Source organism: Bradyrhizobium sp. CCBAU 53351 (assembly GCF_015291745.1).
Lineage (GTDB): Bacteria > Pseudomonadota > Alphaproteobacteria > Rhizobiales > Xanthobacteraceae > Bradyrhizobium.
Genome location: NZ_CP030059.1, coordinates 5,487,781 through 5,601,354, shown reverse-complemented (window position 1 = coordinate 5,601,354; position 113,574 = coordinate 5,487,781). Strand labels below are relative to the sequence as shown.

General features: G+C 65.2%; 107 protein-coding genes and 1 pseudogene (2 of these 108 cut by a window edge). 40 read left to right on the top strand and 68 right to left on the bottom strand.

The window, feature by feature from the left end:
* From XH83_RS26610 to XH83_RS26545, 14 genes are all read right to left on the bottom strand, one after another.
* A protein-coding gene (locus XH83_RS26610; RefSeq protein WP_011086158.1) for a xanthine dehydrogenase family protein molybdopterin-binding subunit crosses the window boundary here: on the bottom strand, positions 1–681 show its 5' portion. The gene continues 342 nt to the left of window position 1, outside the view; 681 of the gene's 1,023 nt are visible here — the first part of the coding sequence; it begins with the start codon at positions 679–681; its stop codon lies beyond the left edge, outside the window.
* 1 nt (position 682) lies between these two features.
* A complete protein-coding gene (locus XH83_RS26605) occupies positions 683–2,278 on the bottom strand; it encodes a xanthine dehydrogenase family protein molybdopterin-binding subunit (protein ID WP_194403643.1) in 1,596 nt (531 codons plus the stop codon).
* Positions 2,279–2,286: 8 nt separating this feature from the next.
* Positions 2,287–2,763 carry a (2Fe-2S)-binding protein gene (locus XH83_RS26600; protein ID WP_194403642.1) on the bottom strand — a complete coding sequence of 159 codons (477 nt, stop codon included), beginning with the start codon at positions 2,761–2,763 and terminating at the stop codon, positions 2,287–2,289.
* A gap of 3 nt (positions 2,764–2,766) precedes the next feature.
* Entirely contained in the window at positions 2,767–3,585 is an 819-nt protein-coding gene (locus XH83_RS26595) for a xanthine dehydrogenase family protein subunit M (protein ID WP_194403641.1), read from the bottom strand.
* Positions 3,586–4,029 (bottom strand): SRPBCC family protein, encoded by a 444-nt coding sequence (locus XH83_RS26590; protein ID WP_194403640.1) that lies wholly within the window; start codon positions 4,027–4,029, stop codon positions 3,586–3,588.
* Positions 4,030–4,031: 2 nt separating this feature from the next.
* Positions 4,032–4,469, bottom strand: a complete 438-nt coding sequence (locus XH83_RS26585) for an SRPBCC family protein (RefSeq protein WP_194403639.1) — start codon at positions 4,467–4,469, stop codon at positions 4,032–4,034.
* A 9-nt stretch (positions 4,470–4,478) separates the two neighbouring features.
* Complete coding sequence (locus XH83_RS26580) at positions 4,479–7,388, bottom strand: flotillin family protein (RefSeq protein WP_194403638.1); 2,910 nt, start codon at positions 7,386–7,388, stop codon at positions 4,479–4,481.
* A 27-nt stretch (positions 7,389–7,415) separates the two neighbouring features.
* Positions 7,416–8,249 (bottom strand): phosphoenolpyruvate hydrolase family protein, encoded by an 834-nt coding sequence (locus XH83_RS26575; protein ID WP_194403637.1) that lies wholly within the window; start codon positions 8,247–8,249, stop codon positions 7,416–7,418.
* 3 nt (positions 8,250–8,252) lie between these two features.
* Positions 8,253–10,463 (bottom strand): ABC transporter permease, encoded by a 2,211-nt coding sequence (locus XH83_RS26570; protein WP_194403636.1) that lies wholly within the window; start codon positions 10,461–10,463, stop codon positions 8,253–8,255.
* Positions 10,456–11,238 carry an ABC transporter ATP-binding protein gene (locus XH83_RS26565; protein ID WP_063202625.1) on the bottom strand — a complete coding sequence of 261 codons (783 nt, stop codon included), beginning with the start codon at positions 11,236–11,238 and terminating at the stop codon, positions 10,456–10,458. The genes XH83_RS26570 and XH83_RS26565 overlap by 8 nt, the downstream gene beginning before the upstream one ends.
* Positions 11,231–12,313, bottom strand: coding sequence for a branched-chain amino acid ABC transporter permease (locus tag XH83_RS26560; RefSeq protein WP_194403635.1), 1,083 nt, complete (start codon positions 12,311–12,313; stop codon positions 11,231–11,233). The genes XH83_RS26565 and XH83_RS26560 overlap by 8 nt, the downstream gene beginning before the upstream one ends.
* Before the next feature lies 1 nt (position 12,314).
* On the bottom strand, positions 12,315–13,325 hold the full coding sequence (locus XH83_RS26555) for a branched-chain amino acid ABC transporter permease (RefSeq protein ID WP_194403634.1): 1,011 nt from the start codon (positions 13,323–13,325) through the stop codon (positions 12,315–12,317).
* A 345-nt stretch (positions 13,326–13,670) separates the two neighbouring features.
* Positions 13,671–14,498, bottom strand: coding sequence for a helix-turn-helix transcriptional regulator (locus XH83_RS26550; protein ID WP_194403633.1), 828 nt, complete (start codon positions 14,496–14,498; stop codon positions 13,671–13,673).
* A gap of 127 nt (positions 14,499–14,625) precedes the next feature.
* On the bottom strand, positions 14,626–15,876 hold the full coding sequence (locus XH83_RS26545) for an ABC transporter substrate-binding protein (RefSeq protein ID WP_194403632.1): 1,251 nt from the start codon (positions 15,874–15,876) through the stop codon (positions 14,626–14,628).
* A 265-nt stretch (positions 15,877–16,141) separates the two neighbouring features.
* Here XH83_RS26545 and XH83_RS26540 point away from each other — a divergent pair, with 265 nt between their 5' ends.
* Positions 16,142–16,999, top strand: coding sequence for an SDR family oxidoreductase (locus XH83_RS26540; protein WP_194403631.1), 858 nt, complete (start codon positions 16,142–16,144; stop codon positions 16,997–16,999).
* A 56-nt stretch (positions 17,000–17,055) separates the two neighbouring features.
* On the opposite strand, the gene XH83_RS26535 is transcribed toward XH83_RS26540, so the two are convergent.
* Positions 17,056–17,571: a ferritin-like domain-containing protein gene (locus tag XH83_RS26535; RefSeq protein ID WP_194403630.1), complete on the bottom strand. Its 516-nt coding sequence runs from the start codon at positions 17,569–17,571 to the stop codon at positions 17,056–17,058.
* A gap of 87 nt (positions 17,572–17,658) precedes the next feature.
* Between XH83_RS26535 and XH83_RS26530 the strand changes: the two genes are divergently transcribed.
* Both XH83_RS26530 and XH83_RS26525 read left to right on the top strand, forming a co-directional pair.
* A complete protein-coding gene (locus tag XH83_RS26530) occupies positions 17,659–17,853 on the top strand; it encodes a hypothetical protein (RefSeq protein WP_194403629.1) in 195 nt (64 codons plus the stop codon).
* Positions 17,854–17,980: 127 nt separating this feature from the next.
* Positions 17,981–18,163, top strand: a complete 183-nt coding sequence (locus XH83_RS26525; RefSeq protein WP_211416624.1) for a hypothetical protein — start codon at positions 17,981–17,983, stop codon at positions 18,161–18,163.
* Between the two features lie 49 nt (positions 18,164–18,212).
* Here the strand turns inward: XH83_RS26525 and XH83_RS26520 are convergent, their stop codons facing one another.
* Positions 18,213–18,563, bottom strand: a complete 351-nt coding sequence (locus XH83_RS26520) for a RidA family protein (protein WP_194403628.1) — start codon at positions 18,561–18,563, stop codon at positions 18,213–18,215.
* Positions 18,564–18,764: 201 nt separating this feature from the next.
* On the opposite strand from XH83_RS26520, the gene XH83_RS26515 reads away from it, so the two are divergent.
* Complete coding sequence (locus XH83_RS26515) at positions 18,765–21,086, top strand: molybdopterin guanine dinucleotide-containing S/N-oxide reductase (RefSeq protein WP_194403627.1); 2,322 nt, start codon at positions 18,765–18,767, stop codon at positions 21,084–21,086.
* Here XH83_RS26515 and XH83_RS26510 read toward each other — a convergent pair.
* A pseudogene (locus XH83_RS26510) lies at positions 21,014–21,505 on the bottom strand (helix-turn-helix domain-containing protein); the annotation flags it as partial. The gene XH83_RS26515 and the pseudogene XH83_RS26510 overlap by 73 nt on opposite strands.
* A gap of 239 nt (positions 21,506–21,744) precedes the next feature.
* Entirely contained in the window at positions 21,745–22,452 is a 708-nt protein-coding gene (locus XH83_RS26505; protein WP_194403626.1) for a hypothetical protein, read from the bottom strand.
* A gap of 358 nt (positions 22,453–22,810) precedes the next feature.
* Between XH83_RS26505 and msrA the strand changes: the two genes are divergently transcribed.
* The gene (gene msrA / locus XH83_RS26500; RefSeq protein WP_194403625.1) at positions 22,811–23,326 is read left to right on the top strand and encodes a peptide-methionine (S)-S-oxide reductase MsrA; all 516 of its coding nucleotides are present in this window, start codon (positions 22,811–22,813) and stop codon (positions 23,324–23,326) included.
* A gap of 77 nt (positions 23,327–23,403) precedes the next feature.
* Here msrA and XH83_RS26495 read toward each other — a convergent pair whose 3' ends face one another.
* The 8 genes from XH83_RS26495 to XH83_RS26460 form a co-directional block, all read right to left on the bottom strand.
* Positions 23,404–26,250 carry a winged helix-turn-helix domain-containing protein gene (locus tag XH83_RS26495; protein WP_194403624.1) on the bottom strand — a complete coding sequence of 949 codons (2,847 nt, stop codon included), beginning with the start codon at positions 26,248–26,250 and terminating at the stop codon, positions 23,404–23,406.
* Positions 26,251–26,405: 155 nt separating this feature from the next.
* A complete protein-coding gene (locus XH83_RS26490; protein ID WP_194403623.1) occupies positions 26,406–27,560 on the bottom strand; it encodes an MFS transporter in 1,155 nt (384 codons plus the stop codon).
* Positions 27,561–27,619: 59 nt separating this feature from the next.
* Positions 27,620–28,951 (bottom strand): ATP-binding protein, encoded by a 1,332-nt coding sequence (locus XH83_RS26485; RefSeq protein ID WP_194403622.1) that lies wholly within the window; start codon positions 28,949–28,951, stop codon positions 27,620–27,622.
* Complete coding sequence (locus tag XH83_RS26480; protein ID WP_194403621.1) at positions 28,948–29,661, bottom strand: response regulator; 714 nt, start codon at positions 29,659–29,661, stop codon at positions 28,948–28,950. The genes XH83_RS26485 and XH83_RS26480 overlap by 4 nt, the downstream gene beginning before the upstream one ends.
* Before the next feature lie 89 nt (positions 29,662–29,750).
* Positions 29,751–31,712, bottom strand: coding sequence for a MacB family efflux pump subunit (locus XH83_RS26475; RefSeq protein WP_194403620.1), 1,962 nt, complete (start codon positions 31,710–31,712; stop codon positions 29,751–29,753).
* A gap of 1 nt (position 31,713) precedes the next feature.
* The gene (locus tag XH83_RS26470) at positions 31,714–32,946 is read right to left on the bottom strand and encodes an efflux RND transporter periplasmic adaptor subunit (RefSeq protein WP_194403619.1); all 1,233 of its coding nucleotides are present in this window, start codon (positions 32,944–32,946) and stop codon (positions 31,714–31,716) included.
* Positions 32,943–34,430 (bottom strand): efflux transporter outer membrane subunit, encoded by a 1,488-nt coding sequence (locus XH83_RS26465; RefSeq protein WP_246776329.1) that lies wholly within the window; start codon positions 34,428–34,430, stop codon positions 32,943–32,945. The genes XH83_RS26470 and XH83_RS26465 overlap by 4 nt, the downstream gene beginning before the upstream one ends.
* Before the next feature lie 1,111 nt (positions 34,431–35,541).
* Positions 35,542–35,907, bottom strand: coding sequence for a hypothetical protein (locus tag XH83_RS26460; protein ID WP_194403617.1), 366 nt, complete (start codon positions 35,905–35,907; stop codon positions 35,542–35,544).
* 335 nt (positions 35,908–36,242) lie between these two features.
* On the opposite strand from XH83_RS26460, the gene bamA reads away from it, so the two are divergent.
* The gene (bamA, locus tag XH83_RS26455; RefSeq protein WP_371746367.1) at positions 36,243–38,720 is read left to right on the top strand and encodes an outer membrane protein assembly factor BamA; all 2,478 of its coding nucleotides are present in this window, start codon (positions 36,243–36,245) and stop codon (positions 38,718–38,720) included.
* A 60-nt stretch (positions 38,721–38,780) separates the two neighbouring features.
* Here the strand turns inward: bamA and XH83_RS26450 are convergent, their stop codons facing one another.
* The 6 genes from XH83_RS26450 to XH83_RS26425 form a co-directional block, all read right to left on the bottom strand.
* Positions 38,781–40,013, bottom strand: a complete 1,233-nt coding sequence (locus XH83_RS26450; RefSeq protein ID WP_194403615.1) for a Zn-dependent hydrolase — start codon at positions 40,011–40,013, stop codon at positions 38,781–38,783.
* Positions 40,006–40,791 (bottom strand): ABC transporter ATP-binding protein, encoded by a 786-nt coding sequence (locus tag XH83_RS26445; RefSeq protein WP_194403614.1) that lies wholly within the window; start codon positions 40,789–40,791, stop codon positions 40,006–40,008. The genes XH83_RS26450 and XH83_RS26445 overlap by 8 nt, the downstream gene beginning before the upstream one ends.
* On the bottom strand, positions 40,788–41,561 hold the full coding sequence (locus XH83_RS26440; RefSeq protein WP_063202669.1) for an ABC transporter permease: 774 nt from the start codon (positions 41,559–41,561) through the stop codon (positions 40,788–40,790). Before XH83_RS26440 ends, XH83_RS26445 begins: the two co-directional genes overlap by 4 nt.
* Before the next feature lie 72 nt (positions 41,562–41,633).
* Positions 41,634–42,578, bottom strand: coding sequence for an ABC transporter substrate-binding protein (locus tag XH83_RS26435; protein ID WP_194403613.1), 945 nt, complete (start codon positions 42,576–42,578; stop codon positions 41,634–41,636).
* An 84-nt stretch (positions 42,579–42,662) separates the two neighbouring features.
* Complete coding sequence (gene hutC / locus XH83_RS26430; protein ID WP_194403612.1) at positions 42,663–43,391, bottom strand: histidine utilization repressor; 729 nt, start codon at positions 43,389–43,391, stop codon at positions 42,663–42,665.
* On the bottom strand, positions 43,388–44,746 hold the full coding sequence (locus XH83_RS26425; RefSeq protein ID WP_194403611.1) for a formimidoylglutamate deiminase: 1,359 nt from the start codon (positions 44,744–44,746) through the stop codon (positions 43,388–43,390). Before XH83_RS26425 ends, hutC begins: the two co-directional genes overlap by 4 nt.
* 103 nt (positions 44,747–44,849) lie before the next feature.
* On the opposite strand from XH83_RS26425, the gene hutI reads away from it, so the two are divergent.
* The 3 genes from hutI to hutU are packed head-to-tail and all read left to right on the top strand — an operon-like array spanning position 44,850 to position 49,300.
* Positions 44,850–46,064 (top strand): imidazolonepropionase, encoded by a 1,215-nt coding sequence (hutI, locus tag XH83_RS26420; protein ID WP_194403610.1) that lies wholly within the window; start codon positions 44,850–44,852, stop codon positions 46,062–46,064.
* Positions 46,061–47,620 (top strand): histidine ammonia-lyase, encoded by a 1,560-nt coding sequence (gene hutH, locus XH83_RS26415; protein WP_194403609.1) that lies wholly within the window; start codon positions 46,061–46,063, stop codon positions 47,618–47,620. Before hutI ends, hutH begins: the two co-directional genes overlap by 4 nt.
* Before the next feature lie 9 nt (positions 47,621–47,629).
* A complete protein-coding gene (gene hutU / locus XH83_RS26410) occupies positions 47,630–49,300 on the top strand; it encodes a urocanate hydratase (protein WP_194403608.1) in 1,671 nt (556 codons plus the stop codon).
* On the opposite strand, the gene XH83_RS26405 is transcribed toward hutU, so the two are convergent.
* Positions 49,301–49,921 (bottom strand): TetR/AcrR family transcriptional regulator, encoded by a 621-nt coding sequence (locus XH83_RS26405; RefSeq protein ID WP_194403607.1) that lies wholly within the window; start codon positions 49,919–49,921, stop codon positions 49,301–49,303.
* A 254-nt stretch (positions 49,922–50,175) separates the two neighbouring features.
* Here XH83_RS26405 and XH83_RS26400 point away from each other — a divergent pair, with 254 nt between their 5' ends.
* The 8 genes from XH83_RS26400 to XH83_RS26365 are packed head-to-tail and all read left to right on the top strand — an operon-like array spanning position 50,176 to position 58,546.
* The gene (locus tag XH83_RS26400) at positions 50,176–51,036 is read left to right on the top strand and encodes a xanthine dehydrogenase family protein subunit M (protein ID WP_194403606.1); all 861 of its coding nucleotides are present in this window, start codon (positions 50,176–50,178) and stop codon (positions 51,034–51,036) included.
* Positions 51,033–51,557, top strand: coding sequence for a (2Fe-2S)-binding protein (locus XH83_RS26395; protein ID WP_194403605.1), 525 nt, complete (start codon positions 51,033–51,035; stop codon positions 51,555–51,557). Before XH83_RS26400 ends, XH83_RS26395 begins: the two co-directional genes overlap by 4 nt.
* Positions 51,554–53,926: a xanthine dehydrogenase family protein molybdopterin-binding subunit gene (locus XH83_RS26390; RefSeq protein ID WP_194403604.1), complete on the top strand. Its 2,373-nt coding sequence runs from the start codon at positions 51,554–51,556 to the stop codon at positions 53,924–53,926. Before XH83_RS26395 ends, XH83_RS26390 begins: the two co-directional genes overlap by 4 nt.
* 33 nt (positions 53,927–53,959) lie before the next feature.
* Entirely contained in the window at positions 53,960–55,201 is a 1,242-nt protein-coding gene (locus tag XH83_RS26385) for an ABC transporter substrate-binding protein (protein WP_194403603.1), read from the top strand.
* A gap of 10 nt (positions 55,202–55,211) precedes the next feature.
* Entirely contained in the window at positions 55,212–56,087 is an 876-nt protein-coding gene (locus XH83_RS26380; protein ID WP_194403602.1) for a branched-chain amino acid ABC transporter permease, read from the top strand.
* A complete protein-coding gene (locus tag XH83_RS26375) occupies positions 56,084–57,082 on the top strand; it encodes a branched-chain amino acid ABC transporter permease (protein WP_194403601.1) in 999 nt (332 codons plus the stop codon). Before XH83_RS26380 ends, XH83_RS26375 begins: the two co-directional genes overlap by 4 nt.
* A complete protein-coding gene (locus tag XH83_RS26370; RefSeq protein ID WP_194403600.1) occupies positions 57,079–57,834 on the top strand; it encodes an ABC transporter ATP-binding protein in 756 nt (251 codons plus the stop codon). Before XH83_RS26375 ends, XH83_RS26370 begins: the two co-directional genes overlap by 4 nt.
* Complete coding sequence (locus XH83_RS26365) at positions 57,827–58,546, top strand: ABC transporter ATP-binding protein (protein WP_194403599.1); 720 nt, start codon at positions 57,827–57,829, stop codon at positions 58,544–58,546. The genes XH83_RS26370 and XH83_RS26365 overlap by 8 nt, the downstream gene beginning before the upstream one ends.
* Before the next feature lie 95 nt (positions 58,547–58,641).
* On the opposite strand, the gene XH83_RS26360 is transcribed toward XH83_RS26365, so the two are convergent.
* The 5 genes from XH83_RS26360 to XH83_RS26340 all read right to left on the bottom strand — a co-directional run bounded on the left by XH83_RS26360 (position 58,642) and on the right by XH83_RS26340 (position 64,598).
* Positions 58,642–60,651 carry a bifunctional diguanylate cyclase/phosphodiesterase gene (locus XH83_RS26360; RefSeq protein WP_194403598.1) on the bottom strand — a complete coding sequence of 670 codons (2,010 nt, stop codon included), beginning with the start codon at positions 60,649–60,651 and terminating at the stop codon, positions 58,642–58,644.
* Between the two features lie 300 nt (positions 60,652–60,951).
* Positions 60,952–61,836, bottom strand: coding sequence for a BJP family subclass B3 metallo-beta-lactamase (gene blaBJP, locus XH83_RS26355; RefSeq protein WP_194403597.1), 885 nt, complete (start codon positions 61,834–61,836; stop codon positions 60,952–60,954).
* 167 nt (positions 61,837–62,003) lie between these two features.
* On the bottom strand, positions 62,004–62,288 hold the full coding sequence (locus XH83_RS26350) for a TonB-dependent receptor plug domain-containing protein (protein WP_194403596.1): 285 nt from the start codon (positions 62,286–62,288) through the stop codon (positions 62,004–62,006).
* A 63-nt stretch (positions 62,289–62,351) separates the two neighbouring features.
* Positions 62,352–63,620: a hypothetical protein gene (locus XH83_RS26345; RefSeq protein ID WP_194403595.1), complete on the bottom strand. Its 1,269-nt coding sequence runs from the start codon at positions 63,618–63,620 to the stop codon at positions 62,352–62,354.
* Positions 63,621–64,313: 693 nt separating this feature from the next.
* Complete coding sequence (locus tag XH83_RS26340; protein WP_194403594.1) at positions 64,314–64,598, bottom strand: hypothetical protein; 285 nt, start codon at positions 64,596–64,598, stop codon at positions 64,314–64,316.
* Between the two features lie 161 nt (positions 64,599–64,759).
* Between XH83_RS26340 and XH83_RS26335 the strand changes: the two genes are divergently transcribed.
* The gene (locus XH83_RS26335) at positions 64,760–65,569 is read left to right on the top strand and encodes a substrate-binding domain-containing protein (RefSeq protein ID WP_194403593.1); all 810 of its coding nucleotides are present in this window, start codon (positions 64,760–64,762) and stop codon (positions 65,567–65,569) included.
* On the opposite strand, the gene XH83_RS26330 is transcribed toward XH83_RS26335, so the two are convergent.
* Entirely contained in the window at positions 65,543–66,241 is a 699-nt protein-coding gene (locus XH83_RS26330) for an ABC transporter permease (RefSeq protein ID WP_194403592.1), read from the bottom strand. The genes XH83_RS26335 and XH83_RS26330 overlap by 27 nt on opposite strands.
* A gap of 212 nt (positions 66,242–66,453) precedes the next feature.
* Complete coding sequence (pstS, locus tag XH83_RS26325; RefSeq protein ID WP_194403591.1) at positions 66,454–67,512, bottom strand: phosphate ABC transporter substrate-binding protein PstS; 1,059 nt, start codon at positions 67,510–67,512, stop codon at positions 66,454–66,456.
* A 395-nt stretch (positions 67,513–67,907) separates the two neighbouring features.
* Here pstS and XH83_RS26320 point away from each other — a divergent pair, with 395 nt between their 5' ends.
* The 4 genes from XH83_RS26320 (at position 67,908) to XH83_RS26305 (ending at position 72,241) form a co-directional block, all read left to right on the top strand.
* Positions 67,908–68,759 carry a 3-hydroxybutyryl-CoA dehydrogenase gene (locus tag XH83_RS26320; protein WP_194403590.1) on the top strand — a complete coding sequence of 284 codons (852 nt, stop codon included), beginning with the start codon at positions 67,908–67,910 and terminating at the stop codon, positions 68,757–68,759.
* Positions 68,760–69,001: 242 nt separating this feature from the next.
* The gene (locus XH83_RS26315) at positions 69,002–69,466 is read left to right on the top strand and encodes a group III truncated hemoglobin (RefSeq protein ID WP_194403589.1); all 465 of its coding nucleotides are present in this window, start codon (positions 69,002–69,004) and stop codon (positions 69,464–69,466) included.
* Between the two features lie 263 nt (positions 69,467–69,729).
* Complete coding sequence (locus tag XH83_RS26310) at positions 69,730–70,383, top strand: ubiquinol-cytochrome c reductase iron-sulfur subunit (RefSeq protein WP_194403588.1); 654 nt, start codon at positions 69,730–69,732, stop codon at positions 70,381–70,383.
* Between the two features lie 118 nt (positions 70,384–70,501).
* Positions 70,502–72,241 (top strand): methanol/ethanol family PQQ-dependent dehydrogenase, encoded by a 1,740-nt coding sequence (locus tag XH83_RS26305; protein ID WP_194403587.1) that lies wholly within the window; start codon positions 70,502–70,504, stop codon positions 72,239–72,241.
* Between the two features lie 186 nt (positions 72,242–72,427).
* Here XH83_RS26305 and XH83_RS26300 read toward each other — a convergent pair whose 3' ends face one another.
* The 7 genes from XH83_RS26300 to xoxF5 all read right to left on the bottom strand — a co-directional run bounded on the left by XH83_RS26300 (position 72,428) and on the right by xoxF5 (position 80,336).
* Entirely contained in the window at positions 72,428–72,685 is a 258-nt protein-coding gene (locus XH83_RS26300) for a hypothetical protein (RefSeq protein WP_194403586.1), read from the bottom strand.
* A 72-nt stretch (positions 72,686–72,757) separates the two neighbouring features.
* Positions 72,758–75,070, bottom strand: a complete 2,313-nt coding sequence (locus XH83_RS26295) for a molybdopterin cofactor-binding domain-containing protein (protein WP_194403585.1) — start codon at positions 75,068–75,070, stop codon at positions 72,758–72,760.
* A 1-nt stretch (position 75,071) separates the two neighbouring features.
* On the bottom strand, positions 75,072–75,524 hold the full coding sequence (locus XH83_RS26290; protein WP_194408411.1) for a (2Fe-2S)-binding protein: 453 nt from the start codon (positions 75,522–75,524) through the stop codon (positions 75,072–75,074).
* Between the two features lie 638 nt (positions 75,525–76,162).
* Positions 76,163–76,726, bottom strand: a complete 564-nt coding sequence (gene gfa, locus XH83_RS26285; RefSeq protein WP_194403584.1) for an S-(hydroxymethyl)glutathione synthase — start codon at positions 76,724–76,726, stop codon at positions 76,163–76,165.
* A 32-nt stretch (positions 76,727–76,758) separates the two neighbouring features.
* A complete protein-coding gene (locus XH83_RS26280; protein ID WP_194403583.1) occupies positions 76,759–77,868 on the bottom strand; it encodes an S-(hydroxymethyl)glutathione dehydrogenase/class III alcohol dehydrogenase in 1,110 nt (369 codons plus the stop codon).
* Between the two features lie 60 nt (positions 77,869–77,928).
* Entirely contained in the window at positions 77,929–78,450 is a 522-nt protein-coding gene (locus tag XH83_RS26275; protein ID WP_371746153.1) for a c-type cytochrome, methanol metabolism-related, read from the bottom strand.
* An 80-nt stretch (positions 78,451–78,530) separates the two neighbouring features.
* Entirely contained in the window at positions 78,531–80,336 is a 1,806-nt protein-coding gene (xoxF5, locus tag XH83_RS26270; RefSeq protein WP_194408409.1) for a lanthanide-dependent methanol dehydrogenase XoxF5, read from the bottom strand.
* A 512-nt stretch (positions 80,337–80,848) separates the two neighbouring features.
* Here xoxF5 and XH83_RS26265 point away from each other — a divergent pair.
* A complete protein-coding gene (locus XH83_RS26265) occupies positions 80,849–81,817 on the top strand; it encodes a helix-turn-helix domain-containing protein (protein ID WP_194403582.1) in 969 nt (322 codons plus the stop codon).
* Positions 81,818–81,870: 53 nt separating this feature from the next.
* On the opposite strand, the gene XH83_RS26260 is transcribed toward XH83_RS26265, so the two are convergent.
* The 5 genes from XH83_RS26260 to XH83_RS26240 all read right to left on the bottom strand — a co-directional run bounded on the left by XH83_RS26260 (position 81,871) and on the right by XH83_RS26240 (position 86,575).
* Positions 81,871–82,296, bottom strand: a complete 426-nt coding sequence (locus tag XH83_RS26260; RefSeq protein WP_194408408.1) for a hypothetical protein — start codon at positions 82,294–82,296, stop codon at positions 81,871–81,873.
* Positions 82,297–82,432: 136 nt separating this feature from the next.
* Complete coding sequence (locus tag XH83_RS26255) at positions 82,433–83,422, bottom strand: tripartite tricarboxylate transporter substrate binding protein (protein WP_194403581.1); 990 nt, start codon at positions 83,420–83,422, stop codon at positions 82,433–82,435.
* A 191-nt stretch (positions 83,423–83,613) separates the two neighbouring features.
* Positions 83,614–84,546 (bottom strand): ABC transporter substrate-binding protein, encoded by a 933-nt coding sequence (locus XH83_RS26250; protein WP_194403580.1) that lies wholly within the window; start codon positions 84,544–84,546, stop codon positions 83,614–83,616.
* Positions 84,543–84,899, bottom strand: a complete 357-nt coding sequence (locus XH83_RS26245; protein ID WP_194408407.1) for a cytochrome c — start codon at positions 84,897–84,899, stop codon at positions 84,543–84,545. Before XH83_RS26245 ends, XH83_RS26250 begins: the two co-directional genes overlap by 4 nt.
* A gap of 11 nt (positions 84,900–84,910) precedes the next feature.
* Complete coding sequence (locus tag XH83_RS26240; RefSeq protein WP_194403579.1) at positions 84,911–86,575, bottom strand: methanol/ethanol family PQQ-dependent dehydrogenase; 1,665 nt, start codon at positions 86,573–86,575, stop codon at positions 84,911–84,913.
* A 343-nt stretch (positions 86,576–86,918) separates the two neighbouring features.
* Here XH83_RS26240 and XH83_RS26235 point away from each other — a divergent pair, with 343 nt between their 5' ends.
* The 5 genes from XH83_RS26235 to XH83_RS26215 all read left to right on the top strand — a co-directional run bounded on the left by XH83_RS26235 (position 86,919) and on the right by XH83_RS26215 (position 89,384).
* Positions 86,919–87,311: an EF-hand domain-containing protein gene (locus XH83_RS26235; protein ID WP_194403578.1), complete on the top strand. Its 393-nt coding sequence runs from the start codon at positions 86,919–86,921 to the stop codon at positions 87,309–87,311.
* A 140-nt stretch (positions 87,312–87,451) separates the two neighbouring features.
* The gene (locus XH83_RS26230; protein WP_194403577.1) at positions 87,452–87,790 is read left to right on the top strand and encodes a hypothetical protein; all 339 of its coding nucleotides are present in this window, start codon (positions 87,452–87,454) and stop codon (positions 87,788–87,790) included.
* Between the two features lie 227 nt (positions 87,791–88,017).
* Positions 88,018–88,098 (top strand): pyrroloquinoline quinone precursor peptide PqqA, encoded by an 81-nt coding sequence (pqqA, locus tag XH83_RS26225; RefSeq protein ID WP_008562446.1) that lies wholly within the window; start codon positions 88,018–88,020, stop codon positions 88,096–88,098.
* Between the two features lie 24 nt (positions 88,099–88,122).
* Entirely contained in the window at positions 88,123–89,028 is a 906-nt protein-coding gene (locus XH83_RS26220; RefSeq protein WP_194403576.1) for a hypothetical protein, read from the top strand.
* A 146-nt stretch (positions 89,029–89,174) separates the two neighbouring features.
* On the top strand, positions 89,175–89,384 hold the full coding sequence (locus tag XH83_RS26215) for a hypothetical protein (RefSeq protein ID WP_194403575.1): 210 nt from the start codon (positions 89,175–89,177) through the stop codon (positions 89,382–89,384).
* 9 nt (positions 89,385–89,393) lie between these two features.
* Here the strand turns inward: XH83_RS26215 and XH83_RS26210 are convergent, their stop codons facing one another.
* Genes XH83_RS26210 through XH83_RS26195 form a run of 4 tightly spaced genes read right to left on the bottom strand, consistent with a single transcriptional unit; the run spans position 89,394 to position 92,230 of the window.
* Positions 89,394–89,747 (bottom strand): hypothetical protein, encoded by a 354-nt coding sequence (locus XH83_RS26210; RefSeq protein ID WP_194403574.1) that lies wholly within the window; start codon positions 89,745–89,747, stop codon positions 89,394–89,396.
* Positions 89,748–89,792: 45 nt separating this feature from the next.
* On the bottom strand, positions 89,793–90,503 hold the full coding sequence (locus XH83_RS26205) for an ABC transporter ATP-binding protein (protein ID WP_194403573.1): 711 nt from the start codon (positions 90,501–90,503) through the stop codon (positions 89,793–89,795).
* Positions 90,493–91,230 (bottom strand): ABC transporter permease, encoded by a 738-nt coding sequence (locus XH83_RS26200; protein ID WP_194403572.1) that lies wholly within the window; start codon positions 91,228–91,230, stop codon positions 90,493–90,495. The genes XH83_RS26205 and XH83_RS26200 overlap by 11 nt, the downstream gene beginning before the upstream one ends.
* A 1-nt stretch (position 91,231) precedes the next feature.
* A complete protein-coding gene (locus tag XH83_RS26195) occupies positions 91,232–92,230 on the bottom strand; it encodes an ABC transporter substrate-binding protein (protein WP_194403571.1) in 999 nt (332 codons plus the stop codon).
* 87 nt (positions 92,231–92,317) lie between these two features.
* Between XH83_RS26195 and XH83_RS26190 the strand changes: the two genes are divergently transcribed.
* Positions 92,318–92,677 carry a hypothetical protein gene (locus tag XH83_RS26190; protein WP_194403570.1) on the top strand — a complete coding sequence of 120 codons (360 nt, stop codon included), beginning with the start codon at positions 92,318–92,320 and terminating at the stop codon, positions 92,675–92,677.
* A 166-nt stretch (positions 92,678–92,843) separates the two neighbouring features.
* Here the strand turns inward: XH83_RS26190 and XH83_RS26185 are convergent, their stop codons facing one another.
* Both XH83_RS26185 and XH83_RS26180 read right to left on the bottom strand, forming a co-directional pair.
* A complete protein-coding gene (locus XH83_RS26185; protein WP_194403569.1) occupies positions 92,844–93,662 on the bottom strand; it encodes a quinoprotein dehydrogenase-associated SoxYZ-like carrier in 819 nt (272 codons plus the stop codon).
* 160 nt (positions 93,663–93,822) lie between these two features.
* The gene (locus tag XH83_RS26180; protein ID WP_194403568.1) at positions 93,823–94,749 is read right to left on the bottom strand and encodes a quinoprotein relay system zinc metallohydrolase 2; all 927 of its coding nucleotides are present in this window, start codon (positions 94,747–94,749) and stop codon (positions 93,823–93,825) included.
* Between the two features lie 142 nt (positions 94,750–94,891).
* Between XH83_RS26180 and XH83_RS26175 the strand changes: the two genes are divergently transcribed.
* Entirely contained in the window at positions 94,892–95,773 is an 882-nt protein-coding gene (locus XH83_RS26175; RefSeq protein WP_194403567.1) for a substrate-binding domain-containing protein, read from the top strand.
* Positions 95,770–96,327: a PQQ-dependent catabolism-associated CXXCW motif protein gene (locus XH83_RS26170; protein WP_194403566.1), complete on the top strand. Its 558-nt coding sequence runs from the start codon at positions 95,770–95,772 to the stop codon at positions 96,325–96,327. Before XH83_RS26175 ends, XH83_RS26170 begins: the two co-directional genes overlap by 4 nt.
* Before the next feature lie 213 nt (positions 96,328–96,540).
* Here the strand turns inward: XH83_RS26170 and XH83_RS26165 are convergent, their stop codons facing one another.
* The 6 genes from XH83_RS26165 to XH83_RS26140 all read right to left on the bottom strand — a co-directional run bounded on the left by XH83_RS26165 (position 96,541) and on the right by XH83_RS26140 (position 101,381).
* Positions 96,541–96,840: a copper-binding protein gene (locus tag XH83_RS26165; RefSeq protein ID WP_194403565.1), complete on the bottom strand. Its 300-nt coding sequence runs from the start codon at positions 96,838–96,840 to the stop codon at positions 96,541–96,543.
* Between the two features lie 129 nt (positions 96,841–96,969).
* A complete protein-coding gene (locus XH83_RS26160; protein ID WP_194403564.1) occupies positions 96,970–97,578 on the bottom strand; it encodes a hypothetical protein in 609 nt (202 codons plus the stop codon).
* The gene (locus XH83_RS26155) at positions 97,575–98,423 is read right to left on the bottom strand and encodes an ABC transporter permease (protein WP_194403563.1); all 849 of its coding nucleotides are present in this window, start codon (positions 98,421–98,423) and stop codon (positions 97,575–97,577) included. Before XH83_RS26155 ends, XH83_RS26160 begins: the two co-directional genes overlap by 4 nt.
* Positions 98,420–99,226 (bottom strand): ABC transporter ATP-binding protein, encoded by an 807-nt coding sequence (locus XH83_RS26150; RefSeq protein ID WP_194403562.1) that lies wholly within the window; start codon positions 99,224–99,226, stop codon positions 98,420–98,422. The genes XH83_RS26155 and XH83_RS26150 overlap by 4 nt, the downstream gene beginning before the upstream one ends.
* Entirely contained in the window at positions 99,223–100,215 is a 993-nt protein-coding gene (locus XH83_RS26145) for a YVTN family beta-propeller repeat protein (RefSeq protein ID WP_305825905.1), read from the bottom strand. The genes XH83_RS26150 and XH83_RS26145 overlap by 4 nt, the downstream gene beginning before the upstream one ends.
* On the bottom strand, positions 100,200–101,381 hold the full coding sequence (locus XH83_RS26140) for an ABC transporter substrate-binding protein (protein ID WP_194403561.1): 1,182 nt from the start codon (positions 101,379–101,381) through the stop codon (positions 100,200–100,202). Before XH83_RS26140 ends, XH83_RS26145 begins: the two co-directional genes overlap by 16 nt.
* Before the next feature lie 129 nt (positions 101,382–101,510).
* On the opposite strand from XH83_RS26140, the gene XH83_RS26135 reads away from it, so the two are divergent.
* Positions 101,511–102,014: a DUF3280 domain-containing protein gene (locus tag XH83_RS26135; protein ID WP_246776327.1), complete on the top strand. Its 504-nt coding sequence runs from the start codon at positions 101,511–101,513 to the stop codon at positions 102,012–102,014.
* 191 nt (positions 102,015–102,205) lie between these two features.
* On the opposite strand, the gene fghA is transcribed toward XH83_RS26135, so the two are convergent.
* Both fghA and XH83_RS26125 read right to left on the bottom strand, forming a co-directional pair.
* Complete coding sequence (fghA, locus tag XH83_RS26130) at positions 102,206–103,051, bottom strand: S-formylglutathione hydrolase (RefSeq protein WP_194403559.1); 846 nt, start codon at positions 103,049–103,051, stop codon at positions 102,206–102,208.
* 68 nt (positions 103,052–103,119) lie between these two features.
* A complete protein-coding gene (locus XH83_RS26125) occupies positions 103,120–103,740 on the bottom strand; it encodes a response regulator transcription factor (RefSeq protein ID WP_018320706.1) in 621 nt (206 codons plus the stop codon).
* 216 nt (positions 103,741–103,956) lie between these two features.
* Here XH83_RS26125 and XH83_RS26120 point away from each other — a divergent pair, with 216 nt between their 5' ends.
* The 8 genes from XH83_RS26120 (at position 103,957) to XH83_RS26085 (ending at position 112,832) form a co-directional block, all read left to right on the top strand.
* On the top strand, positions 103,957–105,315 hold the full coding sequence (locus XH83_RS26120; protein ID WP_194403558.1) for a histidine kinase: 1,359 nt from the start codon (positions 103,957–103,959) through the stop codon (positions 105,313–105,315).
* A 163-nt stretch (positions 105,316–105,478) separates the two neighbouring features.
* Positions 105,479–107,941, top strand: a complete 2,463-nt coding sequence (locus tag XH83_RS26115; RefSeq protein ID WP_194403557.1) for a TonB-dependent receptor — start codon at positions 105,479–105,481, stop codon at positions 107,939–107,941.
* A gap of 96 nt (positions 107,942–108,037) precedes the next feature.
* On the top strand, positions 108,038–108,373 hold the full coding sequence (locus tag XH83_RS26110; RefSeq protein ID WP_371746150.1) for a hypothetical protein: 336 nt from the start codon (positions 108,038–108,040) through the stop codon (positions 108,371–108,373).
* 149 nt (positions 108,374–108,522) lie between these two features.
* Positions 108,523–108,690: a hypothetical protein gene (locus tag XH83_RS26105; protein WP_164937874.1), complete on the top strand. Its 168-nt coding sequence runs from the start codon at positions 108,523–108,525 to the stop codon at positions 108,688–108,690.
* 60 nt (positions 108,691–108,750) lie between these two features.
* Complete coding sequence (locus XH83_RS26100) at positions 108,751–109,161, top strand: hypothetical protein (protein WP_194403556.1); 411 nt, start codon at positions 108,751–108,753, stop codon at positions 109,159–109,161.
* Between the two features lie 151 nt (positions 109,162–109,312).
* Positions 109,313–110,770: a GH1 family beta-glucosidase gene (locus XH83_RS26095; protein WP_194403555.1), complete on the top strand. Its 1,458-nt coding sequence runs from the start codon at positions 109,313–109,315 to the stop codon at positions 110,768–110,770.
* Between the two features lie 246 nt (positions 110,771–111,016).
* The gene (locus XH83_RS26090; protein ID WP_194403554.1) at positions 111,017–112,249 is read left to right on the top strand and encodes an acetyl-CoA C-acetyltransferase; all 1,233 of its coding nucleotides are present in this window, start codon (positions 111,017–111,019) and stop codon (positions 112,247–112,249) included.
* A gap of 280 nt (positions 112,250–112,529) precedes the next feature.
* A complete protein-coding gene (locus XH83_RS26085; protein ID WP_094891268.1) occupies positions 112,530–112,832 on the top strand; it encodes an HU family DNA-binding protein in 303 nt (100 codons plus the stop codon).
* Between the two features lie 72 nt (positions 112,833–112,904).
* Here XH83_RS26085 and XH83_RS26080 read toward each other — a convergent pair whose 3' ends face one another.
* Both XH83_RS26080 and lon read right to left on the bottom strand, forming a co-directional pair.
* Positions 112,905–113,060: a hypothetical protein gene (locus XH83_RS26080; RefSeq protein WP_194403553.1), complete on the bottom strand. Its 156-nt coding sequence runs from the start codon at positions 113,058–113,060 to the stop codon at positions 112,905–112,907.
* Positions 113,061–113,065: 5 nt separating this feature from the next.
* A protein-coding gene (lon, locus tag XH83_RS26075) for an endopeptidase La (protein ID WP_194403552.1) crosses the window boundary here: on the bottom strand, positions 113,066–113,574 show its 3' end. Its footprint extends 1,873 nt past the window's final position; only the last 509 of its 2,382 coding nucleotides appear in the window; the start codon falls outside the window, past its right edge; it ends in the stop codon at positions 113,066–113,068.

Genomic DNA, 113,574 nt, shown 5'->3' with positions numbered 1-113,574 from the left:
CAGCTGCTGCTCGACCAGGCGCGGGTTGAGCGCGCGGCCGAGTTCATAGGCGGAATCCATGCGCACCATCGCGACCTCGCCGGTCTCGTCGTCGACCTCGACCTCGGCGACGAGGCAGGCATGTGCGTAACAGGTCGCCGGCGACATTTCGCCGGTCTCCGGATCGACGTTGGAGAGCGGAACGAGAAAGATGCCGCGTCCCGAGATCGTCTTGCCCTGCTTGAACTGCGCGGCGATCGCGACGTCCTTGGTCGAGATCGAACGGTGCGGCGCGCCCTTGACGTGGATGTTGCCGCGACCGTCGGTTTCGAGATCGGCCGCGTTGACCTCCAGCTCCTCGGCCGCTGCCTCCATCATCACGCCGCGCGCCTCGCGGGCGGCGGCCATCACGGCGTTGCCGACGCGGTGGGTGCCGCGCGAGGCAAACGAGCCCATGCAGTGCGGGCCGGTGTCGGAATCGGCGGTGTCGACATAGACGTCCTCGACGGGCACGCCGAGCGTCTCGGCGCAGATCTGCCGCGTCACCGATTTCATGCCCTGGCCGAGGTCGATCGACGACAGCGCCACCGTGAACTTGCCGCTGGGATTGGAATGCACCAGCGCCTGGCTCGGATCGCCGCCGAGATTCATGCCGATGGGATAGTTGATCGACGCCATGCCGCGTCCGCGATGCCTGGTCATCTCAGCGTCTCCTGGTGCCGAACACGGACGAGAACCGCGTCGCGCCGTGCGATGGCGCGGCCGGGCGCGGCGGGGGAGGCGGCGGCGCCGGCGGGGGCGGATCGCTCGGCGGTTCTCGCGTGACGGTTGGCGGCAGCCGGTCGTAGCTGGTGCGCTGCTGGACCGGCGCCGTCGGCCTCGCGCGCGAAGAATCCGTCGGCGTCGGCGGGATTGCTGCGCGGCTGCCGCCGCCGTCCTTGCGCGAGGATGCGCGCCTGAACTCGTCACGGATCGGCCATTTGGCCTTTTCGGCCGCGACCTGGACGCATTCGATCAGCGCGGTGTTCTTGGCCTCGCGCCGGTGCGCTTTCATGTCGCCGTCGCGATAGGCGTTGAGGATGCGAAACTCCATCGGGTCCATGCCGACGAGGTTCGCGAGCTTGTCCATCTGGCACTCGATGGCAAAGTCCATCGCCGTGACGCCGAAGCCGCGCATGGCGGTTGCAGGCGTGCGGTTGGTGAAGACGCAGTAGACGTCGCCATAGACGTTCGGGATGGTGTAGGGGCCCGGCAGATGCGCGGCGCATTTCACCGCGGCGTAGCTGGACAGCCTTGTATAGGCACCGCTGTCGAAATAGGCCCGGATCTTGCGGGCGACGATGCGGCCGTCGCGCATCACGCCGTCCTTGATGAAGATGCGTTCGGCGCCGCGCGGCGGGCCATATTGCATCTCCTCCTCGCGCCCGAACACGTAGCGGACGGGACGCCCGGTCAGCATGGCGCCGAGGATGGCGAGCGGCTCAGTCAGGGTGTCCACCTTGCCGCCGAAGCCGCCGCCGACGGTGCCGCCGATGAAGTGGAAGGTGTTGGACGGCACGTCCAAAATCTTGGCGCAAGTGTCGACCGAGAAGAACAGCGCCTGCGTCGAGGTATAGACGACGTAGCGGCCGTTGGTGTCAGGCGCAGCGATGGCGCCGTTGGTCTCGGTCGGCGCGTGCTCGATCGGCGACATCTGGTAGCGCTGTTCCAGCACGTGGTCCGCGCCCGCGAGCGCCGCGTCGGCATCGCCGAAGCGCAGGCGCTGGTGGTCGTAGACGTCGTGGTAGATAAAGGCGTTCTTCGGATAGGTCTCGTTGACCACGGGCGCGCCGGGCTTGAGCGCATCCTCGACGTCGAACACGGCCGGCAGCGGTTCATAGTCGACCTTGACCTTCGCGATGGCCTCGAACGCCTCACGCTCGCTGTCGGCAACGATGGCGAGGATCGGTTCGCCCTTGTAGCGGACCTTGTCGACCGCCAATGACGGCTCGTCGTCCTTGCCGAAATTGATCAGGCTCAGAAGCGTGTTGAGATTGACCGGCACGTCGGTGCCGCGGATGATGCGACGCACGCCGGCCGACCGCTCGGCCTCGGTGGTGTCGATACGGCGCAGCCGTGCGTGGGCCTGTGTCGAGCGCACGACCTTCAGGTGCAGCATGCCCTGCAGCTTGTGGTCGTTGAAGTAGCTCGACGTGCCCGTGACATGGCCGAGCATGTCCTGACGCTGGGTGCCCTTGCCGATTTCCTTGAGGTTGTCGTCGCGCTCGTCGGCGAAGATGTCCTTGCGCAGTTCCAGCATGGTTGACCTCAGGCGCTGACCCGGCCGCCGGCGGCGGCGAGGATGGCATTGATGATCGGCTCGTAGCCGGTGCAGCGGCAGATGTTGCCGGAGATGGCCTCGATCACCTCGTCGCGGCTGGGCGACGGATTGCGGTCGAGCAGCGCCTTGGCGGCCATCAGCATCCCCGGTGTGCAATAGCCGCATTGGGCAGCAAAATTGTCGGCAAAGGCGCGTTGCAGCGGATGCAGGTTCGGGCCCTGCTTCATGCCGTCGAGCGTCTCGACCGACCGGCCTGCGACCTTCTCGGCGAGCGTCAGGCAGGAGAGGTGGAGCTCGCCGTCGACCAGCACGCTGCACGTGCCGCAGCCGCCCTGGCCGCAGCCGAATTTCGGCGTCATGTCGCCGATCAGCTCGCGCAGCGCGACCAGCAGATTGGTGCCGCCGTCGACGAAGATCGCGACGTCGCGGCCGTTGTGGCGAAATTGCAGGGGGATCTTGGCCATGCTCTATTCCTGTCCCGACAGCAGGCGCCGCAGATGCACGCCGACGATCTCGCGGCGATACCAGGCGCTGCCGAGCGCGTTGTCGAATGGCGATGTTACCTCGCTCGCCGCGGACGCAGCCGCCGCGATGGTCGCCGTATCCAGCGAGCGGCCCTCCAGCGCACGCTCGGCGGCGCGGGCGCGGATCTGGGTCGGCGCCATCGATCCCAGCGCGATCCGGGCGCCCGCGATCCGGCCGCCGCTGATCGGCAGATGCGCGGCCAGCGTGATGACCGAGCCGCCTTTCGGCTTGATGCGCGCGATCTTGCGATAGCGGAAGGCTTCGGCGCTGGCCGGCCGAGTGCAGGACACCGACAGCACCAACGTCCCGCTCTGCCGGTCGCGCGCCTGCAAGAACTCTTCGATCGGGACATCGCGTGCGCCGAAGCCGCCGGCGACGGCGACGGTCGCATCGAGCGCCAGCAGCGCGACGGTGAAGTCGCCATAGGGACTGGGCGCAAACAGATTGCCGCCGATCGTGCCCATGTTGCGCACGGCCGGACCGCCGATCGAGCGGGCGGGGGCGTGCAGGAAGGCGAGGTCGCGTTCGGCGAGAAGGCGCGCAAAGGTGGCGCCGGCACCGAGCGTGATGCGGGGGCCAGAAGCATCGATCCGGGTGAGAGCTTGATCCTGCGCGCGGACGATTGTCGAGACCGATACATCGCCCTCGTTCAGCGCGCGCATCACCAGCGTGCCTCCGCCGAGATAGCGCGCGCTGCGGTCCGAGGACAGCGCGCCCGCGGCTTCGCTGGCGCTCGTAAAAGTCTTCACTGTCACGGCCATCTATGCGGCCTCCTTCAGATGCCGGCGGATCGCCTCGAAGCCCGCCTGATAGATGTCTTCGGCGACCATGTGGGTGATGCGGTCCTTGTCCTCGGGCTTCGTGGTGAAGCGGGACTCCCAATGCCAGAAGGTGCGGTCACCATCCGTGACCGGCAGCAGGCGGACATGGGCGACGTAGTTGAACATCGGGACCGGCGTATCGAGCAGGCAATAGCTGAAGGATTGTTCCAGGTCCGACAGCGCCAGCAGTTGCTCGCGCAGCTCGGAGCCGTCGTTCAGCTTGAATCGCCTGACGCAACCGATCTTGTCGGAGGATTGCGCGCGTTCGATTGAGGAGGTCGCGACCGCCGGATGCCAGCGGTCATGCCCGTTGAAATCGCGCAGCACGCTCCACACCGCGTTGGTCGGCGTATCCAGGATCGTGCTCTTGACGATGTGCGGCACGGCTAGCCTCCAAACACGCGCTTGAGTGCGTCGAACCCGCCCTGGAACACGCCGCCGCCGATATTGCTCACGAGCTCCGTCTCCCGTTCCGGCGCGCAGTCAAATTCCGCGGTCCATTCCACGAAAGTCTGGTCGCCGTCGGTGACCGGCGTCAGCCGCAGGGTTGCGACGTAGTTCTCGACGCCCATCGGAGAGTCCAGGATCGAATAGGTGCAGAACATGTCATAGTCGGAGAGGCCGAGCAGCTTCTCGCGAATGCGGTCGCCGTTGCGCAGGCGGAAATCGCGCACACACCCGATCTTGTCCGAGGGCTCGCCGCCCTCGATGCGGCTTTCGGCGATCGCCGGATGCCAGTTCGGCAGGCCGTTGAAATCGCGCACCCGCGCCCAGACGCGGTCGTTGCGGGCGTTGACGACGGTGGAGACGTAGACGCGAGCCATGGTGCGACCTCAGCTCTTCTTCCTCGGCCCGCGCTCGGCCGGCGGTTCGCCACCCTCGGCCGCAGGCGGCGTGGCCGCCGGCTTGTCACCGCCGCCACCTCCGCCGCTCTTGCGCGCGGACTCCTTGATGCCCTGCATGTCGCGGGCTTCGCGGATCAGGCCCGGCATCTTGGCAAGGCTGCCGCCCTCGACGCCGATATCCGCCAGGATGGAATCGATCAGCGGCGCCTGGACGCGGTAGCGCAAGGCGGAATCGATCACCTCGTCGGTGGCGCTGCGGCCGCCATTGCCGCCATTCCCGTTGCCGTTGAGGCCGTCGACCTGGAGGATGCGGATGCCCTCGATCTTCTCCATCGGCTTGACGCTCTCGCGCACGATACCCTCGATCCGGTCGAGCAGCTTTCTGCGGAACAGCGAGTAGCGCGCCTGGTCGGTCAGTACGTTCTCGGCCTCGTTGAGCATCCGCTGCGCCTCGGCCTCGACGGCGGCGCGCACCCGCTCGGCCTCGGCTGCGATGCGGGTCTCTTCGGCCTGCTTCTCGGCGAGCATCACCTCTACGGTCCTGCGCCGCTTGGCGATCTCGCTCTCGCGCGCCGTGATGACGCGTTCGGTTGCTTCGGTCGCGCGCATCCGCGCTTCCTCGGCCGACGCCTTGGCGGCAGACTCTTCCAGAGATTTGAGATGGATGGCGATCGCCTTCTCCATCAGGACGGTCTCGACCTCCTTCTCACGATTGACCTCGAGCTTGCGCAGCTCGCGCTCGCGGCCGACGCGGGCTTCATCCAGGCCCCGGTCGGATGCGATGCGGGCGCGCTCGACCTCCTCGCGGGAGGCGATCTCGGCCTCCTGCAGGGATTGCACGCGGGCGACCTCGAGCTGCTCGATGGCGCGGCGGCGCTCGATGCGGGCCGCTTCCAGCGCCTGCTCGCGCGAGACGTCCGTGGTCTCGACCTCCTTGCGCGCGACGATCTCGGCCTGCCGGACCTGGCGGTCGGCATCGATCCGCTCGGACTTCTTGGTCGATAGCGCGATGACGCGGTCCTCGTCGGCAATCTCGATCGCCTTCTTCTGCTCGATGTTGAGCACCTCGCGCTTCTTGGAAGAGTTGATGCGCTCGGCCTCCAGCGCCAGATCGACGGTAATACGCTGGCGCTCGATGGCGTCGCGCCGCTTCAGTTCGGCCGCCTCGAGGACGCCGGTGCGCTCGATTTCCAGCGCGCGGGTGTCGCGCTCGGCCTGGATGCGTTCGGCCGCAACCGCCTTCTCCTGGGCGATGCGGGCCGCCTCGATCGCCTCGCGGGAGGCGATATCGGCCTCCTCGACGGCGCGGTTGCGGGCGATCTCCAGCGAGCGCACGCGCTCCTCCTGGGCGATGCGGCTGGCCTCGGTGGTCTCGCGGGCGGTAATGCCGGCGACGTCCAGCGCCTGGTTGCGCTCAATCTCAAGCTGCCGCGTGCTTTGCTCGGCGGCGATGCGCTCGGCGGCGAGCGTCCGCTCACGGGCGATGCGGGCGGCTTCCACGGCGCGCTGGGCCTCGATCTCGGCCTCCTGGATGGTGCGCACCTGCTGGATCTCCAGCGCGCGGGTGCGCTCGTCCGAGGAGATGCGCTCGACATTGACGATCAGCGTCTGGGCGATGCGGGCCTTCTCGGTGGCCTCGCGGGCGGCGATCTCGGCTTCCTCGACGGCGCGCGTGCGCTCGATCTCGCGGCGCCGCGTCTCCTCCTCGTTGGCGATACGGGCGTCGGTCACGACGCGGTCCTGCTGGATTCGCGCCTTCTCGATGGCTTCGCGGGCCGCGATCTCGGCTTCCTCGATCGTGCGCATGCGCTCGATCTCGCGCTGGCGCACCTCGCGCTCCGACGCAATCCGCGTGGTGTCGATCGAACGCTGGTTGGCGATCCTGGTCTTCTCGATCTCCTCCCGTGCCAGCAGCTCCTTCTCCTCGATGGTCCGCGTCCGCTCGATCTCCTTCTGGCGGGTTTCCCGCTCGGAGGCGATGCGGGCCTCGGCGATGGCCTGGTCATTGGCGATGCGGGCGCGCTCGATGGTCTCGCGGGCGGAGATCTGGGCCTGTTCGGCCTCGGTCTCGCGCAGTGCGCGTTCACGGGCGACTTCCGTGCGCTGCAGGGCGCGGCGCATCTCGATGTCGCGCTCCTGCTCCAGCCGCGCGGTTTCGCTCTCGCGCTCGATCTCGAGGGCCTGCCGCTCGGCCTCCAGATTGCGGGTGCGGATCTTGATCATCGAGTCCTGCTCGATGTCGTTGCGCAGCTTCCGCCTGGCCTCGATGTCCTGCATCAGCTGGGTCAGGCCTTCGGCGTCGAACCGGTTCGACGGGTTGAAGAATTCGAGGTCGGTCTGGTCGAGATCGGTGATGGCGACGGATTCCAGCTCGAGGCCGTTCTGGGCGAGGGCCTCGGCCGCTTCGGTCTTGACCCGCGCGACGTAGTCGCCGCGCCGCTCGTGCATCTCTTCCATGGTCATTTCGGAAGCAACCGAGCGGATCGCGGAGATGAACTTGCCGGCGAGCAGCGCGTGCAACTGCCCGGGCTCCAGGGTGCGGCGGCCGAGCGTGGCCGCGGCGATCGAGACCGCTTCCCGGGTTGGCTGCACGCGGACATAGAAGTCGGCCTCGATGTCGACGCGCATGCGGTCACGGGTGATCACGGCGTCCTGCCGGGAGCGGACGATGCCCATCGGCAGCACGTTCATGTTGACGGGTGTGTAATCGTGGATGAAGGGCAGCACGAACGCGCCGCCGTTGATCACCACGCGTTCGCCGAGGAAACCGGTCCGGACGAACGAGGTCTCCTTGGAGGAACGGTGGTAGAGCCAGTTCACGATATAGACGCCGACCACGATCACGACGATCGCGACGATCAGCCAGAGGATCAATTCACCGACCAACATCCCCGACATCTTTTCCTCCCTCGAACCCTTCCGGCGTTATCGCGCGCCGATCGCCTTGAATTGACGTACCTGCTCCGTCAGCGCCCGTTCCACGGGCAGCCGCTCCATCGAGGACGCGCCGTAGAAGCCGTGGCAATGGCGGGTGTTCTTCATGATGAAATCGGCATCCGCGGGATCCGCGATCGGGCCGCCATGCGCCAGCACCAGGATGTCAGGATTGACGCTGAGCGCGGCGGAGGCCCAGGTGTCGATCTGTGCCGGACAGTCCTCGAGCTTCAATGCGGTCTGCGCGCCGATCGTGCCGCCGGTCGTCAGCCCCATGTGACAGACGACGATGTCGGCGCCGGCGATCGCCATCGCGGCGGCCTCCTTCTCGCTGAACACATAGGGCGTCGTCAGCATGTCCTTGTCATGCGCCTTCGCGATCATGTCGATCTCGAGGGCATAGGACATGCCGGTCTCTTCGAGATTGGCACGGAAGGTGCCGTCGATCAGGCCGACGGTCGGAAAGTTCTGGACGCCGGCAAATCCGAGCGCTTTCAACTGGTCGAGGAACACGTCCATGTCGCGGAACGGATCGGTGCCGTTGACGCCCGCGAGCACCGGCGTCCGGGTGACCACGGGCAGCACTTCGCTCGCCATCTCGACCACGATGGCGTTGGCATCGCCATATGCCATCAGGCCCGCGAGCGAGCCGCGGCCGGCCATGCGATAACGGCCGGAATTGTAGATCACGATGAGATCGACGCCGCCGGCCTCTTCGCATTTCGCGGAGAGCCCCGTGCCGGCGCCACCGCCGACGATCGGCTCGCCGCGACGCGCCATGTCGCGAAACCGTTTCAGAAGGGCAGCGCGTTCAAACCGGGCCATCGGTCACCTCGCTAGTCTCCGCCGTGCGCCGGTGCGGCCGAACAGGGTTCGGAACGCGCTGACGACAGTGGCGGCAAACTCGGGATCGTTGATGTTCTTAGGCGTGCGGATGAGCTGGCGGTTGCCGGTCTGCCGCACATCGCGCTCGAGCGTGCGGAACAGCGCGGCGTCGGCGTCCGGATCCCAGAACGGCTGGCCGCGCGCATCGAGCGCGGAGACGCCCCCCTCGGGCAGGAAGAAGCGCACGGGGCCGTCCATCTGGTTGAGCCGCTCGGCGATCCAGCGGCCCATGCGCTCGTTCTCTTCGACGCTTGTCCGCATCAACGTCGCCTGCGGATTGTGGACGTGGAATTTGCGGCCGCGGTAGCGCTCGGGAATGGTGTCGGGCGCGCCGAAATTGACCATGTCGAGCGCACCGACCGAGCCGACGTAAGGCAGCCGGCTGCGGATGATCGCGCCAAAGCGGTCCTCCGTCGCCGGAAACACGCCGCCCATCAGGAGATCGCAGATCTCGGTCGTGGTGAGGTCGATGATGCCGGCAAGCTGGCCGGACTCGACGAGCTTCTCCATGGAACGGCCGCCGACGCCGGTGGCATGGAAGACCAGGCACTCAAAATCCTCGCGCAACTCGGCGGCGATCTTCTGCACCGCCGGCGTCGTCACGCCGAACATGGTGATGCCGACCGAGGGCAAGCCACCGGCCTCGCGGGCGGTCGACGTGCGCGCATCGAGCCGTGCCTTGACCATGCCGGCGATCGCGTTGGCGCCGTTGGCCAGCACCGCGCGCGAGATCGAGTTCAGCCCCTGCACGTCGGTGACGGAATACATCATCGTGATATCGGCGGGGCCGACATAGGGGCCGACGTCGCCGGACGCGACGGAGGAGATGATCAGCTTGGGCACGCCGATGGGGAGCGCGCGCATGCCCGGGGCAACCAGCGAGGCCGCGCCCGAGCCGCCGGCCGAGATCACGCCGGCGACGTTGCCCTGGCGCCGCAGCCAATTGGCGAACGCGTCGGCCATCGCCGTCACGGCAGCGCCGCGATCCGGGCCGAACACGGCGGAGCCGCCGCGGCCGTGGTTCAGGGCGATCTCCTGCGCGGAAACATCGCAGCTGGAATGCCTGCCGCTGGTCGAGACGTCGACGAGGCGCGTGCGCAGGCCGCTTTCGGCGATGATGTCGCGGAGGAAGCGCAGCTCCACGCCCTTGGTGTCGAGCGTGCCGACGACCAGTACGACAGGCGGGCCGGCTGTCTGCGCCGCTACGGGCTCGCGCTTGCGCCGCGCGGTCTCGTCGAGCCGCGCGACCTGGGTCGAGAGCGTGCGCGCCGCCGCCTCGATGCGGGCGATCGGCACCGGCTGCGACCACCGCGTCGGCAGCGTCGGGTTGGAGATGTAGATGCGGATCGGCCCGTCGCGGCGCGGAGCGGGCGCCGGTTTGGCTTCGGTGCCGGACGCGGCGACGTCGAGGTCCGGCTCGAGCTCGGCGTGAAGCCCGACGCCGAGCAGGCGCTGCTGCAGCTCGCGGTCGGCCGCGAGCCGGGCGGACTCGATGATGCGGTTGATGCGGCCGTTGACCATGATCGCGACGTTGCGCGAGATCGCGGTGGCGACGCCGATGTTCTGCTCGATCACGAGCACGGACATGTCGCCGTCCTCGCCAAGCCGCAGCAGCATCTCCTCGACCTGCGCGACGATGACGGGCGCGAGCCCCTCGGTCGGCTCGTCCATGATGAGCAGATGCGGATTGGTGAGCAGCGCGCGCGAGATCGCCAGCATCTGCTGCTCGCCGCCGGAGAGCTGGCCGCCGCCGTGACCCTTGCGTTCGGCAAGGCGCGGGAAGGTGTCGTAGATGCGTTCGACGGTCCAGGGGCCCGAGCGCATTCCGCCGGCGAGCTGCAGATGCTCGTCGACGCTGAGCGAGCGCCAGAGCCGGCGGCCCTGCGGCACATAGCCGACACCGAGCCGGGCGATCTGGGCCGACGGCCGCCGCGTGACGTCCTCACCGCGAACACGGATCGAGCCGCCGCTCACGCTCACCAGCCCCATGATCGCCTTGCACAGCGTGGTCTTGCCCATGCCGTTGCGGCCGACGACGGAGAACACGCCGCTCTCCAGCGTGAGGTCGACGCCTTGCAGCGCGTGCGAATGGCCGTAATAGACGTCGAGGCCGCGGACCTCGAGCGCGGCGGCGGAGCGGCGGGGCTCATTCATGGCCGCCTCCGAGATAAAGCTCCTGCACTTCGGGGTCGGATTGAATCTCTTCCGGCAGGCCCTCCTTGAAGATGCGGCCGTTGTGCATCATCGTGACGCTCTCGACGACGCGGAGCGCCACGTCCATGTCGTGCTCGATGATGATGTAGCCGATATGCGCCGGCAGCGAGGTCAGGATCTCGATCAGCTCGGCCCGTTCGGTCGGCGACAGGCCGGCGGCCGGCTCGTCGAACAGCACGAAGCGCGGGGCACCGGCGAGCGCGAGTGCAATCTCGAGCTGGCGCTGCTGGCCGTGCGCTAGCTCGGCCACGCGCTGGTCCTTCACTGCGGACAGATGCACGGCCTGCACGAGGTTGTCGGCCGCATGCATCAAGGCGTCGTTCTGCCCCGGCCGCAGGAACGAGAAGCGCCCGCGCGAGACGCCACGGCAGGCGAGATAGACATTGTCCTGCACGGTGAGGCCGGGGAACAGCGCCGAGATCTGGTAGGTCCGGCGCAGCCCGCGGCGGATGCGTTCGTAGGGCGGGAAGTGCGTGACGTCCTCGCCGAAGAAACGGATTGTGCCGGAGGAGGGCGGGAAATCGCCTGTGATGCAATTGAACAGCGTGGTCTTGCCGGCACCGTTGGAGCCGAGCACGGCGCGCCGCTCGCCGGGACGCACGGTGATGGTGATGTCGGTCAACGCCGCCAGTGCGCCGAACAGCCGCGTCACGCCGCGCAGCTCCAGCGCGGCGCCGGCGCCGACGGCCGAGAGGCGCTGCGCGACGCTATCCATGACCGCGTCCTCCGCCCGGTCGATCTGCAGGCGGCCGCTGGCTCTGGCGCCAGCGCTGCCACAGGCCGATGACGCCGTCCGAGGACCAGAACACGATGGCGAGGAAGCCGAGCCCGATCAGCAGCCGGAACCGGTTGCCGTCAAGCCCGAGCTTGATCAGAACGTCGAGCGCGAACGTGCGCAGCAGCACGAAGATCAGCGCGCCGATGAAGGGACCGATCGGGCGCGTGATGCCGCCGACGACGGCGATGATCAGCACGTCGATGCAGGCTCCGACGCTGACCGAGCCCGGCGAGATCTGGCGATAGTTCCAGACCTGGAGCACGCCGGCGAGTGCGGCCACGAAAGAGGCGAAGGCATAGGCCGCGACGCGGTGCGCATTGACGTTGAAGCCGAGCGCCGCCATGCGGCGCGGATTGTCGCGCACGCCCTGCAGCGCAAGGCCGAAGGGTGCGCGCGAGAGATACTCGACCGCGAAGTAGCAGAGCGCGGCGACCGCGAGCACGATGTAATAGAAGGGAATGTCGGCGCGCCAGTTCACGCCCCAGAAGCGCGGCGTGGCCACGTTGTTGATGCCGGTGTGGCCGTTGAAGATCGCCCAGTTCTGGTTGGTGAAATAGTAGAAGGCAGCTCCGATCGCCAGCGTGATCATGATGGTGTAGATGCCTTCGGTGCGTACCGCGAGCGCGCCGCCGAGCGTGCCGAAGGCGGTCGCGAGCGCCAGCGCCATGGGGACCGCGAGCCACCACGGCCAGCCCAGGCTGATATTGGCGTTTCCGCTGACGCCGAACACCGCGACCATGTAGGCCGAGAAGCCCGCGATGGTGAGCTGCATCAGGCTGACCATGCCGCCATAGCCGGCAAGGAACATCAGGCTCAGCGCCATGGTCCCGAGAATCAAGGTGGAGGCGAAGATCTCGATCAGGAAGAAGCCGTTGGCGATCAGCGGCATGATGACGAGAATGAGCGCGACGATCCAGGCGGCGGGATTGCTGAACTCTGGCCATGTCCGCGCCGCGCGTTGCGCCATGGTGGCGGGGCGACCGGCAATGCGGGCATCGTGGGTGAGCGACATGTCAGCGCCTCGCCAACAGGCCTTGCGGCCGGATCGCCAGCACCAGCACCATGATCAGGAAGGTCACGACGATGGCATAGGTCGGGATGTAGACCGAGCCGAGCTGCTCGGCGAGGCCGATGATCAGCGCGCCGAGCGCGGCGCCCGGGATCGAGCCCATGCCGCCGACGATCACGACCACCAGGGACGCAAGCAGGAAGCGGATGTCCTCGCCGGGCGACAACGACTGGAAGGTGCCGCCGACGACGCCGGCGATGCCCGCCAGCCCCGCGCCGAACGCGAACACGGCTACGAAGACGAGCTGGATCCGGACACCGGTCGCGGCGAGGATATCGCGGTCGTCGACGCCGGCGCGGATGATCATGCCGATGCGGGTGCGATTAAGCGCGAGCCACATCGCAACACCGATGATCACGGATGCCGCGAAGATCACCAGCCGCACCATGGGGTATCTGAGATACACCGGCTCGCCCGAGGATTTGACCGCGGTGATCAGCGGCAGCTCGATGGGGCCGATCAGCCAGTTCGGCGTCTGGATCTGGTAGAAGTCACCGCCGCAGGCCCACAGCATGAGGTCGGCGAACACGATCGACAGGCCGATCGTCACCATGGTCTGCCTGAGATCCTGTCCCTCCATCCGGCGGAACACGATCACCTGGAGCAGCACGCCGACCACGGCGGTGAGGATGAAGGCAACGATGAAGCTGAGGACCCAGGATCCGGTCGCCGAGCTGATGGCGTAGCCGATATAGCCGCCGAACAGATAGAGCGAGCCGTGCGCCAGGTTGACGTTGCGCATCAGGCCGAAGATCAGCGTGAAGCCGCTGGCGACGAGGAAGTAGAGTCCGCCGAGCGTGATGCCGTTGAAGACGGCATTGAGGAAGACGCGCTTGCGGCCGACGGCCTCTTCGAGGCCCGGCGGCCAGACCGCGAAGATCAGCCAGAGCGCGACGGCAATCGCGATGATCACGATCAGCGCCCAGGCCGGATGGCGTTCGACAAAGCGGCTCATGACGAGCCCCCTGTCTTGACCTCGCCCCGCTTGCGCGGAGAGGTCGGATTGCGCGCGAGCGCAATCCGGGTGAGGGGGGCGCTCCACCTGTCGAACTGCCGCAGTCCGCGCGGAAGCTCCGCCTCACCCCAACCCTTTCCCCGCAAGCGGGGAGAGGCAGCAGTCAGGCCGTAGCGCTCCGCGCCGTCCTCTGAATGCAGGTCAGACAGCCTCGCAGCGGCTGCACACCTCGCCATGGACGCACGTCCTCCCTGGACTCGCGATCCTCTTTCGGGATCGCGTTGCCGGCATCCTAGCGAGGCTCGGAGGGGAACGTTTGATCGTGAGTATCTTTTCGCGTGGATATCAGGCGCGCAAGATCTTGGCCGCGCGGCGGTAGTCGGTCGGGGCCATCCCGACATTGGCGGCGAAGAAACGGGTGAAGCCGCTCTGCGAGGAGAAGCCGAGATCGAAGCCGATATCGGCGATCGGTGTCTCGCTTGCCACCAGCGCTTCGAGCGCCTGTTCCATGATCAGCGTGTTGAGATAGAGGTTCGGCGTCACGCCGGTCTGGACGCGGAACAAGCGGTAGAAGTGCGGCCGCGACAGGCCGGATTCCCGCGCGATGGTGTCGAGCTCGATCTCGGCGCCGGGGCTCTCCGACATCATCTTGATGCATTTGCGCACGCGGAAATCGGTGACGGATCCATTTGCGCGCGGATCGCGCGCGATCTCGGCCTGCTGCCAGCTTTCGTCGTAACAGATGTCGATCAGCCGCCGCAGCTCGGAATCCAGGCTGGAGAGCGATGGTGCGCCGCAAACGAGCGCGGCGGTCCGCCTGATATGCTTGTCGAGGGCCGGCGTGCGCTTGAACTGGGTGCGGCCGAAGCGCAGCCGGTGGGTGCCGGAGGCATCGGGCGCAAACCATTCGGCATTGACATAGAGCACGAAGAAGATCGCGCCGCCGTCCATGTCGGCGGGCAGGAAATTGTGCGGTTCCCACGGATTGACCGCGACGACGGACGTCTCGTCGAGATCATGGTGCCCCTCGCAAACGTCGATGCATGCGGGCATGCCGCCGACATGGAAGATCAGATGACCTTCACGATGGGCGTGGATATTGAAAGGGCGGTTCAACTGATAAACCGTCGCCCGACCGAACCGGCCGTGGAAGACGGCGAGCGCACGGCTCATGCCTTCCCCTCCCGAATGTTCTTGTCTTTTCGGCTAGCGTTCAACAACGCCGCCGAGATTGCAAGAGCGGAGAGCGACCGCGTCAGCAAGTCGCTCCCCCATCTTGCGTGGTGGCAGTCGTGATGCGTCAGTATTTCTTACATTCCGGCACGGTGCGGCTCGGCAGTCCGATCTTGGAGAACACGGCCGGATCGTAGCCAAGCGTCTGGTTCACGTTCGGGATCACCTTCACGACCTTGCTGAACAGCGCGCCCTTGCCGTCATCCACGACCTCGGTGACGAAGTTGGTGCCGATCGCCTGGCGGTTGGAATCGAGCTTGATCTTGCCGTTCGGCGCGTCGATCTCGATCTTCGCCAGCGCAGCCTTGAACTTCGACTGATTGTTGCTGAGATCGCCGTTGACCTCACGCAGGGCCAGGATCAGCGCCATCGTCGAGCCGTAATAATTGGTGGCCAGCAGGGACGGGCTGGGGAAGCGTTTGTTGGGCGGGAAGGCGTCCTGATAGGCCTTCACGAATTTCTGCCAGCCCGGATCCTCCCAGGTGTCGGCCTGGCCGCTCGCCGCGATGGTGCCGATCAGGGCGTTTTTGGCATTGCCCTTGGACGACAGGATGGTCTGGTCGATCATGATGGAGCCGCCCATCAGATGCGCCTTGCCGCCGGCCTGCTGATACTGGTTGAGGAAGTTGACGGCGTCCGCGCCGCCGAGGCCGAGATAGATCGCATCGACGTCGTCGGGCAGCGCGGCGATCACCGAAGCGAAATCCTTGGTGCCGAGCGGCACCCATTGCCGGTTGGTGACCTGTCCGCCGGCGCCGCAGAACTCGAGCACGAGGCCGAACACCTGGGTGTAGATGAAGGAATAGTCCTCGCCGACGGTTGCGATCTTGCGATATTTCTTCTCGTCATAGGCGTATTTGCCGAGGCCGACCTGCCACTGTGCGCCATCCATGTTGTAACGGAAGAAGTTCGGGGCAGGGTCGACATAGGTCGTTTCCTGCGCGCCCGATGCGGCGTTGATGAAGGTCAGCTCCGGATGGGTCTTGGCGAAGTTCTTCACCGCAATGCCCTCGTCGCCGGAAAGCGGCGACAGCAGGATTTGCACCTTGTCCTGCTCGATCAATTTTCGCACGGCGCGCACGGCGGAGTCCGGCGTCGCGTCGGTCGAGGCGACGATGAATTCGAGCTCCTTGTCGCCGATCTTCTTGCCCAACACGTTGAGCGCGGTCTGGTGGCCGCGCATGCCGTCCTCGCCGAGCACCGTGTAGGTGCCTTCGAGGGTCGCGGTCACGCCCACCTTGATCTTCTCCTGGGCGATCGCCGCGCTTGAAAGAAACAGGCTGCTCAGCGCGAGCAGTCCTATGCTGCATTTCGACATTGTGCTCCTCCCTGTGTCGTCGATTATTGCCGCACCGGGCGGTGCGGCGCCCCGTGACTTTCGAAGGCTGGCTCTCGAAGGTCCGCGGCTTTGAAAGGAAGCTAACCGAAGTCGCCCGCAGTGCATGCGTGAGGGCCTAGCCCGGCTTGACGGGCAGTCTCATTTTCGAATGCTGCGGCGCAAATGGTTCCGCGCTGCAGCAGTGCGGTCACAGGAACGCTTCCGGCAGGCCCCTGTTAGCGGAGCACATTGCTGGAGCCGCTTCATGACCGACTATCCAAGACCGCCTTATCCGTCGCAGCAGCAGCCGATGCCCGGTTCGACGCGTGCGATGAAGCCACGTCCCGATCACGGCGAGGAGAGCTATCGAGGCTCAGGACGTCTGGCCGGGAAGAAGGCGCTCATCACCGGCGGCGACAGCGGCATCGGTCGTGCCGTGGCAATCGCCTACGCCCGCGAAGGCGCCGACATCGTCATCTCCTATCTGAACGAGGACGAGGACGCGGCCGAGGTCAAGGCGCTGGTGGAGCGGGAAGGACGCAAGGTCGTCCTGATCCCCGGCGACATCTCTGAGCCCGAGCACTGCCGCTCCATCGTGCGCCGCGCCGTGGAGGAGCTCGGCGGCATCGATATCCTCGTCAACAATGCGGCGCATCAGGCCACGTTCAAGGACATCGGGGATATCAGCGACGAGGAGTGGCAGCTGACGTTCGCGACCAACATCCACGCCATGTTCTATCTGACCAAGGCCGCCGTGCCGCACATGCGGCCGGGCGCTGCGATCATCAACACGGCGTCGGTGAACTCGGACATGCCGAACCCGACGCTGCTGGCCTACGCCACGACCAAGGGCGCCATCCAGAATTTCACGGGCGGACTTGCCCAGATGCTGGCCGAGAAGGGCATTCGGGTCAACGCCGTGGCCCCGGGTCCAATCTGGACGCCGCTGATCCCCTCGACCATGTCGGAGGAAAGGGTCAAGAATTTCGGCAAGCAGGTCCCGATGCAGCGCGCCGGCCAGCCGGCCGAGCTTGCGACCGCCTATGTCATGCTGGCCGATCCGCTCTCGAGCTACACGTCGGGAGCCACGCTGGCCGTCACCGGCGGGAAACCGTTCATCTGAGGAGCAGGTGGCGGCGCGGCAAGCCGGGCCGCCATCTCGCAATCGGCGAATCTCGATCAGGCGGCGTTGGACGCCTTGGCGTTGACGCCCTTGCGGAGTGCCACCGTGTTCAGCTTGGTGTTGGCCGCCTTCTCCTCGTTCAGATTGGTGGTGAGGAAGCGCACGATGTCGTCGTGGCCGAGCTCTTCCGCCCAGGCGATCAGTGTGCCGTAGCGGCACATCTCGTAGTGCTCCACGGCCTGCGCGTTGGCGACGATCGCGGCATCGAGCACGGCCTTGTCCTCGATCTCGCCGGCGGTCGCGTCGGCTTCCTCGATCAGGCCGTCGATGGCCGGGCACTGCGTGCCGCTCGGCTCCTTGCCGAGCTTGGCGAAAACCTTGTTGAGCCGCTCGACCTGCTTGTTGGTTTCGTCCAGATGAGCTTTCAGCCCGGCGGCGAGATCCCTGTTGGTCGCCTTGTCGATCATCTTGGGCAGCGCCTTCAGGATCTGCTGCTCCGCGTAATAGATGTCCTGCAGCCCGTGCAGCAGCAGGTCTTCCATCGTTTTGATGTCCTTGGTGAAGAATCCCATAAAAGACGCCTCCTTTTCACAATGATGACACTGGAACGCTAGCCGGCCCTAGCTGTTCCATTTCCGTGTGCAGACGAGGAGGGCCGAATGAACAATGGCAGTGATCATCTTGCGGGCTTGCTCGGGCGCGCAGCGATGGACGTGTGGGGCGACATGCCTCGCGACATCCAGGAGGCGCTGTTCGAGACCGCCATGAAGGGACGCGAGACCGAGCGCGAGGAGCTCGCCCGGCTGCTGCACGAGCGGCATCCGCGCACGCTTCATCCGGCCCGGCCGGGATGATGCAGGCAATCGGAACGAACGCGCCAGCTCATGATTGGTAAACTGAGGTGGCGCGTCGCCAAATGGCTCGAATGAAGCCGCGGCAGGCGCATCGCTAACCGTTGATCGAATCTGTGAGTTGATCGCCGTGACTGAGGTGAACATCGGAAAATGGTACGACCCGATCTCGGAACGATGGATCGTGCCGCGCCAGGCGCACGCCATCGCCGCATTTGGCCAGTCCAACTCCGAGAAGGTGCCGGAGGGGCACCAGAGAAGTGAAGCACAGCGGATCTGGCAGTTGCTGGTCGATTGCTGCGCTCGTGGATGATGCCGGCGCGCCCCCGAGGCCGGGTGTTGGTGGGCGCCGCTATGGGCCGCTATGGCATGGCGGCGATCACGGTCATCTCGAGCTTGACGCCCGGACCGAGATCGGCCACGCCGATTGTGGCGCGAGCCGGCAGATCAACTTCCGCGAAGTCCGCCTTCCAGACCGCGTTGAACTCTGCCTTCTCCTTCAGATCTGTCATGTAGATCGTCACCTGCAAGACGCTGTGTGGATCGGACCCGAGATCCTTTAAGAGCTGCGTCAATTGGGTGAGCACGTCCTTAGCCTGTCCCGACATGTCGAGGTTGGTGTCCTCCGGGACGATGCCTCCGATGTAAAGCACACCATTGTGCTCGACCACTGCGTGGATCTCCGCTACGTCCGGCAAATCGCGCTTGATCATGAGGTGTCGGTTGTCGCTGTGAGAGGAGCGACATATCGCACATTTCCGGCGCGTTGTCCGCGAATCGGCGCCGCCTGATCCGGCGATGGTCACATCCCATCTTCGCGCACGACAGCCCGGCGTTTCCGTCAGCGCTGATCTCGGCGACATCCCGGGCTGGATCGGTATACTGGCGCCACGTGCCGGAACAAGGAACACGCGATGGACGATACGATTGGCTTCCCCGACCCGGGTCTGGACCTCTCGGATGGCTTCAAGCCGCACACCTCGCATTGGGGCGTGTTTTCCGCGCGTCAGGGCGCTGATGGTCTCGAGGTCAGGGCCTATGCGGGCGATCCCGATCCGAACGGCATCATCGACAATTTCCCCGGTGCGCTCCGCCACCAGGCGCGCATCGCCCAGCCGGCCATCCGGCGCGGCTGGCTCGAGCGCGGGCCGGGCCCCGACGATCGCCGCGGTCGCGACGAGTTCGTCCCGGTGAGCTGGGAGAAGGCTCTCGACCTGCTCGGCGACGAGCTCGGCCGCATCCGCGATACGCGCGGTCCCGGCGCGGTGTTCGGCGGCTCCTATGGCTGGTCGAGCGCCGGCCGCTTCCATCACGCCCAGAGCCAGGTGCATCGCTTCCTCAACATCGCGATGGGCGGCTACGTGCGGTCGGTCAACTCTTACTCTTCGGGGGCGTCCTCTGTGCTGCTGCCGCAGATTCTGGCGGGCTATGAGGACATCACCAAGCGCAACGTCACCTGGGAGCAGATCGCGGCCGAGACCGAGATCGTGCTGGCCTTCGGCGGCATGGCGCTGAAGAACTCCATGGTGGCCGGCGGCTCCATCAGCAAGCATGTCGAGCGCGGCGCCATGGCGGCGGCGCGCAAGCGCGGCTGCGAGTTTGTGCTGGTCAGCCCGCTGCGCGAGGATCTTCCCGTTGAAGCCGGCGCCGAATGGATGACCTGCGTACCCGGCACCGACACGGCGCTGATGCTCGGCATCGTCCACACGCTGGTCAGCGAAGGTCTGCACGACCAGGCCTTCCTCGATCGCTACACCGAAGGCTGGCCGGTCTTCCTGCGCTATCTCATGGGCGAAACCGAAGGCCAGCCCAAGCACGCCGACTGGGCCGCCGCGATCACGGGCGTCGATGCCGCGACCATCCGCAATCTGGCGCGCCGCGCCGCCGGCAAGCGCGCGCTGGTCACCGTCTCGCATTCGCTGCAGCGCGCCGAGCATGGCGAGCAGCCGGTGTGGATGGGCATGGTGCTGGCGGCAGCCCTCGGCCAGATCGGCGTTGCCGGCGGCGGCTACGCCTATTCGCTCGGCGCGATCGGCTATTACGGCCGCCGCGTCAACGACGTGCCGGGGCCGACGCTGGGGCAGGGCCGCAACGGCGTTGCCGATTTCATTCCGGTGGCGCGCATCGCCGACATGCTGCTTAATCCCGGGACCACCTATCGCTACAATGGCGAGACCCGCACCTATCCGGATATCCGCCTCGTTTATTGGGCTGGCGGCAACCCCTTCCATCACCACCAGGACATCAACCGCCTGCGCAAGGCGTTTGCGCAGCTCGATACGTTCGTCGTGCACGAGCTGGCCTGGACCGCCACGGCGCGGCACGCCGACATCGTGCTGCCCGCGACGATGACGCTGGAGCGCGAGGACATCGGCTATTCCACCAATGATCCCCTCATGGTCGCCATGCACCGGATCGCCGAGCCGTTCGGGCTGGCGCGCGACGATTACGATATCTTCGCCGATCTCGCCGAGCGCCTGGGGGCACGCGAGCCCTTCACCGAGGGACGCACGTCGCGGCAATGGCTGGAGCATCTCTACCAGCCGACCCGCGCCTCGCTCGCCAAGCGCGGGCTGGAAGCGCCGAGCTTCGACGAATTCTGGGCGCGCGGCAGCCTCATCGTGCCGCAGCAGCCCGACGACGGCGGCCGGCTGCGCCGCTTCCGCGAAGATCCCGTCAATCACGCGCTGCCGACGCCGAGTGGCCGCATCGAGATCTTCTCGGCCAAGATCGCGGGCCACGGCGATGCGGATTGTCCGGGACATCCGCTCTGGCTGGAGAAGACCGACATGCCGAAGCCCGGCGCGCCGTGCTTCCTCGTCGCCAACCAGCCGGCGACGCGCCTGCACAGCCAGCTCGATTTCGGCGGCCATTCGCTTAGCTCGAAGCATCGCGGCCGTGAGGTCGCGCGCATGAACCCGGTCGATGCGGACGCGCGCGGCATCAAGGACGGCGACATCATCCGCCTGTTCAACGCGCGCGGCGCCTGCCTTGCCGCGGTCCACGTCACCGACGGCATCGCGGCCGGCGTCGTGCAGCTTCCGACCGGCGCCTGGTACGATCCGATGGATCCCGAAGACGAGGCGCCACTCTGCGTTCACGGCAATCCCAACGTGCTCACCCGCGACGTCGGCACCTCATCCCTGGCGCAGGGCTGCACCGGTCAGCTGACGACGGTCGAAGTGGAGAAGTTCACCGGCAATCTGCCGCCGATCCGCGCGTTCGATCCGGCGTAGGGAGCACCAGCGACCCAGTTGCTCTCCGGGGAAGGACGGCGCGCTTCGACCGCGATCCGTTTGCCCTTGTTGGCGAGACGCCAGCGCGCCGGAGACTCGCCGCTGATGCGCTTGAAGACGGTCGAAAAATGCGCCTGCGTGCTGAAGCCGACGGCGAGCGCGATCTCCGCCAAAGGCCGCTCGGTGGTGGCGAGCAATGTCTTCGCATGGTCGGTCCGGCGATGCAGCAGATATTCGCGGGGACGGTAGCCGGTCGCGGTGCGAAATTGTGCCGCAAAATGCATTCTGGACAGGCCCGCGACATTGGCGAGCTCGGACAGACTGATGCAGCGGCCGAAATGTTCAGCGATGTAATGCTCGACGCGCCGCAGCCGCCATTTCGGCAAGGCATTGACCCTGACGCGCGGCGATTCCATCCGTGGGCCGGCCGGGCCGTCAGCATGTGCCGCCTGCAGATTGTCCGACATCGCTCGTCCTTTCCTGCGTTGCAATTGCTTGCGACCCCCGGCAGCGCGCAACCAATGCTTTCCATCCTCGAAGGATAGAGGTGAACCAGCCAGGACTCCCGTTAGGGGTGATGAGGTTCTGTTAGATCTTGTGCGTCCTGGTGCGACAGCCCGCCGCAGTGACTCCTGTGCTCGCGCATCCATCCAACCCATCATTCGAACACGGCATCGAAGATTTCGACGTCCATCAGCACGGGCTTGGCGATCACGGTTCCGTCCGGCCGCAGGGTCTGAATGCGTCGAAGCGTCGGAACCACGATGCCGCCGAAGCTGTCATGGGCCCAGGAGGAATGTGCGATCTTCATCCCGAAAAGATCGTGATCCATGCGCCGCTGCAGGGCGCTCTCGTCGAAATAAAGGATCTGCTCGGACGCCAGCATGGTCAGGTGCGCCGGAAATTGCGCGCGCAGCCGGCGCCAGGTCTCGGCGCTTTCCTGCCAGGGCGACAGCTCCTCGATGACGACATCGGGGTGCGCAAGCAGGAACGGCGTCGTCAGATAACTCCAGATCGCGACACCGCAGAAGAAGACGAGATAGAGTTCATCCGCAAGCGCGGGCGGGCCGACCTCGGCGAATGCAAGGCCGGGGTTGCTCCAGGACTGCAGGACCTCGCCATCCAGGTTCTCGATGGTGATCGCGTCGGGTTGAAAGGAGCCGGAGCGTTCGCCCCCGGTGATGCCGGTGAAGCGGAGCGATTGTGTCCGGGTCGAGCCTTCCGCAGTCACGTCCTTGAATTCCCGGGCGTGTCCGGCGTTCGAGAACAGCGTTCCGCCCATCGAAAGGTGGAGCGTGAATCGGTTCAAGCTATTCCAGCGGGCCATTCCGCCGCTGGCATCGATCACATCGTCAAGAAGCGCCATGTCCCGCCATATGTCCCGCCATATCCACCCTGCAGTGTCCGCACCATGGCGGGGCGTCTGCGGCTTGGCGTGTTAGAAGTTGTTAGGACTTGCGAGCGGAGCTGCGACGTTATCTCGTTGAAGATGCTCTCAATTCAGGGCGAATGGGAGGACGATTTGCGAAATCCGCGGCCGACGCAAAATTGATCTGGCTGGCACCTCGCGCACGTTGCCGATCCCGTGCGGATCGGGAACACTGAGGCCGTCCGGGCTTTGGTAGCGAACGGACATCAAAGACAATGTCGGGCTCCCGCCCTGTGCTCGCGTGCGTCGCGGCAGGTTGAAGGGCGGGCCGCCTGGTGAACCGGGAGCACATCACATGACGACGGAACGCGCAGTTTTGGCCGGAGGGTGCTTCTGGGGCATGCAGGACCTCATCCGCAAGCAGCCGGGCGTGATCTCCACCCGCGTCGGCTACACCGGCGGACAGGTGAAGAACGCGACCTATCGCAACCACGAAGGCCACGCCGAGGCGATCGAGATCATGTTCGATCCCGCAAGAACCAGTTTCCGGACCATGCTGGAATTCTTCTTCCAGATCCACGATCCCACCACGCTCAATCGCCAGGGCAATGATCTCGGCACCAGCTATCGCTCGGCGATCTTCTACACGAGCGATGAGCAGAAGAAGATCGCCGAAGACACCATCGCCGACGTCGAGGCCTCACGCCTCTGGCCGGGCAAGGTGGTGACCGAGCTCGCGCCCGCTCGCGAATTCTGGGAGGCCGAGCCGGAGCATCAGGACTATCTCGAACGTTATCCGGACGGCTACACCTGCCACTTCATTAGGCCCGGCTGGAAGCTGCCGCGCCGCGCGGCCGCGGTGGGAGAGTGAAACGCGAACGACGAAGACTGATCGCTAACGCGCCGGAAGTGCACTCCCTCTCCCGCAAGCGGGAGAGGTAAGCGGCGTCAGTTCCTGAGTTGTCTCATCAACGCGCGGGCCGCGCGCAGGTCGGCGATCTCCTTGCCCTCGCTAAACCCGTCACAGGCCTTACCGAGAGCCGCATGAGCCTCCGGGCCGCGGCCTGCGTCCATCAAGAGCCGCGCGAGACCGGTTGCAGCGCGCAGCTGCCAGAAGCGCGCGCCCTGCTGCTCGGCAATGTCGATCGCTTCGCGAAAGCGCGCCTCGGCGTTCCCTGAGTGCCGCGCGCTTGCGAGCATCAGCTCTGCCTTGATGCGGATCAGCTCCGGCAGATGCCAGAGCTCCTGCCGGTCGTTGCAACGGGCGAGGGCGTCCTCGATCATCTCGAGGCCACGGTTGACCTCGCCGGCCTCCAGGCAACATGCGGCGAGCTCGCCGAGCAGCGGGAGAAAGCGCGGCAGGAAGCGTGCATCGCCGGCGCGATTGAGCTCTTCGCGCAAAAGCGGCAGGCCGGTCGCGATGTCGCCGCGCCTGGCCATGACCGCGGCGTTGAAGGCCCGGGCCCACAGGCTCCACAGCCGGATGGCGTGGCGTTCGGTGTGCTCGAGCAGCTCGGTGCCGTGGCGCTCCGCGGCATCGAAATCGCCGGACCAGAACGCGATCGGGCAGGCCGCCTGGCCCAGCACGCTGCAGAAGGTCAGCGCATGGCCGTTGGCCCGGCCTTCCCAGATGTTCTCAGCCGCGAGCGCCTGGGCCTGATCGGCGAAGCCCTGCAGCCAGAGGATGCGGGCGCGAAAATATTGCGTCGATATCCTGAGATCGAGCGGAAAGATTTTCGGCTTGGCTACCAGCACATGCAGCGAGGCGTTGACCCGGTCGATCCGCTGGCGCGCCTCGTTCTGGTCGCCGAGATAATGCAGCGCGACGGCCATCAGGCGGTCGCCCAGCATGAGATCGGTGGTGTCGGGCGAGTTTGCAGCCGCGTTCGCAAAACGGTCGGCGAGCGCACGGGCCTTGCCGAACTGCCCGTTGTTGAACTGGTCGATGCACAAGCCCCAGAGCGCGCGCAGCCGGAAATCCTTGTCGTCGAGGCGCTCGGCGATTTCGAGCGTCGTCTCGAGGATCGGGCGCGCTTCGCGCGCGCGGCCCTCGCCATACATCAGCGACCAGCCGAGCGCGGACAGCAGTTGCATACGGACGCGATCGTTGCCGCGGTCCTCGCCCAGCGCCGCCAGTGCCGTCCTGCAGCGCTCGCGGCATTCGGCGAACAGCGAAAGGCGCACCCACAGGGGCACCGCGGTCGCCGTCAGCGCAATGCCGAGCTTGGCATCGCCGTCGGGCCCGAAGGCCCAGTCCAGCGCGGCGCGCAGATTGTCCAGCTCCCCACCATGGGCGCTCTGCCATTCCGGCAGCGGCGTCGCGGTATCGGCCCCCGCGCGCTCGAAGACATCGCGGAAATGCTCGGCATGGCGCCGCGCGAACTGCCCGACTTCACCGAGCTCGCGCAGCTTGCCGAGTGCGTAGGTGCGCGTGGTGTCGAGCAGGCGATAACGCAGCGCTCGCGAGCCGGATGGCGAGATCAGCGATTTGGCGACCAGGCTGTCGATCGCCTCCAGCGTCTCCGAGGTGCCGAGGCCGTCGCCGGACGCGACCGCGGCGGCGGCCTCCGGCGCGAACGGCCCGGCGAACACCGACAATCGTCGCAAGATGGCGCTTTCCGCCGGCGGCAGCAGGTCATAGCTCCAGTCGAGGGCGGCCGCGAGCGTCTGGTGCCGCGGGACCGCCGTGCGTCGTCCCCGCCATTGCAGCGAAAAGCGGCTGTCGAGCAGAGAGGCCGTGCCGGCGATGCCATACGCATCGACACGGCCCGCCGCGAGTTCGATCGCCAGGGCAATGCCGTCGAGGCGCCGGCAGATGTTCGCGACGAGCGGCGCCTCTTCGGCGCTGAGCTGGAACGGCCCGGAGCTCTGCGCGATGCGCTCGACGAAGAGCTGAGCGGCGGGATAGGCGAGAACCTCGGCGACGTCGAGATCCTCGCGCTCGGGCGGACAATCCAGCGGAAACAGCCGGAAGATCCGCTCGCCCTCGCTTCGGAACGACTCGCGGCTGGTTGCGAGAACGCGAAGCTGCGGCGCCTCGCGAACGATGCGCTCCACGATCGGCGCCAGCGTGTCCAGCACATGCTCGCAACCGTCGACGATCAGCAAGGTCGGTCCGCTCTTCAGGAATGTCAGGATCGCCGGCGTCGGATCTTCCGAGCTGACCGTCAGCCCGAGCACGGAGGCGATGGTGGTCGTGACATGGCCGGCGTCGCGCAGTGGACCGAAATCGACGAAGAAGATGCGCCCGCCGAAATCCGCCGCGCGTCGATGCCCGACCGCGACGGCAACGACGGTCTTGCCGATGCCGCCCGGGCCGACCACGGTCATGAAGCGATGCAGCGTCAGGCCGTTCGAGATCTTCTCGACGATCGCCTCGCGGCCGATCATCTTCGCGAGCGGAGCGGGCAACGAGCGGGGCGGACTGATGTCGGCGGCGACAGGCGCGACGACCTCCGGCGCCGCTTGAGTGGACGGCGCAACAAAGCAATAGCCGCGCCCCGGCACGTTGAGGACATAGCGGGCCGACTTGCCGGTGTCGCCGAGCACCTTGCGCAGCGCTGCGACATGGAAGCGCAGACTACCCTCGTCGACATTCACATCGGCCCAGATGCGCTTGACCAGCTCTCTCTTGTCGATGACTTCCCCGGGACGCTCGGCCAACAGGATCAGGATATCGAGCGCACGGCCGCCGACGTGAAGCGGCTCTCCCTCCTTCTCCAGGAGTCGGGATTTTGGAAACAGCCGAAATGGCCCGAATGAAACGACCGAGTCTTGGTTACTATCAGCTGGCACGTGCCATTGCCCCCGCGAGGGAGTCAAAAGGTATTTTATTGTGGTCTAGCAGAACGAGGCGTCCAGTAAACTGGCCGAAAGCCGCATGGCTGACAGACCTGCGTGGATGGCTTGGGTCGGCTGCGGCCCGTGAATCATGCTTGAGATGGAAGGGGTTAGCTCGCGGCGGTCTGGTGCGAATCCGCCGTGACGATGCGCGCCGTCAGCGTGACGAGACCCATCAGCGCAGCCAGCAGCCAGAACGCCATCGGCAATCCGCCCAAATGCGCGACGAAGCCGACGCCGGCAGGGCCGATCAGGATTCCTGCATAGCCCGCGGTCGTGATCGCGGCGACCGCAAGGCCGGTCGGCATCACCGTTTGCCGGGCCGCCCGGCGGAAGAGCACCGGTACGAGGTTCGATGCGCCGAACCCGATCAGCAGGAAGCCGGTGATCGCGACCGCCGCAACCGGCGCGGTCAGCAGGACCACGAAGCCCGCGATCGCGATCAGGCTGCCCCACAGCAATGTCGCGCGGTCCCCGATGCGCGCAACGATGGCGTCGCCGCCGAGCCGCCCCATCGTCATCGCGATCGAGAACACGATGTAGCCGGCTCCGCCCTGCGCCTCGGTGACGAGGCCCGCGCCGATCACGAGTAGCGCGCCCCAATCGAGCATCGCGCCCTCGACCAGGAAGGTGATGGCGCCGAGCAGCGCGAGCAGCAGCACCGATCCGTGCGGCAGCACGAACAGCGGGCCGTCCTGCGCCTGCGCGTTGCGCAGCAGGCGCGGCCAGGTCACGACCATCGCGATCAGCATCAGGGCTGAGCAGATCAGCGTGCAGGCGAGCGTGCCGAATTGCAGCGACAGCAGGGCCGTCATCAGCGCGGATCCGGCAAAGCCCCCGATGCTGAACAGCGCGTGGAAGCCTGACATCAGCGGGCGCGCCGCGGCGCGCTCAACCTCCACGGCGTGGATGTTCATGGCGACGTCGATCGAGCCGAGCGCCGCGCCGAATGCGAACAGGGCCAGGGCCAGCGTCGCGGGCGAGCTCGCGACCGCGAGCAAAGGCAGTACCAGCGCCAGGCCGAACCCGCCCGCCAGGATGATCGGCCTGCTGCCGTAGCGCGCGCTCACGATTCCCGTGAGCAGCATCGCGACGACAGAGCCGATGCCGAGGCTGAGCAGCAGCAGTCCGAGCACGCCGTCGTCGACGCCGAGCCGCGTCTTCGCGAACGGCACCAGCGGCGCCCAGCATGCGATGCCGAAGCCCGCGACGAGGAAGGCAAGCCGTGTCGCAAGGCGCGTCGCCGGCCGGTCGGCAGAGGACATGGGAACTCCAGGGGGAAGCAGAGGCGGGATGACCGACAAGCCCGACAAATGCCGCAGCTTTATGTCCGCGGCGCTTCCGCATCGTCGTGGGCAGCCCGCGAAAGCTGCAGGCGGACGCGCAGGCCCTTCGGCGCGTTGTCGAGCAGTTCGAGCGTTCCGTCATGCGCCGTCACGATCGCCTGCGCGATCGAGAGGCCGAGACCGAATCCGGCCGCCTCGTCCATGGTGCGGGCTTCCTCTCCGCGCACAAAGGGCTCCAGCATCGCCGCCTTGCTCTTGTCGGGAATGCCGGGCCCGTCGTCGGAGACGTCGATGACGAGCCGGTCCCCGACCGTCGTCAGCGCGACGTCGATTTGGGTTCCGAAGCGCGTTGCATTCTCGACGAGGTTGGTGACCGCGCGGGTGATTTCGTCGGGCCGCAGGACGAAGGCGGCCCTGTTCGGGCCGGAATAGGTCACGGCAAATCCGGAATCCGAAAACTGCTCGCAAACCATTTGAAGCAGCGCCGCGACGTCCACCAGCGTCGGCTTGACCGGGCTCTCGCTGCGCAGGAGCGACAGCACCGATTCCAGCATCGACTGCATCTGGTCGAGGTCGCGCACGGTCTGCGTGCGTTGTGCCGGATCCTCGATATATTCCGAACGCAGCCGCAGACGCGTGATCGGCGTGCGTAGATCATGGCTGATGGCCGCCAGCATGCGGGTTCTGTCGTTCATCAGCGTGGCGATGCGATCACGCATCCGGTTGAGCGCTCTCGCCGCGGACCTGATCTCCTCCGGGCCGTTTTCGGGCAGCGGCGCGGAGGACCGGCTCAGGCTGAAGTCCTCCGCCGCGCGCGCGAAGGCCGACAGGGGCGAGGAGAGTGCGCGACCGGCCCAGACGCCGAGCAGCGTCAGGCTCGCCACCAGGAACAGCAGCGTCGAGGTCCAGAGACCGCTCACGAAGGCCGGCATCTTGGGCGATCCGATCGCGGCTTCGAGCAGGTCGTCGCCCGGAAGGTGGAACCAGACGCGCTCGTCCTCCGCGCCGCTGCCGCGAACGAGCTCGGCCTTGACTCCGAGTGCGGAAGGAATGGTCAGGGACGTTCGCATCGACTGCGGCGTGGTGGAGGCCGAGCCGCCGTCTCGCAATTGGAGCTTGAGCGCTGGAAAGGTTCGGCTGACGCTGTCGAGGACGAGCGCGCGCTCGGCTTTCGGCGTGTTGGCGATGATCCGCACGATCAGCTCGATCTGCTCCAGCGGCGTTTCCGCCAGCAGTTTCGGCTGGTTGAGGAGAAAATACCCGGCAATCAGGACGTGGATCAGGATCAGCGATCCCAGGATCAAGGCGGCGATCTGCCCGCTGATCCGCCTGAAGCTGAACAGCGCGACGATATCGGCGGCGCGGCTCATGCTTCCTCCACCAGCGGCGTGAAGACGTAGCCGCCGATGCGGACGGTCTTGATCATGGATGAGCCTTCCGTGCGGTCGAGCTTGCGGCGCAGCCGGCTGACCAGCACGTCGATGCTGCGGCCGAAGCTTCCGCCGGGACGGCCGCGCGTCATGCTCAGCAAATTGTCGCGGGTGAGAACGCGTCCTGCCCGCTCGCAGAAGGCCTGCAGCAGATCGAACTCGGCACTGGTCAGCGGCACCTGCGCGCCTTGCGGGTCGCGCAACTCGCGCAAGCGGAGATCGATGGTCCAGCCCTGGAACTTGAGACGGGCAGGGGCGGAGCCGGCGGCGAGGCCGCTCGATCGCCGGCGCAGCACCGCGTTGATCCTGGCGAGAAGCTCGCGCGGGTTGAACGGCTTTGCTAGATAGTCGTCGGCGCCCATTTCCAGGCCGAGGATCCGGTCGAGATCCTCGCCCCTCGCGGTGAGGATGATGACCGGCGTCGTGGAGTCCATCCGCAGGCGGCGGCAGAGGCTCAGGCCGTCCTCGCCGGGCAGCATCAGGTCGAGCACGATCAGGTCGACCCGGTCGTGGGAGAGATGGCGGTCCATCTCCTTGCCGTTCGCGACCGCGTCGACCGAGAAGTCGTGATCGCGCAGATAGCGCGAGATGAGTTCGCGGGTCGGCTTGTCGTCCTCCACGATCAGGATGTTCGGGCTGCCGCTGGTCATGATTGAAATCGCATCGGGGGCGCCGGTCGTTGGTCGATTTGCAGACGGATCTCCCGTCCGAAGCACTGCGGTCATGGGCAATCCTAGGGTCAGTCGCGGCTCAGCGCCACCACGGGGTCGAGGAACGCGGCGCGGCGGGCGGGGAAGAAGCCGAAGGCGACCCCGATCCCGGTCGAGGTCAGGAACGCTGCGCCGATCGAGAACGTCGAATAGCTGACCTGGAAGCCCGGCACGGCAACGTTGACGGCGAGCCCGAGCAGCACCGCGACGACGATGCCGGCGATGCCGCCGATGGACGAAATCAGGGTCGCCTCCACCAGGAATTGCTGGAGGATGTCGCTACGCCTGGCGCCGACCGCCATGCGCACGCCGATCTCGCCGATCCGCTCCGAGACAGAGACCAGCATGATGTTCATGACGCCAATGCCGCCCACGACCAGCGAGATCACCGCGATCGCCGCCACCAGGAACGCCAGCGTCTGCGTCGTGCTGGTGATGGTGCGGCGGATGTCGTCGGTGTTGAGGATGACGAAATCCCTGGTGTTGTGCCGCTGCGTCAGCAGCGTCGTCACCGCGTCCTGCGCCAGATTGGTCGAGATATCGTCGCTGATCCGCAGCAGAATGCTGCGCAGCGAACGATCGCCCGTGAACTGGGCCTGCACGGTGGTGTAGGGCAGGTAGACCGACAGGTTCTGGTTCGAGCCGAATCCGCCCTGCTGCTGGGCGATCACGCCGACGATGCGGCACGGCACCTTGCCGAGCCAGATCACGCGGCCGACGCCTGCGGTCTGGTCGTCGGCGAAGAACGTCTTGCGGGTATTGTCGTCGATGACGGCCTGCCGCTCGATGTTGCGGGTCGCCTCGGTGTCGAACAAACGGCCCTTCGCGAGCTTGGCACCTTTGACCTTGAAATAGCTCTCGCCGACGCCGTTCACCAGCACGTTGGACTCGTTGCCGCGATACCGCACCGTGGTGCTGGTCGAAACCGTCGGCGTGACCCCCGCAATGAAGGCCTGCCGGTCGAGCGCGCGGGCGTCGTCCAGCACCAGCGTCTTGATCTTGCTCGCCCGCGCGTCGCCGAAATCCTTGCCTGGAAACACCTCGATCGTGTTGGTGCCGAGGTTCGAAATGTCGGACAGCACCTTGCGCTGTGATGCGTTGCCGAGTGCGACCACGGACGACACCGCGGCGATGCCGATGATGATGCCGAGCATGGTGAGGAAGGCGCGAAGCCGGTGCGCGGCCATCGCAACCAGCGCCATCCGCGAGGCCTCGCGCAGGCGCCGCAACGCGGCGGACCAGCCCGGGCCGTTGCCCCACGGCGTCCGCGCTACCGTGACGGGCCGCTCCGGGGTGTCCGTTGTTCCGGCGCGGCGATCGGAGACGATCTTGCCGTCCCGCAGCTCGATGACGCGCTCGGCCCGTGCGGCGACATCGGCATCGTGGGTGACGATGATGATCGTCCTCCCCTCGCGGCGCAGCTCCTCCAGGATCTTCAGGACCTCCTCGCCGCTGCGCCGGTCGAGCGCGCCGGTGGGCTCGTCCGCCAGGATGACCTCGGCGTCGTTGATCAGCGCCCGAGCGATCGAGACGCGCTGTTGCTGTCCGCCCGAGAGCTGGTTCGGGCGATGGCCTCGCCGGTCGTTGACGCCGAGTCTTGCGAGGAGCTGCTCGGCTCGCGCACGGCGGTCGCGGGCCTTCATCCCGGCATAGATCGCGGGGATCTCGACATTCTCGCCGGCAGAGAGGTCGCCGAGCAGATGATAGCGCTGGAAGATGAAGCCGAAATGCTCGCGGCGCAGCGCCGCCAGCGCATCGGCGTCGAGCTCGGAGGCGTTCTGGCCGGCAACGCGGTAGGTGCCGGAGGTGGGGCGATCGAGGCAGCCGAGGATATTGAGCAGCGTCGATTTGCCCGATCCGGACGAGCCGACGATCGCCACCAGCTCGCCGGGCCGGATGCTCAGCGAGATATCGTCGAGCGCGACCACGCTGACGTCGCCGGTCGCGAACTCCCGCCGAACGTTCTCGATTGCGATGATCGGATCGGCCATGTCAGAGACCTCCGGGCGGGCCGCCCGACACGCTGCGCGATGCGGTCTGCTCGTTGGCCTCTCCGGTGACGACCCGCTCGCCTTCGTCGAGGCCGGACCTGATCTCGACCGTCGTGCGATCGTTGAGTCCGGTCTTGACCTCGCGCTCGCTGACGTCACCCCTCGTATTGAGGGTGCGGACGGTACTGCGGCCGTCGGATTTCCGGATCAGCGCGAGCGCAGGGATGACCTTCACGCGCTTGGCCTCGCCGGTGATGATGTGCACCTCGGCGGTCATGTAGGTCCGCAGCGAGAGCTCGTTGTTGGGGACGTTGAAAACGCCGATGTAGTAGATGGCGGTGCTGGTGGAACTCGATGAACTCGAACTCGTGCTCGAACCCGACGTGGTGGTCGAGGAGAAGCTGGCGTCGCTCTTGATCGATTCGGGCGCCGGCTCGATCTGCTCCAGCTTGGCCTCGTAGCGATGGTCCTGGTCGCCGAGGATGGTGAAGTAGAGCGATTGCCCCGGCTTGACCTTGACGATGTCGGCCTCGGAAATCTCCGCGCGCACGGTCATCGTCTCGAGCTGGCCGAGCACGACGATGGTGGGCGCGGACTGGACCGCGTTGACCGTCTGTCCTTCCTGCACCACGGTGGCAAGCACCGTGCCGTCGATCGGCGCGGTGATGCGTGTGTAGTCGAGGTTGACGCGCGCGGTCTCGACGCTGGCTTCAGCCCCCACGATCAGGGCTTCGAGCGCGGCGATCTGGGCGCGGGTCTGCCGCACGGTAGAATCGGCGCTGTCGAAATCGCTGCGGGAGGTGGCGCGTTGCGCCAACGTCGCCTGCTGGCGCGCGAGGTTCGCCTCGGCCAGAACCAGCGCAGCCTCCTTCTCGACCTTCTGCGCTCGGTAGTTCTTCAGCGACGCCTCGGAGCTGCGCAGATCGTTCTGCTTGGTGACGGGGTCGATCTGGGCGATGACGTCGCCGGCCTTGACGGTGTCGCCGACGCGGACGTTGAGGGCGGTGATCCGTCCCGACACTTGTGCGCCGACAGCGGTGAGGCGCGCCGGCTTCAGCGTGCCGCTCGCTAGCACCTCCTCGCGCAGATCGCTGACGGTGACCGGCGCGGTGATGTAGGACTGCGCCTTGCTCGACGTTCCCGGAACGCGCGTGGCTGCGACCACGCCGGCAGTTACGACGGCAACGATCGCCGCGCCGATCTTCAGGCGTTTGGCGGTGATGATCTCGATCACTTCTGCGCCTCTCGCAAGTGAGGTCCCGTGTTGGTGTCGACGATGATCGGCCTCGACACGCCGACCGGATCGGACCAGCCGCCGCCGAGCGCCTTTGCCAGTGCAATGTAGTATTTGGCCGCCGACACCTTGCTCTGGATCAGCGAATCCTCGGCGGAATAGAGCGAACGCTCGGCGTCCAGCACGTCGATGAAGCTGGCGCTGCCGCTCTCGAACAGCGATCGCGACAGCCGTGCGGCTTCGCGGTAGTTCCTGGCCGCTTCCGACAGCTTGGTGGCACGGACGCGTTCGCGCGACAGCGAGACCAGGGCGTTCTCGACGTCCTCGAGTGCGGTGAGCAGGGTCGAATGGAACGTGGCGAACGCCTGATCGCGTTGCGCCTCCGCAATCCTGACGGTGGCCAGGCGCTTGCCTGCGTCGAACACCGGCACGGTGATCGAGGGCCCGACCGACCAGCTCAGGCTTGAATATTTGGCGAGATCGCCGGCGCGTATCGCGGAGGTGCCGACCGAGCCGGTCAGCGACACCGCGGGATAGCGGTCGGCCTCGGCCTGGCCGATCCTGGCGGTCGCCTGCGCCAGCTTGTGCTCCGCGCTGGCGAGATCGGGGCGGCTCATCAGGAGATCGGCGGGCAGCCCGGTGGGCAGGGGCATGCGCGGCGCCGGCACGGGCGCGGACCGGGCCATCAACGAGGCGACGCCGTCAGGCGGTCGCCCGAGCAGGATTCCCAGCCGATGAATGTCGGCCGCAAGCGCCGCCTGATAGGTCGGGACGTTAGCTTCCGTGCTCGCGGCTTGCGCGGTGGCCTTGGCGAGATCGACAGCGTTGCCGCTGCCGGCCTCGTATTTACTGCGGGTCAGCTTTTCGGTGTCGCGCTGAGAGACCGATGTTTGCCGCGCCAGCGCGATCCGCGCCTGGTAGCCACGCGCCTCGACGTAGTAAGCGGCGACGTCGCCGATCAGCGTGACGAGGCTGTTGCGCAGATCCTCCTCCGCCGATTGCTGCCCGCCCACCGCCGCTTCGATGCTCCGTTGCGTGCCGCCGAACAGGTCGAGCTCCCAGCTCGAATCGAAGCTTCCCTGGTGCAGCGTGTAGGGCGCTGTGTCGGCGACGGCCGAGGCGGAGGTCCCGCTGGTCTTGTTGTCGGTCACCGACGCCGAGCCGCTCACGGACGGAAACAGGCCTGCCGCCGTCTGTTGCAGCGTAGCGCGCGCCTCGCGCACGACGGCTTTTGCCTTCGCAACGTCGGGATTGGCTTCGACGGCCTGTTCGATCAGCCGGTTGAGCAGGGGATCGCGCAAGCGCAGCCACCAGCGATCGAGCTTGCCGGTGTCCCGGTGCGGGGCGGTGCCGGCGCTCCAGTGCGAGGGCAAGGCGAGTCGGGGCGGGCCAGCGTAATCCGGGCCGACAGCGCAGCCGGCCAATGTCGCGCCCAGCAACAGCGCGGCGCAGGCCAATCCGGCGCGCGAGCTGGGGCTGCGCAACGGCGCGGGCTTTGGAAGAGGAGCCTCATTGGCAAATGGCAGGGGACTTGCGACGAACACGTATGGCGGCATCAAATCGGCTGAAATCCATGGACCTCGGTCCGGGGGAGATTTGCGGTCCTCTGGGGGGAGCGAGGGCGACCGCCACTAGCCGGCCGATCGTGGCCTTTCGGCAGCCGGAATGTTGCTGAATGTAAACAGGTATTGCCAGACGTCTCGGCGCGGCCGAACGGCTGACGTCCCATAGCCCGTGGCCCGGGTGGAGCGAAGGCGCATTCCGAGGCCGCTCGCCAGTGTTCGGCCCCGTCGCGGATTGCGCTGGCGCTCCATCCGGGCTACGCGTCCGCGCCTGTGTCGGCCCCCTGTCAATCCGCTCGCGCAAAAATATTCCACTTTACCGAAATTCGGTTTTGGCGTATGTGTCGGCCATCCCGGCTCATCCAGGAGGGGCGATCTCGAGGTCGTCTTGATCGCGAGCCGGCTTGCGGTGGACGCGGCAGCGTCGGCATGAGAGGTGCGGGCAGGGCGGGGTGTCCCTGTGAGCCCGCGGCCGCGTGCAGACGAGCGGCGCTGCTAGGCTTCGTCTCGCCTGTAAGTTTCGTAGCTCCGTCGACGGGGTTGGAAATACTGCGGCGAAATGGCGGGCCGTGCGTACGGCAAAACCGTGTGGTCCTGGCCGTCGTTGCTACGGTCAAGCCCGTTCGAAGATGCGCGCGAGCCCAACCGGGTGGAGGGCATCGTCAATTCGAACGGCGAGGGAGGCCAGAAGAAAGTTCGGCTCCCGGGAGAGCGCGGCATAAGCCGTCCGACCATCGCGCAGGGAAGGCCGAGTGATCGGCACCACCTGTATGCTGCTGTGCGGTTTTCTGCGTGCGCGTGCATTTCGCGCAGCGGACCGCGGGTGTCTGTCGGCACCCGGTCTTCCCTGCATCCTCTTGGCTCAAGAGGGACGAAAGACGAAGCAAGGCTCGGGTGAAATCCACCGCGAGATCGGGAGGGCATGTCTGCGATTTGAGCGAGCGACGGAGGCCGGCGATGGTACGCTCTGCTTCGTGGGTCCCGGCCCTGCGCGGCAACGCTCAAGCGCCTTGCGCTTTTATCGGGACACCTTTCACCACGAAATCGGAATTCGCCGCGCAAATCCGCCCAGATCGGAGTCGGGGCTCAGCGGCTGTCGGTCGAGCGGCCGATTGTTGTTACTGCGTGCGAAGGAGGCGCCGGGCGGAAAGGCATAGTCGGTAAACTTGCGCTCGCCGGGGAGTACCTCGGTCCCGCCGTCGAGCCACGATCGCTTGCTGACATAGATGCGCGTGCGCGGATCGGATTGGTAGGAACGATTGGGGCCGCGCGGGCCGTACTCGTAAACCGCGTCCCGGGCCGCTCGCGGCTCGCGCTTGCCGGCGGTGGCGGGATGAGCGATGAGGGTCGAGGCGAGGAGGGCGGCCAGCACTGCTCGGGTCGTTACATGCGCGTTCATCGGACAACATCCTGTGCGAATTTCCTGACGCGGCCGCCTCTCGCACCGACTTAAGAGCCTGTAAAGAATCCCGGCGTTGCGCGATGTTGCTGGGCCACTGCATGGGCAAGGCGACCGCGCGGCCGCTTCGAGGCGGCTCGGTCGGCGCCCACAATGCGCGCGGTCATTGCGGTCGCGCTGCTCACGCGTCCGATCGACCAATCAAATTCAACGACCGGAAACAATGCAGCAATCTCCAGGCCACACCGCGGCCACAGCCGTCTCGTTTCAGAGCAGGCGAGGTATCGTTGAGGTGTGGAATGTCGTTTTTGCGGGCCGGGCTGATCGTCGTGGCGATGAGTGCTGTATCGATTGCAGGTTCACTCACGCTTGTGCTGTTGCCGCGGCCGGTGGCGGCGCAGGCGATGCAGTCGATCGTCGTCGAAGGCAATCGCCGCGTGGAGGCCGAGACGGTCCGCTCCTATTTCAAGCCCGGCCCGGGCGGGCATCTCGATCAATCCGCCGTCGATGACGGGCTCAAGGCGCTGATCGCGACCGGCCTGTTCCAGGACGTGAAGGTCAATCAGGCCGGCGGTCGCATCGTGGTGTCGGTGGTCGAAAACGCCGTGATCGGCCGTATCGCATTCGAGGGCAACAAGAAGATCAAGGACGAGCAGCTCTCGGGGGAGATCCAGTCCAAGCCGCGCGGATCATTCTCGCGGGCGCTGGTGCAGTCCGACACGCTGCGCATCGCCGAAATCTACCGGCGCTCCGGCCGTTACGATGTCCGCGTCACGCCCGAGATCATCGAACAGCCGAACAACCGCGTCGACCTCATCTTCACGGTCGAGGAGGGTGCCAAGACCTCGGTCAAGTCGGTCGACTTCGTCGGCAACAGCGCGTTCTCGGCCTCGCGCCTGCGCGACATCATCAAGACGCACGAGAGAAACCTGCTCAGCTTCCTCGGCAACAACGACATCTACGATCCCGATCGCGTCGAGGCCGACCGCGATCTGATCCGCCGCTTCTATCTTAAGAACGGTTACGCCGACGTCCAGGTCGTCGCCGCGCTCACCGAATACGATCCGGAGAAGAAGGGCTTTCTGGTGACCTTCAAGATCGAGGAAGGCGCTCAATATCGCATCGGCTCCGTCGACTTCCGCTCCAGTATTCCCAATTTCGACACGGGCTCGCTTCGCACCTATTCGCGCGTCAGCGCAGGCTCGCTCTACAACGTCGAGTTGGTCGAGAAATCGACCGAAGAGATGCAGATCGAGGCCTCGCGCCGCGGCTATGCCTTTGCCGTGGTCCGTCCCGGCGGCGACCGCAATTTCGAGGCGCACACCGTCTCCGTGGTGTTCACCATCGACGAGGGCCCGCGCACCTATATCGAGCGCATCAACCTGCGCGGCAACACCCGCACCCGCGACTATGTGATCCGCCGCGAGTTCGACATCTCCGAGGGCGATGCCTACAACCGCGCCCTGGTCGACCGTGCCGAACGGCGCCTGAAGAACCTCGACTACTTCAAGAGCGTGAAGATCACGACCGAGCCCGGCTCCTCCAGCGATCGCGTCATTCTGATCGTCGACATGGAAGAGAAATCGACCGGCGACTTCTCGATCTCGGGCGGTTACTCCACCACCGACGGCGCGCTGGCGGAAGTCTCGATCTCCGAGCGCAACCTGCTCGGGCGTGGGCTCTATGCCAAGGCATCGGTCAGCTACGGCCAGTATTCACGCGGCGTATCGTTGTCCTTCGTCGAGCCTTATCTGCTCGGCTACCGGATGGCGCTCGGATTCGACACCTATTGGAAGGAGCAGAAGTCGAACAGCTATACGAGCTACGGCGTGACCACGCTGGGCTTCTCCCCGCGCATCGGCCTTGCCTTGCGGGAGGACCTCTCGCTCCAGCTTCGCTATTCGCTCTACCAGCAGAGCATCACGCTCGCCAGCGCCTACAACAATTGCAACAACAACGCGTCGAACGCCTCGCTGGCCTATAATCCGACGCCAGCCTATATCCAGAACGTCCTGGGCGGTGCGGACCCGACCAATTCCACGAGCTCGGGAGTCTATGGCTATGGCTGCTACGGCGACGGCGAGTCGAGTCTGCCGGTTCGAAAGGAGCTGGCGAACGGCGCGACCTGGACCTCGGCGCTCGGCTACACGCTGAACTACAACACGCTCGACAACACCAAGAACCCGACGGACGGGTTGCTGGTCGATTTCCGGCAGGACTTCGCCGGAGTCGGCGGCGACGTCACCTATCTGAAGACCGTGCTGGACACCAAATACTACGCGCCGCTCGTCTCCGAGATCGTCAGCGTGATCCACCTCCAGGGCGGCCTGCTCAGCAAGCTCGGCAACCAGGATCTGCGCATGCTGGATCACTTCCAGATGGGGCCGAGCCTGGTGCGCGGCTTCGCCTCGAATGGCATCGGGCCGCGCGACATCACCTACTACAACTACGGCTCCAGCGGCGATGCGCTCGGCGGCACGAAATATTGGGGCGCGTCGGCGGAGCTGCAGATGCCGTTCTGGTTCCTTCCCAAGGAAGTAGGCCTCAAGGGCGCGGTCTACGCCGATGCCGGCTCGCTGTGGGGCTATCAGGGGCCGACGTCGTGGTCGGCCACCGGCGAAGTCAACACCAAGGCGTGCCCGACCTGCGGATTGCAATATGACGACGGCAGCACGGTGCGATCGTCGGTCGGCGTCGGCCTGATCTGGGCCTCGCCGTTCGGGCCGCTCCGCTTCGACTATGCGGTTCCGATCACGAAGGGCAAATACGACGTCGTCCAGGAGTTCAGGTTCGGCGGGGGGACGTCGTTCTAGAGCATGATCCGGAAAAGTGTGCAGCGGTTTTCCGAAAGATCATGCTCAAGAAAAGGGGCGTTAGCCCCCGAGGATCCGCCGGCAGGCATCGACGAAGACCTCCGCGCCGGTGACGATATCGGCATCGGCGGTGTTCTCGGTCCAGTGATGGCTGATGCCGCCGATCGACGGCACGAACAGCATCGCGGCGGGCATGACGGTCGCCAGCATCTGCGCATCGTGGCCGGCCCCGCTGGGCATGCGAATGGATCGCCCACCGGCCAGCGCCCGGCTTGCGGCTTCGATCGCATCCTGAAAGCCTGGATTCATCATGGCAGGCGCGCCGGTGCGCAGCTTTTCGACGGTGACGGTGCAGGGACCGTTCGCGCTGGCATCATTCGCCATGGCCCGCAGCAGCTGCTCCAGCCGGGCAATGACCGAAGGATCGTCGTCGCGGATCTGGAACAGCATTTCGGCGCCGCCCGGAATGATGCTCGGCGCGCCCGGGTCGAGCGTGATGCGCCCGGTGGTCCAGACCGTGCGCGGGCCGCAGGCGGCCGGAAAACGCTCGTCGATCGCGACGCAGAATTTGGCGAGCGCCAGCCCTGCATCCTTGCGCACGGCCATGCGCGTGGTGCCGGCATGGTTCTGCTCGCCGGCGAAATTGATCTGGTATTGCCAGATGCCGACGATGGAGGTCACGACACCGATCGCGAGCCTGCCGCTTTCGAGCGTGTCGCCCTGCTCGATATGTGCTTCGAGATATCCGACGTGGCGGCCCGGCTCGGCGCCGAGGCGCGGCCGGCCCGCAAGGCCCATCTCGGCGAGCGCATCGCGCATGGTCCGGCCGCTGGTGCGGTCGCGCGCCGCGTCGATGTCGGCTTCAGTCACCTGCCCGACATAGGAGCGCGAGCCGAGGAAATGACCGAAATGTCCCTCCTCGTCGCACCACGCCGCGACCTCGACCGCGCCTTTCAGCGAGGGGTCGGCGTTGAGCACGCGGGCGGCTTCGAGCGCATAGACGACGCCGAGCGGGCCATCGAGCCAGCCGGCGTAGTTCTGGCTCTCCAGGTGCGATCCAGCCAGCAGCTTGGGCCCGACCTTCGTGCTCGTGCCGAAGACATTGCCGATGCCGTCGATCGAAGCGGAGAGACCGGCATCGGGCAGCTTGCGTACGAGCCAGTCCAGCGAAAGCCTGTGCGGTTCGGAAAAGGTCGGCTTGTGCACGCCGGTCTTGTAGGCGCCGATGGCGCGCAGCGCACTGAGATCGGCGAGAACGCGCTTTCCATCGGCGCGCGGCATGGTGTCAGGCATGTTCGGCAACCTTCAGCGCCTCAGTGCGGATCTCCTCGACCAGCCGTTCCTTGAGCTGGACGAACTCGGGCGTAGTCTTGATCTTGTAGGAGCGCGGATGCGGCAGGTCCACGGTAATCTCGGCCTTGATGCGGCCTGGGCGCGCGCTCATGACGATGACGCGGCTGCCGAGGAAGATTGCCTCCTCGATGTCGTGAGTCACGAACAGCACGGTCTTCTGGTCGCGCTCCCAGATGGCCAGCAGCATCTCCTGCATCAAGGCGCGGGTCTGGTTGTCGAGCGCGCCGAACGGCTCGTCGAGCAGCAGGATTTTCGGATCGTTGGCGAGCGCGCGCGCGATCGCGGTGCGCTGCTGCATGCCGCCGGAGAGCTGCTTCGGCCAATGATTCTCGAAGCCGGACAATCCGACCTGGCGGATGAAGGCGTCCGCGATTCTGTTGCGCTCCGCCTCGGACACGCCGCGCTCGCGCAGGCCGAAGGCGATGTTCTCGCGCACGGTGAGCCAGGGAAACAGCGTGTAGGACTGGAACACCATGCCGCGATCGGCGCCGGGGCCCGTCACTTCGCGTCCGTCGAGCGTGACGCGCCCGTTGGTCGGGCGGTCGAGGCCGGCGACGATCCGCAGCAGCGTGGACTTGCCGCAGCCGGAGGGGCCGAGGATGGTGACGAAGTCGTTGTTGCCGATGATGAGGTCGGTCGGCTCCAGCGCCTTGGTCGGCGCGTTGCCGTGGCGCGCCGGGAAGGTGCGCGAGACCTGCTCGACCTTGAGGATCGTCATGCGAGCCTCCACGGAAACAACCAGGCGTTGAAGGCCTTGAACATGAAGTCCGAGAGCAGGCCGATCAGCCCGATCACGATGATGCCGAAGATGATCTGGCCCGTGTTGAGCAGCGCCTGGCTGTCGGTGATCATGTGACCGATGCCCGAGGACGAGCCGATCAGCTCGGCGACGATAACATAGGTCCAGGCCCAACCCAGCACCAGCCGCAGGATCTCCGCGATCTCGGGCGCGGAGGAGGGCAGCAGCACCCGGCGGATGATGCCGCGGTCGCTGGCGCCGAGCGTATAGGCGGCCTCGACCAGGTCGCGCCGCGTGGCGCCGACGGTCACCGCGACCATCAAAATGACTTGGAACACCGAGCCGATGAAGATGACGAGCAGTTTTTGCAATTCGCCGATCCCGGCCCACAGGATCAGAAGCGGAATGAAGGCGGAGGCGGGCAGATAGCGGGCGAAAGAGACGAACGGCTCGAGGAACGCTTCGACCGGCTTGTAGGCGCCCATCAGCAGTCCGAGCGGGACCGCGATGATCGCGGCGAGCACAAATCCGCCGACAACGCGCCAGATCGTCATGCCGATGTCGTACAGGAAGCCCTGCTTGGTGATCAGGTCGACGCCCTCCTGCACCATGGTGAGCGGGTTGGCGAGGAACACTTTCGACACATGGCCGCCGAAGGTGGCCCACGACCACAAGGCAACGAACACGACGAAGAACGCAAGGCCGTAAGCCAAGCGCTGCTTCGATGTAACAGGGTCCAGGGGACGCATCGACGATCTATCCGGGCAGTGAACGAAATTGCCGGCCCCGCCGTGAGACGAGGCCGGCAGCTCCTGGGTGACTTACTTGATGAAGCTGGCGTCGAAGAGGTCCTCGACCTTCGGCGCGGCCTTGATGATGCCGATCTCGAGCAGCAGCTCGGCGGCCTCCTTGTTGAAGGTCAGGAAGTCGCCGGCGAAGAACTTCTGGTTGGCGGCCTTGTCCTGCCAGCGCAGATATTTCGCCGAGTTGGCGAACTGCTCGCCGGTCTGCTTCACGTCGGCGCCCATGATCTCATAGGCCTTGGCCTGGTCCTTGGCGATCATGTCGAGCGCCTCGAAATAGCTGTCGGCAAGGGCCTTCGCGGCTTTCGGGTTCTCGGTCAGGAATCTCGGCGTGCAGCCGAAGGTGTCCATCACCATCGGATAGTCCAGCGTGGTCGCGATGATCTTGCCTTTGTCCGGCGCGGCGCGCACCGTCGACAGATAGGGCTCATAGGTCATGGCGGCATCGTTCTGGCCGGAGACGAAGGCCTGCGCGGCCGCGGCCGGCTCCAGGTTGACGACGGTGACGTCCTTCACGGTAAGGCCGTTCTTCTTGAGCATCCAGGCCAGCGCGAAATACGGCGAGGTGCCCGGCGCGGAGGCGGCGACGGTCTTGCCCTTGAGGTCCTTGATCGCGGCGACGTCGTTGCGCACGGCCATGCCGTCGGCGCCGAAGCTCTTGTCGAGCTGGAAGATCTGCTTGGTCGCAACGCCGTTGGCGTTCCAGGAAATCCAGGTTTCGACCGTCGTCGCCGCGCACTGGATGTCGCCGGAGGCGACGGCGAGATGGCGATCCTTCTGCGGAATCTTCTTGATTGTGACGTCGAGGCCGTTCTTCTTGAAGATGCCCGCCTCCTTCGCCAGCGTCAGCGGCGCAAACCCGGTCCATCCGGAGATGCCGACACCGACCTTGACGTCGTCGGCGAGCACGGGAGTGGCGGCCGCAAGAGCAATGATTGTCGCGAATATCGTCGAACTACGCATGATTGTCGTCCTCTGCCGATCGATGGATTGACGTCCTGTTGGTCTCTTCATGAAGCGTTGCACGATTTGTGCCGACATAGCCACTCAGCCTCCCTTGAATCGCGCGACAAGGCGGTGAGAGTCACCGGGATAGAGCAGGCGCACGGCGGTGATCGTGCGCGCGCTGCGCCAGGTGTAACGGTCGATCACGAGACAGGGCGCGCCGACGGCGATCGCGAGTGCGCCCGCCGTGTGATCGTCCGCGACGATGGCGCTGATCGTGTGCTCGGCCTCCGTCCATGGGACGTGATGAAGCAGCCACGAGCCGGGCGGCTCGCGGGAGAAGTCCGCGGTCGCGGCATCAGGTACGGACGACAGATCGATCAGCCTGTCCTCGACGGCGAACGGCACGTTGTCGGCGCTGTGCCGGCACGTGATCGCGACCACCTTGCCGGCCTTTTTGACACCGAGCCGGTCACGGTCGGCGGAGGTGGCGGTGCGCAGCTTGCGGTGGATCAGCTCATAACCGTAAGCGCGTCCGAGCGCGGTGATCTCGGCGCGGATGTCGGTAATCTGCAGAACGGCGGACTGATGCTGCGGCCGGCGCACGAAGGAGCCGGCGCGGCGCCGCCGCTCGATCAGATCGGCCTGCGCCAGCTCGGACAGCGCCTTGTTCACCGTCATGCGCGAGCAGCCGTAACGCGCGACCAGCTCGTGCTCGAAGGGAATGCGATGCCCGGGCGGCCATTCGCCGGTGAGGATGCGCTGCTCGATATCGGCGCGAATGCGCTTGTAGAGTGTCGGCTTGTCGGCGGCATCGGTGACGAGGCTCATGCAACGAGCCTCCGTACCGCCGCGTTGAAGCGCTCACGTGCGGCCTGGCGCAATCCATGCTGACCGCCCTTGACTACCTTGCGGCCGCCGGCCCAGACGCAATCGATCGCGCCGCTGCCCGCGGCAAAGATCCAGCCGTCGATGGCGGCATCGCCCCGACGCCCCGCCAGCGAGGGATGCGCTGCGTCGAGCGTGACGATGTCGGCACGTGCGCCAGGTGTGAGCCCGACTGTCTCCTGCGCCAGCGCCTGTGCGCCGCCCGCGAGCGCGTGATCGTACAGCGTGCGTCCGGTCGAGCGGCCTGCGCCCGCGGAGAGCACGTTGCGCTCGCGGTGCTTGAGCCGCTGGCCGTATTCGAGCTGGCGCAATTCGTCGGCGACGCCGACCAATACGTTGGAATCGGTGCCGACACCGAACGCGCCGCCGGCCGCGAGAAATTCACGTGCGGGAAAGATGCCATCACCGAGGCTCGCCTCGGTGATGGGGCAGAGGCCGGCGACCGCGCCGGCCTTGCCGAATGCGCCGACTTCCGCTTCCGTCATGTGGGTTGCGTGAATGAGGCACCAGCGCGGGTCGACCGGCGCGTGCTCCAGCAGCCATTGCACCGGGCGTCGTTCCGACCAGGCCAGGCAATCCTCGACTTCCCTGACCTGCTCGGCGGCATGAATATGCACCGGCCCGCCTTCCGCCAGCGGAATGATTGCCGCAAGCTCGTCCGGCGTCACCGCGCGCAGGCTGTGCGGCGCGATGCCGATATTCGCGCCGGGCAATGTGCTGATCGCCTTGCGCGAGGCCGTCATCAGCGCGGCGAACTGATCGACCGAGCAGATGAAGCGCCGCTGGCCGGCATGCGGCGCGGCGCCGCCGAAGGAGCCGTGCGCGTAGAAACTCGGCAGCAGCGTCAGCGCAATGCCGGACGCCTCAGCCGCCTGCGCGATGCGCGCGGCCATCTCGGCGATATCGGAATAGTGCGAGCCGTCGCGATCGTGATGCAGATAATGGAATTCGCCGACGCGGGTAAAACCCTGCTCCAGCATCTCGACATAAAGCAGGGTGGCGACGGCGGCGACATCGTCCGGCGTCATCGCCAGCGCGAAGCGGTACATCGTCTCGCGCCAGGTCCAGAACGTATCGTTGCTGTCCCCGCGCAGCTCGGCGAGGCCCGCCATGCCGCGCTGGAAGGCGTGGCTGTGCAGGCTCGCAAGTCCCGGAAGCGCGATGGCGTGGCGCTCGTCGCCGGCGGCAGGCTGTACGCCCGCAGTCACCTCCGCGATCGCGCCGGCGGTGATCACCACCTGCACGTCATTGGCCCAGCCCGAGGGCAGGAGCGCGGAGGCGAAATGCAGTCGGGACATGATTGATGACACGCCGGCTGGACAGAACCGCCTTACGATTATATGTCTAGACATATAAGTCAAGCATCCCAGGGCGCAGGGACATCCGCGAAGGGACCGTTGCATGGCAGAGCGCTTCGACCGGATCTGGCACAATGCCCGCCTCGCCACGATGCGGGCGGATCGTCCTGATCTCGGCGAGATCGAGCAGGGTGTGATCGCTGCACGCGGCGGCCGTATCGTTTACGCCGGAGCAGAAGCAGATTTCCCGGCGGATGCGGACGCCGTCGAGCGGATCGATTGCCAGGGGCGCTGGATCACGCCGGGGCTCGTCGACTGCCACACCCATCTGGTCTATGGCGGCAACCGCGCGCACGAATTCGAGCTGCGGCTCAAGGGTGCAAGCTACGAGGAGATCGCACGCGCCGGCGGCGGCATCGTCTCGACGGTGGCCGCGACACGCAAGGCAAGCGAGGCCGAACTCGTCGCCAGCGCGCTGCCGCGGCTCGATGCACTGATCGGCGAGGGCGCCACCACCGTCGAGATCAAGTCCGGCTATGGCCTGGATACCGAGACAGAGATGCGGCAGCTGTCAGCCGCGCGGAGCATCGGTCGTCAGCGGCCGGTTGCAATCCGCACGTCGTTTCTCGGAGCCCACGCCCTGCCGCTGGAGGCTGATGGCGACAAGGAGCGCTACATCGCTCTCGTCTGTAAAGAGATGCTGCCTGCGGTCGCGAAGGCCGGCCTTGCCGATGCCGTCGACGCGTTCATGGAGGGCATCGCGTTCTCGGCGGAACAGACGGCGCTTGTATTCGAGACGGCGAGACGGCTTGGGCTGCCGGTCAAGCTGCATGCCGACCAGCTCTCGAACCTCGGCGGTGCCGCGCTCGCCGCAAGATTCTCGGCGCTGTCGGCCGATCACTTGGAGCATACCGACGAAGCCGGCGCTGCCGCGATGGCGAAGGCCGGTACTGTGGCCGTGCTGCTGCCCGGCGCGTTCTACTTCATTCGCGAGACGCAGAAGCCGCCGGTCGAGGCCTTCCGAAGGCATGGCGTGCACATGGCGCTCGCCACCGACTGCAATCCCGGCAGCTCGCCGCTGACCTCGCTGCTGCTCACCATGAACATGGGCGCGACGCTGTTCAGGATGAATGTGGCCGAGTGCCTTGCCGGCGTGACCCGTGAAGGCGCGCGGGCGCTCGGCGTGCTGAACGAGACCGGTACGCTGGAAGCCGGCAAATGGTGCGATCTCGCGATCTGGGACATCGAACGGCCCGCTGAACTGGTCTACCGCATCGGCTTCAATCCGCTGCATCGGCGGGTGTGGAGGGGCCAGTGATGGAGCAGGGCGCAGCGATCGTCGTCAAGCCGGGAACGGTCAGCCTCGACGATCTCGCGCGTGTGCTTGCAGGTGCGCCTGTCGTCCTCCATTCCTCGTTCTGGCCGCGCGTGGACGCAGCCGCGGCGATTGTCGCGAAGGCTGCGCAAGCCGATGCTCCGGTCTACGGCATCAACACCGGGTTCGGGAAGCTCGCTTCGAAGCGCATCCCACCCGACCAGACCGCGCTGCTTCAACGCAACCTGATCGTGTCGCATTGTTGCGGCGTCGGTCCTGTGACGCCGCAGCCGATCGTCCGCCTGATGATGGCATTGAAGATCGTCTCGCTCGGACGCGGCGCCTCCGGCGTGCGCCGCGCGGTGATCGAGCAGTTGCAGGGCATGTTGGCGCAAGGCGTGTATCCGCTGGTGCCGCAGCAGGGCTCGGTCGGGGCCTCCGGCGATCTCGCGCCGCTTGCGCATATGACTGCGGTGATGATCGGCGAGGGGCAGGCGATCGTTGACGGCAAGATTGTATCCGGCCGCGAGGCGCTCGCCGCGGCCGGCCTCGTGCCGCTGACGCTCGGCCCCAAGGAAGGCCTCGCACTGATCAACGGCACGCAGTTCTCGACGGCCTATGCGATATCAGGCGTGCTGCGCGCCTTTGGCCTCGCGCGTGCCGCGCTCGTCACCGGTGCATTGTCGGTCGATGCGGCGATGGCCTCGACGGCGCCATTCCGTCCTGAAATTCAGGCGCTGCGCGGCCATGCCGGTCAGATCGCCGCGGCGGCGACGCTTACGGCGTTGCTGGACGGCAGCGACATCCGCCTGTCGCATCTCGATGGCGACGAGCGCGTGCAGGATCCTTATTGCCTGCGCTGCCAGCCGCAGGTCGCGGGCGCGGCGCTCGATCTGATCACGCAGGCTGCCCGCACGCTGATCGTCGAGGCCAACGCGGTCACCGACAATCCGTTGGTGCTGGTCGAGACCGGCGAGATCGTCTCCGGCGGCAATTTCCACGCCGAGCCGGTGGCGTTTGCCGCCGATGCGATTGCGCTGGCGCTATCCGAGATCGGCGCGATTAGCGAGCGGCGCATTGCGACGCTGGTCGATCCCGCACTCAATTTCGGCCTGCCGCCGTTCCTCACTCCCGATCCCGGCATCAATTCCGGCTTCATGATCGCCGAGGTGACGGCCGCCGCGCTCTATGCCGAGAACAAGCAGCGGGCGCTCGCCTGCTCGATCGACTCGACGCCGACCAGCGCCAACCAGGAAGATCACGTCTCGATGGCGGCGCACGCCGCGCGGCGCCTTTCCGACATGGCCGACAATCTCGCCGCCATCCTCGGCATCGAGCTGCTGGTCGCCGCCCAAGGCATTACGCTCCGCGCGCCGCATGCGACCAGCGCGCCGCTCATTGCCGTCATCGCCGCATTGCGCGAGCAGGTGCCTGCACTCGGCGCCGACCGTTACATGGCCGGCGATCTCGCCAGGGCCGCCGCACTGGTCGAAGCCGACGCGCTGCCGGCGGCCGCACTCACAGCGCTGCCATCCGATCCGTTTCCGAGACTTGATTGAGAGGTCCGCATGAACCGCCGACTGGACAACGACCGCACCATCCGCGCCCCTCGCGGCAGCGACATCAGCGCCAAGAGCTGGCTGACGGAAGCGCCTTTGCGCATGCTGATGAACAATCTCGATCCTGATGTTGCCGAGCGCCCGAGCGAGCTCGTGGTCTATGGCGGCATCGGCCGCGCCGCGCGCGATTGGGAGAGCTTTGACCGGATCGTTGCGGCCTTGCGCAAACTCGAAGCCGACCAGACGCTGCTGGTGCAGTCCGGCAAGCCGGTCGGCGTGTTCCGCACCCATGCCGATGCGCCGCGCGTGCTGATCGCGAACTCCAACATCGTGCCGCACTGGGCGACGCTCGATCATTTCAACGAGCTCGATCGCCAGGGCCTGATGATGTTCGGCCAGATGACGGCGGGCTCCTGGATCTATATCGGCAGCCAGGGCATCGTGCAGGGCACCTATGAGACCTTCGTCGAGGTTGGGCGGCGCCATTATGGCGGCAGCCTCGCCGGCAAATGGATTCTGACCGCAGGCCTCGGTGGCATGGGCGGCGCGCAGCCGCTTGCGGCGACCATGGCGGGGGCTTCGATGCTCGCAGTCGAATGCCAGCCGAGCCGCATCGAGATGCGCCTGCGCACCGGCTATCTCGACCGCCAGGCCGCAACGCTCGACGAGGCGCTCGCGATCATGGCGGAGGCCGCGAAGACGAAGAAGGCCGTCTCGGTCGGCCTGCTCGGCAACGCCGCCGAGATTTTCCCGGAGCTGGTGCGCCGCGGCGTCAAGCCCGACATCGTCACCGACCAGACCAGCGCGCATGATCCGATCAACGGCTACTTGCCGAAGGGCTGGACGCTCGCCGAGTGGGAAGCCAAGCGCGCATCTGATCCGAAAGCGGTCGAGCGCGCCTCGAAGATGTCGATGGTCGAGCATGTGCAGGCGATGCTGGATTTTCACGCGCAGGGCATCCCGACGCTCGACTACGGCAACAACATTCGCCAGATGGCGCAGGACATGGGCCTGAAGAACGCCTTCGATTTCCCCGGCTTCGTGCCCGCCTATATCCGTCCCCTGTTCTGCCGTGGTGTCGGGCCATTCCGCTGGGCCGCGCTGTCAGGTGATCCCGATGACATCTTCAAGACCGACGCCAAGGTCAAGGAGCTGATGCCGGACGACAAGCATCTGCACAACTGGCTCGACATGGCCAAGGAGCGCATCAAGTTCCAGGGCCTGCCCGCGCGGATCTGCTGGGTCGGCCTCGGCGATCGTCATCGCCTCGGCCTCGCCTTCAACGAGATGGTGGCGCGCGGTGAGCTGAAGGCGCCCATCGTGATCGGCCGCGATCATCTCGATAGCGGTTCGGTCGCAAGCCCCAACCGCGAGACCGAGGCGATGAAGGACGGATCGGACGCGGTGTCGGACTGGCCGCTGCTCAACGCGCTGCTCAATTGCGCGAGCGGCGCGACCTGGGTCTCGCTGCATCACGGCGGCGGCGTCGGCATCGGCTATTCCCAGCATGCCGGCATGGTGATCGTTGCCGACGGTACGCCCGAGGCTGCGAAGCGCATCGAGCGCGTGCTCTGGAACGATCCCGCCAGCGGCGTCATGCGTCATGCGGATGCCGGTTACGACATCGCGATCGACTGCGCCCGCGACAAGGGGCTCGATCTGCCGAGCCTTGCGCAGTAGCTAGCCGCTCACCAGCAGCTTCGGCATCGTCGTCTTCGCGCCGTCCATGAAGGTCTGGACGGCGTCACGGACGATGGCGTCGAGATCGGGCGGGATCGGTGTTTCGTAGATGAACTTGCGGATGGCGAGATAGAAGATGCGGCCGTGCAGGCCCCAGAACAGCTCGGTCTCGCGCTCACTCAATGAGTGCGCCTTTGCGTCGGGCAGCTTCAGCTCATGGCGCAGCTCGGCTGCCGCCGGCTCGATGATCTCACGGCGGACGATATCGAGATAGCGGCCGGTGATACCGAACGACTTCATGCCGGAGAACACGAATATCCGCACCCAATTGTACTCGAACACGCGCTCGACATAGTCGAGATAGAAGCGCGTCAGCCGCCCTTCCAGCGATTGCGAGCGGTCGCGGATCATCGACCCCCATTCGGGCGACCAGCGGCTGAGATAGACCTCCTGGTAGACGCGCTCGATCAGCGCCTCCTTGCTGGGGAAGTGGCGATAGATCGCCGAGTGCGTGATGCCCATGCGCTTGGCCAACTCGCGGGTCTGCCCTTCGAAGCCACGCTCGGCGAAGAAGCGGATCGCTTCCTCCACGATTGCGCGCTCGCGGTCGGCCGCGCGCATGTTGCGACGCTTTGGCGCGGACTTGCTACCTGTCTCGGTTCGCTTGCGAACCGGTCGCCTCGAAGTTTTCTGCAGTTTTCGGGCCATCTCGTCGCTGAATCGCACGTCTCGAGCCTTCATAGCCCAAGCCGCTTTTGTGACCAAATGGTCATTTCCTGTTGACCGGCCTCAGGAGGCATGTCAGGATTTTGAGACCAGATGGTTACAAATCTGGCATCCCGGCTGATGAGCCGGTGGATCTCGGGGAAACGGCAGTGAAGGCGAGGGCTTTCAGCTATTTTCGTGCGGCGACGATCGACCAGGCGCTGGGCGCTCATGCGCGCGCCGGGGACGATGCGCGTTTCATTGCCGGCGGCCAGAGCCTCGTGCCGGCGCTGTCGCTGCGGCTGCAGGCGCCGCGGCTCCTGATCGACATCACCCACATCGACGAGCTGCGCGGCGTCAGGCGCGAAGGCGGCCATTTGCGCATCGGCGCCCTGACGCGCCATTGCGAGATGCTGAGCGAGCCGTTGATCGCCGAGTTTGCGCCGCTCTTGCATGCCGCGGCGCCGTTCGTCGCCCATCCCGCGATCCGCAACCGTGGCACTTTCGGCGGCAGCGTCGCGCTGGCGGATCCGGCGTCCGAATTTCCCGCGATGACCTTGGCGCTGGATGCCGAGATCGAGATCGTCGGCCCCTCAGGCCGCCGGCGCGTCAAGGCCGACGATTTTTTCATCAACCTGTTCGAGACGGCGTTGGAGCCGGGTGAACTGATCACTGCAATCTACGTCCCACTGCTCAAGGCCGACCAGCGCTTTGCCTTCGACGAACTGGCACGGCGGCGCGGCGACTACGCGCTGGTCGGCTGCGGGATCATGGCGACGTGCACGGGCGAGCGCGTCGACGACATCCGCATCTCTTTCTTCTCCGTCGGCAATACGCCGACGCGGGTGAAGGGGGTGGAGCGCGCCTTGATCGGCGCGCGTCTCGATGCCGAGCGTATCGCCGCCGCGCAAGGCGCGCTCGAAGGTGATCTCGCGCCGCCCGAGAGCGACGAGGTGCCACCGGCGATGCGGCTGCATCTCGCCCGCGTCTTGCTTGGCCGCCTGCTCGGACGTCTTGGGGCGGGCGCATGAGCGGCTTCGACGATAGCCTGCTGACCGAAGCCGACGAGACGGTGCGGGTGCGCTTCGTCGTCAACGGCCGCAAGGTCGCCTGCGAGGTCGCGCCGCGTGACACGCTGGTCGATTGCCTGCGCGACAAGCTCGAGCTGACGGGCACGCATGCCGGCTGCGAGATGGGCGCCTGCGGGGCCTGCCTGGTGCAGCTCGACGGCCGCGCCGTGCATTCCTGCCTGATATACGCGGTACAGGCCGATGGCACGACGATCAACACGATCGAGGGGCTCACCGAGAGCGGTGTGCTCGCCGACCTCCAGGCCGAATTCCACCGCCGCAATGCACTGCAATGCGGCTTCTGCACGCCGGGCATGCTGGTCAACGCGCAGGAGCTGCTGTCGCGGATGACGCAGCCGAACCGTGACGAGATCCGCGACGCGCTGTCGGGCAATTACTGTCGCTGCACCGGCTACGAGGCGATCGTCGATGCCATCGATGCCGTTGCCAAAGCGCGCAGCGAAGGCGGAGGGGCGACATGAGTGCGCTGACCTCGCTCGATCGCCCGAATTCCTATATCGGTCGTTCGGTGCCGCGCCCGAACGCCAAGCGCTTGCTGGCCGGGCGGGGGCGCTATATCAGCGATCTCAAGCTGCCGCGCATGCTCCATGCCGCGTTCCTGCGCAGCCCGCATGCGCATGCGAAAATCGTCTCGATCAATACTGAGCCGGCGCGCGGGGTCGAAGGCGTTCACCTCGTCGCCACCGGCGAGGATCTCGCCAAGCTCTGCACGCCGTGGACAGGAACGCTCGACCATTTCAAGGGCATGACCTCCGCGCCGCAATGGCCGCTGCCGCTGGATCGCGTGGTCTGGGCGGGGCAGGCCGTGGTCGCAGTCGTCGCCGAGAGCCGGGCGATCGCCGAAGATGCGCTGGAGCTGATCGAGATCGATTACGAAGACCTCCCCGTCGTCGTCGATATCGACAGCGCGCGCATCGCGGGCGGTCCACTGGTCAATCCCGGCAGTGCCAACAACACCTGCTTCCGAAGTCAGCTCGACAGCGGCACTGTGGACGATGCCTTTGCGCATGCTGCACACGTCGTGGAAGAAGAATTCACGTTCGCCCGCCACACTGCGGTGACGCTCGAGCCGCGCGCGATCGTCGCGGATTACGATCCTGCCGCCGGCGCGCTCACCGTGCATCACGCCACGCAGACCCCGTATCAGTTTCAGGACCTCTATTCGCGCCATTACGGCATTCCGGAGGCCCGCGTCCGGGTGATCGCGACCGATATCGGCGGCTCCTTCGGGATGAAGCTGCATGTCTATCACGAAGACATGGCGGTGGTCGGCCTCTCGATCCTGCTCGGCCGGCCCGTGAAATACGTTGCCGATCGCATGGAGTCCTTCGTCTCCGATATCCACGCCCGCGACCATCGCGTGCGCGCCCGCATGGCGCTGAATGCCAAGGGTGAAATCCTGGCGATGGATGTGCTTGACATGACTGCGATTGGTGCGTTCTCGACCTATCCACGCACCAGCGTGGTCGAGGGCAACCAGGTGATCCGCCTGATCGGCGCGCCCTATCGCTTCAGGAACTATCGCGCCACGCTGGAGGTGATCTTCCAGAACAAGGTGCAGACCAGCCAGTACCGTGCCGTCGGCCATCCCATCGCCTGCGCCGTCACCGAACGGCTGGTGGACATGGCGGCGGCGAAGGTCGGCCTCGATCCCTTCGCCATCCGCGCGCAGAACGTCATCCCCGACGATGCCTATCCGCAGACCTCGCCGACCGGTTACCGCTTCGAGGCGCTGTCGCATCAGGCCTGCCTGAAGCGCCTGTATGAGATCATGGACTATGACGGCTTGCGGGCCGAGCAGGCAGACTTGCGCCAGCGCGGCGTCTATCGCGGCATCGGCATTGCGGCCTTCGTCGAGATCACCAATCCGAGTCCTGCCTTCTACGGCGTCGGCGGCGCGCGCATCTCCTCGCAGGATGGCGCGATTCTCAGCCTGACGCCCTCCGGCGAAATTCGTTGCATGATATCGGTCACCGAGCAGGGGCAGGGCACTGAAGCTATCATCAGCCAGATCGTGGCCGACCAACTCGGTATCGCGCAGGACCACGTCAAGGTCATCACCGGCGACACCGAGGTCACGCCGCATGGCGGCGCCACCTGGGCCTGCCGCGGCGCCGGCATCGGCGGCGAGACCGCGCTGCAGGCCACGCGCGCCCTCAAGCGCAACATCCTGGAGATTGCGGCGCTCATTCTGCAGGAACAGCCGCCCGCGCTCGACATCGCCGACGGCGAGGTCGTGGATGCCGCGACGCGCAAGCCGCGCCTGCCGATCGCCGAGATCGCGCGCATCGCCTATTTCCGCTCCGACACGCTGCCGCCAGGCACGCAAGCGCAGCTCACCGTCAGCCACCATTTCGCGCCGCAGGGCTATCCCTTTGCCTTCACCAACGGCATCCAGGGCTGTTCGCTGGAGGTCGATGTCGAGACCGGCTTCATCAAGCTCTTGAAGCATTTCATCGTCGAGGATTGCGGCCGCGTCATCAATCCGATGCTGGTGGACGAGCAGCTCCGCGGCGGTATCGTGCAGGGGCTTGGTGCGGCGCTGTTCGAGGAATGCCGCTACAGCGACACCGGTCAGCTTATCAACGGCTCGCTCGCCGATTACCTCGTGCCGATGCCGATGGAGATGCCCGACATCGTCATCGCCCATGTCGAGACGCCGACCGGCGACACCGAGCTCGGCGCCAAGGGCGTCGGCGAGGCCGGCACCGCGGCGGCGTCCGCTTGCGTGCTCAACGCCGTCAACGACGCGCTCGCGCCGTTCGATGCCACGATCAATTCGATCCCGATTACGCCCGCAAAAGTCCTGAAGGCCCTGAAGCGCTTCTAGAAGAGACAATTGAAAAAGACATTGGAGGACATCATGCCCAAATCCGGTTCGACGTCGAAGATAACCCGCCGCAGCGCGCTCGCCGGCCTCTCGGCCAGCGCAGCCCTGCTCGCCATGCCCCGGATTGGCCGCGCGGCCGACGAGACGATCCGCATCGGTTTTCCGACGCCGCTGACCGGTCCGTTCGCCGCGGAAGCGCGCGATCAGGTCAAATGCGCCGAGCTCGCGGTCAAGCTCGTCAACGACAAGGGCGGCATCGGCGGCCGCAAGGTCGAGCTCCTGGTACGTGACGACAAGCTCAATGCCGGCGAGGCCGCGACGCGCACGCTGGAGCTGATCGAGAAGGACAAGGTCCATGCCGTGGTCGGCGCGCTCTCCAGCGCCGTGCAGCTCGCGGTCAACGAGGTCACCCGCGCTCGTGGTGTGATCTACGTCTCGATCAGCCAGTCGGACACCATCAACGAAGCCAAGGATTTCAGCAAATTCACCTTCCATGAGGCGCTCAATCCGCACATGACGACCGCAGCGGTGGCGCGGCAGACCCTGAAGAAGGGCATGAAGGTTGCCCATCTCGTTGCCGACTATGCCTATGGCCATGAGATGCTGCGCGGCTTCAAGCGCGCGCAGGCGGCGATCGGTGCTGACAATGTCGGCGAGATCCTGCATCCGTTCGGCGCCGCCGACTACTCCACGTTCATGCCGCGCCTGATGTCGATGCGGCCGGATGTGCTGTGCATCTCCAATTTCGGCCGCGACCAGGCCAACGCGATCAAGCAAGCCGTGGATTTCGGCGTGAAGCAGCAGATGAAGATCGTCGTGCCCGTCATCCTGCACAACCAGCGCCTCGCGGTCGGCCCCGAGGTGTTCGAGGGCGTAGTGGGCGGCGCCAATTACTATTGGGGCTTGGAAGCGCAGAGCAAGTCGGCGGCCGCCTTCAACGCGGCGTTCAAGGCCGCCAATGGCGGCGCGATCCCGACCGATTACGGCGCCTACGGCTATTCCGGTGTCGGATCCCTGCTGGCCGCCATGCAGACGGCCGGCGGCACCGATACCGACAAGGTCGTCGATGCCCTGGAGAAGCTGCAATACGATCTGACCAAGGGCCCGCAGCATTACCGCAAATGCGACCATCAGTCGGTGCAGTCGGTGCTGGTGCTGGAGTCCAAGAAGAAGTCGGCGATGGCTGGCGAGAACGATCTGTTCGCCATTCTCGCCAACGAGGCCGGCTCCGACGACATGCTGCGGACCTGCAGCGAGCTCGGCCACGCCACTTAATATCTGCACGATGGACCTGTCGCTGATCATCATGCAGCTTCTCTCCGGGATCGCCCTTGGGGCGGTCCTGGTGATCACTGCGCTCGGCCTCACGATCGTGTTCGGCATGCTCGGGGTGGTGAATTTCGCTCATGGCGCGCTGTTCATGATCGGGGCCTATGCAGGGCTCTATCTGGCCTCGCTCACCGGCAGCTTCTGGTGGGGCCTGCTGCTCGCGCCTATTTTGATCGGCGCCTTCGGCATGGTGATCGAGTTCGTCCTGATCCGCAGGCTCTATGGACGTTCCATCGACGATCCGCTGCTGCTCACCTTCGGCCTCAGCTACATCCTGGTCGAGGGCGTGCGCATCGTGTTCGGCAGCGACGGCATTCCGTTCCCGACCCCGCCGCAGCTGATCGGCGTGCTGGATCTCGGCGTCGGCATCTTCCCGCGCTACCGCCTGTTCGTCATCGTGCTGGTGGCTGTGGTGCTGCTGGCGCTCTGGCTGACGCTGGAGAAGACCCGGATCGGCCTGATCGTGCGTGCGGGTGCGCGCGATCCCACCATCATGCAGGTGCTCGGTGTCGACATCGGCCGGGTCTGGCTCGCGATCTTCGGCCTCGGCGTCGGCCTTGCCGCGCTGGGTGGCGTGCTCGCAGGGCCCATGCGCAGCGTCAATCCGGAGATGGGGTCGCTGGTGCTCGCCGAGGCCTTCGTCGTCACCGTGATCGGTGGCCTCGGTTCGATCGTCGGCGCGGTGGTGGCCGGGCTCATGGTCGGCGTTTCCATCAGCCTGGTGGCGCTGTTCGCGCCGGAAATGGCGACCATCGTCATGTTCGCGCTGATGGCTGTGGTGCTGCTGATCCGCCCGCAAGGGCTGTTCGGCGTGAGAGGGAGGACGGCGTGACGCGCCCTTCGAGCGGCGAGGTTCTCGCCAAGCCTGCCACGAGCGGGCTCGACCGGATTCTCGATCACCGCGTGCTGCTCTCGATCGCCGTGCTGGCTGTATTGCCGTGGCTGCTGCCGTCCAAGGCGCTGGCGGTCAACGTCCTGATCTACGGCGTCGTGGTGATGGGCTACAATCTGCTGTTCGGCTACACCGGGCTGCTGTCGTTCGGTCAGGCGGCGTTCTTCGGCGCGGGGGCCTACTTCACCGGCATTGCGATCGGCCGCTACGGCGTGCCCTGGTTTGTGGCCGTGCCGATCGCCGTGCTGCTCAGCACCTGTCTTGCTGCCCTGATCGGTATCGTCTCGACGCGCACCCGCGGCATCTATTTCTCCATGGTGACGCTGGCGCTGGCTCAACTCGTCTATTACGTGGCGCTCCAGGCCGCCTCGTTCACCGGCGGCGAGAACGGCCTGCGCGGCTTCACGGTCGACCGCGTCAACCTGTTCGGCCTGCAGGTCAACTTCCTCGATCCCGTCAACAAATACTACGTGCTGATGGCCTTCGCAGGCTTGGCGATGTGGGTCCAGTCGCGCATCCTGAACTCGCCGTTCGGCGCCGTCATCGAGGCGATCCGCGAGAACGAGCAGCGGGCGCGGGCCTGCGGCTACGACGTCGAGCGCAGCAAGCTGGTCGTGTTCATGCTGTCGGGCGCGATCTCCTCGCTCGGCGGCTGCATGCTGGCGCTGCATCTGTCGATCGTGCCGCTGGACATCCTGCATTACCAGACCTCCGGCATGATCGTGATGATGGTGCTGCTCGGCGGTGCCCGCAGCTTCTTCGGACCCTTCGTCGGCGCGGCGAGCTTCCTGATCCTGGAGGATGTCATCTCGCTGTGGACGCCGCATTGGCAGATCTTCGTCGGCGCGATCTTCGTGCTGTTCGTGCTGTTCCTGCCCAAGGGCATCTGGGGCACGCTGCTCGATGTGCTCGGCATCGGAAAGGCGCGGCGATGAGCAGTGAACTGCTTCGCGCCGAAGGGATCGGCAAACGCTTTGGCGGTTTCGTCGCGCTCGAAGGCATCACCGTGTCGTTCGCTGCCGGCCAGCTCACCTCGATCATCGGGCCGAACGGCGCCGGCAAGAGCACGTTCTTCAACATCCTCTCCGGCGCGCTGACGCCGACGTCCGGCAAGCTGCATTTCAGGGGCCGGGAGCTGAACGGCCTGCCGCAGCACCGCTTCGTGCACCAGGGCATCTCGCGCTCCTACCAGATCACGAACATCTTTCCCGACCTGTCGGTGCATGAGAACGTGCGGGTCGCGGCGCAGGCGCTGACCGTGAGTTACGACATCTGGCGCAACCGCACCCGGCTGTCCGAGCTGCATGCGCGTGCCGATGCTGCGCTCGCCGCGGTCGGATTGCTCGGCAGGCGGAACGAACTGGCAAAATTCCTGGGGCACGGCCAGCAGCGCGCCCTGGAGATCGCGATCGCGCTGGTCTCGGAGCCGGAATTGCTGCTGCTGGACGAGCCGACCGCCGGCATGGGGCCGGAAGAGACCAAGGATATGGTCGCGCTGCTGGAGCGGCTCGCCGACAAGCGCACCGTGCTGCTGGTCGAACACAAGATGAAGATGGTGCTGGGCCTGTCCAAGCGTGTCGTGGTGCTGCATCACGGCCGGCTGCTCGCGGACGGCGCGCCGGAGGAAATCAGGAGCAACCCGGACGTCCGCCGGGTCTATCTCGGACAGAGTGAAGGCTATGGCTGAGACCGCATTGCTCGACATCGAGAACCTGCACGCCTGGTACGGCGCGAGCCACGTCCTGCACGGCATCTCGCTGCATGTGAAGGAGGGCGAGGTGGTCGCCCTGGTCGGCCGCAATGGCGCCGGCAAGACCACGACCTTGCGGGCCGTGATGGGCCTGATGCCCAAGGCGACGGGCCGCGTGCGGTTTGCCGGCAAGGAGGTTCTGCCGCTGCGCGCCCATCAGCGCTTCCACCTTGGCCTCGCTTACGTGCCCGAGGAGCGGCGCATCGTTCCCGGGCTGACCGTACGCGAGAACCTCCGGCTCGGCCTCGTCGCGGCCGGCAGCGATATCGAGGAACGAGCCGCGATCGACGAGATCGCCGAAACCTTCCCGCGCCTGAAGGAGCGGCTCGACCAGGAGGGCGTCACGCTCTCCGGCGGCGAGCAGCAGATGCTGGCGATCGCGCGGGCGCTGATCGCAAAGCCCAAGATGATCCTGCTGGACGAGCCATCGGAGGGCATCATGCCCGTGCTCGTCGAGGAGATGGGCGTGCTGTTCCGCCGCCTGCGCGACGAGGGCAAGACCCTGCTGCTGGTCGAGCAGAACGTCGAATGGGCGCTGCGGCTCGCCGACCGGGCCGTGATCATCGACCAGGGCGAGGTCGTGCACCAGAGCAGCGCTGCGGCGCTGCTCGCGGACAAGGACGTCCAGGAACGCTACTGCGCGGTGTGATGCGAAAGCATGATCCCGAAAAGTGCGAAGCGGTTTGCCGGAAAGATCGTGCGCAGAAAATAGACTAAAGCGCGATGACTAAATTTCGTCGCGCTTCAGGCCACGACCTTGGCTCCGCCGCCGTCGAGGCGCTGGCGTTCATCCGCCAGATAGTCGGCGATCGCATCGGCCGGCATGGGCTTTGCGAAATAGTAGCCCTGGATGAAATCGCAGCCGAGCCGGCGCAGGCTGTCGAGCTGGGCGCGGGTCTCGACGCCCTCGGCGACGCAGGCGATCTCCATGTCGTCGCAGAGGCCCGCAAGCGATTTGATGATCTTGTGGCTCACCGGATTCTCGTTGATCTCGGCGACGAAGCTGCGGTCGACCTTGATCTTGTCGAGCGGCAACCGGTGCACGTGGCTCAATGACGAATAGCCGGTGCCGAAATCGTCCAGCGAAATGCCGCAGCCCATCGCCTTCAGCGTTGCGATCGACTGCTGCGCGCGAACGAAATCGAAGGTGACGGCCGTCTCGGTGATCTCGAAGTCAATCCGGTGCGGCGACAGACCGCTTTTCTCGATGATCGAGATCAGCGGCAATATGCCCTCGGCGGCACAGACGTCGTGAGCGGACAGGTTGAACGACAGGCGGATGTCGTCGGGCCAGGTCCTGGCCGTGGCGAGCGCGCGCGCCAGCAGCGCCTGGGTCAAAGGGCGGATCAGGCCGATGCGCTCGGCCGCGGGAATGAAGTCGGCGGGAGAGACCCAACCGAGGCGGGGGCTGTGCCAGCGCGCCAGCGTCTCGAAACCCGAGGTGTGCTCGCTCATGGCATCGACGATCGGCTGGAAGACCAGCTCCATCTCGGCGCCGAAATCGGAGGTGCGCAACAGGTTCTCGATCACGCCGCGACTGCGGATCTCGGCCTCGAGCTCGCTGGAGAAGGTCACGGTGCGGCCCCGCTGATGACGCTTGGCATGGTACAGCGCGTAGTCGGCACATTCGTAGAGCGCTTCCGACGTCGTCGCGGAGTCCGGGAAAACTGCGAAACCGATCGAGCAGGACAGCCCGGTATGGGCGGTGTCGAGCTGGTAGGGCAGCTTGACCTGACTCCCGATGCGCTCGCCGAGCCGCGTCAGGTCCGCATCCTCGGGGTCGCCGCAGACAACGAGGCCGAACTCGTCACCGCCAAGCCGGGCGAATTCCACCCGCTGCGGGCCAAAGCCCTCGCAAACCTCGCGGATGCGCCGGCCGGCCTCGATCAGGACCCGGTCGCCGACCGAGTGGCCGTAATTGTCGTTGATCGGCTTGAAGCCGTCGAGGTCGATGATTCCGACCGCGACGCGGACGTGCCTGCGCTCGGCGTCGGCAAAGGCGCTCGACAGTTCGGCGAAGAAGCGGCGGCGGTTCGGCAGCTCGGTGAGGGAATCGAGATTGGCGAGGCGGAAGTTCTCGTCCGAGAGCGCCTGCGTCGCGGCCTGTTGTGCAAGCAGCGATTTGCGGCTGGCGACAAGATCGGCGAAATCGCGGTAGTAGATGAACAGCACCGTCACCATCGCGCCGGAAACGAGGAGATTGTTGACGGCGATCGCCTTCAGCGTCGGCTCGCCCGTCGCGAAGAAGAACAGCACATAGGGTATGTCGACGATCAGCGTCACGATCAACGCCGCCGAGCGCAGATGCATCAGCGAGAAGATGCAGCCGATCACGGTGACCGCCATGTAGAAGGCGACCTGGCTCTTGGCGAACGGATCGCCGTAAGGGTAGAGCGCGAAGGACCAGGCGGTGAAGCCGGCGCCGATCGGCAGCGTCAGCCAGTTGGTGGCGCGCAGATTGCGCAGGATGTCGGCGTCGCTGCGTACGAGGTGACGCTGGCGCAGCCACCAATAGGTCCGCAAGCCTGCGAGCACGGTCAACACGGTCGGCACGATCATCGTCAGCCAGTTCGGCGCCACGTTCACATAGGTGTAGGCGACGGCGATCGTGTTGCTCATGAGGATGAAGTAGAGCAGCGGGACTTGCTTGGAGAAGGCGTCGAACTGCGCCCGCATCAGGTCCGGGTTGTCTGCGGGAACGCGAAACAACCGGATTGCGGCGGCAAGATGAGACTTCAAATCGGCAACAGGCATTGAAATACGAGCCCCGGATCCCCTGAAAAACGCGGGCGATCTTGCACGGCGGGGGTAAAGGGCGCGTTAGATCGATCTCGCGCCGAAGGCCAGCGCAGGTTGCGCGCTACCGAAAATGGTTCCGGTCGCGTGCATTGGTGAGGCCGCGTTAACGATAAGCTGTCGCGCAAGCGGGCACATCGACCGCAAAGTCCTGCAAAGCTTCGGCTACGTTCTACTAACCATGCGCGCCGGCGCAGCGTCATGCCGCACCTCTCCCCGATGCAATGGGGAGAGGTGAAAGACAGCGTCCGATGGTCGCTACTTTTTTTCTAGCGCCGCGGTCTGCTTGGCGAGTTGCTTGTCGAACTCCTCCGACAGGCCCGACGCGTAGGTCGCGAGCTCGCCCGGTTTGACGAACGGGTTCGGCGCGCCGTCCTTCATCTGCGCACGCTTGGCCTGCATGCCATAGACCTCAGGATGGGGCCCGAGCAGGACGTCGACCTTCATCGCTTTCACCTTGGCGTAGGTCGCGCGGTAATCCTCGATGATGCCGGGATAGGTCGGCTGGCCGACCAGCCTGTTCAGTGCCACCGTGCCGCTGCAGAAGAACAGCACCTTGCGGCTCTGATCGGCGTCCTTGACGATCATCTCCCAGCTCGTGCAGCCCGGCGAATGGCCGGGCGTTGCATGTGCAATCAGCGTGGTGTCGCCGAGCGTCACGGTGTCGCCCTCCTTCACGACACGGTCGACCTTCACCGGTGGGAAGGCGAGGTCCTCGTTTTTCTCGTCGCCGGGATAGTAGCCGCCTTCGAGCAGCGGTTTGTCGCGCTCGCCGGCCACGAGCTGCGCGCCGGTCTCCTTCTTGAGCTCGGCGAAACCGCCGGTGTGATCGATATGCGCGTGCGAGTTCAGGATCATCTTGATGTCGGCAACCTTGAAGCCGAGCTTTGTGATGCTGTCCTTGATCGTGCCGGTGGACTGGGGCATCGCGGTGTCCATCAGGATGAGGCCTTGCGATGTCCTGATGACGTAGACGGCGATACCCTCGGTCCCGACATAGTAGATGTTGCCGATGAGCTGGAACGGCTCGAACGGCGCTGTCCACTTCTGCATGACCGCGGCGAGGAAATCCTTGAGGGTCTGCGCTTGCGCGCCCGTTGCGAACAAGGCCAGTGCGCACAGCGCGGCCGTCAGCTTCTTCATAGTTTGTCTCCCGGATTGTTCTTGTCGTTTTGATCAGGCACGGATGTGGCACCGGCCGGTGCGCAAGTTACGTCGCGACCGCCGTTACGGGCAACTGCTTCGCGCGCGGAAAATTTCAGATGTGTTGCAGGAATAACGGCGCGTCGGCTGAACGCCGCGCGGGACCGTTAGCGCCCGATCGTCACGCCGGCGGTCGAGCGCATGGCGTCCATAAGGCTCGTCGCGTTCTTGTCGTCGAGAACTTCTCGCGTCAGCACAGTGGTCTGACCGGGCGTGTTGAGGATCGTCTCGCCGCGCGAGGAGGACAGCCGGACGGCCTTGTAGGACGCGGCCGGATCGGTGGCGGGGGCCGTCGCATGCGGGTGGCGCGACCGGCTGCCGGGCGCCGCAACCGCGGCTTGCGAGACACAGAGGGCGGCGATCACGACCAGAAGCAACGAGCTCGTGCGCATAGGCGATCTCCCATGTCGGGATGTCAACCTAGCACGTCGCGGCGGTCGCTGCAGGCGAAAGGATCAGGCGAGAGCGGCCTGGCGTTCCCGCGCCGGTTCGCGGACTCGCTCGAGTTTCCCAGGCTCGGCGAGCTGGGTGAAACTTCGGTTGCTCGCCTGGGCGGGGGCCTCGATGATGACGCCCTCGCAGACGATCTGTCCGCCGAGCATCTTGAATTCTAGCTTGTCGTAGCGCTGCATGGTTTCGCCGGCCGCGGGCGGCAGCAGCCCGACGCTGCCCTGGATGTTCAGGGTGGCTTCGCCAGTGCCGTGAAGCCGAGGATTCCACATCCTGATCCCGCTTTCCGCCCAGCGCTGTCGGATCAGCGCGGCGCGATCGGCAGGCTCCGCGGGTCTCGAGCGAACTTTCGGCGGGCTGCGGACTTCCGGAGCTGGCGACACGCGCGCCGGAACCGGCGCGATGTCCGTGACGACGCTGGCCGCATCAGTGGAACCTCGCTCCACGACCACCGCCGCGACGGGCGCGGCAATATCCGCAGCTGCCGGCTCGATGGCCACCGCGTCGTCCGGCAAGGGATCGCCGTCGAAATCATTCTCGGAGGCAGGCTCGACCAGAACTTCGGCAGCGGCAGACGTAACGCGCGGCGCGCCAGCGGTTGGCTCAATATCCTCGCTGACGTCAGGGGTGCGATTGTCACTGACGACGAGGGCAGGGACGTCAGTCGGAGCGATCTCGACATCGGTGGACGATGGCGGTGCGTCCTCTGCAACAATGGGCTCGGCGTCAGTCGGGGGCGCGGGAGGTGGCTCGCTGCCGACCACGAGTTCGGCGGCGTCTACCGGTTCGCCGACAACCTCGACGGCGACCGGCTCCACGTCGGCGGCCTCGACTTTCGCCGGGGTCTCAACGACAGGATCGTGGCTGATCGCGGGTTCGCGAGCGCCTTCGGCCGCAGTTTCGATCTCGGTGGCCGAAGCCTCCTCGACGACCGGCGCGATATCGGACGGGATCTCCCGGGAGACATTGTCGCTGGCGACGGTGTCGGTTGGTGCTGCCGGCGGGCTCTCCGCGATGACGGAGATCGCGGTATCATCCTGGGTGGAGCGAGCCTCGTCCCGGGCCTCGTCGTGCGCTGAAGTCGTGCTGATTTCGGCAAGTTGAGTCGAAGCGGCTTCCGCGACGTCTTCGGCGACAACGACTTCGGCGACAGCGGCTTCGGCGTTGATGGGCGAGACGTCTGCGGCGACCGGCGTGACGTCGATGCTGCCGCTATGCGGCTCAGGCCGAAGCCGGGTGAATGCCCATTTCACCGCGGGGATGCGGCGCAGCAACGATATCAGTCTCGAAAGCACTAGGAGTTGTCCAAGAGGTACTCGGCGTGAGGCAATCGCTGATTCGCCAGCAATATGAAAAACTGCCCCGGCCGTCACATCCCTGTCAATCTAGGTGAGATCAATTGCAGAACATCCGCGCATTCGTCGCGTAAGTCAGCGAGTGACGTGTCAGCCGTCATGGCGAGGCGGCGATCGTCGCAAGGGCCACGGTTTGGCCGAACCAACGTGACCGCAATCACAGTACAACTACGCCGAAGCAGGCACGCTCTTTCCGAAACGGAAGGAGAGGGAACGTGATCCACAAGATTTGTCTTGCCGCGGTCTTTGCCGCTAGCATGGGCGCGCCGGTGCTCGCGGACGATCTCACGCGAAAATCGCCGCTCACCTCATTCCGCCCAATGCGGAGATTCACATCTCCTGGACCAGTCCTGCATCCGATCCCGAGGGCCGCGCGATCGAGGTGGTCTGCGGTGAGGTCACGGTTCGCAATCCCAGAGGCTTTTCGACATCGACGTTTGCCTATGTCGTCGACGACGACAAGCTTTGGCTGGCCTGGAAGATCGATTGGATGAAGGAACCGGAGTCGCAGGGCGTCCGCCGCGTAATGAGATATTGTCCCGGTCGTTGATCGACCCCCGTCGGTCCGTGGGAGGGGACGACGGTCCCCTCCCGGGATCCTCGACCTTCCGACTATTTGCCGGCACCGCCGCCGGCGCCCGCGCTGCCGCCGGCCTGGCTGCCCATGTTGTTGGTGTTGGTGCCGCCGGCCGATGGCTGCTGCGCACCCTTGCTGTCGCTGGCCTCGTTCTGCATGTTCGACGAACGTCCGGTCGTCATGCCCTTGGTGGCGGGGCCTCGCGACGAGGGGCCGACGTCGCTCTGGCTGGAGGCGCCGGGAGCCGGTTGTGTCTGCGCGACGGCGCCACCGGTCGCCAACGCCATGATGCATGCCGATGCCAAGATGAGCTTCTTCATTGGATTCTCCTTGACTTTACATCTCAGATAATCCGGCTGCGCCAGCGACGTTCCTGCCGCTTTGTGGCCGCTCGCTCAACTCCATACGGCCTTACGTCGGGGTTCCCGTTTTCGTCGCCACGGGCTATTCAGAGCCGTCATTGTTTGTCCGGGAATGCCGCATGAGGAAGATCATCGCCATCGGAGCGCTTCTGCTCTGGTCCACCATCGCGTTCGCGCAGGATCGCACCATCACGGTCGCTTCGACCACCTCGACGGAACAATCAGGGCTGTTCGGCCATCTGCTGCCGCTGTTCACGAAGGCCGAAGGCATCGGCGTGAAGGTCGTCGCCGTCGGCACCGGCCAGGCGCTGGACGTCGGCCGACGCGGCGATGCCGATGTCGTGTTCGTCCATGACAGGCCTGCCGAGGACAAGTTCATGTCGGAAGGGCAGGGCGTGAAGCGCTTCGACGTCATGTACAACGACTTCATCATCATCGGCCCAAAGAGCGATCCTGCCAAGATCGCCGGCGGCAAGGACGTCACGGATGCGCTGCGCAAGATCGCGGCGGCGAAGGCGCCGTTCATTTCGCGCGGCGACAAGTCCGGCACGCACGCGGCCGAGCTGAGGTTGTGGAAAGAGGCTGGGGTTGATCTCGGTGCGGGCAAGGACAACTGGTACCGCGAGATCGGCCAGGGCATGGGCCCGGCGCTGAACATGGCCTCGTCGTCGAACGCCTATCTGTTGTCGGACCGCGGCACCTGGCTGTCGTTCAAGAATCGCGGCGAGCTCGCCGTCCTGACCGAGGGGGACAAGCGGCTTTTCAATCAATACGGCGTCATGCTGGTGAATCCCGAAAAGCACCCGAACGTGAAGGCGAAGGACGGGCAGGCCTTCGTCGACTGGCTGGTCTCGTCGAAGGGGCATGATGCGATTGCCGGCTACAAGGTCGGGGGCGAGCAGCTATTTTTCCCCAACGCGTCCCACTAGCAGGAAGGCGATTGTCGACACCGCCACGCTGAGCGCGAGCAGGATCAGTCCGAGTCCGAGCGCCAGCGGCAAGTCGCCCTTGCTGGTCTCCAGCGCAATCGCGGTCGTCATCGTCCGGGTGAAGCCGCGGATGTTGCCGCCGACGATGATGATGGCGCCGACTTCCGCGATGGCGCGCCCGAACGCCGCGAGAAAGGCCGTCAGCAGCGAGGTGCGGCCGAGCGCGAACAGGAGCGCCATGCTGCGCAGGGCCGACAGGCCGTCGATCCGTGCGAGGTCGCCATACTCCGCCCACAGCAGGCTCGCGGGCCGGTGCACCAGCGCTACCACGATCGGCGTGGCGAGCAGCGTCTGCGCGATGATCATGGCGGCCGGCGTGAACAGCAGTCCGGCCGCCCCGAGCGGGCCCGACCGCGACAGGAAAAGATAGAGCGCGAGCCCGACCACGACCGGCGGAAGGCCGAGCAGCGCATTGGTCAGCACGATGATCACCTGCCGCCCGCGGAAACGGGTGATCGCGAGCAAGGCCCCGATCGGTGCGCCGATTATGAGGGCAATGACGCCCGCGGTCAGGCTGACGCGAACCGACAATGCGACGATGCCGAGCAGCTCGGCGTCGGCTTCGCCGATCAGCGTGAACGCAGCGCCAATGGATCGGGCGAAGTCGTTCATCCGCGTCGGGACGTCGGCGCCAGCGGGAGTGCCTCGGGAGCGTCGGGGTCGGGACTGCGAAGGCTATGCACGAAAAATTCCCTGCGAGGATTCTGGTGCAAAGCACCTTGTGGCTCCGCCTGCTGCTTGGAAGGTTTCCCGCCGGCAGGCCGATCACAACATACTCACATGGAGCGGTTTGAAAACTGAATTTAGCCTGGTCGCGTTCGGCTTCAGCGCTTGACGACGCTCGTCGAAGCCGAGACCGTCGGGGTGACTCTAAGGCTCTGCTGCCAGTAGCGTTCGACCTGATCGACCAGGGTGCGTGGGAGCGGGACGTAGTTGAGCGTCTCGGCCTGGGATTTGCCGATTTCGAGCGACCAGCGGACGAAGTCGATGGCGGCTGCGGAGCGCTCCGGATATTTCGGCGCCTTCGGCATCAGCGCGAAGGTCGTCGCGGTGATCGGGTAGGCGTCCTGACCGGGCGCGTTGGTGAGCACGAGATGGAAATCCGTCTCCGCTTTCCAGTCCGCACTCGCGGCCGCGGCCTGGAACGATGCGCCGTCGGGCACGACGAAATTGCCGGCACTATTCTGCACGAGCCCGAAGGAAATCCGGTCGAGCCGTTGCAGCGCGTAAGTGTATTCGAGATAGCCGATCGCGCCGGGGACCAGGCTGACGAGTGAGGCGACGCCGTCATTGCCCCGACCGCCGAGGCCAAGCGGCCACTCGACCGAGGTGCCTTCACCCACGCTCGCCTTCCATTGCGGGCTGACCTTCGACAGATAGTTCGACCAGTTGAACGTCGTGCCGGAGCCGTCGACCCGGTGAATTACCGTGATCGGCGCGTTGGGCAGGCTGATATCAGGGTTGATCGCGCCAATGGCCGGATCGTTCCAGGATTTGAGCTTGCCAAGGTAGATGTCGGCGAGCAGCTGGCCGGTGAAGCGGAGCTGGCCGGGCTTGATGCCGTCAATATGGACCACCGGGACGACGCCTCCGATCACGATCGGAAATTGCATCAGTCCGAGCCTGTCGAGCTCCTTCGGCTCGAGTGGCATATCGCTGGTGCCGAAATCGACGGCTTCCTTCTTGATCAGGTTGAGGCCGATGCCGGAGCCGACCGCTTGATAGCTGACGATGTTTCCGGTCTGCGCCATGTACGCGTCGGTCCATTTCGCCATCACCGGCGAAACGAAGGTCGAACCGGCGCCCTTGATCTCTGCTGCCAGGCCCTGCGTTGCGACGAGCAGAGCGGCGAGGATGACGGGGAGCTTGATGTGTTTTTTCATGGTCACGATGCTAACGGGCGAGCCCCGCGGCTGATGTGGGTTATGTCACAAGAGAATTGCGAGGCATTCGCGGTGGGCTGGGTGCATCAATTACATCGCGTCGCGCGAGTGTCGCATCGTCCGATCGGTGTAGGTCGATGGCGATCGGAAGCGCGCCGGCGTCGGCCGTTTGTCGTGGGCGCCGGCGGAGCCGGAGCAAATCCAGGGGCGAACTGCCTGCCAAACGCCCAAACGGGGCCCGTTCGCGGCCGAAAGGCCGCTTTATTCCCGCCATGGATGCTTTAAGGAAGGGGCAGGATCGGGTCGCTGCCGCCTGGCGGCGGTGCTAGACCCTGGTGCAGGAACAATGGGCGGGGCCGGCCTGGCACGCTCGCAAGGATGAAGGATAAGAGGCAATGATCCAGACCGTTGGCATCATCGGGGCAGGGACCATGGGGAACGGCATCGCGCAGATCTGCGCGGCGGCCGGGCTCTCAGTCGTGATGGTCGACATTTCCGATGCGGCCGTGAACCGCGGGCTTTCGACCGTTGGCGGCAGCCTCGAGCGCCTGGTCAAGAAGGAGAAGATGTCGGCAGCCGATCGCGATGCCACGCTCAAGCGCATCACCGGCACAACCGACCGGGCGAAGCTTTCGGATTGCGACCTGGTCATCGAGGCCGCGACCGAGAACGAAGAGCTCAAGGTCAAGATCCTGAAGGACCTCTGCGCCAGCTTGTCGCCGCGCACGCTGGTCGCGACCAACACCTCGTCGATCTCGATCACCAAGCTTGCTGCCGCGACCGACCGTCCCGACCGCTTCATCGGCATGCACTTCTTCAACCCGGTGCCGGTGATGGCACTGCTGGAACTGATCCGCGGCCTGCAGACCTCGGACGACACTCACGCCAAGGCCCTCGATTTCGCCCAGCGCGTCGGCAAGGTGGCGATCACCGCCAAGAACAGCCCGGGCTTCGCCGTCAACCGCATCCTGTGCCCGATGATCAACGAGGCAATCTTCGCGCTCCAGGAGGGGATTGCGACCGCGGAAGAGATCGACGCCGGCATGAAGCTCGGCTGCAACCATCCGATCGGGCCGCTGGCTCTGGCCGATCTTGTCGGGCTCGACACCATGCTTTCGGTGATGGAGGTCTTTTACAAGGGCTTCAACGATCCTAAATATCGGCCAGCGCCGCTGCTGAAGGAAATGGTCGATGCCGGCCATCTCGGCCGCAAGACCGGGCAGGGCTTTTACAGCTACGGCGCCTGATCTTGGTAATTTGCGCTGCGACAAAGACGGGCGTCGCGCATTGTCTCAGCATAGACGCGAGTGTCCTTCCTTCTCCCCCTTGTGGGAGAAGGTGGCGCGAAGCGCCGGATGAGGGGTTGGTTCCGCAGGCTCAAATGCTTGAGGCGTAAGCGGAGAGATACCCCTCACCCGTCTCGCCGCTATGCGGCGAGCCACCCTCTCCCACAGGGGGAGAGGGAAAGACGAAACGGGCGAAGAGAAATATGTCGGATCGACTGAAGGCCGAGCGCGAGGCGGCGGCCGCACGGCGGAACCTGTTGACCCAGGATGCGATCGAGCGCACCGGGATCACCGAGGAGATGATCGGGGAACTGGTCACCCGCTTCTACGGACGCGTGCGCGAGGATGCAGAGCTGGGGCCGGTGTTCGCCGCCGTGCAGAACTGGGACGAACATCTCGCCAAGCTCAGGGATTTCTGGTCCTCGGTCGTGCTGATGAGCGGCCGCTATCACGGCTCGCCGATGCGGGCGCATCTGCCGCTCAGCCTGGTTGCTGGCCATTTCGATCGCTGGCTCGATCTGTTCGAGCAGACCGCGCGCGAGGTCTGTCCGCCGCCGGCAGCAGAATTGTTCATCGACAAGGCGCGCCGCATCGCCGACAGCTTCGAGATGGCGTCCGCAACCGTTGCCGGTTCTATCGCCGCGCCGCGTCACGTGCTCAGGTCCTGACGCCGACCGACTGCCTGCAGAGTGTGCAAGCATATCGCGTCGCGTTTGCGCAGCGCGACGAATAGCGCGCTGCACCAATTCCGACATCATCGGTCTGATCTGCAAAATCATCATGCCGATCGCGCCACGTGACGTTGAAACCGCGAAAACGCGTTTGATTGCATTCAGCCTTGCTCAATCAAAACGAGCAAAGCCATATTGATGCATTGCGGCGCCAATTCTTCGCCTTGTTTTTGGCAGAGTTCCAGCGCCTGCTTGTGAACATGTCCCGCGCATCGTTCACGACCGACTCCTCATCGTCCGAGAGCTCCACGGAACCAAACGCTGACGCATGCAGTGAGCAGACGCGGCGAACCGTGCTGCTCGGCGCGCTCGTCGCCACCGCCTGCCTCGGTTGCTCCGCGCAGGCGCGCGCGGATGAGGATCCGCCCGGCTCCGACGAGCGGCCCCAGAAGGGCGATGTGCTCGTCTTCTCCGAAGGCGACAAGGAAGGAAAACTGATCACCGCGGCCGACCTGCCGGCCGGCGGACCGCCGGTGCATGCCTGGCCAAAGGATCCCAAGACATCGGTGGTGCGCAGCGCCTCCCGGCTCAACGAGATCCTGATCATCCGGCTCGATCCCGCCGAGCTCGACGAGAAGACCGCCGCGCGCGCCGTCGACGGCATCATCGCCTATTCCGCGATCTGCGCGCATGCCGGCTGTCCCGTCACCGCCTGGGTGAAGAGCGATGTCGGCGACAAGGAGGTGTTCAAGTGCATGTGCCACAACTCCGAATACGATCCTCGTGCGGGCGCACAGGTCGTGTTCGGACCGGCGCCGCGGCGGCTCGCGGCGCTGCCGCTCGCGCTCGCTGACGGATCGCTCACCGTCGCCGGCAATTTCATCGGAAAGGTAGGTGGCGCGCAGCCAGGATGACGGACGGTGCGGGCCCTGAGCCCGCGTCACGAGAGGTCGTATCCGCCGACGGCGGACGACGGGACGAACGACAAGAATTCAACACAAGAATTCAAACGGATGAAAAAGGGGAACGTCCATGAACACTTCCAAGACCAGGAAGCAATTCTACCTGTCCGGCTTCGTCGCCTTCACCTGCCTCGTTTCGACCGCCGCAATGGCTGGCCCGATCGAGAGTTATTCGCCGGTCACGGCGCAGCGGCTGGAAAATCCGGAGCCGAGCAACTGGATGCTCTACCGGCGCACCTATGACGGCCATGGCTACAGCCCGCTCGAGCAGATCAACACGTCCAACGTGAAGAACCTCACGCCGGTCTGGACTTTTGCCACCGGCGTCGTCGAAGGCCACGAGGCGCCGCCGATCGTCAACAACGGCGTGATGTTCGTGGCGACCCCGATGGGGCAGGTCATCGCACTGAATGCCAAGACCGGCGACGAATACTGGCGTTACAAGCGGCAGCTCCCCGACGATCTGTTCCAGCTGCATCCGACCAGCCGCGGCGTCGGCCTCTGGGAGGACAAGCTCTTCCTCGCCACCACGGACGACCACGTCGTCGCGCTCGATGCCAAGACCGGCAAGGTGGTCTGGGACACCAAGGTGCAGGACTACAAGAAGGGCCAGTACATGACCCTGATGCCGTTGATCGTCGACGGCAAGGTGATCGTCGGCGGCTCCGGCGGCGAGTTCGGCGTGCGCGGCTATGTCGCCGCCTATGATGCCAAGGACGGCAAGGAGCTGTGGCGGACCTTCACCATTCCGGGCGAAGGCGAGCCGGGCCATGAGACCTGGCAGGGCGACGACTGGAAGAACGGCGGCGGTTCGGCCTGGATGACCGGCAATTACGACAAGGAGACCAAGACGATCTATTGGGGTGTCGGCAACGCCGCGCCATGGCCCGGCGAGACCCATCCCGGCGACAATCTCTACACCTCCTCGGTGCTCGCGCTCGATCCCAATACCGGCAAGATCAAGACCCATCACCAATATCACCAGAACGATTCCTGGGACTGGGATGAGGTCGAGGCGCCGATGCTGATTGACCTGCAACGCGACGGCCGCAACATCAAGAGCCTGGTCCATCCGGGCCGCGACGCAATCTTCTGGGTGCTCGAGCGCACACCGACCAAGATCAACTATGTCGCCGGCTGGCCGTTCGTCTCCACCGACGTCTGGAAGGGCATCGAACCCGAGAGCGGCAAGCCGATCGTCGACCCCGCGCACAAGCCGGTGATCGGCAAGCGCGTCGAGTTCTGTCCGTCGCTATGGGGCGGCAAGGACTGGCCGTCGGCGGCCTACAGCCAGAAGACCGGTCTCGTCTATGTGCCTGCCAACGAGAACTTCTGCGGCGGGTTCACCGGCGAGAAGGTCGCGCTCAAGCCGGGCGAGCTCTGGCTCGGCACCAAGCCGGAGGACATCGGCCTGAAGACGAAGCCGGGCGCGGATCATTTCGGCGAGCTGCAGGCTTGGGATCCCGCGACGGGCAAGAAGGTGTGGCAGCACAACTTCCCGAAATCGCAGCTGTTCGGCTCGGTGACGGCGACCGCGGGCGATCTCATCTTTGTCGGTGGCACCAACGACCGCAACTTCCGCGCCTTCAACGCCAAGACCGGCGAGCTCCTCTGGGAGCAGAAGACCAACTCCGGCATCATGGGCATGCCGGTGTCCTATGAGATCGACGGCACCCAATACATCGCGATTCAATCGGGATGGGGCGTGGACGCGCAACGCATCCAGGACGCGCTGGTGACCAACAACATCGGCATCGAAGCCAATGTGCCGCAAGGCGGGGTCATCTGGGTGTTCGCACTGAAGAAGTAGCTCCGCGGGCGGATCGAAGATAGCGGAGCAGCAGGGGGGTGGCGAATGCGGCGGACGGCGGCGTCCGCCGCATTCTAGTTTATAGACGGCCTCGAACGCGCTGACTTCCCTTCTCCCCTCATGTCAGCCGAAGCCTTGGCTGCCCCCACAAGGGGAAGGGCGCATTGATGCAGAGCCGTCAGATAGCTACTTTCCCTGACGATCGACCTTGTCCTTTTCCTTCTGGTTCATCTCCTGAACCTTCGGATCGGGATTGTGCTGTCCGGTGGTCTGGGTGGTCGAGGCGGGCGGGGCGTTGGCGTTTGGCAGCGAGTTCTGGTCGGGCGTGGTGGGGCGCGTGGCCGTGGTCGGCGGCGTCGTATTGCCTTGGGCGAATGCGCCGGAGGCCGTCACAAGAAAGGCGCCCGACAGCGAGACTGCGAGCGCCCTTGAGATGTTGGTCATCGATCTGCTCCTGTCAGATCGATGGAAACGGCGCGAGACGGCTTGTGTTCCGTCTCGCGCTTCTGTTTCGTCTTACGCCTCCAATTGCTTGCCGATCGGAAGCGAGCGGATACGTTTTCCCGTCGCCGCGAAGATCGCGTTGATCAGCGCCGGCGCGAATGGCGGAACGCCGGGCTCGCCGACGCCGCTCGGCGGCATGTCAGGTCCGGGCGGCACGATGTAGACGTTGGTCACCGCAGGCGACTCGTCGATCCTGACGACCTGGAAGTCGTCAAAATTCTTCTGCTGCACCTTGCCGTCCTTGAAGCTGATCTCGCCGTATTTGGCGAGGCTCAGCCCCATGATCGCGGCGCCCTCGATCTGCGAGGCAATGCGTTCGGGATTGACATAGGTGCCGCAATCGATCGCGGTGTCGACCCTCGGCACCGACAGCTTGCCCTTGTCGTCCACGGCGACCTCGACGATGGTCGCGATGTAGCTGACGAAGCTGCGGTGCACGGCGATGCCGAGGCCGTGGCCCTTCGGCAGCTTCCGGCCCCATTCGCCCTTTTCGGCGACCAGCTCGACCACCTTGCGCAGGCGCGCGGTGTCGATCGGGTAGCTGTCCTGGGGCTCGCCATAGTTCCAGAGGTCTTTCACGTTCGGCTTGACGATGCGGGGCGAGCCGATCAGCTCGAGCAGCATGTCTTTCTGGTCGCGCCCCGTCGCCTGCGCGATCTCGCCGACCATCGACTGCACCGCGAAGGCGCGCGGGATGTTGGAGACCGAGCGGAACCAGCCGATGCGGGTATGCGCGGCGGCTTCCGGATTCTCGCAGGAGATGTTGGCGATCTCGAACGGCATGTCCGCGAGGCCCATGCCGACCTCGAACGGCGCCTGGTGCACGGTGCCGGCCGCGAAGGTCGAGGCGATGCTGGGAGCCACGCTGCGGTGGCGCCATGCGATCACCTTGCCGTTCTTGTCGAGGCCGGCCTCGATCCGCTCGGCCGAGACCGTATGCAGGAAGCCGTTACGAATGTCGTCCTCCCGCGTCCATTGCACCTTCACCGGCGCGCCGAGCTCCTTCGACAGCAGGGCAGCCTCGAGCGCAAAGTCGCATTTCGACTTGCGGCCGAAACCGCCGCCGAGCAGGGTGACATTGACGGTGACGTTTCCCTCGGGAATGCCGAGCGTCTTGGCGACGTCGTCGCGGGTGCCGCCGGGGCTCTGCACCGGCGCCCAGATCTCGGCCTTGTCGCCCTTGACGTCGGCGACCGCCACCGGCGGCTCCATGCTGACATGGGCAAGATGCGGGATGTAGTACTCGCCGACGATCACCTTCTCGGCGCTCTTCAGGGCGGCATCCGCATCGCCCTCCTTGCGCACGACGAGGCCCGGCTTGCGCGACGCCTCCTCGAGTTCCTTGCGGTAGGCGGCCGAATCGTACTTGGCGTTGGCGCCGTCGTCCCAGGTCAGCTTCAGTGCATCCCGGCCCTTGATCGCCGCGCCGGTATTGCGCGCGATCACGGCGACGCCGCCGAGCGGCTGGAACTTGGACGGCCACGGCCAGCCTTGAACCTTCATCACCTTCTCGACGCCGGGGACCTTGAGTGCCGCGTCCGGATCGAACGAGACGAGCTTGCCGCCGGTCACCGGCGGGCGTGCGATCACGGCATATTTCATGCCGGGCAGCCGCACATCGGCGCCGTAACGCGCCTTGCCGGTGGTGATGTCGTGGAGATCGACGATGCCGATCTGGCCTTTGGTCAGGTAGCGGAAATCCTTGGGGTCCTTCAGCTTGAGGCCTTCGAGTGCGGGCACCGATTCCTTGGCGGCATCAGTTGCGAGCTCGCCGAAACCGAGCTTGCGGCCGCTGGCGCTGTGGACGACCTCGTGATTGACGGCCTTGACCTCGGTCGCCGGCACGCCCCAGCGCTTCGCCGCGGCCTGCTCCAGCATGGTGCGGGCGGAGGCGCCGATCTGGCGCATCGGGATCAGATAGTGACGCGTGCTGCGCGAGCCGTCGGTGTCCTGGTTGCCGAACTTCACTTCGTCGCCATGGGCCTGCTGCACCTTGACCCTGGACCAGTCGACTTCCATCTCCTCGGCCACGATCAACGGCAGGCTGGTGCGCACGCCGGTGCCCATTTCCGAGCGGTGCCCGACGATGGTGACGATACCATCAGGCGCGACCGAGACGAAAACGCGCGGATCGACCACGACGCCGTGCGGCATCTTGCCGGCACCGGTTTCATAGGCCAGCGCCTGGCGCGACATCACGGGGGCGGCGAGCACGAAGCCGCCGGTGACGCCGAGCCCCTTCAGGATGCTGCGGCGCGAGACTTTCTCGACCCTGACGTGCTTCTCGAAACCGCGAAGCTTGCGGGGATTGTCGATGAAATTCATGTCACACTCCCGTCGATGCGAGATGGACCGCGTTCTCGATGCGCTGGTAGCAGCCGCACCGGCAGATGTTGCCGGACATCGCCTGGCGGATCTGGTCGTGCGAGGGCTTGGGGTTATCCATCAGAAGCGCCGCGGCCTGCATGATCTGGCCGGCCTGGCAGAAGCCGCATTGCGGCACGTTGACCTGGCGCCAGGCCTTTTGCACCGGATGGTCGCCGTTCGGATGCAGCCCCTCGATCGTGGTGACCTCGCGTCCGGCAACGTCGTTGATCGACGTGATGCAGGAGCGCACCGCCTCCTTGTCGACGATGACGGTGCAGGAGCCGCACAGGGCCTGGCCGCAGCCGAACTTGGTGCCGGTCAGCCCGGCCTCGTCACGCAGGAACCAGAGTAGCGGGAGATCCGGGTCGCCGTCCCAGCTCTGTTCCTGGCCGTTGATCTTCACCTTGATCATGATCATCCCTCGCTCTTCATAAGCATGCCAAATTCAAAACGCGCCGACGCCTGTCGGCGCAGTGCCAGTTGCGTCGCATCCCGGCCCACGCTCCTGCACGGGCAGATCCCGGCAGCGGGCAGGAAGGCGAATCTCGATGATCGGATGTGTTCGATACCTCCCGTTCTTTGTTCTTGATTGATTGTATTCGCGCGGCATCGTGACGGCGCGATCGTAACGGGATCGCGCCTGCCCGGCGTTCACAGCCGAGTGTTCTCACGGGGAAAAGTCTGCATCGATGGTTTGTCAAAAGCAGGGCGCGTCAGCGCGCTGCGTGGAGTCGCGTTCGCAAATGGGGCTACGATGAAAAAGGCTTCGTCCGCCAGAAAGACTGCACGGACGAAGCAGGATGCCTCAGTCGAGGGAGGGAGAAACGCAGGGGCCGGAACTTCAAGAGGGAAGTTGGCGGCGCTGCGCAGTCATTCAGAGACCAGGACTGAGGGAGCTCATCACCCTCGTCGACGCGTCGGTTGCAGAGGCGGCATCGCCGCATTGGTCCTGAAGCGCGGACCAATCCGGCTCGCTGGCGGAGGTCGACGCCAGCGAGCACGGGGAGGTCTGGCCGAAGCTCTATGGCCCGGCCAGCTCAGGGGGCCTTGCTAGGCGGCCTTGGCTTTGGCGACATGGGTCGCGATCGCATCCATCAGGGCCGGCGACAGGCAATCATAGGGCTCGAGCCCGATTTCCTTCAGCCGCGAACGAATGCCCGCCATCTGCTCCGGCTTCACGCCGGATTCGATCACGGAGGAGACGAAGGCGGCGAATTGCGGCGCTTGCGAGCCCTGCTCCTGGAACAGCTCGGGATGGACGAAATCGAGACCGTAGAACGGGTGGCCCTTGTTCTCGATCCGGCCGTACATGTGGGTGCCGCAGGCCTTGCAGGCGTGGCGCTGGATCACCGCGGAAGGATCGACGATCTGGAGCTTGTCGCCGTTCTCGAGCACGGTGACGTTCTGGCGCGGGACCACGGCAACGACCGAGAAGTTCGCGCCCTGCGGCTTCCAGCATTTGGTGCAGCCACAGGCATGATTGTGGGCGACGTCGCCCTTGATGCCGACCTTGACCGGATGATCGCTGCATTTGCAGACGAGCGTGCCGCCGGCAAAGCTGCCGCTGCCCTGTTTGAGGCCGTTGTCGATCGAGGGATGGAGTGCAACAGTCATGGGTCGATCCTCCTTGGGGTGACGGTTTCGAGCTAGAACACGACGACTGAACGGATGGATTTGCCCTCGTGCATGAGGTCAAAGCCCTTGTTGATCTCCTCGAGCTTGAGCACGTGGGTGATCATCGGATCGATCTGGATCTTTCCGTTCATGTACCAGTCGACGATCTTCGGCACGTCGGTGCGGCCGCGCGCGCCGCCGAAGGCGGTGCCGCGCCAGTTGCGCCCGGTGACGAGCTGGAACGGGCGGGTGGCGATCTCCTTGCCGGACTCGGCAACGCCGATGATGATCGAGGTGCCCCAGCCGCGATGACAGGCTTCCAGCGCCTGGCGCATCACCGTGGTGTTGCCGGTGCAATCGAAGGTGTAGTCGGCGCCGCCGTCGGTGAGGCCGACGAGATGCTGGACGATGTCGCCGGTGACCTTCTTGGGATTGACAAATTCGGTCATTCCGAACCTGCGGCCCCAATCCTCCTTGGCATCGTTGATGTCGACGCCGATGATCTTGTCGGCGCCGGCCATCTTGGCGCCCTGGATCACGTTGAGGCCGATGCCGCCGAGGCCGAACACGACCACGTTGGAGCCGGGCTCGACTTTCGCGGTGTTGACGACGGCGCCGACGCCGGTCGTGACGCCGCAGCCGATGTAGCAGCTCTTGTCGAAGGGAGCATCCTCGCGGATCTTGGCGACCGCGATCTCCGGCAGCACGGTGAAGTTCGAGAAGGTCGAGCAGCCCATGTAGTGGTAGACCGGCTTGCCCTTGTAGGAGAAGCGGCTGGTGCCGTCGGGCATCACGCCCTTGCCCTGCGTCGCGCGGATCGCGGTACAGAGATTGGTCTTCCGGCTGAGGCAGCTTTTGCACTGCCGGCATTCCGGCGTGTAGAGCGGGATGACGTGGTCACCCGGCTTCACCGAGCTCACGCCGGGGCCGATCTCGCGGATGATGCCCGCGCCCTCGTGGCCCAGGATCGACGGGAAGATTCCCTCGCTGTCGAAGCCGTCGAGCGTATAGGCGTCGGTATGGCAGATGCCCGTCGCCTTGATCTCGACCAGGACTTCGCCGGCCTTCGGACCTTCCAGATCGAGCTCGACGATCTCGAGCGGCTTCTTGGCCTCGAAAGCGACGGCGGCACGTGTCTTCATCGTAAACTCCTCAGATTCTCATCGGGCGCCAAGAGGTCGTCTCGGCAATCCCAGTAGCGTTCACTTCTTGCCCATGCAGGCGTCTTCCGCCTTGGTGTAGGCCTCTGTCTTCTCCTCCTTCTTGGAGGGACGCTGCCGGCCCCACGCTTCAGTGGAGCGGGCGCGCAGATAGACGTACAGATCGTCCATGTAGCAGGCGACGTTCGGGTTATCGCCGAAGGCCGGCATGACGTTCTCCTGCGCGGTCGAGACGTTCTTGCGACCGGAGGCGACCACGCCGAGGAAGTCGCCATAACTCATCGACTTCACGGAATCCTTGAGCGCTGGCGCGTAGGTGGAGCCCATGCCGTCGGGGCCATGGCAGACGTGGCAGTCGGAATGATAGCGGCGGTATCCGGAATAGGTGAACCAGTCCACGGTGCCGTCCGCCGAAATCTTGTAGGTCGGTGTTCCCTCTTTATCGAGCCACTTTCCGTCGTCTTCCTTCTTCACGGCGGTCGGGTCGCCCGGACCGTCCGCGACAGCAATTCCTCCGGACGCAACCAAGATCGTCGCAGCAATGACAGAGCAGATTTTACGCAAGAGATTTATCCTCGAAGGAGCCCGGGGGAGACGAGCCGGCGCGTGGACTTGATCCACGCGCCGGAGCGATGATGATGGGCCTAGTTCGGCAGCGAGAACACGGTCAGCGTGCCGCCGAGTGCCGTGTAGTTGCTGAGGGCTGCGTAGCCACCGACTGCGCCGAGACCTGCGGTCGGATCGGTCAGACCGGCCGCCAGACCGATGCCGGCCCAGCCGCCGACGCCGGAGAGCACTGCGACGTATTGCTTGCCGCCGTTCTCATAGGTGGTGACGTTGCCGATGATGCCGGAGGGAGTCTTGAACTTGTAGAGCTCCTTGCCGGTCTTGGCGTCGACCGCCTTCAGATAGCCTTCGAGCGTGCCGTAGAACACCACGCCGCCGGCGGTTGCGAGCGCACCCGACCAGACCGAGAACTGCTCCTTGTTCGACCAGACGATCTTGCCGGTCTTGCCGTCCCAGGCGATGAAATTGCCCATGTGGCTTTCACCCTGCGGCGGATACATCGAGAGCGTCGCCCCCACATAGGGCTGGCCCGCGGTGTAGCTCACCTTGAACGGCTCGTAGTCCATGCAGACGTGGTTGGTCGGAACGTAGAACAGCTGCGTGTCCGGCGAGTAGGCTGCCGGCTGCTCGTCCTTCGTGCCGAGCGCGGCCGGGCAGATGCCCTTCACGTTGTGGTCCTCGCCCGCCTTGTCGGTCGAAGCTGCGTCGAGCACCTTCGGACGACCATAGGTCGGCGAGTTCTTGTCCATGTCGACGCCGGAGGTCCAGTTCACCTTCGGATCGTACTTTTCGGCGACCAGCAGCTCACCGGTGGCGCGATCGAGCGTATAGCCGAGGCCGTTACGATCGAAGTGCGTCAGCAACTTGCGCGGCTGGCCGTTGATCGACTGATCCGAGAGGATCATCTCGTTGACGCCGTCATAGTCCCACTCGTCGTGGGGCGTCATTTGATAGACCCACTTGGCCTGGCCGGTGTCCGGGTTGCGCGCCCAGATCGTCATCGACCATTTGTTGTCGCCGGGACGCTGCTTCGGATTCCAGGTCGAGGGGTTGCCCGAGCCGTAATAGAGCAGGTTCAGCTCGGGATCGTAGGAGATCCAGCCCCAGGTCGCGCCGCCGCCGATCTTCCACTGATCGCCTTGCCAGGTCTTGAGGCTCGAATCCTTGCCGACAGGCTTGCCGAGCGCGGTGGTCTTCTCCGCGTCGACCAGGATCTGGTCGTCCGGTCCTTCCGAATAGCCGCGCCAGGCCAGCTTGCCGGTCTTGATGTCGTAGGCCGACATATGGGCCTGCACGCCGAACTCGCCGCCCGAGATGCCGATCATCACCTTGTCCTTGATGACCATCGGGGCCGAGGTGCCGGTCTCGCCCTTGCTGGGATCGCCGTTCTTGGCGGTCCATGCGACCTGACCGGTCTTGACATCGAGCGCGACGAGGGTGGTGTCGGCCTGATGCAGGAAGATCTTGCCGTCGCCGTAGGCAAGACCGCGGTTAACCGTGTCGCAGCACATCACCGGGATGACGTTCGGGTCCTGCTTCGGCTCGTACTTCCAGACGATCTTGTTCTCCTGCGAAAGGTCAATGGCGTAGACCTTGTTCGGGAAGGGCGTGTGGACGTACATCATGTTGCCGATGATCAGCGGGCCGCCTTCGTGGCCGCGCAGCACGCCGGTCGAGAAGGTCCAGGCCACCTGGAGCTTGCCTACGTTTTGTGCGTTGATCTGGTTGAGCTTGGAATAACGGGTATTGGCGTAATCGCCGGTCGGCATCACCCAGTCTTTCGGGTTCTGCGACATCTTGAGCACTTCATCATTGGCTGAGGCGCTCCCGACGGCGAGCGCCGCCGCTGAGCCGAGAAAGGTCGCCAGTAGCACCTTGCGCATAGTCATTCCTCCGTTGGTCTCGTTTATTGTTTCCGTAGCAATATCGATTCACCGGGCTTCTCGTCCGGCGTCTGCTCGTGCAGGGCGGTCACGATTGGGACCAGAAACGATGCTGTGCTGTTTCCTCCTCCTGATGAGAGCCACGGGTCCACGTGCAGGAGCGGCCCGTTCTTGTTGTTCCTGCCGCAATCCCTAACGACTTCGTCACCGGGAAACTTGCCCAAGAGAGAAGCCGGTTTGCTCGACAGCGCACGGCGGAAAAGAATTTGATTTTGCAGTAGCGAATTCAGCGGCTTCCGCGCGGCATCACGGCCCCTCTCAACGCTCAGGTTCCCCTTGACGGCGCTGCAACTAAGGCGGAGGATTAACTTTCAAGGGTGGCAATGGAACGATGGCGCTCGTGCCAAAAGACCGCTCAAATTCGAGGTAAACGTCACGCAATTACGGCCGAGGGCTCCGGCAGCGCTGGTCGCGATTCGCGTCGAACTCCGGATCAACCAGTGGCTGGATTAATGTCCGACACCATTCACACGCTCTCGACGACCGGCATGACGCCGAAGCGCCAGATCCAGAGCTGGATCGACGGGCTGACGAGCCTGTGTGGGCATTTCGACGTCGATCCGCTGGAGGCCTCGTCGCTCGAAGGTCGTATCGACTACACGAGCGTCTCGCGCCTCAAGCTCTGCCAGATCGAGGTGAGCCAGCATCGCCTCGCGCACACGCTGGCGCGCGCCAAGGCCAATGAGCACCCCTACATCAAGATTCACTTCCAGACCTACGGCGTGTCCTATTTTGAACAAGAAGGCCGCCACATCGAGATCAACCCCGGCGACATCATCGCCTATGACGTCTCCTGCCCGCATTCGATCATCAGCCCGGCCTTCACCCGTCACGACGTGGTGATCGTGCCAAAGGCGCTGCTGCGAGACCGTGGATTCCCATCGCAGCGGATGCCCGCATGCAAGCTGTCGGCGAAGACAGGCACGGGGCGGATCGCCCACGATTTCGTCCATGCGACCTTCGACGAAGCGGCAAAGCTGTCGGCGAACAGCGCGGTCGGCGTCGCCGATTCGCTGATTGACCTGCTGCTGCTGCCGCTGCGCGAAGCCGACACGATGTTCGACCGGGTCGGGCCCGAAGCGATGTATGTGCGCGCGCAGTTCTTCATCCGCGAGCACCTGCGCGATCCGGATCTGTGCATCGACCAGATCTCCGCCGAGCTCGGCTGCTCCAAGCGCTATCTGCACATGTTGTTCTCGGAACGCGGCACCACGGTGAGCGACTACATCTGGCAGGCGCGCTTGCAGAACTGCCGCCAGGAGCTCGAGGCTCACGCCGGCAAGACCATCACCGATGTCGCGTTCTCCTGGGGCTTCTCCAGCTCATCGCATTTCAGCCGGGTGTTCCGGAAATACTTTGGCGTGGTGCCGTCCTCGATCCACAAGGCGCAGCAGGGCGTCGCGAGTTCGGGCGAGCATTAGGCGGGCGCCGGAGTCGCCCCGGTGATCACGCCGCTCCGGCGACCAAATGCCGGTTACGCCGATGCCGCAATGTAGGGAATGCTGACGAGCAGGGCGGCAAGCAACACGGCGTTGCAGAGCATTCCACTCCAATGCAGCCGCCGCAGCCGACCCGCGGCATCGGTATCGCCGGCTTCGCCGGCGTTGAGCTGCTCGTCCATCCGCTGCATGAACCAGCGGCGCCCGCCGATCGCAAGAGCTGCAAGCAGGCCGACGCCGATCGCGGCGAGCGGGCGGCCGTCGAGCAGCAAAGCCAGTGTCGCGACGATTCCGGCAACGCGCATCACCAGAAAATGGGCGTTGAACATGCCGCGCAGCAACAGCGCGACCGGCCTTATATCAAGCTTCACCAGCAGGAAGGCGGGCGATGCCAGCGTGAAATAGCCCATCGGAAAAAGCAGTATGACCATAACGGCGACGGCGACTGCATCCGGTGTCATGCGATCGGCCCTAATTGTCCGCCCCAGGGGGGGCTTGCGGCGGTGGCGCACAATCATAACGTGAAATTGCGCTTCCGGCACTAGGCTTTGGTCGGAAGCCGGCCCGGCAGGACGGCCGGCGCGCGCGCCTCGGGGCTCAGGCCGGTTCGAGGCCAAGTGATTTCGCGCTCTCGATCCAGACCGGCAGTTCGCGCTGATACAGTTCGTTGGTCTCCTTGAAGCCGATGGCGGGCTCGAGCACGAAGGTGGCGAGTACCTCTTTCACTTTCGGATCGTTGTTGGCCGCGACGCAGAGCTCCGCCAGGCGGTCGATGACGGCTTGCGGCGTTGCCTTGGGCACGGCCCAACCCGAAAAGCCGCTGACGGTGAAGAATTTCGAGGTCGCGCCCTGCTCCGGGAGGGTCTTGACGGCGGGGATCGCGTCGACCTTCTTCGAATGCACCGCGAACACTGTGCCGCGGTCGCTTTGTAGGACCGATTGTGCCGCCGTGTAGCTTCCCATCGCGACATCGAGCGTGCCTTCGAGCATCCCGGTCCACATCGGCGCCTCGCCACGGTAATGGATCGGCTCGATGTTGAGGCCGTACTGCTTGTTGAGCTCGTTGATCGTCATGTGCGGGGCCGAGCCCGCGCTGTAGGTGCCGAAGTTCACCTTGCCGCTCTTGCGCGCGAAGGCGACGAAATCCTCCAGCGTCTTGACCCCAGTCTTCGGATTGGCCACCAGCAACAGGCCGGCGCCGGGAATGACGCTGACGAGCGTCAGGTCCTTGTCCATGTCGTAGCCGGGATTCTTCATCACCACGCGGTTCATGATGTAAGTGGTCGAGATCGAGCACAGCATGGTGTGGCCGTCGGGCTCGGCGCGGGCGACCTCCGCCGTGCCGATCGCGCCGGACGCGCCGGGCTTGTTCTCGACGACCACGGTCTTGCCGACCTGCTTGGAGATGAATTCGCCGTAGGCGCGCGCGAGCAGGTCGGTCTGCCCGCCGGCGGGATAGCTGCAAATCATGCGAATCTGCCGCGACGGCCAAGTGCCTTGTGCCGAGGCGCTGCGCGAGACGAAAGGCATCGCGAAGGCGCCGGCTCCGGCGGCGATGAAGTGGCGGCGATCGATTTTCTTGGACATGATTCTCTCCCGGTTCCGGGCAGGGTACTGCACCAGGCTGGCGCCGCCATCGGCGTCAGGCGAGACAGATTGGCGCATTCGCTACGGCGTCGGTCTGAGATGCGGGAGCAGAGTTCGTGCACCGGACGCGGCGCAGCGCTCCTTCAGCCGCGCGGCACGGCGCGCCGCACCGCGTCCGGGATACGAGAGCCTCACCGCTGGATGATCTTGGTCCAGACGTCGCCCAGAATGGCGGGCTCGCGCGGCGGCAGATAGGTGAGGCCGGCCTGCCTGCCGAATTCGGCGATCCTGCCTTCGGCCGCGAGGGCGCTCAGCGCCTTGTTGACGGCCTCGATCAGCGCGCCATCGCCGGCAAGCCCGACATAGCCGCGATTGGCGCCGATCGGATAATAATAGCCGGACGCGGTAAGCGCCGTATCGGGGTGCGCGGCGCGATGGGCGTCGAAGCGCGCGAGGTCGATCAGCGTCGCGTCATGGTCGCCGCGCTGGAGCGTGCCGAGCAGATCGTCGCGGCCGGGGACGAGATGGGTGATGCTGTCGATCAGCCGCCCCTTGTCGAAGGTCATCAGGATGGCATCGCCGAGCGAGCCGCTTTCGATGACCAGGCGAAGCCCGGCGAGATCGCCGATGTCGCTGATCTTGCGGCCGCCTGCCTTCGGCCCCAGCACCACCGTCATCGGCGAATAGACGTAAGGCAGGCTCGGCGCGAGCACGCCGAGCGCGACGCGGCGCCGCCGATCGTCGCGCGTGGCCCCGGCGAAGTCGGGCAGGCGCGCCGTCTTCATCCCGGGGACGACGAGCGAATCCTGCGTCAGCGCGTAGCCGCCGACGAGCGAGCAGCGCCCGTCCGAGAGCAATGCGTTGGCCTCGAGCTGGGGGCTCGAATCCTCGTCCAGCTTGCTCTCGAACCACTGGATCGTCAGCGTTCGTCCGAGCCGCTCCGCCACCGACTGCGCCAGCAGCACGTCGAAGCCGGCGTCCGGCTTGCCGCGGTGGTGCGCCGAGAGCGGCGGCCGGTCCTCGTCGAGACAGATCCTCAGGGGATCGTCGGCCGCGAGCGCGACCGATGATGCCATCGCCGAAAGAAGCGCCGCGACGCTCCACGCAGCCCGCCAGCCCCTCATGGCTTCCTCCGGCTGGAGATGAAGGCCCAGAGGTCGCCGATCTGGTCGTCGCTGAGAATGTCGCCCCAGGGCGGCATCCTGTTGTTCTTGCCGTTCTTCACCGTGGTGACGAAGCGTGTCTTGTCGTCGGGGAAGACGCGCAGGTCCGGCGTGATGGTGCCGGAGTTCATCAGGTTCGGGCCGTGGCAGTGCGAGCATTTCTCGGCATAGGTCGACTTGCCGTGGTCGATCTGCGCCTGCATGGGATTGCCGGTCGGCTCGTCGGAGGCGCGAACGGTCGCCGCAAGCGCGACCGTCAGCACCAAGGCGGCGGCGAAGACCGCCGCCGTCTCGTGTGACATTTCTCTCAGCATCATGCCGCGGATTACTGCTTGACCGCGAAGACCCACAGCGAGCCGCCGGGCGGCACCTTGGCAAGTCGCTCGTCGCCGGAGAACAGCGAGTAGACGCCGCCATAGCCTGATGTCACCGCGACATATTGCACGCCATCCTGCTGCCAGGTCACCGGCTGGCCCTCGATGCCGGACCCGGTCTGGAATTGCCAGAGCTTCTTGCCGGTGTCGGCGTCGAAGGCCTCGAACTCGCCGGTCAGCTGGCCCGAGAACACGACGCCGCCGGCGGTCGACAGCACGCCCGAGAAGCGCGGAATGTCGCTCGGCGCTTCCCATTTCGACTTGCCGGTCATGGGGTCGATCGCCTTGAGATGACCGCGCGGGCCGTCGTCGAACTGCCAGGGATCGGTCAGGTCCATGCCGAGATACCATTCACCCTGCTTGAAGGTGACGGGCTCGGCCTTGTACTTGCCGCCGAAGTTGAGGGTGTTGGCGTAGGCCAATCCGGTCTGCGGATTGAACGACATCGGCTCCCAGTTCTTGCCGCCGAGGATGGACGGGTAGACGGTCACCTTCTTGCCCTCGCGCGCATCCTTGGCAACGTCGGTCTCGATCGGCTTGCCGGTCTTCATGTCGACGCCGGTCGCCCAGTTCACCTTCACGTAAGGGTTGGCCGCGAGCAATTTGCCGTTGGTACGGTCGAGCACGTAGAAGAAGCCGTTGCGGTTGGCATCCATCAGCACCTTGGTCGGCTTGCCCTCGACGTTCATGTCGGCGAGGACCATCTCGGCCACGCTGTCATAGTCGAACGGATTGTTCGGCGAGAACTGGTAGTGCCACTTGATCTTGCCGGTCTTGGGATCCATCGCCAGCACGGAGCAGGTGTAGAGATTGTCGCCGGGACGCACCGCCGAATTGAACGGTCCGGGATTGCCGATGCCCCAATACACCGTGTTCAGCTCGGGGTCGTAAGACCCCGTGATCCAGGTCGAGCCACCGCCGAGCTTCCAGGTGTCGCCTTTCCAGGTGTCACCGCCGGGCTCGTCCGGCGAGGGGATCGAATGGGTACGCCAGAGATGCTTGCCTGTTGCCGGATCCCAGCCGTCGATGAAGCCGCGTGTGCCGAACTCGGCGCCGGAGATGCCGGTGATGACGACGCCGTCGGCAACCAGCGGAGCCACCGTCATCGAATAGCCTTCCTTGATGTCGGCCGCCTTCTGCCGCCACAGCTCCTTGCCGTTCTTGGCGTCGAGCGCGATCACGTTGGCATCGAGCGTGGTGCGGAAAACCTTGCCGTCATACAGCGCCGCGCCGCGGTTGATGATGCCGCAGCAGACGATGCGCGGCGTCTCGGCGGGATATTCGACCTTGGTTTTCCAGATCTGCTTGCCGGTCTTGGCGTCGACCGCCATGGTCGCATTGTGCGAGGTCACGTAGATCACGCCCTGGTACACCAGCGGCTGCGATTCCTCGCTGCGATCGTCGTTGAAGGAGTAATTCCAGACCGGGACAAGGTTCTTGACGCTATCCTTGTTGATCTGGTTCAGGGTCGAGAAGCGCTGCAGATTATAGCCCATCCCGTAATTGAGAACGTTCGATGTATCAGTCGCGCCCTTGACCAGCTGCTCGGTGGTCTGTGCGCTTGCACAAGTCGATGCAAGCATGACGAGGCTCGCGGCCATCGCAAAGCGTTTCATCCGTTCCTCCCAATATGCGCGCCTTTTGACGCTGCGGGAGCAACACTCCGTCGGAAACCAAAACGCGTCAATACGAAAGTCGCACGTGTCGTGCCGATATCTTTGAACGCCGGCGATGGTCACTTTAGGGAAACCTGACGCGGCCGCGTCAAATTGTGCGGAGACGCTGAAAAAATTCCGCGCCGCGAGGCAGCTCCGGACGTGGATCGTCGAGGGGCGAGGATCTGGTTCCCCCGGTTGTCGCGCGCGCAAGTTGCAATTTCGGACTTGAACCGGCGGCCTCTTGTGGACTTATGTCGTTTCTATCCCGCCCGAACCAGGGCTCTTCGTCTGGGAGGTCTTGATGATTTCGCGTCGCTCAGTTGCACTTGCGCTCACGATTGCATTGTTGTCCGGCCCGGCGTGGTCGGCCTCCGGCAATGCGATCAAATTGTTCGATACCGACAATGACGGCACGCTCGATCTTGCCGAGGTGAAGAAGGCGGGAGCGGCATTGTTCGCAAAGCTCGATCCGGATCATGACGGCACGCTCGACGCGCGCGAATTGCGCGGACGTCTCTCGGCGAAAGAACTCGCAGCCGCCGATCCCGACCGCGACGGCACGCTGACGCTCGACGAATATCTGTCCGTGGTCGAGCAGCGTTTCAATGCGGCCAATCCCGACAAGGACGGAACGCTGGATGCGAAGGAGCTGAATTCGCGCGCCGGCCGCGCGCTGTTGCGATTGTTGCGGTGAGCGGTGCAATCGGAAAAGACGTGACGAGGGTGGCTTTTTGCGAGCATTTCCGCTCCAACACTCGGAACATCGGGCAGCTCGGCCTGTTCTCTTCGCGATGTCCTGCCCGGCGCCGGGGCAACGCGGCGGGAGAAGAGGAGATGCAGATGAACACGAAACGTTCCGTTCTTGCCGCCTGCGCGATCCTGACCTTGAGCGCCGGCGTTGCCATTGCCGGCCCGTGCAACACGGGCAGCGCCAGCACTGACAAGGATGCCGGTTCTGGTCCGGTCACCGTGGGCTCGGCGCAATCGCACGCGTCCGGTTCAGCCGGCGACTCCAGCCAGCATCCGCCGACGAGCACGATGAATCGTGCGAGCGGCGAAACGCCGGCGTCGTCCGAAGATTCGCAGCGACAGATGCAGAGCCAGCCGACGGCCGCTCAGCGAGCCGAAGGTGCCAAGCCGAACGGCACAACAATGGCCGACAAGGGTTGCTGACGGCGCGGTGCCGTTGGTGTCGATTCGACGCGCGGTGCGTCGCACAGGCAGCGTCTCGCAGGTCGTGTTTGACCAAGAGAGAACTGGCCTTGTCCGAGAGAGAAATGCAGCCGCGAAGAATCGACACAGACGAGCTCGCCAGACGAATCGAGGCTTGAACTGCATCTGACGCAGCCCTAGGTTTTGCGCCGCGCGATGTCGCGCTCAATACCTTGGGGAGACCCCGAATGGCTTGGAAAGCTCCGAAGATCGTGGAAGTGCCGGTCGGCATGGAAATCAACATGTACGCCTGCGCTTCGCGCAAGTAAGACTGACGACCTGCCGCGGCTTCGATGGCAAACGCCTTTGAAGCCGTGGTAGTGTCGGGAATGCGCGCGAGAGCCACCAGCTTCTGGACCATTGCTGCCTGCACGGTCGCGCTTCTGCCCGCATGCGCCGGCGCCGAAGAGGGTTTCGATACCGAGCACATCTTCGGCTTCATGATCGGCACCGATGTCGGCAATCCCGGCGAGCGCGAATTCCAGACCCAGACCACGGGCCGCTTCGGCAAGGGCGCAGGGACCTATCGCGCGCTGGAGAAGGAGGTCGAGATCGAGATCGTGCCGATGCCGAACTTCCGCATCGAGGTCGGAGCCACCGCCAGCCTGCACGACATCACCGGCGTCCCCGATATCGACGACCGCCGCCAATTCAACTTCCAGGGAGCTTCGCTCGACCTGCGTTATCGTTTGCTCGACCGCGAGCGCGCGCCGTTCGGCCTCACCGTCGCCGCCGAGCTTCATGGCGACCGCATCGACGAGACCAGCGGCGCAAAAGGGCGGATGTACGGCACCGAGTTCACGCTGGCCTTCGACCGCGAGCTCATTCCGAACTTCGCCATCGGCGCCCTCAATTTGATCTATCAGCCGGAATGGGCGCGCTTCGAAGTGGCGGGCACTTCCGAGAAGAGCTCGACGATCGGGGCGGCGTTGGCCGGCCTGGTGCGCGTGCGGCCCAACGTGCTGCTCGGCGGGGAGCTGCGCTACTTCCGGCAATATGAAGGTATCGGACTCGGCGAGCTCTCGGGCCAGGCCCTGTTCGTCGGCCCGACCGCCTATGTCCAGCTGTCCGAGCGCTCACGGCTGACCTTGAGCTGGAGCATGCAGGCCTGGGGCCGCCCGGCCGGATCAAGCGGCAATCTCGACCTCGTCAATTTCGAGCGCCACCAGGCCCGGATGGTGTTCGGGGTGAACTTTTAGGTCCTTCCCCACCCACAAAGGGGTGCGGGATCCGAGCCTTTCGCCTGCAGTTCCCGCCCATTCCCCTGGCAAGTTGAAACTTCCCCCTCCGTCGAGCGTATCTTTTCGTGCTAAATCTCCATCGTCCCCTGCCAGAGGATCCCGGCATGAACCCGATTGACCTGGTGGTAACCGTGTGTGCGGTCCTCTCGCCTGCGACCTGCGAGGAGCAGCATCTGATGTTCAACTACGGTGGGTCGCCGCGGCAATGCGCGATGGCCGCACCGCCCTATATCGCGCAATGGGTCGGTGAGCATCCGAAGTGGCAGGCGGTGCGGTGGCGCTGCGAATATCCGCATCCGAACGACAAGGCGTGAGACGCCGCGCTACTTGGTGCAGTCCTTCAGATCCTTGTCGGCAATCGAGAACACCGCGTCCGCCCTGATCTCGATGTCGCGGACCACGCATTGCCGACCGTTGGGATAGCCGACCTTGGCGTCGTAGCGGCCGGGCTCGACGCCGCTGATGCGCAGCCGCTCGTCGTGGTCGACCTCCTTGTCCTTGTCGTTCAAGCACTGGTTCGGGCCCCAGTCGGTCTTGCCGGCGGGTGAAAGCTGAAAGCCGGAGATCGTCTCCGTCGTCAGGTTCCAGAGCCTGATGCCCTTGCCCTTGGCCTGCGCCAGTGCCGCGCCCGGCACCGCGACCAAGAGGATGCCGATCGCAATCAGCCTACGCCGCATTGGTGAGCCCTCCCTCGACGAATTGATCCAGTTGACCACGAGTGTTCATTTCGCTTCAAGCTGCAAGGCCGCCAGCTCGGCCCTGATCCTCACCAGATCGGCTTCGCTGCGCATCGCGCGTGGAATGGCGATCGGCACTTCCTCCACGATACGCGCAGGCCGCGGCGACAAAAAGAACAGGCGGTCGCCGAGCCGGATCGCATCGTCGAGACTGTGGGTGACGAGCAGCGTCATCATCGGGCGGCTCGCCACCAGGGTCGCGATCTCATCGCGCAGGCGGCCGGCGAGCGCGTCGTCGAGCGAGGCGAGGGGCTCGTCGAGCACCAGCAGATCGGGTTCGACGGCGAAGGCGCGGGCGAGCGCAACGCGCCGGGCAAGACCGAGCGACAACTCGCCGGGAAAGTGGCTGCGATGCGCGTCCAGCTCCAGAAACCTGAACAGCTCCGACAGCTTCTCCTCGGTCACATCAGGAGCAGCCAGCCGCACATTCTGCTCGACCGAACGCCACGGCAACAGCCGCGGCTCCTGGAACACCATGCCGATCCGCGCCTGCGGCGGACGGGCGACATGGCCGGTGAACTCGCTGTCGAGACCGAGGATGATGCGCAGCATCGTGCTCTTGCCGCAACCGGAGGGACCGATGAGCACGCCGACCTCGCCGGGGCAAAGCGCGAATTTGAGCGGCGCGAGCACCTCGTGGCTCCCGCCCGCGGCACTCCTGAATGTCTTGCCTGTGATGTCGACTTCAAGCCGCACGGGGCCGCCACCGTGTTGCGCGGGCTTCGAACGGCTGCACCAGCAAGGTTTCGATCACGAGCACGACCGCGGCGAATGTCAGCGAATAGGCGAGCAGCCGCGGCGTGTCGAACAGCTGAAAGGCGACGCCGATCTCGAATCCGACGCCGTTCGGACGTCCGAGCAGTTCGGCGACCAGCACGATCTTCCACACCAGCGACAGTCCGGAGCGGGCGGCGGCCGCGATATAGGGCGCAAGCTGCGGCAGCACGACATGCCGGAACGCGCGCCAGCGCGGCATCGCGAACACGCTCGCCATCTCGTCGAGCGAGCGGTCGAGCGCGCGGGTGCCCTCGCGCAAGGTGACGACCGCGGTCGGCAGCTTGTTGATGGCGATCGCCGCGATCGCGGCGGCCTCGGTGAGACCGGCCCAGATATAGGCCAGCACGATCACGACCAGCGCGGGCAAATTGAGCAGGAGGATCAGCCAGGGATCGCCGAGCCGGTCGGCGAGCCTGACTCGTCCCATGAGGTAGCCGATGGCGCTGCCGAGCGACATCGCCAGCACGAAGGCGAGCGTGACGCGCGCCAGCGTGGCGCCGAGATGCAGGAACAGCGCGCCGGTTGATGCTTCCGCGATCATCACCTCGAGCACAGCCGGCGGGGAGGGCAGCTTCGCGCCTCCGACGAACAGCGCGGCAATCCACCAAGTCACGAGGAAGAGGGCGAACGAGAGAAGACGCAGCACCTCAGTCTCCAGGCACGGCGTGATAGAACGTGCCGGGATCGAGCTCGGCGGCGGGGCCGACGAGGTCGCGGCCACCGGTCTCGGCCAGCACGCGATACAGCACGCGCGCGTCCTGTTCCTCTTCAGCGATGCTCCGGCGCGGAATGCCGTCGCGATAGCGCTCGCGATAGGTCTTGAGCAAGGTGACATCGTTGGTGCCGGTGAGCGGGGCGATCTTGTCCCAGGCCGCATCCGAGGTGACCAGCAATTGCTTGGCCTTGCGGGTCATGGCGATGAAGCGGGCCACGGCGTCCTTGTGGCTTGCCGCCCAGCTTTCGTCGAAGACGTAACCGACCGCGGAGACGGCGCCCTTGGCGCCCAGCTTCGGCAGGATCTCTTCGATGCCGGCGAGGCGCCTGAAACCCTTGGCTTCGAGCTGGGCACAGAAATTCCAGAAGTTCAGGCTCGCCTCCATCTCGCCGTCGAGTGCCTTGGCGGCGATCAAAGGCGGGGCGCCATAGGCGATGGTCGCCTCCGACTTCAGGTCGATGCCGTCCTGCTTCATGCGCGCCTGAAGCAGCAGCCAGCTCTTGTCGATCGCTCCGCCCGCGACGGCGAGCTTGCGGCCCTTCAAGTCGGCAAGCGTCTTGATCGGCGACGATGCCGGCACCATCACGGCGCCGAGCGCACTGGAGTAGGGATAGAAGGTGAGCTTGGCGCCGAGCGCCCGTTCGCGCGACACCCACAGCCAGTCCGACAGGATGATGTCGGCGCTGCCCGCGCGCATCGCGATCTTGCCGGCCTCGGTGCTCGCGAGCTCGGTGACCTCCAGCGCGAGATCCGCCTCCTTGTCGAGCCCGCTCGCGCGGATCGCGGCCAGCTCCCAGGAGAATGTCCCGGTTTTCTGCACCGCGAGGCGGATTGTCTCCGCGGCGCGGCCGGGTGCGGCCAGTGTCAGCATCAGCGTCGTCGCGAGCGCCAATGTTCGACCAAGTGCCCATATCACACCAAGTGCTCTCATCGCCTTGTGAGCCGTTTCCTCTGACAGAGTGCTTTTCAGGACAATACGCATAGCATAGCTTTGCTCGCAACCCGCGGGAGGATGCGCATGAAACTGGCCGGACAGCTACGACCGATTGTCGCCGTATTGACGGTGCTGGCGTCGAGCGCGTGCGTCGCGCGGGCCGAGGAAGCCAACGATTATCCGACGGCGGCGCGCGCGGAGTACGTCTATGGCTGCATGAAGGCCAATGGCGAGAGCCGGCAGTCGATCGAGCAATGCTCCTGCTCGATCGACGTGGTGGCCTCGATCGTCCCCTATGAGCGCTATGTTACCGCGGAGACCGCGCTCAGCATGTCGCAGGTGCGCGGCAATCTCGGCGTCCAGTTCCGCACCTCGGAGCAGGCGAACACGGCGGTGAATGATTTGCGGCGCGCGCAGGCGGAAGCCGAAGTGAGGTGTTTTTGAAGATTTCTTCCTTCTCGCCTTGTGGGAGAAGGTGGCGCGAAGCGCGGGATGAGGGGGATCTCTCCGCGAGCTCATGTGTGGAGAGATAGCCCGCACCCGTCTCGCCGCTGCGCGGCGATCCACTCTCTCCCGCAAGGGGAGAGGGAATCAGAGCAGGCGTCACGACCTAAGTCCCCGGCTTCTCCACATCCCACTCGTTGCGGAAGACGTGTCCCTCCGTGTCCTTGGCTTCCGCGCGGAAACGCTTGGCGCCGTTGGAGACGTAGGTGAAGCGCAGATTAGGATCTTCCGAGATCGAGATGCCGCCTTCCATCGATAGCACGGGGCTACCGTCCTGCGTTAGCTTCAGCTGGTTGACGAAGAAGGCGGGAATATAGAGCTGCGTGACCTGGTCCATCTGCAGGCCGGAATTGTTGGGATGGCCGATCATGATCTGCGCTTCGCGGATGCGGCTCGCCGGCGCCTCCTCGCGCGCGAACTGCCGGTAGCGCATCTGGCCGAGTCGGTTTTGCGCTTCCTCGGCGTTCTTGCCTGCCGGCGCCGAGCAGCCGCCCGAAGCCTTCACATAGACCTTCGAGACATAGAGCTGCCCATCGCTGAGCTCGGCCACCGCGTGGACGTCGGTGTAATTGTTGACGCGCACGCGCGTCGAGATCTCGGTGACATTGGCATCGGGCCCGAGCTCGAACTTCGCGGCCATCGGCGCGGGGTTACGGTCGATCACGAGCGTGATCGAACGGATCCGGCGGCTGTCTGCGGGCGACAGCTTGCTGCGCAAGGTCACCGGCACGATCGCCGCGTCCTCCGCGCGATAGGGCATCTCGATGCCGATGACGGCGCTGCCGTCATTCATGGGCCGGCTGTTGAAGATGTCCTGCACCAGACCCGGCCACGGATCGTAGGCCTCTTCAGCCTGCGCGGGCACGGCGAAGGCGATGCCGAGCAGTGCGGCGATCAGGGGCAGGCGGCGTGTCCATCGGGTCATGGTTGTGGTCCTCTGAGTCAGCGAAGCTGATCTCTGAGTCAGCGAAGCTGATCTCTGAGTCAGCGAAGCTGATCTCTGAGTCAGCGAAGCTGATCTCTGAGTCAGCGAAGCTGATCTCTGAGTCAGCGAAGCTGATCTCCCGCACATGTTAGCGCGCCCGCTACTCCCATTCAATTTCCGAGAATGCTGCAGTTGCGTTCCGGGCGTTGTAATCGCCGAACAGCTCCCAGCGCGGCCGTTCCTCGGCAGCAGCCTTGTCGGCGGCGGCCCGGATCGGCTCGCCGTTCTTATTCAGCACGCGCACGTCGGACAGCAGCGTTGACAGGTAACGCCGTTCATCGGTCAGCGCGGCAGGCCACTCGCTCACGGGTCCGTGACCGGGAACGACGCGTTGCGCCGGAATGGTCTGCAATTCCTTCAATGTGTCGAGCCAGCCGCGGATGCTGCCGTCCATGACCGGAATGTGGCGCAGAAAAACGAGGTCGCCCGCGAACAGGGTCTTGGTCGTCTCGTCGTATACGCTCATGTCGCTGTCGCTGTGCCCGGTCCGCCAGGCGCGCAGGGACAGGCGACGCGATCCGAGATCAAGCGTCATCGTGTCCGAAACCAGGAGGGTCGGAGCAATGATCTTCACGGGATCGATCAGCTCGCTCCCCATGATGCGGCGAAAATTGTCGAGATAATAGGGCCCGCGCGTCGCGAGCGCCTGGGGCAGCTTGCTGTGGCCGACGAAAACAGTGTCTCCGGCCACAAAGGCCGCGTTGCCGAAGACATGGTCGGGGTGCCCATGGGTGTTGATGACATAGCGGATCGGCTTGGGCGTGCGGGCCCGCACGGCGGCCAGCAGGGCCTCGCCTTCACGCAAGCTGCCGCCGGTGTCGATGACGGCCACGGCATCGTCGCCCACGATGAAGCCGACATTGGCGATGTCGCCCTCGTTCTCGCGGGTCATCAGGGCGATGGTCCCGGAGTGTACGAAGATTCCGGTTGCGACTTCGCTCACAGGCAATTCGGCCGTCGCGGCCCGTGCTAGCGTTGCGATCCCCAGCAGGGACAAGGCTGCGATCACTCGAGCGATGCGAGACACTTTTCCGCCTCAGTTCAAAGGATTGGCCGCATTGCACTGCAACAAAAACGAAGTCAGCAAAGTTCGGCGAGACAATTCCTGCAGGACATGGTGCGTCATGCGTTGCATGGATAGCATTCAAACAAAACGAGGAGGAAGCACGATGACGGAGGCCGGACGACATCGTCGCTGGTTATTTTCAATGTGGGTCCTGGTTGCGTCCTGCGCGCTCGGCGATGTCGCCGTGGCGCAGACCAATGACAGCGGCGACCTCTCGTTCGAACTGGTCGACCCGAACGTGCTGCGCGTCTGTGCCGATCCGCGCAATCTGCCGTTCTCGAACGAAAAGGGCGAGGGGTTCGAGAACAAGCTCGCCGAATTCTTTGCCGACAAGCTCAAGAAGAAGCTCGACTATGTCTTCTTCCCGCAGGCCACCGGCTTCGTGCGGATGACGCTGGGCGCGCATCGCTGCGACGTCATCATGGGCTTTCCGCAGGGCGATGACGTCGTGCAGGGCACCAATCCCTATTACCGCACGACCTATGCACTGGTCGCCAAGGCCGGCAGCGGGCTCGAGGACGTCGACACGCTCGAGGATCCGAAGTTGAAGGGCAAGCATGTCGGCATCGTCGCCGGAACGCCGCCCGCGACCAACATGGCCATTGCCGGGCTGATGAGCAATGCAAAGCCCTATCCGCTGATGATCGACACGCGCTACGACAATTCGGCGCAGGCCATGATCGACGACCTCGCCGCCGGCAAGATCGACGCCGGCGTGCTGTGGGGACCGATGGCCGGCTACTACGCGAGGAAAGTCGGCTCGCTTCATGTCACGCCGCTGGTGAAGGAAACCACGGGGCCGAAGCTGGTCTATCGCATCGGCATGGGCGTGCGTCCCGCCGACCAGAACTGGAAGCGGCAGCTCAACAAGCTGATCCAGGAGAACCAGGGCGAGATCAACAAGATACTGATCGACTTCGGCGTCCCGCTGCTCGACGAGAGCGATCGGCCGCTCAATGCGGAGACGGCCAAGAAGTCGCCATGAGACGGCTTCTTGCCACTGCGCTCGTCGTCGCCGCGTTGGCGGCGCCGTCGTTCGCGCAGCAGCAGGAGCCGTTCGAGCCCGAGGGGTATCGCGCCGACAATTACCGCGCGCCGGTGCCGGCGACGCTGGCCGGCGCGCGCGTGCTCACCACGGCGGAAGCCGAGACGATCTGGCGCGCGAAGAGTGGTGCGTTCATCGACGTGCTGCCGAGGCCGCCGAAGCCGAAGAACCTTCCGGAAGGCACGGTGTGGCGCGATGCGCCGCGAAGGAACATTCCGGGCAGCATCTGGCTGCCTGACACCGGCTACGGCTCCTTGCCGCCGGCCATGGATGATTATCTCCAGCGCGGGCTCGCGCGTGTTTCGGGCGGCGACAAGGCCGCGCTGATCGTGATCTATTGCCTTGCCGATTGCTGGATGTCCTGGAACGCCGCCAAGCGGGCGCTGGCCTATGGCTATTCCAACATCGCCTGGTACTCCGACGGCACCGACGGCTGGGAGCGCGCCAAGCTGCCGACGGAAGAGGCGCAGCCGGAGCCGCGGCCGGAGCAGTGAACGACTTGATTGGCCGCGCTACGCATTCGTGTCCCGGACAAGCCGTAACGCGTGAGCGTTGCGGCGCAGAGCCGGACCCAGACGCCGCGAGTTCGTCTGCGACATGGGCCCCGGCTCTGCGGTGCAACGCTGAAGGGCGCTGCACCGCGTCCGGGGCACAAGGAGAAAGACGCATTCTGGCGGGACAAAAGCGGCGAGGCGGACGCCCAATACTTACTGCTTCTGCAACTTCGTCAGCGTGCCGGTGCCGTTATTGTCGGTGGCAGAATAGTTCACCCTGTCGCCGGCATGAACGGCGTCCAGCATCGCGGCGTCCTTGGTCTTGTACTCCTGCAGCGCACCGGCACTCCCGGTGCTGGCGCCGACCGTGCCCTTCTGGGTCTGCTGGATCGAGATCGTGCCGTTGAGCCGGTCAATCCGCATGACCATGCCGGTCATGTCGTCAGCAAACGCGCTGGTTGCGAGCATGCTGAGGGCCGCAGCGCCCGCATAGATAAATCGCGTGGTTCCCATCGAGGCCTCCCGACGTTTTGGAGTTCACTTCGACAAGCCATCCTAGATCGATTTGGTTCCGGCAGATAGCAGGGCAAAGGTTAACCAGGCCGCTCCGGGAACCCGGAGGCAGCCTCGGCAAGGCCGACGCTATTCCATTTCCTGCTGGATCACGCGACCGAGCGCGAACAGGCGCTGGTCGATCGTGGTGGGAACCTCGCAGACGAACCGCACCACCTTGTTGCGGTCCTCGAAAATGCGGGTCTTCCAGATCAGCTCATTGCTGAGCGCCTCGACCTTGGCTTCGTCACGCGGCGTGGCGCCCTGCAGCGCCTGGAGCTGGATGGCCTCCTCGCGGATCTTCTCAGCGGCCTCGCGCTGCTTGCGGCTGACGCGTTCGAGCCCGTTCATGACCTGCGAACGCTGGGCGTTGAGCGTATCGAACAGGCCGGCGAACAGCAGCTTTGCGTTGCTGGCCTTGTCGGTGGAGGAGGCGGCCAGAAAGTCCTTCACCGATTTCTCAGCCTCGTCGATCGGCGTCTTGCGCGCCGACAGTTTGGCGACCAGCGCGGTGATTTTCGTGTCGTTCTTCCATTTGGTCTCGGCATCGTCGAGCGCAGGACCGGCCCAGACGGCGGCAAGCGAGATCTCCGGCACCTTGGCCTGCGTGCAGGGCCAGTTGGGGTAGCGCGGATCGGCCGCGCGCACCGCCGTGCCCGACAGCGCGAGCACCAGGACAGCCGTCGCCAGAACCTTCATCCTTCGCCTCCTGCAGGCCCCCGTCGCGCCAGCCCGCGCGAGGGATCATAGGCCCAAATCGCGCCGATCATGAAGACGATTGTGCAAGCCGCTACCACCGCCAGCGAGATCCAGTTGATCTGCCCGTAGAGTGCAAAACGGATCAGCTCGACCGCATGGGTGAACGGATTGACCTCGCAGAGATAGTACAGATAGGGACTGCCCTCCTGCACCCGCCACAGCGGGTAGAGCGCGGAGGAGGCGAAGAACATCGGGAAGATGACGAAGTTCATCACGCCGGCGAAATTTTCCAGCTGCTTGATGCCGGAGGAGATCAGCATGCCGAGCGAGCCCAGCATCAGCCCGGACAGGATCAGCGCCGGCAGCACGGTGAGATAGCCCGAGGATGGCGGGGTGATGTCCCAGAACCAGGCGATCAGCAGGAAGGCATAGACCTGGAGCAGCGACACTGCGGTGCCCGCCAGCAGCTTGCAGAACAGCAGGAAGCCGCGCGGCAGTGGGCTCACCAGCAGCGTGCGCATGTTGCCCATCTCGCGGTCGTAAACCATCGACAGCGAGGATTGCATGCCGTTGAAGAGCTGGATCATCGCCATCAGCCCGGGCGCGATATAGACCTCGTAGAGGATGTAGGTCTCGTAAGGCGGGATGATGGAGATGCCGAGCACCTGGCGGAAGCCGGCAGCGAAGATGAACAGCCACACCAGTGGCCGCACCAGCGCCGAGACGAACCGCTCGCGCTGATGCAGGAAGCGCAGCCCCTCGCGCCAGACGATGCCGGTGAGACACGTCATGTACTCGGCAAATGAGAAGCCGCGCGGGACCTCGCGCGTCGTGATGCTGCTCATGCGCCGCCTCCCGGCATGGTTTGCGCGCCGGTCAGGCGCATGAAGGCGGTGTTGACGTCCTGCGCGCCGGCTTCGGTAATGACGCGGCTCATCGGTCCCTGCGCCAGCACCTTGCCCTGGTGCAGCACCACGAGGTCGTCGCTTGGCATGATCTCGTCGAACAGATGCGTCGCCCAGAGCACGCCGATGCCTTGCTCGGTCACGAGCTGGCGGACCTGGCTGATGATGTCGGCGCGCGCCTTGACGTCGAGACCGACGGTCGGCTCGTCGAGCAGCAACAGCCGGGGCCGGTGCAGCAGTGCGCGGGCGATCTCCAGCCGCCGCATCTGCCCGCCCGAGAGGTCGCGCACCTTGCTGCCGGCGCGGTCGGAAAGCCCGATGCGGCCGAGCAGCTCGGCGCTGCGCGCGGCGGCCTCGCGGCGGCTGATGCCGTGGAGCGCGGCGTGATAGAGCAGGTTCTGCGTCAGCGACAGGTCGAGATCGAGCGTGCGCGGCTGGAACACGACCCCCAACAATCGTAGCGCCTCGCCCGGGCTCTTGCTGATGTCATGGCCGAAAATGCCGACACGGCCGGACTGGATGCCGAACAGGCGCGTGATCAGCGAGAACAGCGTACTCTTGCCGGCGCCGTTGAGGCCGAGCAGGGCGGTGAAGCTGGCCGGCTGCACATTGAAGGAGACGTCGATCAACGCCCGGCGCGGCCCATAGGCATGGCTGACGCCGTCGATCGAGAGCGCCGGCGCCGCGGCCGGATCGGGGCCCGGCACCTCGCCTGGGTCGGGAATCGGAGCTGGGCTGGTCATGGCGCGATCGTGATGCCCCAGGGCAGCTCGCCCACTTGAATGGTCTTGATCACCTTTTGCGCGGCGACGTCGATGACGGAGACGTCGTTCGAGACGCCGTTGGTGGTCAGCAGATATTTTTCGTCCGGGGTGAACGCCATGTGCCAGACCCGCTGTCCCACCAGCAGATATTTCGTCACCTTGCGCGAGGCGACGTCGACCACGGCGATGCGGTTGGCCGGGCCGAGCGCGACGAAGGCGGTCTTGTCGTCCTTGGTCATGCCGATGCCGACCGGCTGGATCGCTTCTTTCCGCAAGCCCGGGATCTCGAAGGTGACCTTGCCGATCACCGCGTGCTTCCCGGGATCGATGATCGAGACGGTGCCGCCGATCTCGGAGGACACCCACACCTCGGAAGCGTCGTGCTTGAACTCGGCAAAGCGCGGCCGGGCGTCGACCAGCACGTTGGCGACGATCTGGCGCGAGGCGGTGTCGATGAAATGCGCCATATTGGTCGTTTCCGACGTATTGATCAGCGTCTTGCCGTCCGGGCTGATGGTCATGCCTTCGGGCTCGACGCCGACCTGGATGTCGCCGAGCCGGGAGCGCTTCTCGAGGTCGATCACCGTCACCGTGTTGTCGTTCTCGTTGGCGACATAGAGGATCTTGCCGGCGGCATCCTGGGCGAACAATTCCGGATCTGGGCCTGAGGGCAGGCTGTCTACCACGCTCTGCGTCTTGGCATCGATCACCTGGATGGTGTCGTCGTCGCCGACCGCGACCATCACGAACTTGCCGTCGCGCGTGAAATCGATGCCGCGCGGGCGCTGCCCGACCTTGATGGTCTTGGTCACGGTCCAGCTGTCGGTGTCGATCACCGAGACGGTGTTGCTCTTCTCATTCGAGACATAAGCGATGAAGGCATGCGCGGGCGCTGCCGCGAGCGCCAGTCCGGCGAGAAGCCCAACACGCCCCATGCGCAGCATTTGCGTCCTCACTTCAGCTTGCATTTGCTCTCCGGACGGTCATAGCCGAGCGTGTCGAGCTCGGAGACCTGATGCAGAAATCCGTCCTGCGGCGAGACCGACACCACCATGCGGCCGTCGACCAAGAGGATCGGCTGGCGCAGCTGCAGGTTCCAGTCGCGCAAGGTGAGCCGCGTGCCCTTGAAGGCCGCGACCGAGAAGTCCGGGCCCTTGATGAAGTCCGAGACCTTCTTGACGTCGCCCGAGTTGGTGCGCGAGGTGGCTTCCCCGATCATGCGCACCGCGGTCCAGGCCTGCATGTCGAGGGCCGTCATGCGCCGCGAGTTCAGCTTGACGAAGCGGTTCTGCATCTGGATCGCGCCCCACTGGTCCTGCGAAGCGTCCCAACTGCGCGGCACGAGGCCGGCCGAGCCGGCGACAGGCCGCGGATCCCAGGTGCGATAGGGCAGGTAGGCGCCGAACACCTCGCTCTCGTCGGCCGCGACCAAGACGTCATAGGCCGGCGCGCCTTGCGTGAACACCGGCATCTGGCGCTGGATCAGCGTCACGCCGCTGTCGGTACGGCGGGCGCCGCCTTTGTCTTCGAAAGTCTTCTCCTGCACGATCTTGGCGCCAAAGCGTGTGGCGGTGCGCCGGAGCGCGTCCGCGAACAGTTTGTCCTCGTCGTGCGAGCCGACCACCAGCAGCCAGCGCGACCACTTCTTCCACACCAGATACTGCCCGAGCGCATCGGCCAGCATCGCGCGCGTCGGTGCGGTGTGGATGACGTTGGCACGGCAATCGGCTTCGCGCAGCCGCTCGTCGATCGCCCCCGCATTGAACAGAAGCGTGCCACGGTCGCGCAGGGCATCCGAGACTTCCAGGAGCGCATCGGCCGGCAGGTCGGTGATGATGAAGCTGTTCTTCTCGGCGAGCGCGGTCGCCGCCTGCACCGGGTCCTCGCCCTCCTTGATGCGGCGCTCCTCCAGCGCGAACCGCTGGTTGAGAAACTTACCCGTGGTGTTGTTGTCATCGATCGCGAGGCGCGCGCCGGCGACGCCGTCATTCTCCGCAGGAAGTTCGACCAGCGACAGCGTCGATCGGGTGCCGGCGACACCGAGATAGCCGACGCCGATCAGGGCAGGCTCCGCCGCGAGCGCGCTCGTCGCAGCAAGGCCAAAGCCGATCAGACCGGCCAACCATCGGATCATGTTTCCTCCAGGTATTCTCTCCCGCTTGACCGCCGGTAGAGAATTGTCTCTGCTTCAAGCATGACCAATTTGTCAGGGCATGCAACCCCGCATTTCGTCCCCGCGCGCACGAGGACTGGAATCACGATCATGCGAGCATCGATGGTGATCGCCGCTTTGCTGTTGACGCCTGCGGTCGCGCGCGCCGATCCGCCGAAGCTGGCCGTGTTCGATTTCGAGCTGATCGACACCAGCCTGCCCGGGGAGTTCTATGGCTCCAGGCCGGAAGAGGCGCGGCTCCTGCGCATCAGCGAGCAACTGCGTAGGGAATTGACGGAGTCCGGCAGGTTCCAGGTGCTGGACATTGCGCCGGTCAGGGACGCGGCCCGTCACGCCAATTTACAGGCCTGCGGCGGCTGCGATCTCAAGCTCGCCGGGCAGCTCGGGGCAGACCTCGAGATCACCGGCATGGTGCAGAAGGTCTCGAACCTGATCATCAACCTCAACATCTATCTGCGCGACGTGAAGACCGGCGCCATGATCACGGCGGCGAGCGCCGACATGCGCGGCAACACCGATGAAGCCTGGACGCGCACGATGAGCTATCTGATCCGCAACAGGCTGCTGGCGCCGAATTACGGAAAGCGGGAGTAGGGGGAATTACTCGCCGCGACGGCGGTGCACCCTCGCCCCTTGTGGGAGAGGGTGCATTCGCGGAGCGAAGCCGGGTGAGGGGTTCTCTCCGCGAGTCCAACTCTTACCGAATTTGCGAATAGATACCCCTCATCCGGCGCTTCGCGCCACCTTCTCCACAAGGGGAGAAGGGAAGGGCAGCCAGGGCCCCCTCAGCCCTTCAGCTTCTCCGCATGCCAGTGCAGGTGATCGCCCATGAAGGTCGAGATGAAGTAATAGCTGTGGTCATAGCCCGCCTGACGCCGCAGCGTCAGCGGGATGCCCGCCTTGGTGCAGGCGGTTTCGAGCAGTTCGGGCCTCAGCTGCTCCTTCAGGAAATTGTCGGCCTCGCCGACGTCGACCAGGAAGCTTGAAAACTTCGCACCGTCCTCGATCAGCGCCACCGTGTCGTGGCTGCGCCATGCGTCCTTGTTTGGTCCGAGATAGCCCGTGAGCGCCTTGATGCCCCAAGGCACAAGCGAGGGCGCCACGATCGGCGCGAACGCGCTCGCAGCGCGATAGCGATGCGGGTTGCGCAGCGCCACCGTCAGCGCGCCGTGACCGCCCATCGAATGGCCCATGACCGACTGCCGCTTGGCGTCGACGGGAAAATTTCCCGCGACCAGCTTGGGCAGTTCGTCCGTGACATAACTCCACATCCGATAATTGCGCGCGAACGGCTCTTGCGTCGCATCGACATAGAAGCCGGCCCCGAGGCCGAAATCATAGGCGTTGTTGGCATCGCCCGGCACGTCGGTGCCGCGCGGTGAGGTGTCGGGCGCGACGAAGATCAGGCCGAGCTCGGCGCAGGCTTTGCGGAATTCGCCCTTCTCGGTGACGTTGGCATGGGTGCAGGTGAGCCCCGAGAGATACCAGACCACGGGCAGCTTCGCGCCCGCGGCGTGCGGCGGAACATAGACCGAGAATACCATGTCGGTTCCGGTCGCCTGGCTGGCATGGCGATACACACCCTGCACACCGCCGTAGGATTTGTTGGTCGAGACAGTCTGAATCGTCATGCCTTCACTCCGTGGCATCTCACCACATCAACATTGCAACGCTTGTGTGACCGAAATTTGTGGCGTCGTCAGGCGACACCGCTGTCGATCGCCAGCCGCACCAGCTCGACCGAGGTCTTCACTCCGAGCTTCTGGCGCATGATGGACGAGGTGTTGGCGACCGTCTTGTACGACGATTGCACCAGCCAGGCGATCTCGGACAGGCTTTTTCCCGCGCTGAGCAGCCGCAGTATCTCCATCTCGCGCGCGTTCAGCTTCGACAGCGGGCTCTGCGCCAGCGTCGGCCCTGCAAAGGCGATGCTGCGCGCGATCGCGCTCGGCAAGTACGTGCCGCCGCCTCCGACGGCGCGGATCGCCTCGACGAGGTCGTCGGGATCGCCGGTCTTGGAGACGTAGCCCTTCGCGCCGCATTCGATCGCCCGCGCGGCAAAGGCCGGATCGTCGTTCATGCTGAACATGATGATGCGGGCCTCGGGCGCGCGCTCGAGGATGCGGCGCGCGAGCTCGAATCCGGAGACGGTCGGCAAATTGATGTCGATGATGCAGAGGTCCGGGCGCTCGACGATGAAGACGCACTCACCGTCTTCGGCGTCGGCGGCCTCCAGAATCTCGATCTCGCCCTCGTCGGCCAGCACGGCACGGCAGCCGGAGGCGACGATGGGATGATCATCGACGATCAGAATGCGCATAGGCGTTCCCCGCGACAGCGTTCCCCGTGACAAGATTTGCCCATTCTGCGCCGCATGATACCGACATGGGACGGGCGCGTGAGCGATGTGTCCGAGGTCGCCTCATGCAACCCGGGCGGGATTGCTGTACGCTTCCGATTAGATATCCGCCGCTTCGCCTCTGTCAACGTCATCGGACAGGGGCGGGCAGAGCTTCGCGAGGCACGGGCGACACCAATGTGGCAAAATCTATCCTTGCGCGGGCGCATCAACCTGTTGCTGGCGCTGCTGTTGGCGCTGGGGCTCGCCGTCAATATCGGCCGGCAGGTCGCGGAAGCAGGTCCCCGCGTGCAGGCCGAGGACCAGAGCGTGATCCGCCTGGCGCGCGAGTTCATCGAGATGATCGTCGCCGATCTCAACGAAGCGCCCGATCCGGAGGCCAGGCTGAACCAGATCGCACGCGATCTCAGCCGTCTGCGCCATGTCAGCATCGCGCTCCGGGACGAAGCCGGTCGTCCACTGACCACGCCGCGGACAGACGCCGATGATGACACGCGCGGGCCGCCGGCCTGGTTCGTCAGCCTGGTTCATCCCGAGCAGACCGCGGTCAGCGTGCCCGTCTCGATCCATGGCAAGCCGGGCTCGCTCCTGATCACCGCGCATCCCGACGACGAGATCGCCGAGATCTGGGACGCCATCGTCACCCAGCTCGAGGTCGGCTCCGCGATCGCGCTGGCGCTGTTTTTTCTGATGATGACCGTAGTCGGCCGGGCCCTGGCGCCGCTGCGGTCGTTGGCGGAGGCGATGGGGAAGCTCGAAGGCGGACATTACGAGGCCCGTGTCACGCCGGGCGGCGCGCCGGAGCTCGCGGCGATCTGCACCAAGCTCAACCACCTGGCCGCAACGCTTCATGAGGCGGTCGAGGACAAGCGGCGGCTCGCCGAGCGCGCAGTGTCGCTCCAGGACATCGAGCGCAAGGAGATCGCGCGCGAACTGCACGACGAGTTCGGGCCGTATCTGTTCTCGCTGCGCGCGCATGCCAGCGCGCTCGCGAAGCAGGCGGATGGACGCGTTCCGAGCACCGAGGCTGTGCGAAAACACGGCAGCGCCATGCTGGAGCAGATCAACGCGCTGCAGCAGTTCAATCGCCGCGTGCTGGAGCGGCTCCGGCCCGTCGGTCTCGCTGAACTGGGCCTGCGGCAGGCGCTCGAATCGCTGTCGCGGCTGTGGCGGGAATCGCATCCCGATGTCGCGATCGAGACCGTGATCTCACCCTCGCTGGGCGCGACGGGTGAGACCGCCGACCTCACCATCTACCGCATCGTGCAGGAGGCGCTCACCAACGTGTTCCGCCACGCCGGAGCGACCTCGGTCAATGTCGTCATCGAGCCGGCGGAGCAGATGGCGAACGATGGCCGCTTCTGCGCCCGGGTACGGGTCAGCGACAATGGCCGCGGCATGGAGCCGGGCCAGAAGCTCGGCTTCGGCCTTGTCGGCATGCGCGAGCGGATTCTGGCGCTCGGCGGCACGCTCAACGTCGTCTCCGGCGCCGGCGGCTTGACGGTGGAGGCGCTGGTTCCGACTGCGGCCGCCTAGTCGCGCCTGAGGCGGTCGGGAATAATTCCCGATTTCATCGGGAAAACGGGTGCGGATATTGCCCGACCTTTTGTGGCTGGCGCACCCATTGCGGCCGAATACACTCGTCCCGACCAATCGGCGAAGAGCAAAACAGCCGGTGGTCACGGATGGGAAGGCGGGGATGGGCAAGGTTCTTCGGTTCAAGCGTCATGTGTTGATGGTGTCGACCGGTCTGGTGTCCGGGCTGGTGTTCGCGGGCCCCGCCGGGGCCGCGCCGGACGAGGAGACCAACGTCCAGAACTTGCCGCCGGTCGAAGTGGCGGCGCCGCCGCCATCGGTGGCGAGGCGCACGGCGCCGACCAGGACGGTCGCGCGCATCGGGGCGGCGCAGTCCGCGAGCCCTCGCACACGCATCTACGTCTACCCGACCGCGCCGGGTGCGGGCAGGGGTCTCGATGTCGACAAGGTCCCATCGGCGATCAACGCCGTCGATCCGAGCCAGATCAAGCGCACCGGTTCGCTGAACATCACCGATGCTCTGCGCGACAACATCGCCGGCGTCAACATCACTGAGGTCACCGGCAATCCGTTCCAGCCGGATGTCGAATTCCGCGGCTTCGTCGCCTCGCCCGTGACGGGCACGCCGCAGGGCCTGGCGGTGTATCAGAACGGCGTGCGCATCAACGAGGCCTTTTCGGATGCCGTCAATTGGGATCTGATCCCGACCGCTGCGATCAGATCGGTGACGCTGGTGACCAACAATCCAGCCTTCGGCCTCAACGCGCTAGGCGGCGCCATCAATCTGCAAATGAAGGACGGCTTCACTTACCAGGGCGCCGAGATCGACGTGATGGGCGGCTCGTTCGGGCGCATCCAGGGCTCGGCGCAATGGGGCAAGCAGGTCGACAAGAACTACGGCGTCTACGCCGCGCTCGAAGGCCTGCGTGACAACGGCTTCCGCAATTTCTCGCAATCGACCGTGCGGCGCTTCTACGGCGATGTCGGCTACAAGGCCGGCGACAGCGAATTCCACGCCAATATGGGCGTCGCCAAGAACGATTTCGGCGCCAGCGCCACCGTCCCGGCCGAGCTGCTCGACAAATATTGGGGCGCGACCTACACCACCCCGCAGACCACATCCAACCGCGTCGGCTATCTCAATCTGACCGGCAAGGCCGATGCGACGCCGACCTGGACCCTCGAAGGCGCTGCGCATGTGCGCAGGTACGAGCAGAAGCTGGTCGACGGTAATCCGACTGACGCGCAGGAGTGCGCCGATCCGGCATTGCTCTGCTTCGGCGATGACGCCACGCCCGCGAATGGCGCGGGCGGCGTTCAGCTTGCCAATCCCTTTGCGCCGGGAACGATCCTCGGCGAGATCGACCGCAGCACGATACGTTCGACCAGTATCGGCGTGTCAGGGCAGGCTACCAACACCGATCAACTGTTCGGGCATGACAACCGCTTCGTGATGGGCGCGAGCTATGACGCAGGCGTCACGCGGTACAACGCCACCGCCGAGATCGGTTCGATCGGGGAAAACTATGTCGTCAACGGGAGCGGCCTCTTCCTCGGGCCGACCGGCCAGCCGACGACAGTTGCCGGCCCCGTCTCGCTGCGGACCGTCAATCAATATAACGGCCTCTATGCGATGGACACCTTCAACGTTACGAATGCCTTCGCCATCACCGGCGGCGGCCGTTTCAACATTGCGCGGATTTCGCTGGAGGATCAGCTCGGAGCCGATCTCAACGGCGATCACACCTTCACTCGCTTCAATCCGGTGATCGGCGGCACCTACAAGATCACGCCGGAGTTGACCGCCTATGCCGGTTACTCCGAGGCCAACCGCGTGCCCACGCCGCTCGAGCTCGGCTGCTCCGATCCAGCCCGCCCCTGCCTGATCGCGGCGTTTCTGGTCTCCGACCCGCCGCTCAAGCAGGTGGTGTCCAAGACCGTGGAAGCCGGCCTGCGCGGCACCAAGGAGTTGAACATCGGCACCCTCGGCTGGAAGATCGGCGGCTTCCGCGCGACGAATTACGACGACATCGTGGCGGTACCCGTCGTCGGCCGAACCGGCTTCGGCTATTTCTCAAACGTCGGCCGGACCCGCCGGCAGGGCCTCGAGGCCGAAGTCAACATCAAATCGCCGACGCTGCAGTTCCAGGCGAGCTACGCCTTCGTCGACGCGCGCTATCTTGACCCGCTCGAGCTCGGCTCGGAAAGCCCGTTTGCCGACGGTAACGACAACATCCATGTCGTTCCCGGCAACCAACTTCCCGCCATCCCCCGCCACCGGGTCAAGGTCGGCGTCGACTACGCCGTGACCGACGTCTGGAAGGTCGGCGGCAACGCGCTGTTCGTCTCCAGCCAATATCTGGTCGGCGACGAGTCCAACCAATATGCCAAGCTGCCGTCCTATACCGTGTTCAATCTCCATACCTCCTACCAGGTGGCGAAAAACATCCAGCTCTACGGCCGCGTCGACAACGTCTTCGACAAACGCTACGCGACCTATGGACAGTTCTTCGACCGGGAGGCCTTGCCCAACTTCACCAATGGCGGCGCCGAATTCACCGACCCGCGCTCGCTGAGCCCGGCCCGGCCGCGGGCGTTCTACGCGGGGATGAGGGTGACGTTCTAGGTACGGGTGCCGCGCCCCTGGTGTCCGCGATGGCGCTCGCTGAGCTTGGCAGAATATTCCGCCTCCGGCATGATGGTTTCGGAGGCTTGCTTTGCCGTGTCGTTGAAGAATCCGGATGCCGTCGCTTCGATCGTTGCAGCGCTTCGGCGCGTCTATGGCGATGAGATCGCGCGACTCATGCTCGTCGAGGGTATGACCCTCGCCGACTTGATCGATGCGATGTTTTCCGCGTCCCCGAGCCACCGCGATGCCGTTCGAGACATTACCGACGGATTGGACGATTTCGTCGTTTCGCCGGACCTCGGTCTGATGTGGCACCTCAAGTACATCTATGGCGACGAGCCCGGCTCACTGCACGTCGTGGACATGGAGATCGCCACGCCGAATGGCACGCTGGCAAGCAAGGACGTCTGGCTTCGTCTGTCATCTTAGAGGCGCGGTCCTTTGGACGATCTGGTCCCGGCACCGGCAAAGAGCGGGACGTCGTCGTCTTCACCAATCAGAAACCATGTCAAATGATCCGAAAAGTTTAACGAAACTGCTCGGCGATCTCCGCGTCAGTTTGTCGGAGGGCCGATGTCATGACAGAGCGCCAATTGAGAGAGCAGGAATGCCGGATCGCGCGTTACCGGCGGTTGGAGCGGGAGGTTACGGATCCGCTTGCGGCGTGTCTGCTTCACGGCATCGTCGAGGAGCTTGAAGCCGAGCTGCGCAAGGACAGGCCGGATTGGCACGGGCCGCGCGATTAACGCTTTCTTAGCGCTAATCATGCGGATTATCGTGGAGGGATGCCAGGGGAGACTGCTCCCATGCTGAAGGACGGGACATACGCGGCGTGGTACAAGACGCCGCTCGACCAGGGTACCGGGATCGTCCATGTCGCGGATGGACAGATCTGGGGCCGCGACAGCCTGATGACCTATCATGGCTCGTGTCACGTCGACGGAGATCGCTTCACCGCCACCGTGTCGACGAAGCGCCATACCAACGGCCGTGCAACGGTGTTCGGCGTGGACGACGAGCTCACGTTGGACATCGAGGGAAACTGCCCCGGCAAGATCGCGACCTACACCGCGACGGCACAACAAGTGCCCGGAATGATTCTCCAGGGAACGCTCATTCTCACCGAACAGAAGCCGCCGGCCGGTGAACAACGAGCCGAGCAGCGCCCGGCGTTCAATCCCGACAAGCTGCCGAAGTTGCCCAAGCGCTCGCGCTAAGCGGTGAAGCCTGCGCGGCGGCCGGCCCGCAGCCATATGTCGCGCGCCAGGCCGCGCAATTCTGCATCCGGTTTTTCCCAAACCTTGCTTCTCAAACCGCCCCGGACTCGCCATTGTGCGCCCGCAACAGTTCGAAGGCGGAGAAGCAGCAATGTCGGACAAGGTCTCGCGTCGCAGGTTCGCGAAAATCGCGGGGCTGTCCGCAGCCGGCTTGACCGGTCCGCTCGACGCGGCAAAGGCGAAGCCAGCGCCGCCGCCGCGCGCCGGCTTTCCGGCGGGCTTCGTCTGGGGTACGGCGACCTCGTCCTACCAGGTCGAGGGCGCGGTCGACGAGGACGGGCGAGGGGCCTCGATCTGGGACAAGTTCGTGCGCATCCCCGGCAAGATCGAGGACGGCACCACCGGCGACCGTGCCAATGAGCATTATCACCGCTACAAGGAGGACATCGCGCTGATCAAGGCGCTGGGCTGCAAGGCTTACCGCTTCTCGGTGGCCTGGCCGCGGCTGTTCCCGGATGGCGACGGCAAGCCCAACCCGAAGGGGCTCGACTTCTACAATAGGCTGGTCGACGAGCTCCTGAAGAACGGCATCGAGCCGTGGCTGACGCTCTATCATTGGGACCTGCCGCAATCGCTTCAGGATCGCTTCGGCGGCTGGCGCTCGACGGAAACCTGCAAGATCTTCGGTGACTACGCGGCTTATGTCGCCGAGCATCTGACCGATCGCGTCAAGAACGTCTTCACGTTGAACGAGAGCGGGCGCTTCGTCTATTTCGGCTACGGCATCGGCATCGACGCGCCGGGCTTGAGGCTGCCGCAAGCCGAGGTCAACCAGATCAGGCACAACAGCGCGCTGGCGCACGGGCTCGCGGTGCAGGCCGTGCGCGCCCACGGCCGGCGCGGCACCAGGGTCGGGCCGGCCGAGAACATCGATGCCTGCGCGCCCGCGATCGACACGCCGGAGAACGTTCGTGCCGCCGAGATCGCGCTGCGCGAGATGAACGCCGGCTATCTCAACGTCATCATGACTGGCCGCTACACCGACGCCTTCCTGAAATTCGCCGGCGCCAACGCGCCGAAATTCACCGACGCGGAACTCAAGATCATCTCCTCGCCGGTCGATTTCCTCGGTCTCAACATCTATGCGCCGCAGAACTACGTGGTGGCCTCCGATCAGGGCGCGGGCTTCATGCCGCTGCCGATCCCGAAATCGTTCCCGCACATGAATTCGGACTGGCTGCGCGTCGGGCCGGAGACGCTCTATTGGGTGCCGAAGCTGGCGGCAAAGATCTGGAAGACGGATGCGATCTATATCAGCGAGAACGGCGCCTCCGGCGACGACGTCGTCACGCCGGACGGCAAGATCTACGACACCGACCGCATCATGTACCTGCGCAACTATCTCGCCCAGCTGCAGCGCGCCACGGCCGAGGGCGTGCCGGTGCGCGGCTATTTCCTCTGGAGCCTGATGGACAATTTCGAGTGGGTCTACGGGCTGAACAAGCGTTTCGGGCTGTACCATGTCAATTTCGACACCCAGGTCCGCACGCCGAAACTCAGCGCCAGCTTCTATCGCAACGTGATCGCGAAGAACGCGGCGGGGGCGTGATGTCTTCTCCCGCGTAAAATCACCAGAGGTCGTCATGCCCGGGCTTGTCCCTGGACATCCACGTTATTCGCGCCGCGTAGCAAGACGTGGATGGCCGGGACAAGCCGGCCATGACGTCGCGGAGGCTTTCGTGCGGCGGAAAATCCGGGTGAGGGGCGGGAGAGGGCGTGGGCGCCCACGCATTGACTCTCCTCTTCCCCTTATTCAGAACCGTCCTCAACGCTCAAAACAAAGAGGACAACGCCCATGACCGATGCACTCATCATCGATGCCTGCCGCACCCCGCGCGGCGTCGGCAAGGCCGGCAAGGGAGCGCTTTCGGGCATCCATCCGCAGCAGCTCGGCGCAACCGTGCTGCGCGCGCTCGCGGAGCGCACCGGCATCAACACGGCCGACGTCGACGACATTGTCTGGGGCTGCAGCGCGCAGGTCGCGACGCAAGGCGGCGATCTCGGCCGGATGTCGGCGCTCGATGCCGGCTACGACGTGCGCGCCAGCGCCGTGACGCTGGACCGTTTTTGCGGAAGCGGCATCACCAGCGTCAACATGGCGGCATCCTCGATCATGGCAGGCGCGGAAGACCTCGTCATCGCGGGCGGCTGCGAGATGATGTCGATGGAAGGACGCCGCGGCTCAGGTCCGATGATGATGGACAACGGCAATCTGCGTCTGCGGGCAAAGCATCCGCAGTCGCATCAGGGCGTCTGCGCGGACGCGATCGCGACGCTGGAAGGCATTACCCGGCGGGACGTCGACGCGCTCGGGCTGGAGAGCCAGAAGCGCGCCGCGCACGCGATGACGAACGGCTATTTCAAGAAGAGCCTCGTGCCCGTTCACCGGGAGGACGGCAGCCTCGCGCTCGACCATGAGGAATATCCGCGGCCGCAGACCACGATGGAGGGGTTGAGCAGCCTGAAGCCGGCATTCCCCGCGGTCGCCGACTACGTGCTCGACGACAAGGGCACGACCTATCGCGGCCTGATCCTGCAGAAATATCCGGACCTGAACATCGACTTCGTGCACCACGCCGGCAATTCCTCCGGCGTCGTCGACGGCGCCGCCGCCATCCTCCTGGCTTCACCTGCTTACGCCAAAGCGCATGGCCTCAAAGCCCGCGCCCGCGTCGTCGCGATGGCGAACATGGGAGACTCGCCGACCCTGATGCTGAACGCGCCGGTGCCGGCGACGCGCAAGGTGCTGGCAAAGGCGGGCCTCTCCATCGACGACATCGACCTGTTCGAGATCAACGAGGCGTTCGCGGTGGTGGCGGAAAAATACATCCGCGACCTCAAGCTCGATCGCGCCAAGGTCAACGTCAATGGCGGCTCGATCGCGCTCGGGCATCCCATCGGTGCCACCGGCTCGATCCTGATCGGCACCGTGCTCGACGAGCTCGAACGGCGCGACCTCAAACGCGGTCTCGTCACCATGTGCGCCGCCGGCGGCATGGCGCCCGCCATCATCATCGAGCGCGTCTAGCCTTATTTTCTAGGGTGAAACACGCGCCTCCTTTGACAAAGAGGCCGGTCGTCGCTTGTCGAAAGTGGCGAATCAGTTCTAGCAAGATGTCGTGCGGGCCTTTGAAACAAGGCAAAATCCGCTGCCTGAGGCTTCTCCCGCTCTGGAAGCAGCTAAAATGCAGGGTTTTTTGCCATAGAGGGCCAAAAAAGCCCGTAAAACCGCGACAAAACTGTGCAGAAGGCTATAGGCCTTCGCCGGTTGGTCTAATATGCAGCCGTCACGAATCAGAGGAGACACGATGGCAACCCAAATGTCCAAATCGCAGCTGATCGAAAAGATCGCGACCGCTACCGAGCTTTCCAAGCGCGACGTCAAGAGCGTCATGGAGACGCTGACCGACGTCGGTCACAAGGAGCTCAAGAAGAACGGCCTGTTCCTGGTGCCGGGCTTCGCCAAGTTCGTCGTCATCAAGAAGCCCGCGACCAAGGCACGCAAGGGCACCAACCCGTTCACGGGCGAAGAGATGATGTTCAAGGCCAAGCCGGCCCGCAAGATCGTCCGCGCCCGCCCGGTCAAGGCGGCCAAGGACGCCGTGGGCTAACGACGCAAAGGCCCCCTTGGGTAAAAGGGGGCCTTTTGGTTGGGGCAGCCGCGAGGACTTGAGACGGAGGGCTCAACCCTTGCGGCGCTTCACCCGGACCGGGACCGGCTGAAGCCGCGGTTCTGGTCCTGCAAGCGCATCGCGCACCCGGTCAACGGCACGATCGAGCAGCTGGCGCAGCCGCTGCGTTTTCCGAGATCGCTTCGCGTCTTCGAGCAGTTTCTTCATCGCATTCACTCCGCCGCCTCGACCTTTGCCTCGACCGGCTCGAGCGCGGCCGCGATGGCTTCGTCGACGCGCTCCAGCCAGATGAATTCGAGGTTGTCCCGCGCGCTCTTCGGGATGTCGTCGTAGTCCCGCTTGTTGCGCGCCGGCAGCATCACCCGCTTCAGGCCGGCGGCCGCGGCTGCGACCACCTTCTCCTTGATGCCGCCGACCGGCAGCACCAGGCCGCGCAGCGAGATCTCGCCGGTCATGGCGGTGTCGCTGCGCACCGTGCGATTGGTGAGCAGGGACGTCAGCGCCGTGAACATCGCAACCCCCGCGCTCGGTCCGTCCTTCGGGGTCGCGCCCGCGGGAACGTGAACGTGGATGTCGCTCTTCTCGAACGCCTGCGGATCAATGCCGAGCTGCGAGGCTTTGCTCTTCACCAGCGTCATCGCCGCCTGCACGCTCTCGCGCATGACGTCGCCGAGCTGGCCGGTCAGGATCATGCCGCCCTTGCCGGGCACCTTTGACGCTT

Excerpts from the sequence above, each read along its gene's own strand:
- XH83_RS26605 (WP_194403643.1), bottom strand. The coding sequence starts at position 2,278 with ATGCTGGAACTGCGCAAGGACATCTTCGCCGACGAGCGCGACGACAAC.
- XH83_RS26600 (WP_194403642.1), bottom strand. The coding sequence starts at position 2,763 with ATGGCCAAGATCCCCCTGCAATTTCGCCACAACGGCCGCGACGTCGCG.
- XH83_RS26595 (WP_194403641.1), bottom strand. The coding sequence starts at position 3,585 with ATGGCCGTGACAGTGAAGACTTTTACGAGCGCCAGCGAAGCCGCGGGC.
- XH83_RS26585 (WP_194403639.1), bottom strand. The coding sequence starts at position 4,469 with ATGGCTCGCGTCTACGTCTCCACCGTCGTCAACGCCCGCAACGACCGC.
- XH83_RS26580 (WP_194403638.1), bottom strand. The coding sequence starts at position 7,388 with ATGTCGGGGATGTTGGTCGGTGAATTGATCCTCTGGCTGATCGTCGCG.
- XH83_RS26575 (WP_194403637.1), bottom strand. The coding sequence starts at position 8,249 with ATGGCCCGGTTTGAACGCGCTGCCCTTCTGAAACGGTTTCGCGACATG.
- XH83_RS26570 (WP_194403636.1), bottom strand. The coding sequence starts at position 10,463 with ATGAATGAGCCCCGCCGCTCCGCCGCCGCGCTCGAGGTCCGCGGCCTC.
- XH83_RS26565 (WP_063202625.1), bottom strand. The coding sequence starts at position 11,238 with ATGGATAGCGTCGCGCAGCGCCTCTCGGCCGTCGGCGCCGGCGCCGCG.
- XH83_RS26560 (WP_194403635.1), bottom strand. The coding sequence starts at position 12,313 with ATGTCGCTCACCCACGATGCCCGCATTGCCGGTCGCCCCGCCACCATG.
- XH83_RS26555 (WP_194403634.1), bottom strand. The coding sequence starts at position 13,325 with ATGAGCCGCTTTGTCGAACGCCATCCGGCCTGGGCGCTGATCGTGATC.
- XH83_RS26550 (WP_194403633.1), bottom strand. The coding sequence starts at position 14,498 with ATGAGCCGTGCGCTCGCCGTCTTCCACGGCCGGTTCGGTCGGGCGACG.
- XH83_RS26545 (WP_194403632.1), bottom strand. The coding sequence starts at position 15,876 with ATGTCGAAATGCAGCATAGGACTGCTCGCGCTGAGCAGCCTGTTTCTT.
- XH83_RS26540 (WP_194403631.1), top strand. The coding sequence starts at position 16,142 with ATGACCGACTATCCAAGACCGCCTTATCCGTCGCAGCAGCAGCCGATG.
- XH83_RS26535 (WP_194403630.1), bottom strand. The coding sequence starts at position 17,571 with ATGGGATTCTTCACCAAGGACATCAAAACGATGGAAGACCTGCTGCTG.
- XH83_RS26530 (WP_194403629.1), top strand. The coding sequence starts at position 17,659 with ATGAACAATGGCAGTGATCATCTTGCGGGCTTGCTCGGGCGCGCAGCG.
- XH83_RS26520 (WP_194403628.1), bottom strand. The coding sequence starts at position 18,563 with ATGATCAAGCGCGATTTGCCGGACGTAGCGGAGATCCACGCAGTGGTC.
- XH83_RS26515 (WP_194403627.1), top strand. The coding sequence starts at position 18,765 with ATGGACGATACGATTGGCTTCCCCGACCCGGGTCTGGACCTCTCGGAT.
- XH83_RS26505 (WP_194403626.1), bottom strand. The coding sequence starts at position 22,452 with ATGGCGCTTCTTGACGATGTGATCGATGCCAGCGGCGGAATGGCCCGC.
- msrA (WP_194403625.1), top strand. The coding sequence starts at position 22,811 with ATGACGACGGAACGCGCAGTTTTGGCCGGAGGGTGCTTCTGGGGCATG.
- XH83_RS26490 (WP_194403623.1), bottom strand. The coding sequence starts at position 27,560 with ATGTCCTCTGCCGACCGGCCGGCGACGCGCCTTGCGACACGGCTTGCC.
- XH83_RS26485 (WP_194403622.1), bottom strand. The coding sequence starts at position 28,951 with ATGAGCCGCGCCGCCGATATCGTCGCGCTGTTCAGCTTCAGGCGGATC.
- XH83_RS26480 (WP_194403621.1), bottom strand. The coding sequence starts at position 29,661 with ATGACCAGCGGCAGCCCGAACATCCTGATCGTGGAGGACGACAAGCCG.
- XH83_RS26475 (WP_194403620.1), bottom strand. The coding sequence starts at position 31,712 with ATGGCCGATCCGATCATCGCAATCGAGAACGTTCGGCGGGAGTTCGCG.
- XH83_RS26460 (WP_194403617.1), bottom strand. The coding sequence starts at position 35,907 with ATGAACGCGCATGTAACGACCCGAGCAGTGCTGGCCGCCCTCCTCGCC.
- bamA (WP_371746367.1), top strand. The coding sequence starts at position 36,243 with ATGAGTGCTGTATCGATTGCAGGTTCACTCACGCTTGTGCTGTTGCCG.
- XH83_RS26450 (WP_194403615.1), bottom strand. The coding sequence starts at position 40,013 with ATGCCTGACACCATGCCGCGCGCCGATGGAAAGCGCGTTCTCGCCGAT.
- XH83_RS26445 (WP_194403614.1), bottom strand. The coding sequence starts at position 40,791 with ATGACGATCCTCAAGGTCGAGCAGGTCTCGCGCACCTTCCCGGCGCGC.
- XH83_RS26440 (WP_063202669.1), bottom strand. The coding sequence starts at position 41,561 with ATGCGTCCCCTGGACCCTGTTACATCGAAGCAGCGCTTGGCTTACGGC.
- XH83_RS26435 (WP_194403613.1), bottom strand. The coding sequence starts at position 42,578 with ATGCGTAGTTCGACGATATTCGCGACAATCATTGCTCTTGCGGCCGCC.
- hutC (WP_194403612.1), bottom strand. The coding sequence starts at position 43,391 with ATGAGCCTCGTCACCGATGCCGCCGACAAGCCGACACTCTACAAGCGC.
- XH83_RS26425 (WP_194403611.1), bottom strand. The coding sequence starts at position 44,746 with ATGTCCCGACTGCATTTCGCCTCCGCGCTCCTGCCCTCGGGCTGGGCC.
- hutI (WP_194403610.1), top strand. The coding sequence starts at position 44,850 with ATGGCAGAGCGCTTCGACCGGATCTGGCACAATGCCCGCCTCGCCACG.
- hutU (WP_194403608.1), top strand. The coding sequence starts at position 47,630 with ATGAACCGCCGACTGGACAACGACCGCACCATCCGCGCCCCTCGCGGC.
- XH83_RS26405 (WP_194403607.1), bottom strand. The coding sequence starts at position 49,921 with ATGCGCGCGGCCGACCGCGAGCGCGCAATCGTGGAGGAAGCGATCCGC.
- XH83_RS26395 (WP_194403605.1), top strand. The coding sequence starts at position 51,033 with ATGAGCGGCTTCGACGATAGCCTGCTGACCGAAGCCGACGAGACGGTG.
- XH83_RS26390 (WP_194403604.1), top strand. The coding sequence starts at position 51,554 with ATGAGTGCGCTGACCTCGCTCGATCGCCCGAATTCCTATATCGGTCGT.
- XH83_RS26385 (WP_194403603.1), top strand. The coding sequence starts at position 53,960 with ATGCCCAAATCCGGTTCGACGTCGAAGATAACCCGCCGCAGCGCGCTC.
- XH83_RS26380 (WP_194403602.1), top strand. The coding sequence starts at position 55,212 with ATGGACCTGTCGCTGATCATCATGCAGCTTCTCTCCGGGATCGCCCTT.
- XH83_RS26370 (WP_194403600.1), top strand. The coding sequence starts at position 57,079 with ATGAGCAGTGAACTGCTTCGCGCCGAAGGGATCGGCAAACGCTTTGGC.
- XH83_RS26365 (WP_194403599.1), top strand. The coding sequence starts at position 57,827 with ATGGCTGAGACCGCATTGCTCGACATCGAGAACCTGCACGCCTGGTAC.
- XH83_RS26360 (WP_194403598.1), bottom strand. The coding sequence starts at position 60,651 with ATGCCTGTTGCCGATTTGAAGTCTCATCTTGCCGCCGCAATCCGGTTG.
- blaBJP (WP_194403597.1), bottom strand. The coding sequence starts at position 61,836 with ATGAAGAAGCTGACGGCCGCGCTGTGCGCACTGGCCTTGTTCGCAACG.
- XH83_RS26350 (WP_194403596.1), bottom strand. The coding sequence starts at position 62,288 with ATGCGCACGAGCTCGTTGCTTCTGGTCGTGATCGCCGCCCTCTGTGTC.
- XH83_RS26340 (WP_194403594.1), bottom strand. The coding sequence starts at position 64,598 with ATGAAGAAGCTCATCTTGGCATCGGCATGCATCATGGCGTTGGCGACC.
- XH83_RS26335 (WP_194403593.1), top strand. The coding sequence starts at position 64,760 with ATGAGGAAGATCATCGCCATCGGAGCGCTTCTGCTCTGGTCCACCATC.
- XH83_RS26330 (WP_194403592.1), bottom strand. The coding sequence starts at position 66,241 with ATGAACGACTTCGCCCGATCCATTGGCGCTGCGTTCACGCTGATCGGC.
- pstS (WP_194403591.1), bottom strand. The coding sequence starts at position 67,512 with ATGAAAAAACACATCAAGCTCCCCGTCATCCTCGCCGCTCTGCTCGTC.
- XH83_RS26320 (WP_194403590.1), top strand. The coding sequence starts at position 67,908 with ATGATCCAGACCGTTGGCATCATCGGGGCAGGGACCATGGGGAACGGC.
- XH83_RS26315 (WP_194403589.1), top strand. The coding sequence starts at position 69,002 with ATGTCGGATCGACTGAAGGCCGAGCGCGAGGCGGCGGCCGCACGGCGG.
- XH83_RS26310 (WP_194403588.1), top strand. The coding sequence starts at position 69,730 with ATGTCCCGCGCATCGTTCACGACCGACTCCTCATCGTCCGAGAGCTCC.
- XH83_RS26305 (WP_194403587.1), top strand. The coding sequence starts at position 70,502 with ATGAACACTTCCAAGACCAGGAAGCAATTCTACCTGTCCGGCTTCGTC.
- XH83_RS26300 (WP_194403586.1), bottom strand. The coding sequence starts at position 72,685 with ATGACCAACATCTCAAGGGCGCTCGCAGTCTCGCTGTCGGGCGCCTTT.
- XH83_RS26295 (WP_194403585.1), bottom strand. The coding sequence starts at position 75,070 with ATGAATTTCATCGACAATCCCCGCAAGCTTCGCGGTTTCGAGAAGCAC.
- XH83_RS26290 (WP_194408411.1), bottom strand. The coding sequence starts at position 75,524 with ATGATCAAGGTGAAGATCAACGGCCAGGAACAGAGCTGGGACGGCGAC.
- gfa (WP_194403584.1), bottom strand. The coding sequence starts at position 76,726 with ATGACTGTTGCACTCCATCCCTCGATCGACAACGGCCTCAAACAGGGC.
- XH83_RS26280 (WP_194403583.1), bottom strand. The coding sequence starts at position 77,868 with ATGAAGACACGTGCCGCCGTCGCTTTCGAGGCCAAGAAGCCGCTCGAG.
- xoxF5 (WP_194408409.1), bottom strand. The coding sequence starts at position 80,336 with ATGCGCAAGGTGCTACTGGCGACCTTTCTCGGCTCAGCGGCGGCGCTC.
- XH83_RS26265 (WP_194403582.1), top strand. The coding sequence starts at position 80,849 with ATGTCCGACACCATTCACACGCTCTCGACGACCGGCATGACGCCGAAG.
- XH83_RS26260 (WP_194408408.1), bottom strand. The coding sequence starts at position 82,296 with ATGACACCGGATGCAGTCGCCGTCGCCGTTATGGTCATACTGCTTTTT.
- XH83_RS26255 (WP_194403581.1), bottom strand. The coding sequence starts at position 83,422 with ATGTCCAAGAAAATCGATCGCCGCCACTTCATCGCCGCCGGAGCCGGC.
- XH83_RS26250 (WP_194403580.1), bottom strand. The coding sequence starts at position 84,546 with ATGAGGGGCTGGCGGGCTGCGTGGAGCGTCGCGGCGCTTCTTTCGGCG.
- XH83_RS26245 (WP_194408407.1), bottom strand. The coding sequence starts at position 84,899 with ATGCTGAGAGAAATGTCACACGAGACGGCGGCGGTCTTCGCCGCCGCC.
- XH83_RS26240 (WP_194403579.1), bottom strand. The coding sequence starts at position 86,575 with ATGAAACGCTTTGCGATGGCCGCGAGCCTCGTCATGCTTGCATCGACT.
- XH83_RS26235 (WP_194403578.1), top strand. The coding sequence starts at position 86,919 with ATGATTTCGCGTCGCTCAGTTGCACTTGCGCTCACGATTGCATTGTTG.
- XH83_RS26230 (WP_194403577.1), top strand. The coding sequence starts at position 87,452 with ATGCAGATGAACACGAAACGTTCCGTTCTTGCCGCCTGCGCGATCCTG.
- pqqA (WP_008562446.1), top strand. The coding sequence starts at position 88,018 with ATGGCTTGGAAAGCTCCGAAGATCGTGGAAGTGCCGGTCGGCATGGAA.
- XH83_RS26220 (WP_194403576.1), top strand. The coding sequence starts at position 88,123 with ATGGCAAACGCCTTTGAAGCCGTGGTAGTGTCGGGAATGCGCGCGAGA.
- XH83_RS26215 (WP_194403575.1), top strand. The coding sequence starts at position 89,175 with ATGAACCCGATTGACCTGGTGGTAACCGTGTGTGCGGTCCTCTCGCCT.
- XH83_RS26210 (WP_194403574.1), bottom strand. The coding sequence starts at position 89,747 with ATGCGGCGTAGGCTGATTGCGATCGGCATCCTCTTGGTCGCGGTGCCG.
- XH83_RS26195 (WP_194403571.1), bottom strand. The coding sequence starts at position 92,230 with ATGAGAGCACTTGGTGTGATATGGGCACTTGGTCGAACATTGGCGCTC.
- XH83_RS26190 (WP_194403570.1), top strand. The coding sequence starts at position 92,318 with ATGAAACTGGCCGGACAGCTACGACCGATTGTCGCCGTATTGACGGTG.
- XH83_RS26185 (WP_194403569.1), bottom strand. The coding sequence starts at position 93,662 with ATGACCCGATGGACACGCCGCCTGCCCCTGATCGCCGCACTGCTCGGC.
- XH83_RS26175 (WP_194403567.1), top strand. The coding sequence starts at position 94,892 with ATGACGGAGGCCGGACGACATCGTCGCTGGTTATTTTCAATGTGGGTC.
- XH83_RS26170 (WP_194403566.1), top strand. The coding sequence starts at position 95,770 with ATGAGACGGCTTCTTGCCACTGCGCTCGTCGTCGCCGCGTTGGCGGCG.
- XH83_RS26165 (WP_194403565.1), bottom strand. The coding sequence starts at position 96,840 with ATGGGAACCACGCGATTTATCTATGCGGGCGCTGCGGCCCTCAGCATG.
- XH83_RS26160 (WP_194403564.1), bottom strand. The coding sequence starts at position 97,578 with ATGAAGGTTCTGGCGACGGCTGTCCTGGTGCTCGCGCTGTCGGGCACG.
- XH83_RS26155 (WP_194403563.1), bottom strand. The coding sequence starts at position 98,423 with ATGAGCAGCATCACGACGCGCGAGGTCCCGCGCGGCTTCTCATTTGCC.
- XH83_RS26150 (WP_194403562.1), bottom strand. The coding sequence starts at position 99,226 with ATGACCAGCCCAGCTCCGATTCCCGACCCAGGCGAGGTGCCGGGCCCC.
- XH83_RS26145 (WP_305825905.1), bottom strand. The coding sequence starts at position 100,215 with ATGCAAGCTGAAGTGAGGACGCAAATGCTGCGCATGGGGCGTGTTGGG.
- XH83_RS26140 (WP_194403561.1), bottom strand. The coding sequence starts at position 101,381 with ATGATCCGATGGTTGGCCGGTCTGATCGGCTTTGGCCTTGCTGCGACG.
- XH83_RS26135 (WP_246776327.1), top strand. The coding sequence starts at position 101,511 with ATGCGAGCATCGATGGTGATCGCCGCTTTGCTGTTGACGCCTGCGGTC.
- fghA (WP_194403559.1), bottom strand. The coding sequence starts at position 103,051 with ATGACGATTCAGACTGTCTCGACCAACAAATCCTACGGCGGTGTGCAG.
- XH83_RS26125 (WP_018320706.1), bottom strand. The coding sequence starts at position 103,740 with ATGCGCATTCTGATCGTCGATGATCATCCCATCGTCGCCTCCGGCTGC.
- XH83_RS26120 (WP_194403558.1), top strand. The coding sequence starts at position 103,957 with ATGTGGCAAAATCTATCCTTGCGCGGGCGCATCAACCTGTTGCTGGCG.
- XH83_RS26115 (WP_194403557.1), top strand. The coding sequence starts at position 105,479 with ATGGGCAAGGTTCTTCGGTTCAAGCGTCATGTGTTGATGGTGTCGACC.
- XH83_RS26105 (WP_164937874.1), top strand. The coding sequence starts at position 108,523 with ATGACAGAGCGCCAATTGAGAGAGCAGGAATGCCGGATCGCGCGTTAC.
- XH83_RS26100 (WP_194403556.1), top strand. The coding sequence starts at position 108,751 with ATGCTGAAGGACGGGACATACGCGGCGTGGTACAAGACGCCGCTCGAC.
- XH83_RS26095 (WP_194403555.1), top strand. The coding sequence starts at position 109,313 with ATGTCGGACAAGGTCTCGCGTCGCAGGTTCGCGAAAATCGCGGGGCTG.
- XH83_RS26090 (WP_194403554.1), top strand. The coding sequence starts at position 111,017 with ATGACCGATGCACTCATCATCGATGCCTGCCGCACCCCGCGCGGCGTC.
- XH83_RS26085 (WP_094891268.1), top strand. The coding sequence starts at position 112,530 with ATGGCAACCCAAATGTCCAAATCGCAGCTGATCGAAAAGATCGCGACC.
- XH83_RS26080 (WP_194403553.1), bottom strand. The coding sequence starts at position 113,060 with ATGAAGAAACTGCTCGAAGACGCGAAGCGATCTCGGAAAACGCAGCGG.